This window comes from Lyngbya sp. PCC 8106 (assembly GCF_000169095.1).
In the GTDB taxonomy this organism is placed as follows: domain Bacteria; phylum Cyanobacteriota; class Cyanobacteriia; order Cyanobacteriales; family Microcoleaceae; genus Capilliphycus.
The window spans coordinates 57,672-173,014 of record NZ_AAVU01000004.1; the positions used below are offsets into that span (position 1 = coordinate 57,672).

Below are 115,343 nucleotides of genomic sequence, written 5' to 3' on the forward strand. Positions count from 1 at the left end.
ATATGTCTACTCACGACTTGATGAAAATTCAAGTTGAGCATCAACCGAACTCAGAAGATCGACCGCAGTTAGGAGTCTCTAACTGGCCGATTTGGACAAAAGAAGTTTCTGAGTTTCCTTGGACTTATGATCAGAGTGAAACTTGTTATCTGTTAGCCGGTGATGTAATCGTGACTCCCGACGGGGGTGAACCCATTCCTATTGGCAAAGGGGACTTAGTAACTTTTCCAGAGGGAATGTCTTGTACTTGGAAAATTTTAGCGGATGTCAGAAAACACTATCACTTTGGCCCACTCTAAAGATTAAAAATTTAGGAGTCAGAAAACAGTTACAATTGTAAACTAATGTGCGAGACGTTCCTGCCAAAGTGAAGGGATAAAACCCGAAACGTAAGCAGGGAAGTGGTTTTTGGAAACAAAGCCCACTTTAACTTTGAAAAATGTGACCTTAAAGGAAGGTCAAACTCGGAGTCAATGGTATGAGTTACAGAACCTTAACAGGCAAAAGTAACCCAAATCCAAAGAGTTAAGGCAATTCCCACAGTGTCAGACTGATTATCAAAACACTGAAGCTGGGAATAATGGGAAATCAGGTATAAGTCAAATACCAAAGAAGTTCTCTAGCCAATTGTCCAAGAATAACGAAAGTGAACGTCTGTATTGAACCGTCGTGAACAGTAAGTAGCGAAATGACTTGACTACGCTGCGTTCAAAAGAACAAGGGGAAAAGGTAGAAGTTTCAATACACTTCTTCAAAGAGGTAAGAGGTTTGATTATACTAATTACACAGACTCCCAAAAGTACCCCGGCGGATAGGACGATTCTAAAGGCAATAACCCCGTTTTCAAGGAACGTTAAAACCCCTCATATACCCCTACAGAGGTCGAATACTGTTAGGTAGCCACAAATCTAAGGCGGATGTTATGAGGGCGAAAGATGGAGTCAGAAGCTAAAGCCTAGATGTAATATTTAGGATACGCTGATAGATTCCGGTCAAGTTGTTAGGTAAAGTTTCAATTAGCAGTTAAAACGGTGAAAACGAGTATAACCAAGACTACGACTGCATGGAATAAAATCAATTGGGCGAAAGTTCAACGGATAGTATTTAAGCTGCAAAAGAGAATTTACCAGGCATCATTATCGGGACAAAATGCGAAAGCTCGAAAGCTTCAAAAGCTCCTAGTTAAGTCGTATTACGCCAAACTCTTAGCAATAAGAAGGGTTACTCAAGATAACCAGGGTAAGAAAACAGCCGGGGTAGATGGAATCAAATCTATTACACCCAATCAACGGTTAGAACTTGCCAAAAATCTAAGCAAATACCAAAAGGCAAAACCACTCCGCAGGAAATGGATACCCAAATCCAAGGATGAAAAACGCCCTTTAGGAATCCCGACTATACACGATAGAGTAAGGCAAGCTTTGGTAAAATCTGCATTGGAACCACAATGGGAAGCCAGATTTGAGGGGGAAAGCTACGGGTTTAGACCCGGACGTTCAGCCCATGACGTAATGTCACGAATCTTCCAAAGTATCAACAAAGGTGAATATTACATCTTAGATGCTGACATCTCAAAGTGTTTCGACCAGATTAACCATGAATACCTACTGTCCAAAATCGATTGTCCATCAACAATAAAAGCCCAAATCAGACAATGGTTGAAGGCTGGAGTTATGGATAACTGCATATTTGAGGCAACAGAGGCAGGCACACCACAAGGAGGTGTTATTAGTCCTTTACTTGCTAACATCGCACTGGATGGAATGATTAGGCTTATAGAACAAAACTTCCCAAGAAAGAAAGGCACAGTTCAAGCCAAAGTCATCAGATATGCAGATGATTTTGTGGTAATTAGTCCACAATTAAAAATCATTCAACAGTGCCAAATTGCCATTGAAGAATGGTTAAAACCTATCGGGTTAGAACTGAAACCAGCCAAAACCCGTATATGTCATACACTAAAAGAAATTGAAGTGAAAGGCATAAAGGTTAAACCTGGATTCGACTTTCTAGGCTGGAACTTCAGACAATATCCAGTGGGAAAACACCACTCAGGTAAGACTGGGGGTATGAACTCAAAACTAATAGGGTTCAGAACCATAATAAAACCTAGCAAGAAGGCAATAGAGCTTCACACGGACAAGGTGAAAGAAGTGATTAAAACTCACAAAACCGCACCCCAGTACGCATTAATCAAACACCTAAACCCGGTAATTAGAGGATGGTGTAACTACCATTCCAAAGTTGTCTCCAAAAAGACATTCTCCTCTTTAGACCATATTACATGGCAAAGATTAAGAGCATGGACAGTTAGCAGATGCGGTAAAGCTAGTTACGATCAACTGAAGAAATACTTCAGGAAAAACGGTAATATGGCATGGAGTTTTGAAACCAAAGATGGTCACAAACTACTAAGCCATGCTGAAACAACTATTAAACGTCACGTAACTATAAGACCTAAAGCATCACCCTACGACGGAAACTGGACTTACTGGAGTACAAGAAAAGGTACATCCTACGATGTACCTAAACGAGTAGCAAATTTGCTCAAAAAGCAAAAAGGCAAATGTAAATCATCTGGACAATACTTCACCCCAGATGATATTGTAGAAATCGATCATATCATCCCAACGTCCTCGGGCGGTAAAGATGAATATAAAAATCTACAATTACTACATCGCCACTGTCACGACATTAAAACGGCAACCGATGGGTCTTACAACTCAAAAGAAACCGGATGTTCTGATGATAACAGACAACTAGACTAGGAGCCGTGTGCTGTGAAAGTAGCAAGCACGGTTTTGAATGGGAGTCGGGGGTTGTAAAGCCCTCCTCGACCCCTAATGATTCTTGTAGAATACGCAGCTTGTATGTAAATTTGCAGCCGATGAACACGGAAAAGTGTTCCGATGATCCCGGTTTCGGTGACAAGCGGTAATTCTAGTGTCAAAGATTTGGCGAATTGTACGATTAAGAATTGTATGATTAAATCTTTTATAGAATCTCGAAACGTTAGTAAAGGAGACTGGATCTCTGAGCGACTCTCTAGCGGGTAACTTAACTTCAACTTCTGCGGCTGTATGGCGTCCACATCTATCGATCTGTGTATTGGTCCCCTCAGAACCGATAGCTCATTCTTTGATGTCTAGTTTGCAGAGCGATCGCTATGCTGTCACTCAGGTTCATTCCGTTGAGGAGTTACTGCAATACGTGAGTAAAGAAAGAGAACAACTTGATTGCTTAATCGTACAAGTGGATATGGATCTAACTGTGTTAGTGGACCAATTTCGACAGCAAGGGATCTCTTTACCGATTGTTATTCTTGATTCTCAGATACAGTCTTCTCAACCGACTGCTCAAAGTGAGACTTCTGGCTCGACTCAATCTTTTTCAGACTCGCCCAACTACATCTATCACAGTAGTGAAGTTCATCTGGGAGTCAACCAACTCAATCAGATCAGTGGTTATGTAGACAAAGCCATCAGTCAATTTATTACCCAAGCCGTTACGACTCGTCTGACGGATGACTCCCTCGATGTTGATACACCGACAGAGTTGACGAACTTTATCATGCGTCAACAAAAAAGACTCGCCGATAAGCTGCATGAGCGGTTGGGATACTTAGGAGTCTACTACAAACGCAGTTCTAAAAATTTTCTGCGGAATTTGCCTCCAGCCGAACGCCAAGAATTACTCGAACAACTCAAATTAAAATATCGGCAGATTGTTTTAAGTTATTTTTCCGGAGATAAAGCCCTTAACAATAAAATCGATGAGTATGTTAATATTGCATTCTTTGCCGATGTTCCCGTGACTCGGATTGTGGAAATTCATATGGAGCTGATGGATAACTTTTCAAAACAATTGAAATTAGAAGGACGCAGCGAAGATGTCTTGTTGGATTACCGTCTCACATTAATCGATATGGTTGCTCATTTGTGTGAAATGTATCGACGCTCTATTCCAAGAGAGTCCTAGTTCTTCTGTCGATCTTTAAAAATTGAAACGATACATCCGACTTCTAGAGGAGATCATTCTAGAAGTTAAGAAATCTAACTTTTAGTGAATAACCCATTACCAGTCTGCAATAACCATTAATAAATCGGAGATCAAGGAACAGAAGAAAACAATTCACGATAAAATCTATCTGTCAAGTTATCCTTGAAAATCTATGAGTCCTTTAAAGAAAACCTATGTTCTCAAACTCTACGTTGCAGGAAATACCCCGAACTCTGTACGAGCGCTAAAAACCTTAAAAGAAATCTTAGAACAAGAATTTCAGGGCGTTTATGCACTCAAAGTCATTGACGTTCTGAAAAATCCTCAACTCGCCGAGGAAGACAAGATTCTTGCCACACCGACCCTTTCTAAGATTTTACCTCCACCTGTGCGAAAAATCATTGGTGACCTCTCTGATCGAGAAAAAGTCTTGATCGGACTTGACCTACTCTACGAAGAACTCGGTGATGATGGACTAAACCTCTAAGGTGAATCTTTAGACCCGGCTATATCGTGCCGTATCTTTACCCAAACCCCTGACTTTGGCCTCTGAGTCAACAATCTGCACAGTCTATCCATGTTTTGTGGTAAATGTAGCAATAGGCAAATCGTATTCTAGCACTAGAGGTGGATTTTTAAAACCTAAAGATTATGAGTGAAAGCAGTCAAGACGCGACGAAGAAAAATGGACGTAAACTGATTGGCGTTCAAAAAATCCGAACGATGGTCGAAGGATTTGATGATATTAGTCATGGGGGAATGCCCTTAGGAAGAACAACCTTAGTCAGTGGGACATCTGGCACGGGTAAAACCCTGTTTGCAGTTCAGTTTCTCTATAACGGAATTATCAATTTTGATGAACCTGGTATTTTTGTTACTTTTGAAGAATCTCCTAATGATATTATTAAAAACGCTTCTAGTTTTGGTTGGGATTTACAAGAATTAGTCGAACAAGGAAAACTGTTTATTTTAGATGCTTCTCCTGATCCTGAAGGACAAGATATTGTTGGAAACTTTGATTTGTCGGCTCTGATTGAACGCATTCAATACGCGATTCGCAAATACAAAGCCAGACGAGTTTCGATTGACTCCGTGACTGCGGTTTTCCAACAATACGAAGCCGCAGGCGTGGTTAGACGGGAAATCTTTCGCTTGGTGGCTCGCTTAAAACAAGTGGGAGCCACGACTATAATGACAACAGAACGAGAACAAGAATATGGTCCGGTTGCTCGTTTTGGTGTTGAAGAATTCGTTTCCGATAATGTGATTATTGTCCGTAATGTTTTAGAGGGAGAACGTCGTCGCCGAACGATGGAAATTCTCAAACTTCGAGGGACAACTCACATGAAAGGAGAATTCCCTTTTACCATTACCAATAACGGCATTAGTATCTTCCCCTTGGGCGCAATGCGATTGACTCAACGTTCTTCTAATGTGAGAGTTTCCTCTGGAAATGAAACCCTTGATCAAATGTGTGGGGGTGGATTTTTTAAAGATTCAATTATTTTGGCAACTGGAGCAACAGGGACAGGAAAAACTTTACTGGTGAGTGTTTTTATCAATAATGCTTGCAAAAACGGTGAACGAGCCATTTTATTTGCCTATGAAGAATCTCGCGCTCAATTGCTGAGAAATGCCAACTCCTGGGGGATTGACTTTGAAGACATGGAACAGAAAGGATTACTCAGGATTTTGTGTAGTTATCCCGAATCTGCCGGAGTCGAAGATCATCTGCAAATTATCAAATCAGAAATCACGGAATTTAAGCCTGCTAGAATCGCAATTGATTCTTTATCTGCCCTCGCTCGAGGGGTGAGTAATAATGCGTTTCGACAGTTTGTAATTGGGGTGACAGGATACGCCAAACAAGAGGAAATTACTGGATTTTTTACCAATACAACCGATCAGTTTATGGGGTCTAACTCAATTACTGATTCCCATATTTCTACGATCACTGATACCATTTTGATGCTGCAATATGTGGAAATTCGAGGGGAAATGTCTCGGGCGCTCAACGTGTTTAAAATGAGAGGCTCATGGCACGATAAAGGCATACGAGAATATACAATCACTGATAAAGGCCCTCGGATTACCGATTCTTTCCGGGAGTATGAACGAATTATTAGCGGTTCTCCAACTCGAATTAGTGTCAATGAAAAGAGTGAACTCTCCCGAATTATTGAAGGGGTACAGGGGAAAGGAGGAGAGATTGATGACTAGATTCCACTGAGTTTGTGATGATCGGTTTGGTCTCCCTATAAAAGTTTAATCAATCTGGGTTTAAGGGAGTTTGAAATTTGTTTTTAACACCCATTAGACTTGCCGTTACTAAAGGAGAATGCCAGACTATGACTAGGTGATACACCATAGGGATTGTTCACCACCAATCGTTCACCTTTGTCGTATAAAAGCTCGTGGAACCATCAACTGTAGTTACAACAACAGATATTAATGTATTTCGCGCAATAATTTTAGGGTTGGTACAAGGACTAACCGAGTTTATACCCATCAGTAGTACAGCGCATTTAAAGGTTGTACCTGTGGCATTGGGTTGGGGAGATCCTGGTGTTGCATTCACGGCAGTCATTCAACTGGGAAGTATTGCCGCAGTGCTGTCGTATTTTTGGAATGACTTAACACAAGTTACAGTTGGTGCATTTAAAGCCATTACCCATTCGGATTATCAATCTTCGGAGTTTCGTCTTGCTTTAGGAATTGCTTTAGGAACAATACCGATTGTTTTTTTTGGCTTGCTGATTAAAATTTTCATTCCTGATTTTGATAACTCACCTTTACGCAGTATTCTATCCATTGCAATTGCTTCCATTGTCATGGCATTACTCTTAGGATTAGCGGAAAAAATCGGCACTCGTAAGCGTAATTATGAACAGCTTGATGTGCGAGATGGGATATTAATGGGATTGGCTCAAACTTTAGCCTTAGTTCCGGGGGTTTCCCGCTCCGGTTCTACCATTACTGCTGGACTTTTTATGGGGCTGGAACGGGCGACTGCGGCTCGATTTTCTTTTCTTCTGGGAATTCCGGCGATTACTTTGGCAGGTTTAGTAGAATTAAAAGGGTTATTAGATGAAGGATTAGGGAGTATTGATGGAGTTCCCCTGGTTGCAGGCTTGATTTCATCGGCTTTATTTTCCTACCTAGCGATCGCTTGGTTAATTCGTTATCTACAAACTCAGAATACTTGGATTTTTGTTTGGTATCGATTGGCGTTTGGAGTCGCCATTATTGCGGCGGTTGCTGGAGGCGCTATCGAAAATAGTTAAAACAGTGCATGATTAAGTCGTTGTTAGGTGTTAGTTGTCCGAACTCTCAACTAACTCCTAACATCCCACAGGAAAATATTAAGATGAGTAATCGTTCAATTCGTCCCGCTCAAATTACTAAGGTTCTTCCCGATTCGATAGCAGATGAAATGGGTTTTGAACCCGGAGATGCAATTATTTCTATTAACGGACAGCATCCCCGTGATTTAATCGATTATCAATTTTTTTGTGCGGATGAAATTTTAGAACTCGAAGTTCTCGATACTCGGGGAAAAGTTCATCAGGTGGAAATCGAGAAAGACTATGATCAGGATTTGGGATTAGAGTTTGAAACGGCATTATTTGATGGTTTAATTCAATGTAATAATCGTTGTCCGTTTTGTTTTATCGATCAGCAACCTCCCGGAAAACGAGAAACACTTTATCTCAAAGATGATGATTATCGCCTGAGTTTTCTATACGGTTCTTATTTAACGTTAACCAATTTACCCCCACGAGAATGGGAACGAATCGCGCAAATGCGACTTTCACCGCTTTATGTTTCTGTTCACGCTACAGAAGCGGATGTACGAGTTCGTTTGTTGAAAAATTCTCGGGCGGGTGATATTTTAAAACAACTCCAATGGTTTCAAGAAAATCGTCTCCAAATTCACGCTCAAGTTGTGGTTTGTCCGGGAATTAATGATGGTCAACATCTCGAAACAACTCTGCAAGATTTAGCCGGGTTTCACACTGGAGAAATTCCGGCTGTTGCTTCTGTTGCGGTGGTTCCGGTGGGGTTAACTCGGTTTCGTCCTCCCGAAGATGAATTAATTCCTGTAACCCCAGAAAAAGCCATAGAAGTTATTGCTCAAGTGCAGAGAATCCAAGACAAACTTCAGCAAAAATCTGACCAAAATTGTGTATGGTTAGCTGATGAATGGTTTTTAATTGCTCGTCAACCGTTACCCCCAACTTCCCATTATCAAGATTATCCGCAAATTGGGAATGGAGTCGGTTCAATTCGTAAGTTTCTGCAAGAATTTGAACAGGCGATCGCTAAATTTCCCAATCACAGACAAACTCCTCGAAGATTCACTTGGGTTGTGGGAAATGCAGTAGAAGTTGCGTTTGCACCTGTTGTTGAACGGTTTAACCAAATTTCTGGATTGACAGTTGACATGATCGCCCTATGCAGTCAATACTGGGGACAAACTATCACGGTTACAGGGTTACTAACGGGTCAAGATTTACTTCAGGGTCTTCAAGGAAAAAATTTAGGTGATGGCATACTGCTACCGTCGGTTATGCTCAAACACGAAGATACTCTCTTTCTCGATGATATGAGTGTAGCCGAATTGTCTCAACAGCTCAAAACCCCGATTATGCCTGTAACTGATGTCGAAGCATTAATCTCTAAAGCTTTGAACGTTTAATCGTTGATGCTGAATGGTTGTTGCTGGACGCTTGTAGTAACTCGACTGCAACTTTTCAGTATGTCCCATTGTTTCAACTCAATTCTGTGTAGCAGCATACCCTCATTGCACTAAAATTGTTTCTGGACTTGCAGACGCAGTAAAAAAAACTTATGCCTGTTTTTCAAAATTTATTGGCTGTGGGAGTGAGCGGCGCGATTACATTTATTTATTTAGGACAAGGGATAGCAGTCCCGATGTCGATTGAATCTCAGGGTCAAAACTCGATTTCCCAGACGGGTTTTAAACAAAATTCAACTAAAACTCGATCAGCCCAATCTACCGCAGATGCAACCCCAGCCCCAAATCAACAATCCTTAGAAGCTTCGCCAGAACCCTCATCGCCGGATTCTGTTTCTAATACTGTCGAAGTTTCTATCAAACAAAATTCTGTTAAACCCACTCCCGTTAAACCTACTTCTCCACGGGCGATTATCAATCATTTCAAAAGTTCAACCACGGAGGATAACCTGACACTGAATAAGGCGGAATCTTCTCTAGAAAAGGTGTTGAAGCAAAATCCAACTAAATCCGTTGTTGTCGGTTCAACTCTACCCAGAATTCTCGATAAATTTATTTCTTCAAGTTCCGACAAGCCAATCCCTGAAAATGTTCAGGCTTCAGAAGAAACGGTGTTTAAGGAAAATCCTGTTAAACCAACTGCAACTGACTCGACTGTACAACAATCTATTCTCAATAATTTTACGTCTGCGACTCCAGAGAAACCCAATGTAGACAATTCTCAGGCTTCAGAAGAAACGGTGTTTAAAGAAAATCCGGTTAAACCGACTGCAACTGACTCGACTGTTCAACAATCTATTCTCAATAATTTTACGGCAAATTCACAACAGCCAACTGTAGACTATTCCGAGGCTTCAGAAGAAACGGTATTTAAAGAAAATCCCGTTAAACCAACTGCAACTGACTCGACTGTACAACAATCTATTCTCAATAATTTTACGTCTGCGAGTTCAGATCAGCCAACTGTAGACTACTCTGAATCTTCAGTCGAAACGGTATTTAAAGAAAATCCGGTTAAACCGACTGCAACTGAGACGACTGTACAACCGTCTATTCTCAATAACTTTACCTCTGCTCGTTCACAACAGCCAACTGTAGACTATTCCGAGGCTTCAGAAGAAACGGTGTTTAAGGAAAATCCCGTTAAACCCTCAACTCCGAGTCATCGTAGTATTCCCACCTCATTAAGTCCAAATACCACCTCAGAGAGACTCTCATCACCCCAGCCATCTGTTCGGTTAGACAATCAACGGAGATCTCGCAACTCAACTCCGAACTTATTTGAACTCTCTCAACTCCTTCCTGAAAGTATTTCTGGGAAACCTCCCCAGATTGCTCAAGCAGGCGACACCCCAACCTTAGAGGCTCCTGATCTGAGTCCCCCAAACGAACCCTTTCCCCAGCCGACTCCTAGCGGTATCTTACAAACCAATCCACCCCCGATTACGTTACCGAGTTCTAATCCTTTGTATACTCCAAATCAGCCTCGACAAGTTGAAATTCAAGAAACCGTACCGATTACTTTATCGCAAGCGGTGGATTTGGCTCGACGCAATAACGAAGAAATTCGAGTGTTTGAATTGCAAGTCGAACAAAATTTAGCGGCTTTGAGATCCGCCCAAGCTGAACTTTACCCGACTCTATCGTATATCTCAAACCTAACTCGTTCGTTTAGTGCGGCTAACGATATTGCCAACTCAGCCAGAAATCGTGAACTGAGGGCTAGAGGTTCACAACAAGCCATCAGTCTTTCGCGAACTTATGGGGTGACTACGTTTGAGAATACATTCCAATTCCAGTATGATTTTGACTTGAGTGGAGCCAGGGGAGCGCGAATTCAAGCCTCCGAAGAACAGTTGCGTTTAGCGCGGTTGGAGTTTGAACGCAGTGTGGAACAGTTACGCCTGGATGTGACAGAAGCTTATTACAACTTGCAAGAGGCTGATGCTGAAGTTGAGATTCAACGGGCTGCGGTTCGCAACTCCCAAAAAAGTTTGGAAGATGCGGAAGCCTTAGAACGAGCGGGTGTAGGAACTCGATTTGAAGTGTTGCAGGCGCGAGTCACCTTATCACGAGTTCAGCAAGATCTCACCAATGCGATTAGCAACCAAAGAACCCGACGGCGAGAATTGGCAAATATTTTGAATGTTAGTCAAAATGTTAACTTGATTGCAGCCGATGCGATCGCCTTGGCTGGGGCTTGGGATTTCACCTTAGAGGAAAGTATTGTCCTCGCTTACGACAACCGAGCGGAGCTAGAACAGGAATTGGTGAACCGTAACCTCGCCGAACAAAGACGTATTGCTGCCCGTGCTGCTCAACGACCGAATTTAAGTACCACCATAAACTATAATGTCTTAGGGATATTATCCGATAACAGTGATCCGTTTGCGAACCAAGGTTGGGCGGATGGTTACGATATTCAGTTGCAAATGCGCTGGAATTTCTTTGATGGGGGTTTGGCGAAAGCAAATGCTCGTCAGCAGGAGATTAATATTGCGATCGCTGAGGAACGGTATTCTGAACTGATCAATGATATTCGCTTAGAAGTCGAAAGTGCGTTTTATGACTTGCAGGCGACGTTTGAAAATATTGGTGTGGCAAATTTAGGGGTTGAAGAAGCGACAGAAGCGTTACGTTTGGCTCGGTTACGGTTTCAGGCGGGTGTGGGAACTCAGCTTGATGTGATTAACCAAGAAACGGATTTAACTCGCGCTCAAAACCAGTTGCTACAGGCGGTTATTGGTTATAACCGGGCTTTGTCTCGTTTGCAACGGGCGGTGAGTAATCTTCCGGATAACAACCTGCAAGCCTTCCCCTAAGATCCGCAGTAGAGTCTTATTTCCTATTCGGGTGTGTTTGACTATGTAGATTTACCACATAATCACGAATGCCCTCATTTTGTTAACATTTTTTTATAAGTTTAAAGAAATTGAATTCAGGAATCTCGAATGGCTAACATTAAATTTGTCAACGAAAATCAGGAAATTATTGCCGCCGATGGAGCCAACTTGAGGATTAAAGCCCTAGAAAAGCAAATTGACCTCTACACTTTCATGGGTAAAATGATGAATTGTGGGGGTTATGGTCAATGTGGGACTTGTATTGTTGAAGTTGTTGAAGGAATGGAAAATCTCTCCCCCCGTACTGATACCGAAAAGCGTATTCTCAAGAAAAAACCAGACAGTTATCGACTCGCTTGCCAAACGATGGTTAACGGCCCAGTCACAATTAAAACAAAGCCCTAACGTTAATTTTAATCCCCCCTGGGGGATTGGGGGGATGGGGAGAGGACTTTTTTAAACATGAAAAATAGCTTTTTGTTAATAAAAATCCTCCCTACCTCCCCACCTCCCGTTGTTAGGACTCACCGGGAACAAAGTCAAGGGCGGCGGAGTTCATGCAATACCGTTGACCTGTGGGAGCGGGGCCATCATTAAAGACATGACCCAGATGAGCATCGCAAGCCCCACATAAGACTTCGGTGCGTTTCATAAACAGGCTACTATCTTCTTTGTAGCTAATGTTTTCTTCACTCGCAGGTTTCCAAAAACTCGGCCAACCTGTTCCTGAATCATATTTAGCCTCGGAGGTAAATAACTCAGTCCCACAACAGACACATTTGTAAGTTCCGGATTGTTTATTGTCGTGATATTTGCCTGTAAAAGCTGGTTCTGTTCCGTGTTTACGGGTAACTTTGAACTGTTCGGGAGTGAGTTGTTGTTTCCACTCTTGTTCAGACTTTTGAACTTTCTCAACCATAATTTTAGATGGGGTAATTAATAGGTCTGTTTATTCATAAATTATAATGATTTTGATAAAACTTAACAATTCGCCGCACTCAAAAATAAAGAAGTCAGCATTCTTTGAAAAACTGACTTCCACTCAATCGAATTCAATAGCAATCTAGAAGCGAGGAGAGAATAATTTTATTGCATCTAATTTCGATTTAACCACTTCTGAGCATTCAGGCGCTGAACCACACCAAACACCAGCAAAGACAGGTTGATGCGACGTTCATCTCCCAAAAACGGCTCTATCCCACTGGGCTTAGAACCATTATCCGCCAAAGAGAATACCTTTTGAGCTTTAATATCTTCATTCGGAAAGTAAACATTAAATTGACGTTTGCCCCCTTTCCATTGACCCATCACTTGCCAACAGGGTTCAGAAGTCCCTACACTTGCAGGAAACTTTTCCTTTGCAAATTTCAACTCCAAGTCTTCAAGACCTTGACTGGTCAACGCATCTTGCAAAGCGGGAATATAATCCTGTTCGATAAACTCAGCAAAGGGTTTATCCTCGACAGCAGGCGGCTTTTCTTTTTTCGCTGCTGGCTTTTTAGCTTCAGTTTCTTCTGACATTGATATTTCCTTGCTCAAATCTCAGCAACAACTCACGAGAATTAGTAATCAGCGTATCGGTTTTTTCTCTAGATTCAGAGAAAAGTGAAGTTACAAATCACCCTATCACTGACTGCTACGAACTTCGGAGCAAAATGCCCACCTTATTATACCGTTCTCTGAGCGGAAGTCTAGCCTAATCCCGAAAAAAATAGAACATTGACCGAAAAAATTGGGATACAAGCCCCGTCCTTGAGGACGGCTTGATGCTAAACTTTCTTTTGTGGAAAGGGTAATCAACCACACTAAAAACCCAGTCGCCGAAAAGGCAGCGCACCTTGACGCACTGAAGTTATGGGGTTCCGTACAGGAAAGCTTGTACGCTTATTAGCGCGCAACGCAACAAGTACAGAGAAACCAAGATTTTAGGTTTTGAACTGTAGGGTAGGGCATACCCAAACAGGCTGATGAAATGGAGCAAAACGCTTGAGGAGAGTCCATCTCTGGTATAGATAGGTCGCCCTATCTGTATTAAGTGGACTCGCTGAACCAAGAATCCCCGCCGTTTACGGCGTGGGAGTGTCAATCCATCAATTGGCTAAAGCATCCGCCTCGATAACTTCGACATCCTCAATCGGTTGACCTTGATGGACTAACTGTTTATGATCATTAGAATTCAAATTCACTCGCAGTTGATTTTGTCCAGGTTCGAGAGTATCGAGATAATACCAATTTCCATAAATTCTCGTAATTTTTTCTCCGTTAACGTATAAGTGAGCGTGTCCTTCTCCGGGGCGGGCATCAGTGTTAACTTGTTCGGGTGCAAAGCGGAAATTCGAGACTTTCACCTCCAGATTCCATCCTTTCATCTGATCGGGATGAACCACCAAATCAACTGTTGGAATGGGTTGACCCTGGGGTATTTCCATCGGTTCGTGATTGTGATTCATCCCCTCTCCGTGAGATTCGTGACTTTGTTCAACTGCTGAACTTCTTTGCACTTCACCCCGACTCAGTGAATTTCCAAACAAAATTACAGTAACAACTGTAGCTAATGTGAGAAAAAATCTCATGCTCATTTAAGAATACAACTCCTGACTAGAAAACTTAGATTAAAAATTCAGTAGTTGGATTGTAAGTCAGGGGTTAAAGTGCGTCAAAAGACAAGCTGTCAAACTTGAGTTTCAAGGGTTAAATTTCGGCATTTGCCCGTTCAACTAAACGACGAGCCAGGGTTTGAATTCCCGTATGTTCATAATAATTGGTACTCATATCCAGGAATGCACCCAAATAATCCAATTTGTCATCGCTAAATTCTACAAAACTTTGCAAGCTATTAGCAACATTTGTAGGGGTAATACCGCGATCGCTGACAAAATCTCCCATCCAACCGGAAACCGAAGAAAACGCTTCCCCAATAAAGCCTAATTTACTGTTTTGAGTATCCCCAGGAATTGCGTCTTCCATTTCTTTGAAGCCAGGGTTTTCCTCTAAGTCTGAAGGGGAAAGTCGTTCGATCCATTCTGAAACAGCTTGTATAAAATCAGGCCCCAAAGGAATTAAACCATCAAAACAAACTAAAGCCGCCATCCGCATCAAAGCGTCCCCGCTATAATCCCCCAAAGAACCAACAAAGTCACCAATACTATCTCCCGGAATGCCATTGATCGCGCAGAAACCCAATAATTCCCCAACAACTTTCAGTGAGAGATCTATCGTTTGGGCTTTGGCGGGTTTAGGAGTCAGACTCGTCAACAAACCTCCCACCAGAGGAATTTTGTCTCCCACCATATTGGCAAGGGTAGCCGCACCGATCGCCCGACCCGATCCGCTAATCGTTTGGTAAAGCCACAAAGCCCGTTGATAGCCTTCTGACTTATCATTGAATAGTATTACAGCGCGATCGCCAATTTGCTGAATCAGGTCTTCGTCGTCTTCTCCAGTAACAGTACGGATAGTATTGTCAAACCCGACCCAATTATCCCATTCCCCCGGAATCACAAAATCTAGGGCGTGTAGGGCTTTAGTTGTAATATTGTCTGTGGGAAGCTCATCGACCAACTTAATAATTGATTTGCTCACAACAATTCTCCTTTTTTAAAGTTCAAAAATTAGAGTGTTTAGCGATATAAAAACAAGCAAAGTTGTCTAAGGCTCTCAAGAAAACAGTTTACTTAACTCTGGCTAAACCTGTTAAATTAAACTGAGTTAACCATTTTTCCCGTTCGCTTTCACTCAAAGTCTTAGAGGTCACTTTTACCTGATAGCGATTGGCGACTAAAATCGCAGTTGTATTGCTACCCTGAGTCACAGCCGGATATCCGGCAATACTTTTATTGCTGTTTTGAAATTTAGAAGCTGCCGTGGGATTATTGGCGGTATCATTAATCGAAAGTAAGGCGACTTCTTCACCCCCTTGAGAAACTTTAGCCTGAGCAAATCCTGATTTTTCCTGACGAAAATTAACTTTATAGTCTCCCTGACTTTTTGGGAAAAACTTATTAAACTCACCCCCCGATACAGGTTCCGATGCGACCATTTGGCTGCCTGAATTGGATTGATCTGCCGTTGGAGGAGCAGAGGTCATCGTTGAACTACAACCGGAAACAAACAGCGATAATGCCAATACACAGGCGATGAGAATATTGGGTAAACGTTTCAAGCTCATATAACTCTCTGGGATAGTAAAAGAACGGAAAAATCATCTTTCTATCTTATCAGAATGTGGCACGGGGAAAGTGATCAAATCCCTTTCGTTAGAATCGTTAAATTTTTGTATAATCAGTATCTTCTTTAGGAGGTTGAAAGCAAAGGAATGGGAAGTTCGGACTGTAATCAATAAGATTGGGGACTTGTGAATAAATTTGATTTGTAAATGAGTTGAATTCAACCGCAAGATCAGCAATGAAGGTTGTCTGTCTTGAGACATCACCAACACCTAACGGGAGTCTTGTTGGGGGTCATTCTCACGGGACAGCTTCGGAGTGACCAAAGTTCGCTCAAACTAGACGACCCGAAAAAATTTTCACAAAGGGGGTTGACAAGCTCAGAAAAAGGCTATATATTAGTTGAAGTGTGCAGGAAAAGCAGCAAAACACCTAACCCAACGGAAAGGAAACTGCTTGTTTGCACAAAAGACCTAAAAAAGCATTTTAAAGCTTTTCTGGTGTCTATGGCTCGATGGAACCACACCGATCCATCTCGAACTCGGATGTGAAACGTTGACACGGCGAAGATACTTGGTGGGTAGCTGCCTGGGAAAATAGCTCGATGCCAGGATAATATATAAAAGCCTTCTTCCAGTGATATATCGGAAGGAGGCTTTTAATTGATTTGAAAGTTGCTCAAGTCTAAAAAGTAAGGTAAGCATTGCCTACCCTACTCTCAACTAAATTTATGCTTGATCTAACCAACTCTGAACCATTGCAGTCGGAATGTAAACTTTAGAATGACTAAACATCGTCTTGAAAGTGTCTTGACCGCCCATTTTCAGAGCATTTTGTAAGCGTGATTTGAATTGTGAATCCGTTTTAATCTTCTGCTCAACAGCGCGTTCAGCTTCTATATTCGTTTGTGTTTTTTCAGCAATTTGAGTGAGAAATTGTTGAACTTCTGATTGAACTGACTTCAAAAATTCTTCCTTTGTTCCGGTTGAGTTAGAACCATAAGTCGGTAAAGCTTTTCCCTCCTTTAAGGGGTCTAATTGCTCAACAATATTGACAGGTGAACGAGGTTGACTCACATTGCGAACCGCATCAGCAACATCAATTCCCGTCGTTTGACGCAACTGTTCTAAAAATCCGGCGATTTTTGTAGCATTAGTACCATTTTCACCATTAATAACCGTGAGATTATCCACCTCAACTTCAGGAATTGTAGAAACAAGAGTTTGTAGCAATCCTTCTAATTTTTGATAGAGGAAGATTTCTCGGGCATTTGTACCTGCGGCTTTCCAAGATTCAGCTAACCGTTGAGTCCCTTCGGCTCGGGCTTTTCCGTCTTCAATAATCTGAGCTGCATCTCCTTTTGCACGGGCAATTGCACGTTTACATTCTGCTTCTGCTGGAGCAACAATATCAGCTTGTAGCCGCTGTTCAACTTGAATAATCCGTGCTTTTTGAACCGGAAGTTCTGCCTGAGTTCGGGCAACTTCTGAAGCAATTTCAGACTCAGACTCAGCAATCACCGCATCTCGCTTGGTCATCGCATCCTTGACTCGACGTTCGGCTTCAGCGCGAGCGACTTCTATCTCAGTTTCTAACTGTTTGAGTGAGGTATTTTTCTTGTTTTCTGCATTCCGAATAACCGAAGTGGCTTGGGCTTGGGCTTCTGCCATCCGAGCATCTCGTAACAGTTCGGCTTGTTGTTGACGTCCGATTGAATCAAGATAACCGACTTCATCAGAAATATTTTGAATTTGTAGAGTATCTAAAATCAACCCTAACCGTTCTAAATCATCTTCGGCTTCTTCTAATAAACTTTTAGCAAAAGCCAACTTATCACCGTTCACCTGTTCAGGAGTCAAACTCGCTAATACCCCCCGTAAATTCCCTTCTAAAGTTTCTTTTGCCATTTGTTCGATTTCGTTGCGGCTTTTGCCGAGTAAACGTTCAATGGCATTATGAATCGTCGGTTCTTCCCCAGCAATTTTAATATTCGCTACACTTTCAACTGTTAGTGGAATGCCCCCTTTTGAGTAAGCATTGGCGACTTTCAACTCAATAATCATGTTGGTTAAGTCCATCCGAAAAGCTTGTTCAAGTAGGGGAATGCGAATGCTACTTCCACCTTTAACCAAACGATATCCAACTTCTTCTCTTTCCTCTACCCGCTGATGTCCACCTGCAAAAATTAGCACTTCGCTGGGTTGACAAACATAGTAAAGGTTGCGAATAATAAATGCTCCTGCACCTGTACCTAAACCTAATGTTGCGAGTAATGCAATGATAATTTCCATAGTTCTGAATGAATGGGTTTGTGGGTTGTCAAAATCACTAATTGTTCAGGGTAAATTCTTGAGGTTTTTTGCGTCCATTCGTTTCGGCGCGAGTAGCAGCAACTTTTACCCCTAAGATTTGATCCACACTATCGAGGAACTGACTAAAGATTTCAGGATAAGCTTTCACCAAACTCGCAATTGATTTACCGTCGCCATTATCAATCACATTGACATTGCGAAGTTCTACCCGACTGGGAACTTTTGCGGCTTCTTTGAGGATCATTTCAATTTGCTGCAAGTAGAATAATTCGGAGGCATCTTTTTCCATATCGTGCCAAACTTTGGAGAGCAAATCATTAACGAGGGCCTCAGCCTGAGCATTTTCGATCAACGGTGCGGCTTTTCCTTTGGCTTGCAGTTCCTTGGCTTGACGTTCGGCTTCAGCAGGTAAGACTTCATCTGCTTCTAAGCGTAAACGTTCTAATTCGGCGCGAACCGTTTGTAGGAGTTGTTCGGCACGGGCGCGGGCTTCTTTGGCAGCAGCGATGGTGCGTTCTTCCTCCGAACGGGCTTGCTGTTCGAGTTCGGCTTTGATTTTCCGCAGTTCGTTGTCTTTTTGTTGAACAATAGATAGGGCTTGAGTTTTAGCGACTTCAGCTTGTCGTTTGCAGTCGGCTTCGATTTGTTCGGCTTCAGCGAGGGCGTTGGACTCGGCGATTTCGGCATCTCGCATAATCAGGGCAATTTGCCGCCGTCCAATCGATTTGAGATAATCAACATCATCGGAAACGCTTTGAATTTTGAGGGTATCAAGCTGTAAACCGAGTTTGCTCAGATCACGAGAAACGTCTTCAGCGATGCGTTCAGCGAAGCGTAGGCGGTCTTCGTTGAGTTGTTCGGGGGTGAGGGTACTGACAACACCCCGCAGGTTGCCTTCTAGGGTTTCACGAGCAACTCGGGAGATTTCGGAGCGATCGCGATCGAGAAAACGTTCAATGGCATTCCCCACAATGGCCCGATCACTGGAGATTTTAACATTGGCAATGGCTTGAATATGTAGGGGGGTTCCACCTCGGGAGTAGGCGTTGGTGATTTCGACGGGAACGGGCATGGTTCGCAGATCCATGGTTTTTACCGTTTCCAAAATCGGAATACAAATGGTGCGTCCGCCAAAAATCACTCGATAACCGACTTCGCCTTCTTTACTGCGATTTTTGCGACCGGAGAGGATTAAAATTTCGTTGGGTTTACAAATTTGTAGAAAGGTATTGAGAAACCAAATCAGGATAACAGTACCAAAAATGGTCAGAGCGATGGGTAACGCGGTAGAGATTTGTGCAGGTAATTCACTCCGGTTCGTCGGGATAGAGTCCATCGGTTGAACTTGCGCGACTTCTACTAAAATCGCGTCTTCTTCAGCATAGGCTACAAATTTATTGTTCATTTTTTTAGGTTGAATAGATACAATGTTGAGTTCCGATTTGTTAATTTCTGAGTGTATTTGGGATTAAGTTTAGTTGGTGTTAGCAACGACTACTCAGGGCGTGCGGATCAATTTATGAAATGAAGACTAAGATTTTGTGCATAGATATGATAGGTCTGTGACGACAACGATAGAACCGATCTGTTTTCCTAATTTTTAAGGGATTTAGAGTCAATTGTAATCGGTCAATGTGATTTTTTTTAGATGTTTTGAGTCAAGTTACTCCTCTGAAGATTGTCTGAAGGAAGCTTCTGAGACGACCCAGACTTTGTTTTTTTCGACTCCGACCACAAATGCTTTATCTCCTTGAGAAAATGCTTTTAAGTCTTCTGTCATCGCCATGAGATCGAGGGTTGTTCCTTTAATACTTAATCGCACTTTACCTCTGCTATTTTGATCGAATGGGATTTCTACTATACTCGGTAAACCCAATAAATCATTGGTGCGTACCAAACTATCAGCTTGTTGTCTTTGCAGAAGACGTAACGCCCAAACCATCGCAGTTCCACTCACAACGCCAACTGCAATGGATACCCACAAGATCAACTGAGGGGACATCGCGGGGTTCAGTCGGGAAAGGATGACTCCTGTTAAACCAAAAAAACATCCACCAAATGTCCAAAACCGCAAGCTCAAAAACGGTAATCCTAGTCCTCGGCGACGCCGCCTGTTCTTCCGGGGAATATACTTATCTTCTTCTGTTTTAGCGGATTTATCAACAAGTGTTATGTCTGAATCAAAGTCCTGATCAAAATCAACGCCGTCTAGTCCGGCGAAAGCAGCTAATGTAACAAAAACACCGCCCACAACTAAACAGAATAGGTATAGAGTAAACATAGGCTTCCCTAATAACGGGATACTTCATAATTACTGGAATCTTCGACCATTGGTCTATTTCTATTTTCGCAAATTCGTTTCCGGATTCAGCAAACTTTTGTAACAAAAATGGGTAAATTATTAATAAAGTCTACAATTGATGTTCTCAATCCTTAAAAATTATGCCCTATCCGGCTGCACCCTGGACTCTCAACGGTTATGCCCTTCAGACTCTACAATGGGTTGATGTTAGCACAGTTCGCCCGATGATTCCCTCAGAATTCAAGATTATTTCTCCTTGGCTAAATCAAACCCTGGGTGGAATTTATATCTCGACTTATCAATCTGGTTCTAGTTTACAATACAACGAACTGATTGTTAACACGGCATTGGTGAGTTATTCGGGTCAATGGGGCGGATGGATTTCTCATATTTATGTTGATGATGAAGATTCGGTTGCCGGGGGGCAAATTTGGGGACTTCCGAAACAATTGGCAGAATTTAAGTGGGAAGGACACAACAGGGTGACGGTTTCTCAAGGCAAAAATATTCTCTGTCGGCTGACTTATACTCAACCGAGTTTGAGTTTACCTCTGTCGTTAACAGTTCCAGGTTTCGGCTATCAACAAGGGCGAATTCTACACTTTCAAAATCACTTTAAATGTAACGTGAGTCTGATTAGCGGTCAAGTCAAAATTCCTTCAGAAAGTCCATTTTATCCTCTCAATCTTGATCGTCCTGGGTTCACACTTTATCAAAACGCTCTAAATTTAGTTGTAGATCAACCCCGAAGCTTGGAATAGTTTTTTAAGCGAATTAACCCAATAAATTTTGTTCAAAATCAATCGGGGGACGAGCCAGAGTATAAGTTTGAGTTTCGTTAGCGATCCGGGTGCGAATATGAGCGGGAGTTTGCAGAATTCCGAGGAGTGTTATTCCATCTAACATTTGGAACTCTTGGGTTGTTTTTTCAGCTAACAAGCGGTCAATTTCTTCGGGGTTGGGTTGAGGGTTAATCTCGTTTTCAGAGGCTACAATAAATCCCCAAGCTTCACCAAAACTCGGAACATTACTGCTATAAGAATGAACACTCGAAAAGACTTGACTGAGGGTTTTGGCTAGACGGGTATGAAATTTCATTCTCAGCACAGAAGTCGATCCCGCTTGTACCCCTAAAACACCTCCTGGAGTTAACAAATCCCGCAATTGTTGATAATATTCTTGAGTGAATAACCGAAAAGAAGGCCCCGATTCTACAGGTTCAGAAAGATCAGAAATAATCACATCCCAAGGGTGTTGAATTTTATGCAAATATTCAAACGCATCTCCAATAATAAGTTCAACCCGAGGATCATCAAAAGTATTCGCATTCATTTCGGGTAAATACTGACGACAAGCTTCGACAACTTCCCCATCAATATCAATCATCATTACTTTTTCAACTGTTTTCCAGCGCAAAACTTCCCGCAATGTCGCACCTTCACCTCCTCCCAAAATCAGAACCGTTCGAGGTTCACCCTGATAAATCATAGCAGGATGAACAAGAGGTTCGTGATAGAGAAATTCATCGCCAGTAGTTGACTGTAACTTCCCATCTAAAACTAAGGCTTTACCATAGGTATCCGTTTCGACAACATACATTTGTTGATAGGGAGTCTGTTTGAAGGTGAGAATACGAGTGATCCCATGAGCGTAGAGATCCCAAGGGGTAAGATAATCACTTAACCAAAGATCGGCGTTAATTGGACTACCAGCCATGAAACTCCTTGTTTAAATTGATTGACTTATGATAGATTCACCCCTTATTTTTTATCATACAAACACCAAAAAAGGACAGAAATATTTTCCGTCCCTAATATTATAATTCTAGTCTAAGCAGGATTTCGGAATTCTCTATTCTCCTGACCAGCTTACCCAATCATGGGAAACCCCCACACAACACATTCCTTGGTTCAATTCAGCTTCGTTGATATTGGCGTTGGTTAAATCTGCGCCACTGAGTTCTACATCGGTTAAATTCGCACCAATTAAGTCAGCGTTAGTTAAATTTGCACTGCGAAGATCTGCACGAGTCAGGTTAACTCGTCCCATATTTGCTTCAATTAAACTGGCTCCAATTAAGTTCACTTGACTAAGATTTGCACTGCGTAAATCAGCTTGATTCAAATCAGCATCGGTTAAATTTGCTTGACTTAAATCGGTTCCGCTCAAATTCGCACCGCTGAGATCCGCACCACTAAGATCCGCTCGACTTAAATTAAGTTGACTGAGATCAACTCCACTTAAATTAACACCATGTAAACAAATACCGGGAAAGTTTTTCTCACCAGCATCGATCCAGCTTAAGAATTGGTTCGTATTCATTTGTTAAATCTCCAATTGTGTTGAGATGTTTTCTCTGATTTTTTCTCGAACTTGTAACTCTATCGAGCATTTTTTGAGGTTGAATAAAGAAACTGTTTAAATCTGCTTGAATCATCGGTACACCGCCTTGAAAAGGCGATGCCTGCGATGACTCGATTCCCGAATCAAAACCAGGTCTAAAAGTTCAATCCGTCAAAATGCTCACTAGATTTTGCTGCAATTCTTGATGATGCTATAAAAACAGGCTAAAAGATACCAATCAAGATCACAGAGGTAAATACACACAACAACAGCATTGCTGCCATTAAAAAGCCGATTACAGTATTGTCGTGTTTTGTTGTATGGGTTTGATGAGCCATCGTTAGGATACTCCTAATTTGATAGTAGCTCTATATTCTGTTAGCGTAGAAAATTAATTCGGTTAGGTTCGGTTTTCTTTAGGTTATATTAATATTTATGAGATGAAACTTTATATTATTCGGAAAATTAAGTATAGATACTTAGGATATTTTGAGAAAATACTTCACTAAAATTTACAGAAAAGATAGGATGAGAAAATGGCGATTAAGTCCTCGGGTTGATTGTTCTAAATTTGGAGAAGTTCGTTTGAGAGAATAGTTGAACTCAGCTAAAATGTCTTTGGGTTCGTAGGACATCTCAAAGTAGCTTCTAAAGGTATAAGATTGATTGGGGTTGAGTAAAGGCGTTCTGCTCATTGTAAAAATGATCTGATTCTATTCATTCCTAAAAGTTTAATTAATCAAAATAAAACCCCTATCAAAGATAGAGGTTTAACAAAAATATTAGCACAGAAGAATTAGCAAGAGCAGGTTTCTGGACAAAATTCCACTGTTACATGAAGTTCATAACTGTTACTTGGTTGTTGATTAGCATCAAATGGAATACGAGCGTACTCAGCAGTCACTATAATTCGCCCGGTTTGCTACTGTTCACCCTCTTTTAAGACCTTACATACTTTACCTTGTCCGCTTGGAGAATATTTACTGTCATATTTCCAGGTTGCAGAATTTGAGTCAAGTGTTATTCCAATCTCAGGAATAGAACTAGCAGGAATTTTGATAGCTTGATGGCGTTTTTTTACAGCCTCTTTAAACCGACCTAGTGTTATTGTTCTAGGTGTACCCGCAGGTACGAAAAATTCCAAGACGTCACCGTCATTAGTTAGAAGTATAGATTCAGATTCGTGTGTCATTTTAGCTTCTTAGTTGTTGAATGTATGAGATGAATATATTGAGGTTTTATAAACTAGAAGATAGATATATAAGAACACCCTGATTATTTAACCTTGTTAATCATCTGTCATCAACTACTCTATCGGTTCACTCGATTTCGGAAAGCTTGGTAAAATTTTTTGAGAATCAGGAAATATACTGAATCTTCTTGACTAACCTGTTAGTATTCGAGAGGTTATAAGTACAAGTAAGTAGCTCAAACTTTATACTGTTTGTTTAATTCACTTAAAATTAACCCTTTGGTAATTCGATCACACCCGCAATTAACTTCCAACAGGGTTGCTCATCTTCTTCCCAATCACTAGGTTTCCAAGGCATACTCAAACTCACCGTAACCAAACAGGAATCACCGGGACGATACCCCAATTCTAACTTATGAACTAACACGGGATCGGTAATACTTGCGGTTAACTGGCTGCCGTTTTCCGCGACAATTCTACCTTCCCAAATGGGGCTTTTATCCCGTCTTCGTCGCACACATTCAACGGAAAATTGATCCGTTTTCACCAATTGCAATGTTTGTCGTTCATTAAAGGGAAGATACTGAAGATAACCGACGGTTACATATCGTTTATCGTTATGTAAAATATAAGGTTCATGGCTACAAAACTTGAGGAGATAACCGGGGGGAACTTTTCCTGTCAGTCGCCATTTTCCCGGTAAAATCCCAAGATTTTCACATTCAAACCCAAAATCCGATCCGGTTTTATCCAAGGGAATATCGATGACATCGAGTAAAGCGGGTTCGCGACTATCAATCAGACGCATGGATGCGGGGACACCACCATCGGGTAAATTAGAAATAGCACGAACCCATTTGTGTTTAATGGTATGAATTCCAGCAATGCACCGATTGCCACACTTCCAAGAATTAGCAAGGCAAATAATTCGAGTCATTCTTCGGACTCCAGAATCTTAAAAACTTTCAGAAACTTTGTCTTACATTAAGAATAACTGGAGTCTTATTTCTTGTCTATCAAAGGTGATATACATTAAGATTAATGGTTGTCCATTTTTCTTGTAAATATTCCGCTACCAGGCGACGATGACAGCGTTCCGGCGTTGCTTCGCTGCACAATAAGCATCCTTTATAAAACAGTTCAGGTGAAAACTTTTCTTCGACTTGGCGATCGCGCATTAACTGTAAAAATTGCCGCTCGTAAACTTGCCAATCTTCCCCATTTTTCTTATACTCATCTAAGATTTCTTTCGTCGGTGAAAGGTCGAGCAAATGAATATAGTCAATATTACAAATCACTTTCAAAAAATATTCTAAATCTTTTTTCTTGGCAAATCCTGCCAACTGAGAACTATTATTCAATCGCGCATCAATTAATCGAGTCACTCCGGCTTTTTTTAATATCCCAAAAAATTGTTCTGCACTTTTGCGGGTAAAACCAATGGTAAACAAGCTAACTTCGGCGTTCATTTTTGTTTATCCTTTTTTGTATAGGCGATTTCATAGCCTTGTTTATGATAAGCTTCTTCTAGGTTAATTTCTGTTTTATCCTGTTGTGGGGGATTGGGTTCAAATAATAATAATTGAACCGCCTCTTGAGGAGGATTTATCTTTTGATTAAACTTGGTCAGCAAGCGATTTTCTAACTCCGCTTGAGATTCTAACTGACCATCTGATAAAATATGATTAATCGTTAAACCCGATTGACGAAGATTTCGACAAACTAAGATTGAGCGATGGCAGGTCATTGGGTCTTTTTCGGCGCACATGAGGGCAATTCGATGGGTTTTTACTCCGTTAATAATGCGCTGAATTCCCTCTGTAAAACTTCCGGTTGCGGCAATACGTTCATAAACGGCTTTCCCCATACTATCATAACAGCTTAAATCCTCCGATCTGGCTCCCAATTCTCGACCCAAAAACACGTAGCGAATTTGGGCTTGTTTGAGGGCGGTTTGTAATTCGGATTGATTAAATTGAGGAAAACGGCGACTGTAAGGATGCGATCGCACATCGGCGACGGCGGTAATTTGATGCTGTTGTAACAGTTTGATAAAGGTTTCGATGTTATAATTAGAATGGCCGATTGTCAACAGTTCCATGACCTTAAAATTAAGTCTCAGATGAGGGGTTATCTTGTTTAAAAATACGCTGAATTGAGAGTTGAATGGCGACAAAAATTAATCCGCAGGTGAGAAAGGCAAATACACCCGTTCCCATCATACATAACCCCGTGACTAAAGTTCTAACAGTGACAGACATTTGAACGACTGCCAGATTATCGGAATGAATGGGTTTGGCGGCGTAGGTTTGGGCGACGGAACGGGTTAAAAAATACAGCGCTGTGGCAATACTCCCTAGCACAGCCGCATTACTTAAACACCGAAAAGGCGTCACCCCATCGAGGTTGTTTTTAGAGGATTCAGACTTAGATTGAGAAGGGGATTCACTCATTGATTTTTGATTAACAAATAGGATAAACTAAGCGAGGGTAATTCCAGTTGAACTCAGTTGAGCCGTCCAGAAGTCTAAATCGGGATTTGCTAGTTGATTCCGAACAGTTTTTGCTACTTCTAAAGCCTGTTGTGGAGATTCCGTTAACGCAAACACAGTTGGCCCGGAACCAGACATCATTGTACCTAATACATTTTGAGAGGCAAACGCTTCTCGCAGTTGCAAAACTTCGGGATGTTCAGGTAAGGCAACTTTTTCTAAATCATTGTGTAGAAGTTGACCAATTTTCGCACTATCTCGCTGCATAATAGCCGATACCATTCCCCCTGAGTGTACTCGTTGACGCCGACTTTGTAAATCTTCCGCCTCCCTAACGTAAGTCTCGCTAAACTGAGTCCGGTAGGTTTTGTAAGCCCAAGGGGTAGAAATGCCTAAACTGCGGTATTTGGCTAACACGACAGACAAGTTATCCAAATTAACCAACGGCGAAAGCACTTCACCTCGCCCCGTTGCTAAAGCCGTTCCGCCTTTGATACAAAAGGGAATATCAGAACCAATTTGGGCGGCTAGGTCTTCTAATTCGCCTTGAGTCAGTCCCAATTTCCAGAGTAAATCTAACCCCACCAACACCGCTGCTGCATCAGTTGAACCGCCCGCCAAACCTGCTGCTACAGGGATTTGTTTATCAATTGTAATCTCAACCCCGCCATATTGTGCCATCGCCTCGGGAAATTGTTGCGCCATTAATGCTGCCGCCCGATAAGCAAGGTTCGTTTGATCATTGGGAACTGCGGCGTGATTACATTGAACGAATATGGTGTCAATTTCTATCGGGCGAATGTCAACTTTATCGGCAAGGGAAATACTTTGAAGAACCATCGCCAGTTCGTGATAACCATCAGGGCGATCGCCAATAATTTCTAAGTATAAGTTAATTTTGGCAGGAGCAATCAGGGAGTAAGAACGCATTAGAATAAATTGGGGGTTTTAAGAGGTTAGATGAACCAGTCGGTTACTGAGACTCACCCATTGCTCAACGCTTAAATCTTCTGCACGAGCTTGGGGATTCACTTCTAATTGTTCCAGAATTTGGGTCAATTGATCGCGATCAATCACACTTTGTAAATTATTCCGTAACATTTTACGTTTACTGGCGAATCCCAATTTTACCGCCATTTCGAGATGTTTAGGACTTTCAGCCGGATATTCTATACAACGAGGACGCAACCGTACCACCGCAGAGTCAACTTTGGGAGGTGGATAAAAGGCTTTGGATGGAACATCACAAATAAACTCGCATTTCGCTAAATATTGAACTCGCACTGATAACGCCCCGAAGGTTCTAGAACCTGGCCCTGCACAGAGACGTTGAGCAACCTCTTTCTGCACCAACAAGACCATTAAATCATAGGGTTGAGGATTCGGTTGGGCGATATTTCCTAAGAGTTTTTCCAGAATTGGCCCAGTAATATTGTAGGGAATATTAGCGACTACTTTGTTAGGGTTTTGAAAGTTCGGAAAATCTTGTAGGTAGTCTTCTAGACGGAGTGTCAGGATATCTCCTTGCAGAAGTAAGAAGTTGTCACGTTTGCCAAATTTTGGGACTAATTTTTTGCATAAATCTCGGTCAATTTCGACAGCCAAAACGGTTTGAGCCAGTGTTAACAGACGTTCGGTTAAAACTCCCGTTCCAGGGCCGATTTCTAAAAGATGATCATCGGTTGACAGTTGGGCAGCATTGACAATTTGGTTCAAAGCTGTAGGGCTACGAAGCCAATGTTGAGCGAATTGTTTACGAGGATAAGACATGGTATTTTTTCTCGAATTTTTGTAAAGTCTTGTATTTTCACCGAAACAAGATTTGCTAACTTGTAGTTAGATTAAAATTTTAACAAAAGGAAGTCCCTGTGATGCAATATCAAATTCGTTACAAACCTGCCTTTGCGACCATTTTTATGAGCCTACAACCGGGTGACAGTATTATAGCCGAAGCGGGAGCGATGGTTGGGATGGAGGGTAAAATCTCGATGAAGACCAGTTTCTCGGGGGGATTTTTCTCTGCTTTCATTAAAAATTTATTGGGTGGAGAATCGCTATTTGTCAATACATTTACTAACAAAACCAATCAACCCTTAGAGGTCGTTCTGTCTCAAGCAACTATCGGTGATATTGTAGCAGTAGAATTGCAACGTGGACAAGAACTTTGTTTTCAACCGGGAGCCTATATTGCCAGTAGCAAACCCGTTAAACTGGGTGTGGGATGGGCAGGGTTTGCCAGTTGGTTTGCTGGAGAAGGGTTATTTAAGCTGAAAGTAACAGGCCCAGGTTTAGTCTTTTTTGGGGCTTATGGCGGCATTACTCAAAAACAAATTACCCAAGATTTTATTGTTGATAATGGTCATTTAGTTGCCTACGAACCGGGAATAAAAATGGGCGTGGGGTTAGCGGGAGGTTTGTTAGGTTCTTTGACTTCTGGAGAGGGATTTATTAATAAACTTCGGGGGAATGGGGTGATATATTTACAGTCTCGCAGTATTGATGGGTTAGTGACGTTTCTCAGTCCCAAATGCCGTTAGTTTGAACTACAGGACGCAATTTATGAAAATCAAAATTTTACAACAGCCAGACTGTGCAATTGCTCGGGTGACACTCGATACTCGCGAAGAATTAATTGCCGAAGCGGGTGCTATGGTTGCCATGAGCGAATATATTAATACTAGCACGACATTACGCCAAGGAAAAGGCGGCGGAATTTTAGGCGGACTCAAACGAATGGTTGGGGGAGAATCGCTCTTTTTAAGTGTTTTTCGCTCTCCAATTGCAGGGGGAGAAGTGTTTTTAGCCCCGAAGTTGTTGGGCGATATTCTCCATTATCAAGTGTCAGAAATTGGATTAGTAGTCCAGGCGACTTCTTATTTAGCTAGTCATTCAGATGTTAATATTGACTTAGGATTTCAAGGGTTTAAATCCTTGTTTTCCGGTGAAAATATTTTTTGGTTAGACTTGACGGGTCAGGGAGATGTTTTAATTAACTCTTTCGGCGGAATTTATGAAGTTGATGTTGAGGATGAATATATTGTGGATACGGGTCATATTGTTGCTTTTGAGAAAACCTTGAACTTTGAAATAACAAAGCCGGGTTCGAGTTGGTTGGGTGCATTTTTAGGGGGAGAAGGTTTGGTTTGTCGGTTTCGAGGACAGGGAAAACTCTATTGTCAAACTCATAATTCGACGGCGTTTGGACAGTTAGTTGGGCCGCGTTTACCTGCGAGACAAAGTTAGGTTTTGATGTGATCATTTACAACTCTAAAGTTAATCAGGAGTGAAATTAATGCTAAATCAAATTGCTTATCAAATCGAACATTCTCCCTCTTATGCTTCGTTGAGATTAGACTTACAACCCAATCAAACAGTTATTGTAGAATCTGGGGCGATGGCGGCGATGGATAGTTGTATTCAAATGCAGTCTAAGCTGAAAGGTGGGCTGATGAAAGGAGTGGGAAGAATGTTGAGTGGTGAGTCTCTTTTTCTGAGTGAATTTACCGCCAAAAATAAACCTGGAGAGTTATTTCTTTCTCCGGGTATTCCGGGTGATATTCAGCATTATTATTTGAATGGAAAGGGATTAATGATTCAATCTTCGGGGTTTGTTGCTTCTGGAAATGAAGTTAATCTTGATACCAATTTTCAAGGGTTCAAAGGGTTTTTTAGTGGGGAATCTTTGTTTTTAATTCGGGCGACGGGACAAGGGGATATTTGGTTAAGTTCTTATGGGGGAATTTTAGAGATTCCTGTTGAAGGGGATTATGTTGTTGATACGGGTTATATTGTCGCGTTTGAGGAGACGCTAGATTACAATGTCGAAGTGATTGGGGGTTTATCGTTTAAGAATTTAAAAACCGGAATTTTTGGCGGAGAAGGGTTAGTTTGTCGCTTTCGAGGTCAAGGTAAACTTTGGATTCAATCTCGTCAATTAGTCTCTTTGTTAAACTTTTTAGACCCATTTCGACCTGTTAAAAGTAGTGGAGATAGCAATAGTTTTTATGACTCGGATTCGGATTCATCAGACTCGGATTCGGATTCATCAGACTCGGATTCGGATTCATCAGATGAGTAACGCAGAAATCAGTCAATTTTAAATGATTTAATTTTCATGTCTGAACCAGAATTTAGTTCGAGAAATCCACCTCCAAGCAATCGACAATTATTAATTTTACTAGCAATATTTGGAGGATTTATCATTGCAACTATCGCGGCTTTATGGTTCCTGTTTGAACAGTTGGTTTGGTTGATTCCCCCGCAGTTTGAACAACAACTCGGACGGTTGGTGGTTCCCGCTTTTGAACGTCAGGCTAAACCTTCAGCGACTCAAACTACATTAAACCAACTTTTAGACGGTTTAGAAACCCATTTAGACTCCAAACAGGAAAACCGAGAGTATCAGGTTTTATACATTCCAGATTCTACCATCAACGCATACGCCCTTCCTGGCGATCGCATTATTATCTATCAAGGGTTATTAAGTCAAGTCGAGTCAGAAAATGAGTTAGTGATGATTTTAGGACACGAACTTGGTCATTTCGCCCATCGCGATCATTTACGAGGGATTAGTCGCAGTTTATTTATCCAAACTATTTTATCACTCTTTTTCCCAAATGTTGGCAGTTTAGAGTCTTTTGCGGCTGCCCTTTCTAGCGCCCAATTTTCCCAGTCTCAAGAAAAACAAGCCGATGAATTTGGCTTAACCTTACTCCAAGAAAATTACGGTCATGTCGCCGGGGCAACCGACTTTTTTGAACGAATTAAAGCCGAAGAAAGAGAAGATAAAATCGCCTTTTTGCAAACTCATCCCCCTTCCCAAGACCGAATCAAACGACTCGAAAAACTAATCCAAAAACGGGGCTATGAACTAGACAAACGTTCGCCGTTACCCGCGAGTTTAACAACATTAGATTAACTCACAATCGGGCTACCATGATGATGAATCAGATACCATTGATTTGCCATGCGAGTAAAAATATTAGTCGCCATTGATTCAGCTTTCATCTGTCGCCGATCCAAAACTTGCATGACTTCTTCAACTAAAACCACATAAGCCAAATCCCCATTTACTTCAGTCGAGATCACTTTTGTATTAATCTCTAAATATTGAGTTGATCGAAAAATCTGTTCCCAAGAAGACCTCACCCCATCCCAACCGCGAATCACCTCTCGTCCAGGGTGAATACACAAACTTGCTGTTCCTTTTGACCAGATCCCACTCATCGCTTCTATATCCTTTTTCTCAAAAGCCCGATAAAAGGCAGTATTAGCCGCTAAAACATCTTGTTCGTCACTCATGTTAAACCATCCCAGGGAACACTTTTACAGATTAATCAATCTGCTATATTGACCAACGGTTATAGAATTAATCCGTCGTAGTACGGAAGCCGTTGCTTGAATTCTGAGTCGGGCGATATCAAGCCTAGACTTGAAAACATTACCCCGATTTATTCCCGATCGGCATGAACTGTTTTATCATCAACATCAGTCACAATACCGTGACCGATACCGTTCGCGATGGAAACCGTGCAGGACTCTAGAACCACTCACACTAAACAGGCCGTGTATAAACCTATTCGATTGATTGTCAGTAGTATTTTAGTCGCATTTGTCGCCACTGTAACCCCCCAGATGGCTCATTCCGTTGAAGTTGTTGCTCAAGCCAACACTCAATCTAACACTCAATCCACTGACCAGCTTAACCAATTACTCGAACAAGGGCGTGAATTAGTTGATGCCGGAAAGATTGATGAAGCTGTTCTGGTTTATGTACAAGCAGCAGGACTTGATCCGAGTGATCCCAAGATTTACTCCGGGATTGCTTATTTAGAAGCCTTGCGAGGAAACTATCAAGCAGCAGCTAAATTTTATCGAGATGCACTCGTTCTTGACCCCCAGAATCCTGATTTTCAATATGGTTTAGCTTATAGTTTGGTCAAGTCAGAAGATTATAGAGGCGCTGCTGATGCTTATCGTAAAGCCATCAGTCTTAAACCCGATCTTCTCAATGCCTATTTGGGACTGGCGGTGAGTTTATTCCGTCAAGGCGACTATGGGAGTGCCGTCAAAACCTACGAAATGGTGATTGCATCAGACCCCAATAATTGGCAAGCCTATGCTTCGATGGGGATGGCGTTGTTGCGTCAGGATAATACCCCGAAAGCCGTTGAAACCCTCAGACAAGCAGCGACACTTGCACCGAATGAAGCGAGTATTCAAATTAAGCTTGGCGTGGCGTTACTGCGAAGTGGGGATCAAGCCGGGGCGATCGCAGCCTTTGAACAAGCAGCAGCCTTGAGTCCTCGTGATGGGGAGATTCAGTTTCAAATTGGTGAAGTGCTGAAATCTCAGGATGACTTGGATGCAGCGATGGAAGCTTATCAACGCGCTTTAGCTTTTAATCCGGATTTAGTTGAAGCGGATGTAGCAATTGGAGAAATTCAGTTACAAAAAAAGGAATATATTGGGGCGATTGTTAGTTTTCGGCGAGTGATTAATCGAGTTCCTCAAAATGCTAACGCTCATTATCACTTGGGAATGGCGATCAAAGGTCGAGGAGGTCGAGACTCTCAAGCGATCGCCGCTTTGGAAAAAGCCCTCAAACTCTATGAACAACAGGGTGATACCGAAGGGGTGAAAAAGACACAAGAGGCGTTAAAGGAACTCAAAAAGTAAAAATAATCCGGTTAAAGTGATGAAAGTCTGGAGTAACGGATTACAAGTTTTAAGCAGGAGGTGAAGTAAGTTACATTAATTACAAACCTCAGTGGCGAGGAACCTCAAACTAACGATATTGTCGTTTTTCCATTTTGATTTGGTGAGGAGTTCAATTCTATGATTTTTAAAGTTAATCAAAATCGATTTCAACGTTTGATTCAGGTGGGTGTGAGTGCTTTCATGCTTTCGATCATGGCTTCATCTCAGGTGGGCGCTTCGACTCCAACAAGTTCTGAAGTGGCTCAAGGGGCATCGACCCGAGCGGCGGTAATTCCCTCAAATTTGTTAAATCCAACTTTACCGGGGTTAGATGATCCGTCTCGGTTTCTACCGCTCGGAAAACCCAAAATGCAGTTAGTGTTGCGGTTAGCTCAACGGCGAGTTTTTGTTTATCGCAATGATCAACAGGTGGCGAGTTATCCGGTAGCGGTGGGAAAACCCGGTTGGGAAACTCCAACAGGTCAATTTCAAGTGATTCAAATGGTCGAAAACCCCACTTGGCAAAATCCCTGGACGGGAGAAGTCAGTTCACCGGGTCCCAATAGTGCGTTAGGACTGCGTTGGATTGGCTTTTGGACGGATGGTAAGGATACCATTGGCTTTCATGGAACGCCGACGGTTAATTCCATTGGGAGGGCTGCTTCTCATGGTTGTGTACGGATGCGAAATGAAGATGTTGTTGCCTTATTTACTCAAATTGAAATGGGAACAACTGTGATTGTAGAACCTTAGATTTTTATTATAACACCCATCAAGGGCAAGTTTTTCAAATAAGAATACAAACCCGGTTTCTCAAAAGTTACCGGGTTTTTGACCTGTACTTCCCTGAAAAACTGCTGTAATATTTGGGGATAAATTATTTCTAACTATGCGCGAATAATATCAATATCAAAGCTCAGTTGACTTGCCGCTACACCCTGAACTAACCCAATTAAATCACCATTTTGACTAAATATACCTGCTCCTGACCCCAACTCACCCAGATCAAGATCGCTTAGAGTTACATTATCAGTCGCGCTCACAAAAATAGTGTCTTCTGCTATTTTGAAATCGGTGATTAATGCCAAATCACTATTTCCCGAACCGACGTAGTATGACAGAGACTCAAACCCCAAAGTAAAGAGATCACTTCCTTCACCTCCAACTAAAGTATCAATTTAACCTAAACCGTCTGTTGAAGTTCCGGTGATATCAATAGATTGAGCTTTGATATTGATATTACCTGCGTCTCCGTTTCCAAAAGTTAAAGATTGAATTTGTGATCCCCCAGACACCAACAAATTTTGAGTTTCGATATTTACAGTGTTAGCATTTCCAGTTCCACCTTCCACCACATTACTGATAATACTACTACCTAATAACTCAACCGAATCTGTTGCTAAAATAGAGACTAAACCTGCATTTACCTGTCCAAAGGTACTGCTGGATATTTGCGCTCCATCACTTAATAATAATTGTTCCGTCTCAATTGTAATTGTACCACCATTACCGATACCTGTCTGATTTACGTCGGCAAAAAAACTACTTGAAAACTGCTCGCTATCATTGGCAAAAGTTCCCGTAAGTTCGATAGATTTAGCTTGTACAGTTATATTACCTGCATTTCCTTCTCCTGATATGTCGGTTATCACTTGAGAACCGTTAGACAGCAATAAATTCTCTGTAATAATTTCAACTGTTCCTGCATTACCTACTGCACCTATTTCGGCAGAACTAAAGATATTAGCATTTGAGAATTCAACCGAATTTGTTGCTAAAATAGAGACTGAACCTGCATTTCCGGGGCCGAAAGTGCTAGCAGTGACGGCTGCGCCATTTTCCATGAATAATGAGCTAGTTTCGATGTTAATATCACCGGGTTCACCTAGAGAATCTATATCAATGATATTGGAAATAAAGCTATTATCTGTTAGAAGAACGTTTTCTTGAGCATTAATATTAACATCTCCGCCTTGTGCTTCTGCAAACCCTAATCCTTGATCAAATCCCGCTCTAATAATACTCCGTTCTGACATCTCAAAATTGCGAGCATTAATATTGATATTTCTACCCTCATTTGAACGAACATTAATCTGAGATTCATTTGTTAAGGCTACATTTGCACGTTGAATATTATTAGGAAACTGAAGAACAGACCTATTGCCATTCGCCTCTATATTTGCTAACTCAATAATTCCCGGTTCTGATAATCCCCCCAATTCAATTTGACTACCGGGAGAAATGGCAACACCGTTATTAAATAAAATATCACCCCCAACTAAGGCTAATGTTTGATTTTGAGGAACATTTAACCCTTGAGGAACGAGAAAACCCGCATCATCTCGAATTGTACTCCCATCGTCTAAGGTTGTTAGAGTGGCTTGATTAACAATTCTGCCCGGATTTTCTCGAATATTCAACCCAATGGGAATATTAATGGTTAATAATGGCGGTGCTTCTGGGTTACTAGCCGAAAATTCAAACCCATTTTCAAACAAAATACCATCGGCTGTTGTGGCAAAAAATGAACCCCCTACATCTAAGCTTGCATTCGGTTCAAACACAATCCCCGAAGGATTAATTAGAAATAAATTGGCATTCCCTAACACCCCTAATGTTCCGAGGATTTGTGAAATGTTATCACCCGTAACGCGACTGAGAATATTAATAATATTATCGGGATTAGAAAAATAAGCACCCCGTCCTTCGTCTACGTTGAATTCTTCAAAGCTATGAAATAAATTCCCTCCTCGCACCGCTCCCCCGTCAATGCGATCGCTATTAATTCCCCGAATGTTAACATTAGGAGTAACAACGGAGTTTTCGTTACCCAAGCTATTATCGGGGACAATCTGTGCTAGGGCTGTTAGTTGAGTTGCACAGAAAATAGTTGTTAACGTTGCTAAGATGGGAAAGGCGAGTAAACGGGGATACATTAATTGGATAGATGCTGTGGTTAAACAACTTTGTGACCTATTCTATAGCATTTCCGCTGAAAAAGCTTCACAATATTTTCGGGTTATGGTATTATTTCTACAGAACCTTCTCGCCGATTATCAGCAACAGCTTCTAATTTTCCCTGAGCATTAATTCCGGCTATTTTAATCGCCCCAAAAAACATATCAAGCTGTTCAAAGGGATAAAGTTCTAGATTTTCGCTATCTGTTTCTAACAGCGTTGTATCAATTCCCGGTTCACATAAAACCCGCCATTTGTTCTCTTTGGGTTCAACGTGTAGGCGAGGTGCCCTGACTGCTTCTTCGAGAGAACTTCCTTCTGTGGTGTAGCCAGTCCACATCTGCGCCATGGCGGTGGTTATCCGACTCGCCCCCGGAGTTCCAAACGCCAAACAGCGCCCGTCTGGATGCCATGCTAAAGTCGGTGCCATATTTGATATTATCCGTTCGCCAACCGCAGCACCTAAGAAGCCTTGGGGGTTTAATTCCGGTTCCCCCAAACTGTTATTGCAGCTAATTCCGGTTCCGGGAATTGTAATACCTGAACCATAACCATTACTCATGGTAATAGAAACCATTTCCCCTGAACCTGTGGCGACAGACAAGTGCATCGTGTTGGGAGACTGTATCGCTGGTAAATAGCGGCGTAGGGTTTCTTCGGCGAGGAAGACTTCGGGGTTTTCTTGGGTTCGCAGTTCCCATAACGCAATTATCGCTTTAACTTGTTGTAACGTGCGTTGGGCGGGGGTAAAATTGGGTTGTGTGGTGAGTTCCAATAGTCTGATTAAACTTCCCACCGCAGCGCCTCCAACCGCAGGCGGAGGGTTTAAAGCCAGTTGAAAGCCTCGGTCGGTTAATTGTAGCGGTTGACGAACAATAGCGCGATAATTAGCCAAGTCCGAACGAGTCACAAACCCGCCATTTTCGCTCATTTCTTTAACAAAAGCAGCGGCTATATCCCCTTGATAAAAGGCTTTTGCACCTTCTTGGGCAATTAATTCTAGGGTTTCCGCCATGTCAGGAATATTAAAAGGTTCGTTAGCTATCGCCTGACAACCGTTGGGGAAAAAACAGTCTCGACTGGCTTGTTGGGGATAAAATAACGGTTTCCCGGCTAGAGACAACCAACGCGCCGTAGTTGGACTCAAGGTAAAGCCATTTCGGGCTAATTCTAACGCCGGGGCGACAATTTCTAACCAGGGGAGAGAACCCCCACGTTGCCAAGCGGTTTCTAAGGCGGCCAACATTCCCGGCACCGCGATTGAGGCAACTCCAGCTCTGACTGTGATACCATCGCCATAGGGAAGATCAACTTCTCGCCATCCGGCAGAATTGGGGTCAAGTTTGAGATGACCACTGGGCATGGCATCAGCACCATCAATCAATTCCGGGGGTTGTCCGGGTTGATGAATCATTAAAAATGCTGAACCCCCCAGAGAACACATTAAAATTTCTGATAAGCTGGCAGCGAGTGCAGCCCCAACCGCAATATCAACTGCATTTCCCCCAAGTTCGGCAATTTGAACTCCGGCTTTTGTGGTTAAAGGAGAGTCGGCTGAAATGGCAACAGGGGTAGTTTTTGTCATGTCATGGGTTTGAAAAGCTCGGATAAGTTAATCGCTGGCGGTGACATTTTCATAAACGCCTTGATCTCGTTTCACCAGTTTAGTAAAGCCAGCGTTACGATAATCACTATTGGTCAGCGGAACAGACACCATCGGCGCACTTAAAACCCGACGTACAGGGGCGTCTTCGGGTGTCTCTCCTAACTCGCATTGGGCTAACTGACAGACTTCACCCCAAGTTTTAACGTCTTGGTGAATGCTGTGCATGACTTCGACTTTTCGGTTATTGCTCGGACAGAAATAGTCGTAGATCGGCATGGTAAGGTTTAGGGTAAGACATTGTGTAGGCTCTATATATTGCTAATTTTAGCTTGACTTGGGTAAAACAAACAGTTGCCCCAATTTGATCAACAAGATTTAACGCTCATTTAATCGCAATATCGGGGATAATACGATAGCTGAACCTTTCCTCTCACATGACAGCTTTTTCAGTAACCTGTTCACAAAGCCTTTATTTGCTTGTTGACGAAGCCTTGAACACGAAGTTGTGATGTCTAGAAACAGACAACCCTAAACAAAGAACGGGTCACTGAAAACTGAGAACTGTGTTTGGGAGCAATCTACTACTAAGAGGAGGATGTTCCAATGAGTGATTTTAAACCGACACCTGAAACAAATTTAACAACGACTCAATTGTTAGAACGTTATCGGATTGGTGATGAAGCGACGCTAAGAACATGGGCGCATTTGCATGGGTTGAATGGAAATCACGGGATTTATGCACCCAATGAAGTGGAGTTAATTGATCATGTTCATCATCATTTACAAAATTTGGGAATGAGTATTGATGAGTACAAAAATCTTGTTAGTCGTCGTCTAAATCGTTCTTCTACTGCGCCATCTTCTGGGTTTAATTCTTCAACTCACTCTCAACCGATAGAAAAACCTGTTGTTCCCCCTCAGTCTTCTGTGAATCATTCCTCTGAGAATAATTTATCTGAAAATTCAGAAGAATTGACTCAACAAGCTTCTGGGGCGATTGAGATGCTGATGGAACAATATTCAGAAGCTATTGACTACATGGGAGAACAAATTGCTGACCAATTTATTGAGGAGTTGGATGCTTCTGTGATGCGACATCTCAGTAAAAAGGTGCAACAACGGTTTGCTTTGAATGGTCAAGTTAGGTCAAATCGTCTAATGACAGTTATTCAAGGTGTATTTCAATCTAAAAATAAGAGCTTGTTGATGGGTTCGCCTTCGGAAGATTCGAGTTTACACATGGAAAATACCCATCGCTTGGGTTAGGTAAATCTGTCTCAAGGAAGAACTGGGGAGTCGTCTAAACCGATTAAAATAAGTCAGTCGGATGAGGGGTTTACTTTCAGTAAAGATAACGACTCCCTGGTTGTATTTTCCCAATTCCGGCTTCACTATTCCGCTAGGAGTCAGTATTAATGATTAAGTCTTGGATGGTGATTGGAGGAGTTGCTTTTCTGGTTGCTTTTGGCGGAAATCTCTTTTTTCAATCTGATGATCAACGATGGTTTCGGCGATTACAACGTCCGAGTTGGTTGGTGTTTGAACGGCTTATTCCTCTGATTTGGACGGTTGTTTTTATTGGGTTGGCTTGGTCTGCGGTGATTGTTTGGGAACAAGATCCGGGAACGTTGCGAACTTGGTTATTGATGGGATTGTATTTGTTAGTTGAGGGGGTGACGATTGCTTATACTCCTGTGATGTGTAAAACCAGAAGTCTACAAGTTGGGACGATTATTGGTGGGACTGGGGCGATTTTGTGTGTGATGTTAGCCATTAGTGTTTTACCGATTTCTCAATGGGCGGCTATTCTTTTACTTCCCTATATTCTTTGGAGTCCTATCGGAACTTATGTGACTTGGAAAATGGCTCATCTTAATCCTGCAGATGCGTAAATCCGTTGAAAAGATTCTTTGATTACGGGCTTTTTAGGGGGAATGGGTTGGGGTTCAAAAAAGTTTAGGGGTATGAATTTAGATGTTCCTTGTAATCTCGCTGAACCTGCAACATATTGATGGGTTTCCAACCACTTTTGATCGGCGAAAGATTGTAAGGTAAAGCTTTGATAAATGATTCCCTGACAGAGTGAACCATCGGGGTTGATTTGTCCGTTGGATTGAAAGCTATAAAATCGATAAGCCACAGACTTCTAATTTGGGGTAGAGGTAGACACTCGTTTCACGAAAATTCAAGGCGTTTTGTCTGAGGGAATCTATCTTTCTAGATGTTACAATATTTTTGAGGATTTGTAAATATTAGGGGTTAACTTTGATATTTTTTCTTTGATTTTACCCCAAAACCTAGTAAACCCAGACTCAGTAAACTTCCTGTAGAAATGGGTTCAGGAATATCTGTGGTAACGGTTACAAAACTCAGTTGATTAATCGCAATTGCTCTTTCGGGTTCAGAACTACTCAATACCAGTTTGACAATATTCGCTATCTCACTACTAACGCCTAAGAAAATCGTTGTAGCCAGAGATAAAAAAGAGACATTAATAGTTTTATTCAGGGTTGATGGTTCTTGATATTTAGCTCGTTTTCAAGATTGAGATTTCGACTCTAACTGATGTTTCTTGAGTGAGGTTAGTATTGACTTTGAACGAGGGCTTCTACTTGACTAACTGAGTTTGGTAAAGCAGCCGTTAATACTTCGGTTCCCGTTTCAGTGATTAAAACATCATCTTCAATACGAATTCCCCGGACATCCGCAAATTGTTCTAACTTCTCCCAATTAACAACATCTTGATATTTTTCCCGGTTTTTTATATCTTGCAAAATCGCCGGAACTTGATAAAATCCCGGTTCAATTGTCACTAACATTCCCGCTTTTAACGGACGATTTAATCGCAGATATCCTAACCCAAACCGTTCACTTCGAGTTCTTCCTTGTTCGTATCCGGCTAAATCTCCTAAATCTTCCATATCATGCACATCTAACCCCAACAAATGACCAATTCCATGGGGGAAAAACAAAGCATGAGCATCTTGTTCAACTAAATCACTCGGTTGACCTTTTAATATTCCGATATCAACCAATCCTTCTGCTATCTTTAAAGCCGCTAATAGGTGAATATCCCGATATTCTATTCCGGGTTTCATCTGATCAATACAAGCATCATGGGCGGCTAAAATAATCTCATAAATTTCCCGTTGAGTTGGGGAAAATTGACCCGAAACAGGCCAAGTTCGAGTCACATCTGCTGCCCATCCCATCGTTGTCTCAGCACCCACATCAGCTAATAGTAAATCTCCCGTTTGTAGAGGGTTAAAATACTGTTCGTTGTGTAGGACTTGACCGTGAACCGTGACAATGCTATTGTAAGAACAAGTTGTATTGTGGGAAAGTATGACCTTTTCCATTTCTGCTCTCACTTGCGCTTCGGTTTTTGCCTGTGTTGTGACTGCCATACCTGCTTTGTGAGCTTCTACCGTAATTTGGGCAGCTTGGCGAAGTTCTGTTAAAGCAGCCTGATCGTGACACGAGCGTAACGTAATAATCGCTTGAATGAGTTCTAAATCAATGCCTGTCGCCGCTTTTGGCAGAGGAATCGAACGTTTAAGCAGTTGAAACTGTTGAGTTTGAGTGATGGGGTTTTGTGCGAGTATTGTCGCCGCATTTTCAACCCGAGACTCTAACTCAGCCAGAGGAAACGCTGCGTCTGCGCCAATGGTTTCAGCTATTGTATCACGGTTGGGCATTTCTCCATGCCAGAGAGCGTAACTCGCGGGCGGATCATCCTTAAACAGTTCGAGTTTACCTCCCTCCAGGCGAATCACTGTATTTTTGAGGGCGAGTCCGGCGAAGTAAAGAAAATGACTACTGGCGCGAAAGGGGTAAATATTGGCGGGAAAATTGCGAGAATAATCACTCCCTGACCACAAAATAGCGGGAAAGTCGATTAATTTTGCTAGGTGTTCTCGTCTCGAACGTAAAGCTTGAGCCAAGTGTTGGCAAGAGGTCGGAAGTTGCATCGTTTTCACAGGAGAGTTTTAGTCTTAAATTGAGTCTTAAATTAATGATAATTCTGGGGGCTAAGTTTTGGCAATTCTACTTTGGTGAATCATTATTTCCAGGAACAAATACGATTAAACCATCAGGAATACATTCAATTTCCACAGGAGTTGTACCAATCATTTCTCCGTCAACCACAACTTTTTGGGGAGGGTTTGCAGTTACTTTTATTCGTGGGGTTCTCAAGTGATAAATATTCGGAAGTTCAGGGCTGGTTTTAATCAAAGCTGCACCGAGCATATTAATCATGGTAGTAACAGCTTGTAATTTCGGATTATTAACGAGTTGTTGAGGATTGGTATTGATTGTTCCAATCGTTACATCCAGGAGATGATCATCAAAAATAACCTCTCCTTTTCCTTGGGCTAATATAGACGTTGGAGGGGCTGCGTTAGCAATCGTAATTGCAGCGGAAGTGAGTTGAAAAACTTCATGATCGATTTCAATTTCGGCTTCAAATATTTCTTGTTCATGGAGTTGTTGCCAACCCGCAATTAAATAAGCCAATGCCCCCCATTTTTCTTTCATTTCTCGACTGGCTTTATCAATCGTTTCAGCTTCATAGCCAATGCCGGCGAGTAAAATCATTGGCTTTTGATTACAATAAGCAGCATCAACAACCCGAGTATTACCATTAATAATCACCTGGCACGCACTTCTAATGGGGGTTAAAGCCAGAGGAATTCCTAAAGCTACTGCAAAAGCATTAGCGGTTCCTCTCGGAATAATACCCAGTGGAATTTTAGTTCCAATTAATGTTCCCGCTACCGCAGAAATTGTACCATCTCCTCCACTCGCAATGATCAGATCAGGATGAGTTTCTATGACTTTAATTGTGAGTTCTTCTGCACTTTCATCTGGTGTCGTTTGATAGACTCGCAAGTGCATATGGGGTTTGAGTAACTGACGAATTAAAGATAAGTCTTGATTAGCATTTCCAGAACCTGCAACGGGATTGAAAATCAGATGGGCGACTCGTGAATGACGCAGTTTTTCAAGAATTGCTTCTGCGGTGGCAATATTAATGGCTAAAGGAACATTATGAATTGCACAAATGCGTTGTAAGACTTGAATATCGGGTTCATGGAGTTGGGGAAAAAGCGGATCAATTAAGAAAATAACTGCTAAGATTTTTCCCTCAGCAACTTGGGCGGCAATTTGTATATCTCCCCCTTGTTGCCCTGAAAGCATTTGTTCAATGGGTAGGTTTGTTCCTTGTTGAATATGTTGTCCAGTTGTTTCGGTAGCAATCAAACGATAGCGGGCAAAAATGGCTTGATATTGTAAGATAAAATCAACGAGTTCGTCTTTTTTGCGATCGTGAGCAATTAGGGCAAGGGTAGCAGTCATATAAATGTGTGTTCGTTTAAGATTTAGGGGGTTAAGAGAGTGATAAATTTATGTTATTTTTTTGATTATATTGACTATTATACCATGAGAAAACAGGAAAGATAAATAGGATAAAAGGCAGAATAAAAAAAATGATGATCTAACTTAAGAGTGAGGGTTTGGTTTGAGGGATTGAGTTAATGATTAGATGGTCATGTAATACCCCAGGAGAAGTATTCCTTTGGAAGAACAGAATCTGTAAAGTTTGAGATCGGTTGATGACGACTTTGAGTAACTAAAATACGGGTATAAATCACAGTACCGATAAAAAGTATGATTCCTTTTTTTTAATAATTTTTGTTAAATCTATAGCGATAACTGTTGATTATTTTTTTTGGCTTTCTACCAAAATCAAGAAAACGGTAACAGTTCATTGGAGATTCATTGAGATTGATGTTACCGTTTTTACCATTTATTCATCAATATCTTGACTTAACTTCCTAACGCCGCTTTGAGTTTTTCTTCATCATCAACAGATAAAGAAGTTCGCATAATTTTACCATTAAAAGGCTTCAATTCTTCGATAACTCGATCCGGAGTAGCTTTGCGAACCAAGACAAAAATAGCAGATGTTCCAGGTGTTAAAGTTGCGCCTAATTCTTTCATAAACTCATCGTTAATTCCCAAATCAGTTGCTTTTCCAGATAAGGCACCTGTAGCGGCTCCGACGGCGGCTCCCAGTAAAGGTGAGAGAAATAGTGTTCCGAATAAAAGTCCCCAAAAGCCCCCACTAACGGCTCCAGCAGCAACTAAGTTTTGAGTTTGTTTGAGTTTAACTTTTCCCTCAGAGTTTTTAACTATAACTGCGGCATCTTCAAGATCAATTAGATGTGCTTTTTGCAGTTTTGCGAGAGTATTGACAACTTCCGATGCTTTGAATTCATCGTCAAAGCTCATTGCTACTAAATCACTCATGATTCTACCTCTTTGTTCTAAAAATACAGTTGAATTCACTTCCGGATTTTATCTTAGTTGTTAACGTTTTGTCAAGTTTGTTACAGACTTGGGTATATTGATTAGCCGATGGCTTTATGAATCTGTTTAGATTGTTTAATTTTGGGAACCGCAATAGAAAAATCGGTGGGTGCAATCGGTTGAAGACTTGAATCATTTCCCCCAACTTGGTTAGTCCGAATGAGCCACACTGAAGCGCCTAACTGTAGAAAAATCATCGCCACTTGATCGCAAGTCCAACGGGGAAGTAAAGTTCGCCAACTTGCGATTACTTTTAAGAGAGTTTCTCCAGGAGTTTCTAGAGGAAAACTTCCTAATGTAGACATATTATACCGCCAATCGGGTCGAAGTTTTTTGATCGGTGTGAGATATCGCTGTAAATTTTTAACCAAATCAACTAATAAGATAAACCGTTGAGTTTGTTCATGCTGGGGATGTTCTTTCAACCATTTCATAATCAGGGGATTTAACTCTATCTCCGCCATCATCCGCGATAAAGCAGTATAAAACGCTTGACTTGAATCTTGTACACAAGAGTTGATCGCACTTACAAATGTGGTTCCGGTGCCGTCGCCAATTCGATATCGTGCTGCCATAATTTCAAGTTCATTCATCACATAATTGAGGGGATAAAAGGTTAATCCATCAAAATCATAGTCTTCGGTTAGAGGACTAAATTTAACTAAAATATCGCAAGTCGGACGATATCCTAAACATCCCCACTGACGCGCCCCCATATATCTTGTCCAGTCTAATGTTCCCGAGGTAATTCCACCGCTATTATGGGTATAAATTTGGCGATATTCAATATCAAATCTCAATTCACCACTGAGGGGATCACGAATGACTTTGGCAAATCCAAAAGCAAAATGACCGAAATAAATTCCGAAGGGTGAAAACTCGGGATTTTTGCCCCCTATACCGCCAAAAACGTGCATCAGTAACGCCCGTTCTCCTTCTTGCCAATCTGGTGATTTTTTGTTAATATTATTGTCATTTTCTGGATTAAGAAACGTGGTATAAGCGTGACCTTTATTTTCAACAGTATTATCCCAAGCATGAAAGTTTATAAAGTTGAGTGTTGCTTTTTTCCCTTTGATAACACGATCCGGCTTGAGAGAAAATAGTGAACGGGGTGCAATGGCTTCAACAACAAACATTCCTTGTGAATTTTTTGCTCCATAAATGTACCAACCTGATGAGTTGAGGGGAGATTTTTCAAGTTCGTAATTGCTGGAGGGAAAAACACCATTTCTATTCGCGATCACGGTAGGAATATAAACGATTTCTTCTAAGCTATCAAACTGTTTAGATTGACGGTTGTAATGACGAACTGTAAATAAATCACCCCCTTTAAACTGCACAATTTTAACCAATCCATAAAACCGCCCAATAATTTGAATGGGGTCGCGATTAATATAAACGCTAGGACGTTCCGATCCTTTATCTTCCACCCTCACCGGATCGGGTAATTTCACAATAATATCATCTTGTGGTAAAGCCCCTGCTAAGGACTCTAACGGATCAACTTTTTGCCAACCGTTAATCCGTTCTGGGTGAATATTTCCTTGACGTTGACTGAGATCAGCTTGATCGATAAAATTAACATCTTGAGTGACTAATTTAACGTAAGTTTGTACCCGAGTTTCCTGATTCCAACGTAAATTAACAATCTGACCGATACGATGTTTATTTGCGTGGTCAGCCTGATAAATTTCTAACCAAACCCCTTTTACCTTTTGACGTTCTTCTACAGGCGGTAAAATTAAACGTCCGATCCAAGTGCCAACAGGTTGATAATATTCTGGGTTAATAGATTGGTGGAGAGGATAATAACTGGGTTGATTAAATAGAGCCTTTTTATAGCGTTCATAGTTGCTAATTCTTTTAAGTTTTTCCGGATCTAACCCCGTTTTTTCCCAATCTTTTAGTAAAATTCCGGTAATAATATCGACAGTTTGCTGAAGATGAGTCCGACCATCCGGTAAAAAAGTCTCTGCTGCCATCGGCCCCTGAAAACCGTTATGACCCACAGGGCCGAGAGAAATTAGGGAAATTTTACCTCGACGTTTGGCACAATTCCAATTAGAAAGAAACCATAGCGGCCAACGTCCAGGAAACATAATTGGCCCCAACTGTTCGACGTTATCTTTGTCGCCAACCAGGTGATAAAGTTGTTCAACTTGCATCGCCCCTGTATTTCCACTCATGACTCCTGAGAGGGAAATTACTTCTATTGGTGCATTGAGAGTTTGTTTTAAATATGAAACTGCCCCCATCGACATCTGACCCCCACCACTGTAGCCAATTAACGTCACCGGAGTTTGACTGCCGAGAGGATAACCAAAACTCACCAAACTATTAAATAAAACCTGTGCTAAACCTTGATTTTGAATCGGGCCGTAACGAGGATCTGCGGAAACCGCAACGGCGACAACATTACGAATATTGATAATCAAACCAATAGGATTAGCGGGATTTTTTGAGGATATTGACTCAATAATTCGCCATAAAAAACCCACTTGACGGTCTTCACTGAGGGATCGATTAGTAACAGAATAGGGCATAATTCCCTGAACAATTAAAACATTTTGAGGAAGAACGCTGGCTAATTCATTCAGTAACTGTTGAACGCTCGGAAGATATTCATAGGAACCCTGGTTAATTCCATCTAGATACATAATGTAGCGATCAATTTGAGTCGAGGAGGAAATCGTCTCAACGGGGCTTCCTAAGTATTTTAAAGGTTCTGCTCCATACCATCCTGCCCACCATCCTAATGCTTCTAAAGGGGTTAATAGAATGGAAATCAATAGAGCAACTAAACTAATACCAATCAGGTTGAAAATAAGTTTGACAGTAACACCTAATGTTCGATACCAGGTGAAAATATTAGTTTGAGAGTTTGTTGAGAAAAAGACGACGACTGCAAACGCAACAAATGCAATTAAAATCAGTTGCCATCTCAATAATTTTCGCTGTGAACGTCCACTTTTGACGGTGGTACTCGCTTCGATTAAAACTTCATTACTGACATCTGTGAGCGTTGTTGGGTTTCCGGCTAAAACGATTTTTTCGAGTCCTTGACGATCTGTAACCAGTTGTGTTCCGGCGACTTTATTTTGTATCCATCGTCCTAAAGTAACAATGGGACGACCAACGGTTCGTTGAAGGCTTTGAAACACTACCCAACCTAATCCCGCACAGACAAAAGCTTCCCAGGTTCCTAAGTTAATTAGGGTTTGTAATCCAACAATTTCCGCTAATAAACTCCAGAGTGAAAGTAAAATAAAAATGGGTATACCAAAGTAGGGTAATCCGGTTAAAAAGCTAAATAATAACGGAGCGTAGCTCAGTCCCAAGGTTCGTAAAACAGCAATTAGTTCTAATTCAGTCAGTTGAGTTCCAGATAAAAAGTGACTCCCAAACCATACACTAATCGCCCAAAAAATGTAGGCAAAAACAAATAAGATGGCGGCGATACCCAGACTGAAGAAAAAACGTATCGGTTTGACTCGGTTAATAAACAAAACAACACATTGACCAATCGCTTGGGATAATCCCGCAATAATGACGATCGTGAGTGCGACGGTTTTTCCTCCAGAGATAGTGCTAATTTGGGTGTAGACTTCGGGATTGAGGGTGAGCGCTCCCCAAACTAAAGACCAAAATTGATCAAAGGCTGTTTCCATTGTTGTGAGTCAGTCAGCGATGCGGGCAGTTGAGAATATGAAATTACTCTCGTCAATATTTTAATCGATTCTGAACCTCAAAACGAATAAAATTTTGTGAAGATTAGGCAGTAAATTATTCTTGATAGATTATTTATGAATTGATTTTGGCAAAGTGGCAGTTGTCAGCAATATGATAAATAAGCTAATGTAAGCACAAATTTTCAGAGTGAGGTGTTCCTTGGTTCCTATACATGACGAAAATCCAGTTAGCATTACGCCTTGGATAACGAGGGCGTTAATTTTAGCCAATATTATCTTCTTTATTGTTGAGTTAGGGTTAGATCCAGAACAACTTGAAGATTTTTTCTATACTTGGGCGTTTGTCCCGTGTCAACTCACAAATTCTTGTCCGGTTGCGCTGCCGGCTTCTCCTTTTCCTGAATGGATTACTTTGATTACGTCTCAATTTCTGCACGGGGGTTTTGGACATATTATCGGGAATATGCTCTATCTTGCTATTTTTGGGAACAATGTTGAAGATTGTTTAGGTCATTTTAAGTTTCTGATTTTTTACATTGTTTGTGGGATATTGGCTGCACTAACGCAAGGCTTTTTTGCACCCGCTTCAGCAATACCAACATTGGGAGCAAGTGGGGCAATTGCGGGGGTTTTAGGAGCCTATATTATTCGTTTTCCTCGGGCTAAAATTACGCTTTTGCCCTTTTTATTGATTCCGATTCCCATTCGTTTATCTGCAATTTTCTTTCTCGGATTTTGGTTTGTAACGCAGTTGATGAATGGGGTAGCAAGCCTAAATGTGGATGCCGTGATGGGTTCTGAACCGGGAGGAGTTGCATACTGGGCGCACGCAGGTGGATTTGTGTTTGGAGTAATTTTAGGCCCGATATTGGGGTTATTTTCTGGACCAAAACCACGTTAGATTTGGGGAAACGGTGTTCAGATTAAGGAGAATAGACCCGCTTTTCTGTATCTCTAGCGGGTCAGAAATAATAGACTGAGAACTCCTATTTGACTTAACAATTTTATTGACAACCTTCAACTTGAATTGTATAACTATGTCCAATTGCATTCTTCCCACCAACATTTAAGTTAACTTGAAAGGGAAGATCACCAGGACGAGGGCGACCTGTCATTTGTTGAGATTCATTCGGTTCCAATCTCACCGTTTCATCAAAGACTCTATCGGCTGTTCCATCACTATATTTAAGGAACATTTGAATTTTAAATGGAGCAGGGTCTTCAGAAGCGGATTGAATTGTGCCAATAAAGTATCGATAACTCGCATTACCTGAAATCGCAAAGTCAGTATCCCAATTTCCCCGAAAACCTACAGGAACAAACGGAAGAATACCTGCATTGGGGGGAGAGACTCGTTTTGTAACCGATGTTCCTTCTCCTTTAACAACTGCTAAAGGTGTACAATTTTGAGCGTTAACAGGTAAACTGAAACTGAATATTAAGGCTAAAGTTCCCCAGAGGATACGAGGTTTAATCATAACAGTTCTCCTAAGCGTTGGTCTAGATTGATTATATCATTTGAAATCGGTTGAGTCTCAAATTTTGGTTTATTTTAAGTTTAGTTATACCGAATTTTCAATGTTTTTTAACATAAATATTTTTCTTGAAATGTTGCAATTTTTACCAATATTATTTTTTGAGTGAATCAATATTTTTATTTAAATAATTTTCCCTGGTGCAGAGAATGAATTGAATTGATGTTCCGTGAAAAAATGGATGAGATGCGCTAAACTCTGAACAGTAAAACTCTGACAACAAAAAATTATGCGTCGCTTCTTAGGACTTGCTCTTTTGACTTTATTCGGGATAATTTTATGGGTAAATCAATACTCAGGTAACGCCAGTGAGAATCAAACCCCAGATCCAGTTATCCAGATGTGGAGATCTCATCAGCAAGATCTTCCGATTTCTTCTCCCCTGCTTGCGGTTGAACCGAGTCAACCTGTTGAGGCGAATTCAGTCACCTATGGAAGTTTAAATAATCAAGATTTAGTGGGATATCTTGCTCGTCCAACACAAGCTCAGGAGTCTTTACCGGGTTTAATTGTGATCCATGAATGGTGGGGATTAAATGATAATATTAAAATGATGACTGAACGACTCGCCGGAGAAGGTTATGTAGCTTTAGCAGTTGATTTTTATAAAGGAAAAGTTGGGGATACTCCCGAACAAGCCAGAGAATTAGTGACCGTAGCTAGAAATAATGAACAACAGTTGAAAAATAATATTCGTCAAGCTTATCAATATTTAGAACAGGAACAAAACGTGCCAAAAATTGGGAGTATAGGTTGGTGTTTTGGGGGAAGTTGGTCACTCAATACCGCATTGCTTTTTCCTCAAGAACTAGATGCTACCGTCATTTATTATGGAGGTGGAATTGAAACTAATCCGAATCAACTTAAAGTTTTAGAAATGCCCATTTTAGGAATTTTTGGAGAACTCGATGATAATCCTTCTGTAGAAACAGTTCGTCAGTTTGAAACCGCGTTAAAAAATTTAGGAAAGTCACCCGAAATCTACATCTATGAAAATGCAGATCATGCTTTTGCAAATCCTTCGGGTACTCGTTACAATGCCCAAGCGGCTGAAGATGCTTGGAAAAAGACAATTACCTTTCTAAATCAACATTTAAAATCGGTTGCAAATTGATCACTCAAAAGACTAAAACTATCTAGATAATGTCATTATGAGTGAGTGTGAAGAACTAAAAAACTGATATTTTGAACCCATCTCGGGAAAGCAAGTCAATAGTTATAGAAGACAACATCTACTCCTAGTGAAACCATGAAATTTAACGATACTCCGATCTTACTTCGTCGTCAGGATATCATCTTAGCTTACACCCTGTTACGTCTGGTATTTGGGATTAACTTTATGGTACATGGGTTAGTCAGAATTGGTAATATTCCCGGCTTTGTCGCCTCCCAAGTGGCTTTGTATGAAGGATTACCTGTCCCTGATTTGATGATTTCAATTCCTGCTTTTTTTATTCCCATCGTTGAATTAATTGCGGGTGTTTTAATGATTATTGGCTTTCAGACTCGTAATGCAATTATTGCCAGTTTTGTGTTGATGCTTCCTTTGATGTTTGGAGTTTGCTTGCTTCAGAAATGGGATACAGCCTCCTCACAATTAATTTATTGTGTTGTGTTGTTTATCTTGTTAGCAGGTAATACTTTTAACCCTATTTCTGTTGATACTTGGCTCAGAAATCGTAAGAATTAAAAATCCAAAATACAGAAAAATTATTAAGGGAGAAGCCGAGCCAAATCTCCCTTTTTTCTGCCGGATAAAACTCCAATTGCTTGCGGAATAGTTCGAGGTGTGGCATCACTGGAAGAAACCAACTCTCTTCCGCTGACAATTAATTGAGTTGAACCGCCCCCATCAAGCATCATCACTTTTTTTGCTCCAAAATCTTTTAATAATTGTGCAGCATCACCTTGAGTTTTTCCCGGAGAAGTCAAAATAAAAATCAGATGAAAGTCTGCAACTCCCATAAAAGTTATCGGTCTTTCTTGAAACGGATCTTTAGAATACCATTCTCGGGATATTGTTCCCCCAGATTCCTGAATTCCAACAATAGTATTTGCAAATGGAAATAAATCTTTTTTAAAGTTACTATCTTCTGAAAAAGGAAGAATATAAGTCTTATTTTTTGATATTCCTAAAACGACTTTTTATTCTGGAAACTCACTTTTTCCGGCATAACCTGTCGTGATTAATTTTCCATTGACTTGAACGGGAAAAGCTAGCTGACCAACGGTCACAGCAGCGGACAGACCCCGCTCCGTCTCACGGAGCCAGGGAATGCTGTCCAAGACAGGCTCCGTCGTTGTACGGTGAACCAGTGCGGTCTTGCGGTCAGACCCCGGCGAGGTTTCCTCGCTTAGGGAACGCTGACCAAGAGAGGCGGTTTCCCCAAGTGGAGCAACTGGTGAACCCGAAGGGCGGAGTAATCTGTGACTTGGATTTTTTAGGTTAAAAAATTGACCATTACAAACCGAAAATGCTCTTTCATGGTAAGTTTGAGAGAGTTCTAACCAAAATTGTTGGAGTGTTTGAAGTTTAAATAGAGGACTTTGACCCCCGTAAGCCGCAGATTCCCCTTCACCAACCTGTTCACCTAAATGGAATTCAACAGATGCACCTTGATTCAAATCAATCACTTGCACAACATCACCTCTAGGATTACGATAAAGCTGAATTCCAGTTCTCATTTGAATTAAACTAAACTCAACCGGAATGTTAATTCTAACTTGGGGGTGAGACGGTTCTAGCAGCAAGATGGATAATAACAATGCAAAACACAGACCCCAAAAACTTCGCATAATCATCTGAAATTCTTCTGAGAAGACTTTTAATTAGTTTAGAATTTATCTCAATGAAAAGTTTTTAAAATTCATTGATTGTGTTGATAAAACAGATTACTCAAAATAAAATGCAATTCTTTTTTAGAGTTCGGTTAGGAATCTTGAGCCTTCTAACCCTAATCTTTTGTGTCAGTTTAACTTCAGTTGCTCAAGGACAGATACCCTTTTTATTTGATCTCCATCAAATTCCAGGTGCTAATCGAATTGATCACTCTCCTCAAAAGTTAGGTAATTTAGCTGTTGCACCTGTACACATGGATGGATATGTGCTATTTAATTTAGCTTCACCCATTCGCTATAGCGAAGATTTAGACCCAACTCAAAGCATTCCTCCGGCTCAAATTCGAGCGAGACAAGTAGAGCGCATCTTGCAAAGAGTGATTAAAGTTGCAGATCCTGAGACTGTTGAGATGAAAGTTGGTACACTCAATAATCAAAATGTCATTTTTCTTTCTGATAAAAATTATCCGAATTTTCAGCAACCGATTGTGACGGTTACAGCTTATGAAACTCAACTTTATGGTAGTCCTGCTGAAAGGTTAGCAGAACAAGGATCACAAAGAATTTATTCTGGTCTCAGACAAGCGTGGCAAGAGCGAAAACCCGAATATTTATGGCAACAAGCGATAAAAGCTGTTACCATTTTTTTAGGGATAATAGTAGCAAGTGCCGTTTTAGTCGCCATTCAAATTAGCTTTAATATCCGCTGGCGATCGCTCAAGAAACAACAAGCAGAGAGCCAAGAATTAAGTAAACTTGAAGGAACTATAACCAGTGAAGATGTTTATAATGAAGAATATCAACAGCAAATTTTAGAAAGACAACAGAAAACGATTCAATTTCGACGACGGCGAGATTGGATTTTTCTCTGGCGACGTTTAGTAATAATTGGGCTTTTTATCGTTTGGTTTTGGGGTTCAATGAGTATTTTAAAACTGTTTCCCCACTCCAGAGCATTAGGGATTTGGCTAGAGGGTAAACCGACTGTTTTGATAGGAGTTTGGCTATTCACAGCCGTGCTGAAAAAAATCAGTGATATTGTCATTAATCGCAGCTTAAAAGCCTGGGCTGAGGATCGCACTTTTCAAGGAAAAACAACTCCTAGATTGCAGCTAAGAGTAGCAACCTATACTACTGCTTTACAAGGAGTTACAACAATTATTTCAATAGTTTTGGGCTTATGGTTAACGCTTTTGGTGTTAGAAATTCCTGAATCAACAGTATTGGCTGGAGCCGGAATTGTCGGACTTGCTTTATCTTTTGGCTCTCAAGAGTTGATTAAGAATGCGTTGTCAGGCTTTTTTATTTTATCTATTGATCCTTATGCGGTTGGAGATGTCATTAATATCGGAAATGTCGGTGGATTTGTAGAAAAGGTAAATCTCTTTTATACACAAGTTCGGAGTGCAGATGGAGAATTAATTACAATTCCTCATAGTACAATTCAAACGATTCGTAATTCAACCAAAGAATGGTCGCGTTTGAATTTAAAAGTTAAAGTGAACTATGCTACTGATGTTGATCAGGCGATGGAGATTATTAAAGAAGTTGCATTGGACTTGTACTTTGATTCTGAATGGAGTGATAGAATTATTGAACAACCTCCCGAGTTAATTGGGGTTGAAGATTTGAGTCACGATGGAATTTTAATTCAGACTTGGATTAAAACGAAACCGATAGAACAGTGGAATGTTGGCCGAGAATTTCGTCGTCGTTTGAAGCGAAGATTTGATCAAGTCGGAATTTTAATTGGTGTTCCTCGCTTGGAACTACAACCTAACTCTAATGGGAAAGAAATTAGCCCTAAAGCATAATTTAAGGTTTATTTATGATCATTTGGATACATTTTATTTGACTTAAAAAATCAACAATTTAAAGAGTGAGTCTATGGTGTTCAAGTGAGTTAAAATCTAAAAAATCTAAAAAATTTACCTCTCTCAAAAATATCAAAGATTCAAATGTTATGATTGAGTTTAAATAAAAATCTAGAGTCAGTAAACCTGTTATAATAGCGCATCTCATCCTTTAAGTTAACTCATGGTAGATATCAGGAATTTATACCTATGACTTTAGAAGAAAAAAGTTCACTTTGTTACAATTTTTCGGCAATTCTGCTAGGCTGAAGAAATATGCTCGTATACCGCGCTTGACTTCCTGACAACGAACTGAGCCTTCAGCTTGTGTATCAAAAAACTCCCCCCATCTGAGTTTAGTCGTTTTGTTGGTAGAGAACCAAAAGTATATTCTCTATTTTCCGAAGCGGTATTCAGCTTGTTTCACACGCACAGACACCGACCTACTCATACAGCACCTGACATGAACCACCTCAAAGGACTAACATCCGTAGAAGTTGAGGCGAGTCGCCAAGCTCACGGCTCCAATATTCTCACACCGCCTGAACGTGATCCGATTTGGAAACAGTTTTTAGAAAAATTTGATGATCCGATCATTAGAATTTTAATTACTGCTGCAATGATCGCCATTGTAGTCGGTATTTTTGAAGGGAATGCTCTAGAAGGATTCGGTATTATTGTCGCCATTTTACTGGCAACAACCGTTGCTTTTCTCAACGAATATAAAGCCAATCAAGAATTTAATATCCTCAATCAAATGAATGACGAAGTTCCGATTAAAGTCATTCGAGATGATAGCTTTACAACCGTCCCCAAAAAAGATATTGTGATCGGAGATATTGTTTTAGTTGAATTAGGTGAAGAAATTCCTGCTGACGCTCGAATTTTAGATGCTGTTTCTCTGAAGGTTAATGAAGCGAACTTAACGGGAGAATCGGCTTCTGTCAATAAAGTAACCGTGGCAACCTTCGATGATTGGCATGAAGATTTAGCTTATCCTCCTGATCAAGTTTTTCGAGGAACCTATGTCACCGATGGACATGGAGTTCTTGAAGTTATTGCAGTTGGAGATCACACCGAAATTGGTAAAACAGCACGTTCTGTAGCGACACAAAATGAGGTAGAAACGCCGTTAAATTTACAACTAGATCGTCTCAGCCGCTTAATTGGTGTCTTAGGATTAGCGATCGCCATTTTAATTGATATTGCTCTGATTGTACGGGGAATAATCACAAATGAACTCAATCTCACATTCTCCCAATGGTATATCATTACTTCTTTGTTTGTGAGTCTAACGATTGTTCTTGTTCCCGTTTGGATGCCAATCGTTTCTGATGGTTTAGAACTGGCAGGAATTGGTCAAAAATCTTCCGAAGACTCTGAAGAAAACAACTGGATCGAGAACTTAAAAACCTTGGGTTTAGGATGTCTTCTGTTCGCCACAACAACCGGAATTGGCTATGGATTAAACTGGATTTCAGGTTCTCCTACACAATGGATACCCACTTCAGTCGCGGCTGAATTTATCACCTATTTTATGATCGCTGTTGCCGTAATTGTGGTTGCAGTTCCAGAAGGATTAGCTCTTAGCGTTACCCTAAGTTTGGGTTATAGCATGGAAAAAATGGCGAAACAAAATAATCTTGTTCGTCGAATGCACGCCTGTGAAACCATTGGAGCAACAACCGTTATTTGCTCAGATAAAACAGGAACATTAACACTCAATCAAATGCGAGTGAGTGATTATGATTTTCCTTGTTTATGGAATAGTTCAGCCAAAGAAAATCCTCTCCTCGTTGAAGCCATTACAGCCAATAGTACCGCTAACCTCGAACGTCATCCCGGAGAAACTTCTCACCCTTTAGGAAACCCAACTGAAGGCGCTTTATTGATGTGGTTAGCAGATTTTTCTGTTGATTATGTCACCTCTCGTGAACAATTTGTTGTCACCCATCAACTTGCATTTACCTCCGAACGCAAGTACATGACAACTTTAGGAATTTCTCCCTCGACAGGTCGTTCGGTTCTTCATATTAAAGGCGCACCGGATATTTTACTCTCCCATTGCAACCAAATTCTAACCCCCGAAGGTGTAATTTCTATTCAACTCCAAGAAAGAAATGAACTCTTAGAGGAATTAAGACTTTATGAGTCGATGGGAAAAAGAACCTTAGCATTTGCCTATATTCCTGAACCCACAATCCAACAACAAGATGTCAAATTAGAAGAACATGAAGACATGATTTGGTTGGGGTTTGTTGCCATTGCTGACCCCGTTAGGCCAGAAGTTCCAGAAGCAGTGCGAGAATGTTTAAAAGCGGGCATTAATGTTAAAATGATCACAGGGGATAGCTTATTAACTGCTCAACAAATTGCCCAACAAATTGGAATTGCCACTCAAAATGATAGTCCTGATGTTTATATTACGGGTTCACAATTGCGTTTGATGGATGATGAAACCGCTCAATCTGTCTTAAAATATGCCAAAGTGATTGCTCGGGTTCGTCCTCAAGATAAACAACGGATTGTACAACTTTTACAAGCAGCAGGAGAAGTAGTTGCCGTCACTGGAGATGGAACGAATGATGCGTCGGCGTTATCACAAGCTCAAGTGGGTTTAGCGATGGGAAGTGGTACGTTTGTCTGTAAAGAAGCAAGTGATATTATTTTACTTGATAATTCTTTTGCTAGTGTCGAACGAGCCGTATTATGGGGGCGTTCACTTTATCAAAATATTCAGAAATTTATTCTGTTTCAACTCACCATTAATGTCGCCGCTTGTGGGATTGCATTGTTAGGGCCGTTTATTGGAATTGATTTACCCCTAACTGTCACTCAATTGCTCTGGGTTAACTTAATTATGGATACTTTTGCAGCCTTAGCATTAGCCACAGAACCCCCGAGTCTAAAGGTGATGGAAATGCCCCCTCGGGATTCACAAGCGTTTATTATTTCTAAACCGATGGCAACCAGTATCTTTAGTGTTGGGCTAATTTTTCTGGTGTTTCTGATTGGATTTTTAGTTTACATTCAGCGAGATCAAATTATTACTCCCTATGAATTGTCACTATTTTTTACAACCTTTGTAATGTTGCAATTCTGGAATTTATTTAATGCGAGATGTTTTGGTTTGAAGCAGTCAGCTTTTAGCAATCTCTTTTCAAATTGGAGTTTTGTCGGCATTGCAGTTGTGATTTTAATCGGTCAAATTTTGATGGTTCAGTTTGGCGGACAAGTCTTTAGAACCGTTCCACTCTGTTTAACCGACTGGCTCATCATTATTGGCGGCACTTCAATTGTTCTCTGGATAGGTGAGATTCGTCGATTTTTTGCTCGTCGATTAACAGTAAGTCAAAGTGAATTTATTGGAGGAATGAATCTTAACCATGATTGATTTAACCGGAAAAGTTATTTTGGTAACAGGAGGAAGTCAGGGCATTGGGGCAGCAACAGTAAAAATCTTAAACCAAGCCGGAGCAAATGTCATTCTCCACTACGGAAATAGTCAAGAAAAAGCTGAAGAAATTTTACAAGATTTAGGAAAGGAATCTTGTTATTTAGTGCAAGCAAATTTAGTAGAAACAAATGCAGCAATTGACTTATGGAAACAGGCGATTTCATGGAAAGGAAAAATAGATGTCGTTGTTAATAATGCCGGAGTAATTGTTCCCGCTAGTATTAATGATGAATTAGAAACTTGGAACCAAACTTGGCAACAAACACTGCAAGTCAATGTCATTGCGGTGGCTGATTTGTGTCGAGAAGCCATTCCTCATTTTCAGCAACAAAATGGTGGAATCATCATTAATATTGCTAGTCGTGCAGCCTTTCGGGGCGATACACCCGACTATATTCATTATGCTGCTTCTAAAGGAGGAGTTATTTCTCTCACCCGAAGTATAGCTAGAGGATTCGCTCAAGATAATATTTTAGCCTATGCAATCGCTCCTGGTTTTGTTCGCACTGAACGAATTATTGACACTGCAATTCAAGCCTACGGAGAAGCAAACCTCACCCAAGATATTCCAATGGGTGAAATGGCATCACCCGAAGATGTTGGCTATGTTGTGGCGTTTTTGGCGTCAGGTTTATCTCCCCATACGACTGGAACTACAATTGATATTAACGGCGCTTCCTACGTTCGTTAATTTGTCTTAAAAGCTTGTCATTTAGAGCTAATCATTTATAATGTTGGCTTGATTAATCTTTATGGGGAGTCACATCCACTCAAAATGTCTAATCTCAGCAAAATTTACTGTTTTCGGGCAAGTTACGAAGCCTCAATTGACTTAGATATTAATAACTTACCCGATTGGTTATCTGTCGCAATTAATTGGCAAGGATATCGGATTTCAACCCTCCCTTGGATTGCTAATGTTGCCCGTTTGCTTGGAAATCTCAATATTGAAGATCATCCCACCAGTTGGAAATTCTATCTGGAAAGTTTAGGGTTTAGAAATGTGACTCCTATTTCCTGTGAAGATTTATATGAGGATACGTTGTACTGTTAATGGGTTTAAATTCAGTTAAAATTAAGGACTCACACGCTGCCATAATCGTTGAATTTCTCGCAGTTCATTCGGCTGAGGAGCATCTAAAACAGAGATTTGAGGATTGACTTGAGCGCCAGGAATATGTTGATTCCAGGGACTGTTAGCAACCGATTCTAGATTAACATTAGAATTAACAGGTCGAAAACCATACTGAACAAATACCTTTTGTTGCTCAGGTTCACTCAGAAAATCCACAAATTTACTGGCAGCATGAGCAGTCCTTAAATTAACATGATGACGCAAAATTGCAGCCGTTGCAACGCTTTCGATAGTGGGATTGAGATAATAGATTTGATAAGGTCTGCTTTGATTGATTCCCGCCTGTTGCCAACGAGATAAAGCAATACTTTCGTAAACAGTCGTCACATCAGCATCGTTGGGGCCGCGTGTGATAAATTCTTGCAATAAAATATCAGTTGAACGGGGCGGTTGATAAACAGATTGTTCGATCATTTTAAACAAAGATTCGGCGCTGGAAGTATTCAAGTTTAGCGAATTTCCCTGCTTGGAATTCAGCCACAAACTCAGCGTCACTTGACCGCTATTAGAGCGAGTCGGATCGGTCATTACAAAATCAAAACTTCCCCAATTCTCTTGTCCGCCCATTTTATCCCAGGTTTTAGCTTGCATTGCTTGTTCAATTCGTTGCCAAGAAAATTGATTATTGGGAAACAATATTTTACCTCTTTCCAGCCAAGCAATTCCAACTAAAAAGGTTTTGGCGATCGCTTGGGGAGGTTTGTAAAAGAGTTCACCATCATTTGAGGCTTGCCAACGCTGACTTAATTCCTCTAAAAATTCTTGACTGGCTGGAATTAAAACTGTAGGCTGAAAATCATTATTTTGATGAATGTAATTATTCACCATATCCTGTGAACCTTGAAACTTAAGTTCGAGGTTAATATTAGGATATTGTTGTTCAAATTTCGTTTCTAATTGTTGTAAAGGTTCGGCGAGTTCGCTACCACTCACGACCATGATTTTCTGTTCAAGTCCGGGAATGGGTGCATAAGCTAAACCCACAACAAGACTCGCCAAAATCGTAGAAGTTATCAGTCGTTTATGTCGTTTAAGGGGATAATTATTGTTCATTTTTGAAACCGTTTTTTGTCTCGTTTGCATTCCGAGTAACTGTTGAATTCGCGACTCCGTAGAAGGATGAGTTGAGAATAACTGATTAAACATTTTCCCCTGAAAGGGATTAATAATCAAAAGAGAAGCATAGGTCGCTTGGCTGGAAAAAGGGACTTTTTGACTCTTTTCGATTCGTTCCAATGCTTTAGCTAAAGCCCGAGGATTTCCGGTTAATGAAGCGGCACCCGCATCGGCTGCATATTCGCGAGTTCGAGAAATCGATAATCGGATTAATGTTGCAGTAATGGGTGCTAAAAGAACCGTGATCAGCAAGGAAAATTGACGCAAAGGATTTGCACTTCTTAAATTAAAAATACTGCCTAAAAAGACCGTAGTTCCCAACTGTGTTAACAGCGAAATGGCTCCCGCTAATGTGGCAGCAATCGTGACAATTAACGGATCTCTGTGTTTAATATGGCTGATTTCATGGGCGATAACTGCTTCTAATTCATCTTCGGGAAGCATTCTTAATAATCCCTCCGTTATCCCGATAACAGAGTTTTCTGGATTGCGTCCAGAAGCAAAAGCATTCGCCATAGATGACGGAATAATATAGACTTTGGGAACGGGTAAATCAGCACGATAACAGAGTAATTTAACAATCGGATCGAGTAATTTTTTTTCTGGGGAATTGGGAGAACGAGCCTGATAAACCGACAAGACAATTTTATCGGAATGAAACCAGAGATAAAAGTTGATTCCGATAGCTATAACTAAACCAATCCCCGCACCCATTACACCTCCAATGAGTAAATAACCCATGAGAATAATTAATCCAGTCAAGAAACCCAGTAATGCTGTTGTTTTAATGAAGTTCATTAGTTTTTTACTCCTTGGAATAAACGATAAAATAGAGTTAATACTCCCGGAACAAACCAAATAAAAACATAAATAATCCTTCCTAAATATTGTATTTTTATCCAGAAAGAAGAACCATGTAAAGTGACTACCGATGCTCCTGTATTGATACCCAATTCAATAATTTTTCCCTCATCTTCACGCGCTTTATAATCATTGGAGCCATAATTATTAAAGAAAATCTCCTCGCCCTCTTTAGGGGTAATGTAGGCTTCATAGTTGATTTCTTTATAAGATCCACCTTCGGAATCTCTACGAATTGTCTCCTTTATTTTTACTTGAAAAGTTGACAGCCGAAAAGGAGGCGATGAATCTGATAAGAAACCAAATAGATATTGATTATCAAATTGACAAGTGACATAATTTCGTTCTAATCGTTCACAAGTTAACTGAGTTGAACTACCGAAGAACAGTATTAATATTGGCAAACCAATAACTGTTATCAATAGAGTATTTTTGTCGGTTGGTTTTGTCCTGGTTCTAGTCATACTCAAAGATTGCTAAACTTCTAACCTAATCTCTTGTAAAATTGCCGATCATTCCTCAATTAATCAAAATATCCAGATTGGCTTGATAATCATTCAGTTCATTACTCAAACTTCTCAATTCTTGCAGATCTTTTGAATTACTCAAGTCAGCCGTTCTCAACTTATTCTGAAGCTTTTGTAACACACCTGCCGAGTTTTGAATGCTCGTAGAAAGGCTAATAATTTTAGCTTCGCGAGTATCTTGACCCGCTTGAGCTAACGCCATATTCTGTTCTAAACTTGCTGCTAATTTGAATCGTTCCAAATTTTGCCGGGTCATACCCGGACTCGAACGAATTTTACTTTTCACTTCTAAAAGCTGTTTTTCCAGTTCATTAACCGAGAGTAAAGACTCCTGTTCCGGTAAACGTTCGGCAATTTTATCAATTTTTTGGGGTAATTCAATAGTGCGATCGCAAATGTCCTGAACCGCCACCAAAACATCGATATTAAAAGAGGTTTTATTCATTAACTTATTGGCTTCTTGACGCAATTATTCCGCTTTTATAGCTAGGTTTTGACTGGAGACTTTCAACAGTTCTACTTCCTGTGGTAATTGCTGTTGAGCAATTTTTTTCGCCTCCGGTTCTCGGGATTTTAACACCGATGCAGTCACCACCGTAACTACTGCAACTGTAGGAAGGATAATCTTATTAGATAACCCCACCAAACGAACACCTGCAATCAGAGTAATTCCTCCCATCAAAACAGCAATAGGATAATAGATTGGATTCGCTAATTTAATCATGTTCCCCTCCTTTATATATTTTCAATCCTTTAAAACTCAACTTGTAAATCCGCCATCAAAGTAGAAATAGTTTCCGGATCTCCCTGGCGATAATAACCGCTATTCAAGTCGGCAATTTTCTTTAAAACTGTTGAATTAAACTCGCCTTCTTTTCCATAGCCAATCGTAAAAAAGGCAATTCGTTTATCCGTATTAAAGCCCGTTTTTTGAAGTTCTTGTTGCAATTTATCTAAAGAAATTTGAGATGCAGAATCTTCTCCATCCGTCAAAATAATCACCGCATTAATCGCATCCGGTTGTTGGTTTTGTTGCAGCCAAGTTTGAGCAGATAAAGTTGCATCATACAATTTTGTACCGCCTTCCGCTTTCAAATTATTAATAAATAGCATTCCTTGATTGCGTCCTTCTGACGTTCCATCTACCACAACAGGCGGGCGAATTTCCGAGTCAAAATCAATCAGCGCAATTCTTTCTTTCACCCCCAAACTTTCGATATAATATCGCAAAGTATTCTGAACTCCCGATAACTTTCTCCCCACCATTGAACCCGAAGAATCGACAACAATCACAACTTTTGAAGGTTTTTTTGCAAATTCTTGCCAAGACTTTAACATCGCCTCTACCACCTCCGGTTTAGGCGATCGCAAAGAATCATATCGAGCATTGGGATCAACTCCAAATTGAGGCGAAAATTTAGCCCCCAAAGCCACTCCCGGCATACCAGGCCTCAACCCGAATTCAGTTGCTATTTTTTGAGCTTCAGGCGATCGCAAATACTCAATAATTTGTTCTGCTGCGGCTTGTTCATCCGCACTCACCCAAGGCGCATTCGGCAAAACTGCTCGCATATTGGAAGTAAAAGTAGACCGGGGATAAATGGCTTCATACTGAACTAAATTACTTTGTTTATTTGTATTAGCCGCAATCACAGAAGACTCATAAACCGATGCAATTGACGCCCAAAATGAACCATTTTTAACCATATCGGAAGCCAAAGAATTCGTTGAAATTCCGTAGCGAGTTACTTTACTTTGAATTTGTTGAACTTGGGATTGATACTGGTTGATATTTTGTACAGTTAATTGTTCGGGGGGTTTGTTCGCAACCGAAGCAAATTGAGTCACTAAAGTTTGTAAACCGGAATTAGAACGAGTCGGCGCCGTTTGTACAAAATGAATGGGCAATAAAGGACTATTGGGATCGAGATCTTGATGAGTTTTTGCATTCAGTAATGCTTGGTATAAATTCTCTTGTTTGCGTAATCCGACCGCGACTTCTGAAGGCACCATAAACACCATTGGACTATTTGCTAAAAGCGGCGCATCGGTGACTTGGGGAATGTAATTTTGTCCGGGGAAAATCTGATTAATTTTATAGCGGAGTTGAGTCAGATAAATGTCTCCATCTACAGAAATTAATGTGGGAAATTCAGGGGCTTCTGGGGGTAAAGTTCCGGCTTTCAATTGTTCCGCGAGAGAGACAACCTCACTCACAACATCTCCGCTCCCTTTGGCTTCACAAGTTAGATAAAAGACTTGACCATTTTCTAGCTTGGGTTTCTGTTGGTTAAATTGAGTAGCCGCTTGGTTACAGAACTCTTTTAAAGCACTTCCAACTAAAAATTTAACCTCTATTTCCTTTCCACTAGAAGCAGAATTACAAGCATTAAGCAACAGCAGTCCTGATGCGATCATCAGACCTGTAATTGAGTGATGAGTTTTCATCGTTTAGTGTAGAATTCGATCTTCTACTACACTCTCAGCCCCTCTCAGAGAATTTATGCAAAAATCCAAAATCCTTGAGTTTTGCCTCAGTTATAAACCAATAACCCGAGTTTAAAAACCGTTTTATTCAATAATTTTAAATAGATTATATTCTCCACTCTCTTGAACTCCTACTAACACACTTTTAGTTGATTGAACATCACCAGAAGGATCGAAAGAAATTACTTCTTCTGCTCCTTGGACAACAAAACTTGAACTTGAAAGTATTTGATGGAGCTGACGAGAGCTTAAATTTCCACTGCTTTCAACTAAGGCTTGAATGATCGCTTGAGTCGCATCATATGAAGTTGCAGTTCGCCAGTTTACAGAGCCTTTCCAAAAGTCTTCAGATTGTTGGCTAAATTCAGAATTAGGGCTACGATGCCAGGGAATGGCAATCACAAGATTTCCCTTTAAAGCCTGTTCACCTGCATCTTTTAAAGTTCTGGGGTTATAGACAGAATCTCCTGCTAAAAGTTGTAAATTTCCATTCGTATTGTTAATAATTCCAATAACTTTCATGAGGGTTTCATCAGTCGCTGGAACTAATAGTAATACTTCAGCACCCTGATCTTTTCCATTTTTTACGCAGTCTCCTGCACTAAAAAAGCTACTTGATAAATCACATCTATATACAAAAGAACGAGGAGAAAGTAACTTCTCAAATTCATCGCTTAGAGATTCACTGTAGACATTTCCCGGAACATACGCAACTGCTACTTTTGTATCTTCTCCAAGTTTCTGACGCATATATTCAAATAACTTTTGAGCCGCTACTCTATCATTAGGAACCGTCCGAAAAATATAAGGACTAAAGTTAGATAAATTCACCGAAGTGCTGGTGGGAGAAATAGCAACCAATCGATGTTTATCATAAACCTGTCCAGCTCGAAGTGTCATATCACTAGAATAGTGACCAATCACCCCTAATATATTTTGATTGTTTACAAACGCTTCAGCGACTTTTTCTGCAACTTTCGGGTCATATTCATCATCAGCAATTATTACCTTCAAAAAGGTTTCATTAATTCCTTTGGTACAGTTTAATTGAGCTTGAAGTTGTAAAATTGCTTCAGAGAACTCGATCAATCCACAGTTAATTTGAGTTTGAGCTTGAGCAACACCCCGTAAGATTTCTTGGGAAACATTTGGTTCATTGCTAATCGGTACACTCACAGCAATTTCCACTTTTTTACCCGTATTGGTTTCGACTTTTTCTTGAGCAATTGCATTATTCAAATAAATAACTGTTTCTGGATCATTAGGATTTTGATTGAGGGCTTTCATAAAATTTTCTATTGCTCCTCTAAAATCTTGATTGTTATAGTCAATAATTCCTGCTTTTTTCTCTGAGTTGACATTAGATGAAATTAGAAGTTTTTCACCTTGACTGATTTTATTTTCTATCGAAGGGGATAAAGGAATCAGATCGGGTTGACGTATTATTTTGTATAAAGTATGAGCAACAACTGTAATAATTGCCAAACTTGCAATTATCCCCAATGGTTTTATCCAGGTTTCATGGAGTGCTTTAGGCTTAATAAAATCTTGCCAAGTCAGTGAGTTGGAAAGCGTTACTTCCTGTACACAAAGAGTCGGAAGCCAAGAAACACCCGGATAATCGTTTTCAAAACCATACTCAATTAGTCGTTCTCTTGAAAGATGAATCGAATGAAAAAGAGATTTATTAGAAGTAAAGTCTTCAAAGAAATACTCCAAAAATTTCACTGCTACTTTATCAGGAATCGGTTCTCGCATGACAATACTTCGAGGTAAACCTAACTCAGCCAGTTGGTGAGCAAGTCCTAAACCATCACAAGAATTGAAAATAGCCAGTTGTAACCCCTGTTTAATTGCTGTTCTAAACGAACTTTTAAAATCCTCAATTGAAATAGAACCCTGTTTACTATCATTTAATTCAATCGTGCCAATTGTTCCATCCTCACGGGAAGAACTATGACCCGCAAAAATAAATAAGTGATAACCTTTTTCTTCTCGCAATGCTTGTGAAAGTTCTTCGCGAGTCGGTTGTTTCAGAAAAGTTACTTGTGCATTTTTTTGTTCTAAAGCTTTAATTACTTCTTCATCAAACTGTGTATTAATATCATCACTTTTACCAATGATCGCTAATACTTTAACTTTATTTTGTTGACGAATAGGCTGAATTTTTGTTCGGCTTGTTTGTAAACGAATCGAAACTTCAGCTTGAGGAAAACGACGTTTAAATAAGTCCCATTCTTGCCAAGGAAGACGACGCAGTTGAGAACTGTCTGTATCGATAAAAATACGCACTTCTTGTCCCGATTTTTGTAAGTAACTGAGAACTGCAATCAATTCATCTCGAATGGGTTGCCAACCTGAATCCTGACCGTTTAGCCATTCATTTAAACTTTCAACAACTGATTTTTTTTGCAGAGAACTCATTTCTCTGGCATCCGAATCCTTGAGAATTTTTTTCGGATTAATCCGGTTTGAAACTTGACGAACGGCTTCAAACTGACTGTAGGAATATTGCCATTGACTATAGGCAGATTGACGATAATCTGAAAATTCAAGTTGGGGCTGTGAAGCTTCTAATTGAGCAGGAAAAGCAGGTAAATAACCATCTAGAGAATTAATCTGACCGTCACTCATCGCCAGCCGAACTCGAAACTTCTTAACTCCCTGATCCCAAAAGAAAAGAACTTTTATGACTGTCATTCTTCTAACCTTAATTAACTTAAATCTTAAAATTTTCAATAATCTTATCTTGATTTAAAGTGATTTGTAAACTAAATTTTTCTTGCGGTTTACAACCGACTTCCAACTCAATCCACTGATCTTCTTCTCTGGCTTGAGTCTTCATACAAGCGACTCCAGATTCATCGAGTACACTCACCTCCAAACCCGCAGGTAAATAAATGTTGTCTTCAAAGGAATAAAGTCTCATTTTAACATCAACTTCTTCTGTAGAATTTTCGCTGACTCTGACCGTTAATACAATGGCTGGCTTGGTGGGATCATTTTCCCATTGAATCACTTTACCTCGAATAAAGCTTTGTTCTAAAGACTTTACAGTGCGGAAATTAGTCCCTCTTGTTGGTAGTGAATTAAAACTTATATCTCCATTGGGAATAGGTAACAATTGTATCGGTTGCCATTCAGATTGAGTTAGGTTTTTCCATAAATTTTTCCATTTGCGATGCCAGTCTATTGTATCAATTAAATGATCAAGGGGATGAAGCTCATCGAGAGGGATAGATTCAGGAGGACAAGCAATTTCTTGAGCGGAAACAAACCCTAATAACTTGACTTGTTGGAGGTCTTCACTCAACTGAACCGTAACATAACCTAAACGGTTATCAGCAACTTCTGGAGAAATTTCTAAATGATCTTGATTGGGTAAAATCGGAATACATTCTAGTTTACCTAAATGGGGTAAAACTAAGTCAGCTACATTAAACATCGCTCTTTTAGTTGGATGCCAACAATCTCCTTGATCAATTGCAGTAGAAATAGACAGCCATCCCAGATAATCTCGCACCGCAACAACTGCTAATGTATTGAGATAAACCTGTTTTCCTTTCTGTGGAGTGGCTTGTTCTCTAGCAAATTGTTCGGCAAAACGGTGAGCATCTTGGCTGATCGGAACGGGTAAAGTTAAAGAGAAAGTTTGGTTCATTTTTCTAGTCCAAAGCGTTTGCTAATTTGATTACCAATTGTTTGTAATAAAGGCAGACATTTTCGCTTCCAGTGAGAGTAAAGCGTTTGGTTGCTGATATTATATTCTCGGGCGATCTCAGAAATTTTATGAGGAGGTTGTTGTAAAAGTAGGCGTATTGCTAAAATTTGGCAGTGACATTCGGGTTGTTTTTTGGGATAACAATTTTTGAGCAGATTTTCGGGATCTTGTTCAATATACTCCCACACTGTATCCCCAATACTTAAACGTCTTTCCTTTTGAGTTTGTTCGATCCATCCCTCAAGATTGGTGATAGCATTTGGATCTTCTAAGCGATCCATTAAAGTCGTTGATTCTCCCTGTTTGTTGCTGATTGGACGATCTAAACTTGGAGTATGATTAGTCGTAAACAAATCTCTAACCCTCCATTTTAAATAACCATTAATCCAACGAATAAGGCTCTGTTCAATAGAAGGAGGACGGGGTTCAAAAGATTGAATGTTTTTACACACCCATTCTAGAGTACGATTGAGCGCCTCAGAATAGTCTGAATGGGTGGAACGGTATAAATCAGGATGTCCTTGGATGATAATCAGGAGTCGAGTTAGGGCTTTACGTCCTTTGGAACTGGTGTGTTCAAATTGCTGGAGTTGCTCGATTAAGTCTTGAATTTGTTGATCCACAGCGCGCGCTCTCCTCTGTAGCTGCATCTCTATATGGTTTTGTTGCGGGTAAGAAACCCGAAGATGCTTTGAGTGTAACGGACAAGGAGGAGATAAAGAGTAGTATGGCTCTCTCAGTCGGGTTTGTGTCATAAAATTGATGGACTGATCAGGATATACTGCCATATCAGCGAGGTCAGTCAAATTTATGAAAAGTTTGCCAGATGTGATTCTCGGCTACATCTGAGAACTTAGAAAGCCCAGCTCTCAAGCCTTCTGTGAGCTTGATCTGCTTCCACCTCAACTTCCGGATTTTAGTTGATTTAAACGAATATACGGATGTTAGAATAAACTCGAAGTCTCATCATTTCCCCAGATTCACTGATTTTCACTTCTCAGTCATGTCCAACTCATATCCCAATCTTTACTGAAGCTTTACAGAGAAAGCCTTTAAACTTTACAAAAACACCTAGTATCTTTACAAGAAATGCTCCTATAATCCAATTAAGAGAAGCGAAGCATTAATTGAACTTTAAAAAAGATTTTATCCCTAAAATCTTAGTTAAAGAGCGATTAGTGAATAGAGTTCAGGAACCCATTCAGACCGAAGTTGAAGCTGTTGGTGTCTCGATGTCAGCGACTAAACTTCAAGTGAAACTTCCCATACAAAAGTTCACTCCCTGCCCTAGTGCAAAATCCTACACTTACGACAGAGAGTTTATCAGGGGATCTAATCAATCTAGCCATTTAATCAGAACTTTTACCTATGAATACCGTTAAAATTCTTAATGTAAATATTGATAACCTGTCTACTGAGGAGCTACTTCAGAAGTTAGGTCAACAGGGTGGTGTTGTTTTTACACCGAATGTAGATCACTTGATTAATCTTCAACGGGATGAAGAGTTCTACAAAATCTATCAAAACTCAGATTACAAAGTTTGTGATAGTCAAGTCTTATATTATGCCTCCCGCCTTCTCGGTCAACCTATACGTGAGAAGATATCCGGCTCTGATTTATTCCCCGCTTTTTACAGATATTATAAAAATTGCGAAAATACGACTATCTTTTTACTCGGTGCAGGTGAAGGGGTAGGTGTTCGCGCTCAAGAAAAAATTAATAGCATGGTCGGGCGAGAAATGGTAATCGATACTTATTCTCCGCCCTATGGTTTTGAGAAAGATGAAGTCGAATGCCAAAGAATCGTTGAGCGAATCAACCAGTCAGGAGCCACTGTATTAGCGGTTGGTTTAGGGGCGCCCAAGCAGGAAAAATGGATCGTTAAGCACAAACACAAGCTTAAAACTATTCGCATCTTCCTAGCAATTGGAGCTTCCATTGACTTTGAGGCGGGTGAAAAACCTCGTTCTCCGCAATGGATGAGCGAACTGGGAATTGAATGGCTCTATCGACTCTCCTGCGAACCCAAGCGACTCTGGAAACGCTATCTAGTTGATGATCTTCCCTTCGTGTGGTTAGTGATGAAGCAATGGCTTAACCTGTATAGTTCACCTCAGTTTTCCCTTTTCTCGTCTGTAACCCCCGGTTTGCAGATGCCGTTATTAGGTCAAGTCTTGCAAGAAGCAGGTTTGCTCACTCCCGCTCAGGTGAATCGGGTTTTAGATACTCAGGCCAGACAACGTAATCTTCGATTTGGAGAGATTGTCGCCAATCAGGGATGGGTTCATCAAGAAACCATCAACTTCTTCGCCGAACAATTACCGCAAATGGCGATGGAATCTCGAAAGCAGCCGATTGGTCACTACTTGAAAGCGGCTAAGTTGCTCAACGATGAACAAATTGAAGCTATCTTAATCGAACAAAGCCGAACCCAGATGCGTTTTGGAGAAATCGCGGTTGATCAGGGATTGCTGAAAAATGAAACCGTTGACTCCATCTTACGTTATCTTCAAGGTGACTTAAGCAATGTGATCGCGGCTTAATCACCCCTAACTAGAACAAATCCCCATTTCTCGCACTCAAAAGCCAGAGCCTTGCTCTCGGCTTTTTTATGACTTCTAGGCAATTTTAGGATAGGATTGTTTATTGAAAATCTAAAATTAGAGTTGGCGATCAACTTGTCGATCTGCAAAAAATCCCAAGCAAATCCGCCCGAAACTGAACTCCAATTTTTCCAATAGGAGGTATATTGTAGTCTTGTTGTGCTTTTTGCATCGAGTCCATTTCCCTATTCCTGTTTCGGTGTGACAACATCACTTTATGATTCACCCCAAACGCCGTACTTCTCAATCTCGAATTCACCGATCTCGAATTCACTATGTTCGTATTTTCTTACTAACGATCGCAATCACATTTATCGGTTCAACGGCGATCATGCTTGCAAAAATAGTGCTGTCATCGTCTCCAACAAAATCAATTCGTTCAACTCCAACTGTATTATCTAATGCTGATGGTAGTCTGATCTATAATATTCAACAACCTCCTCAACTGCTTGAGAGCGAAACCCTTCAGAATATTGTCGATGAAACCGTTAAACTCGCAGCAGACAAACAACTCCCCACTGATTCTTTATCCATTACTTTAATCGACGTTAGCGGTTCAAAAATCCATACCCATGCAGGTTACAACAATACGATTCTGAGATTTCCAGCGAGTGTCGCTAAGTTATTCTGGTTGGTTGGTTTCTTGGGGTATTCCGAAGCAGGTCTCATTCAAGACGAATCTGCCTATTATGTCGATTTATCAAATATGATGCGGATTTCAGATAATGATTCAGCCAGTCGAATTTTAGATAGTATTACCCGAACGAAATCAGGAAAAGATTTAGAAGGAAAAGCCTTAGAAACTTGGATTAATAAACGTCATCAAGTTAATATTTTTTTCAGAGAAGCTGGTTATACTGGGATCAAACTTTCGGTCAAAAATTATCCCCTTGCTAACGGAGAAGAAAAACCCATCGGACGAGATTTTCAACTTTGGAAAAATTCTTTTTTGGCAGGCGGAAATCGCATGACGACCGATCAAGTGGCTCGGCTTTTGTATGAAATCTACACCAAACAAGCTATCTCAGAAACCGCTTCGACAAAAATTGCTTATCTGTTAACTAGAGACTTGAACCCCGAAGCTTGGCAAGATGAACAACTAAACTCTATCGAAGGATTTTTAGGGGAATCTTTACCCACTAATATTTATTTTGGCTCTAAAATCGGTTATACCAGTCATTCCCGTCAGGAAGTCGCATTTATCAGAACGATAGATGACAAAGCGATTTATATCCTGGCAATTTTTGCCAATAATTCTGCTTACGCCGAAGATGAAGAAATTTTCCCGCAAATGTCGCGTTATATTTTTGATCAGCTTAACGGTTCAGCTACTCCGTTAACTTCTAATAACAATTAGATTTTTATTAAAGCTTAGGGTAGGCATTGCCTACCCCAGAGTGATTTGAGGATCTGAGAATTCTCTTAATTGATCCTATTTAACCGTTACTTTAGCACCGGCTTCTTCAAGCTGTTTCTTGACGCTCTCTGCATCTTCTTTGCTAGTCGCTTCTTTGATCGGCTTGGGTGCGCTTTCAACGAGGTCTTTTGCTTCTTTCAAACCTAAGCCTGTAATGGTACGAACCACTTTAAGAATTGCAATCTTCTTATCTGAGGGAAACTCATCGAGGATGACATCGAATTCTGTTTTTTCCTCGACTTCTTCTGTGGCAGGGCTGGGAACATTCACGCCCGGAGCCATCATCATTCCACCGCCACCTACAGCCGAAGCATCGACTCCAAAGGCGTCTTCAATTTGCTTGACTAACTCAGAAGCTTCAAGCAGAGACAAGGATTTTAACTGTTCTAAAATTTCGTCGGTTTTAGCAGACATGGATTAACTCCTGAGAAACAATTGACAAACAATAAATCATTAACACCTACTTAACCTCGCACGGGTTAAGCTGCATCGGCAGAATCTTCCTTCTCGGAAACCGCTTTGACAACACGAACCAAGGAGGCAGGTACTTCTTTGATACCAACCGCCAGTTTTGTGGGGACTGCTTTTGTTCCCACTGCCAGTTTTGTGGGGATGGAATTGATGACTCCGGCAATTTTGGCCATCAGTTCTTCCTTCGTCGGCAGTTCAGTGATCGCCTTGACATCATCAACGCTCAAGGCTCGGCCTTCCATAACTCCACCGCGCAGTTCGGTTTTTTTGGAGTCTTTTTGGAAAGCTTGGTAAGCTTTAATCGCGGCGCCGAAATCGTCTTGAGCAAAGATAAATGCAGAGCTTCCACTCAGAAACTCTTGCATCACTTCCCAAGTCTCGTTACCCTCAACTGCTTTACGCATGAAGGTGTTTTTGGTGACTTTGCAGGTACTCCCTGTTTCCCGCAGACGATTTCGCAAATCGGTGATTTGAGCAACAGATAGGCCTTTGTAGTCAATGATTAAGGCTAGTTGAGCTTCGCTCAATATCTGTTTGAGATCCGCGACAATCTCTTGTTTTTCGGTTACGGTTCTCCCCATTGGTCTTTGATCTCCATTGTGGATGACAATCCACTTACATCGGGTCGAATCAATGACAGCTTTTGATGTCGATCTCTAGCCAGAAATCTTGATTCGCCATAAAAAATCCCCGGCTCGATTGGCCGAGGTTGAAGACTGAAAATCTAATCGATCAAAATGTAAGCAGTGTTCTGCTTGATCTTTAATCTTAAATTTTATATCTTCTAACCTCGGCAGGATATTAAGCGACTTGCACCTGCTGTCTTTGGTTAATCCAGATTTTTAGTTTATGGATTTCGCTTAAACTTTTGACAATAGACCATTATCTGATCATTGCCTACTTTTTTGACACTCCCACGCCGTAAACGGCGGGGATTCTTGGTTCAGCGAGTCCATTTAATACAGATAGGTTGCCCTATCTATACCAGAGATGAATTCTCCCCAAGCGTTTTGCTCCATTTCAGAAACCTGTTTGGGTATGCCCTACCCTACAGTTCAAAACCTAAAATCTTGGTTTCTCTGTACTTGTTGCTTGAAGCTTTTACCCGCACAAGCTTTCCCGTGCGGAACCCCATAACTTCAGTGCGTCAAGGTGCGTTGCCTTTCGGTGACTGGGTTTTTAATGTGGTTGATTACCCTTTCCACAAAAGAAAGTTTAACATAAAGCCGTCCTAAAGGACGAGGCTTGTATCCCAATTTTTTCGGTCAACCTCAACGGGCAGTTTGGGGTCGAAGTTGACGCCGCTAGAATTAGGCAACTTCAGTGATTTTGGTTTCCCGTAGGGTATAAATATCTACTGGAATAGATGGCCCCATCGTTGCTGAAACGTACACACTCCGCCAGTAACGACCTTTTGCGCCGGAAGGACGGTTGCGATCAATACATTCTTGCAACGCACACAAATTCACCAGCAAGTCTTCGGCAGAGAAGGCGGTTTTCCCAAACATGACATGAACGATTCCAGTCCGATCTGCCCGAAATTCTAGTTTTCCAGCTTTGAATTCCTGAATCGCCTGAGCGACATCTGTTGTGACTGTTCCTCCCTTGGGAGAAGGCATCAATCCTTTTGGCCCTAATAAACGACCCAGTTTGGCAACTTGGGGCATCATATCTGGTGTCGCAATCAAGCAATCAAAATCCAGCATTCCTTTCTGGATGTCGTTGATCAGATCTTCAGAACCCGCAATATCGGCACCTGAAGTTAGGGCTTCATTCACCTTTTCACCCTTAGCTAAAACGGCGACCCGAATGGTTTGACCTGTTCCTTTCGGTAAGGTGACAGTGGTTCGCAGTTGTTGGTCGGTGTATTTCGGATCAATTCCTAAACGTATATGCGCTTCTGCCGATTCTGGGAATTTGGCTGTGGCTGTTTCCTTTAGGAGTTGAATCGCTTCTAAAGGTTCATAGGCCCGGTCTTCGACCTTTTTCAGCACTTCCTGTAATCGACGCGAGATTTTTTTTGCCATTATTTTCTCCTTGGGGTCATAAGCGAAGTTGGACTTCTCCCCCGATAGTTTGCACTGACAGTTCGTTATTAATCTCGTGACTAACGAGTTGTAGAATCTGCTTAAGCCATAGGGCTGTTAATCAGCACTCACTTCGACACCCATATTGCGAGCGGTTCCTGCTACGATTTTCATCGCTGCTTCGATATCGTTCGCATTCAGGTCAGGCATTTTGGTTTCTGCAATTTCTCGTAGTTGGGCTTGGGAAAGCTTACCCACTTTGCGAGTATGAGGTTCGCCTGAACCTTTTTCAATGCCGAGTGCTTTTTTGATCAGTACGGAAGCGGGTGGGGTTTTGAGAATAAAGGTGAAACTGCGGTCTTCATAAACCGAAATTTCTACCGGAATCACTAGGCCCGCTTTATCGGCTGTTTTGGCGTTGTATTCTTTGCAAAACGCCATGATGTTGACCCCATGTTGACCCAAAGCTGGGCCAATCGGTGGGGCTGGGTTGGCTTTCCCCGCAGTGATTGCCAACTTAATGACTGCTACTATCTTCTTTGCCATTCCTTAGCCTTGTTTTTCAACCTGATTAAACTCAAGTTCGACGGGGGTATCCCGTCCGAAAATCGAGAGTAATGCTTTGAGTTTATTACGCTCTGGACTCACTTCAATCACATCTCCTTCAAAGTCTTTGAAGGGACCAGAGAGAACGACAATGTGATCTCCTGCTACCATTGCCACTTGCACAACAGGTTCAGCTTGCTGAGTCTGTCTGAATATACGTTCTACCTCTGCCGAACTTAAGGGCAAAGGCTTAACGTGGCCGCGTCCTCGGCTGCTACTGCGTTTCTGTTCTGCTCCGACAAAGTTGATCACATGAGGGGTGTTTTTGACGACCTGCCAGGCTTCGTCGTCGATATCCCAGTGGCTGAAATCACCGTTCCACTTCAACTTCATTTGCACCAATACATAGCCCGGAAAGACTTTTTCCTCACTCTGTTGGCGAGATCCATCTTTACGGAGCTTAATGGTTGGAGTCTGGGGAATCTGAACTTTTAGAATGCGATCGCCAACATCCAACGTTTTGATTCGCTGTTCTAAGTTGACTTTAACTCGTTTTTCACAGCCAGACGCCACCTGAACAGCATACCAGCGCAGTTCGCCTGCTGCATATTCTTGTGTGTCTTCTAGATCTGTCATGGGTCTCGACTACTCTGATTGGAAGGAATGCAAACGTCATCCAAACACTTGCCCCGATGCCCAACGAAAGATGTTATCCACCAGGTATATTAGGGTTGCTGATAGCATGATCATCAGCAATACGCCCGCTGATTCACTAAAAAGCTGCTGACGGCTAGGCCAGACGACTTTATCGAGTTCCTCTTTTGTTTCTTTGAAAAAGTCAACGACGTTAAACCCTGCTGGGGATTGATTAGTCCCTGCTTCATCTTTTTTTGCCACGGTAACTTCCCCTTGCAATACTCGACTGTGACCGCTTCTCGGTTTGGCTGAACAAACTCAAATAGTTTATGATAGCACTTCAAAATTGCTACAGCAAACTATCAATCTCCAACGAATCTCAAGTCTTTCAGGGGAGTGGATTTCACCGACCGGATTGAGTCTCGCCGGATGGGGCTGCGGCTTCTTCTTTGCTCTATGCGATTTCCGAACAAGTTACCCAGACGAACTTTACTCCGCCTGGGTATCAAGATTGTTCAGCGCGCCCTGAAGGACTCGAACCCTCGACATCAGGTTTTGGAGACCTGCGTTCTACCAACTGAACTAAGGACGCATCGCTGCCGCTAATTTACTGACGCTTTTGTGAGTATAACATATTCTGCTGGCTGAACTGCAAAAAATTGCGAAAAAATTTGGAGACAGTCAGCAGCTACAGTATTAAACTGGACGGTCAAAACGTTGCTTAACTCGGGTTGCCTTACCAATGCGATCGCGCAGATAATAAAGCTTCGCCCGCCGGACTCGACCTCGACGGATAACGGTGATACTCGCAATTCGAGGAGAATGTAACAGGAAAACCCGTTCTACTCCTACCCCTTGGAAAATCTTGCGTACCGTAATCGTTTCATTAATTCCACCATTTCGCATGGCGATCACAGTCCCTTCATAGGGCTGAATCCGCTCTTTTCCCCCTTCTCTAATTCGGACTCCGACTTTGACGGTATCGCCGACATAAATCAGAGGAAGTTCCTGTTTCTTCTGACTTTTGAGATTTTCGATCTCTTCGGCTTCTATCGAACGGATAATCTCTTTCGTGTGCATGATCACTACAAAACTCACGATCCATTATTATACTCATGGGTCAGATTATTGGTCAATCCTATACTCAGGAGAGGGGGAGAGGCAGGGCTGTTTCATTCTCAGTTAAAAATTGCCGAGGGTGATGGGGTGACGGGGGTGACGGGGGTGGTGGGGAGAAGATTTTTTTCCGATGAAAAATAGCTTTTTGTTAATAAAAATCCTCCCGACTTCCCGACCTCCCGACTTCCCGACCTCCCAACAAATCAAGTTTTAGGGCTAGAACGCGCACGGCCCTGAGGGGGAGATGGGAAAATAGTTATCACGGGAAATAGTCCGGTAGAGTGGAAGCCCCGTTCTTTAGACCGGGGAGGAAACTCGACACGGGCAACTTTAGTTGCCTGTAAAAAAATTAATGGGGGTATGGTTGCCCCCAACACCCATTTCTAGGGTAATGTTTGCCTCGCCAATGTTATCGGTCGGTACTTTCCACAACACACTGTCTTACCCCTCGTAAAACTGTTTAATGCTGTGATTCTAGAGCCGGAGACTGGCCACGCATCTCAGGGTAGGAACTTTAACTCTTGCCGATAACGTAGCCCTCAAGGGACTTAGGCTGGTCAGCTACCTAAAAAGAGAGGCATGATGCCCCGTCTCTTTAGAGCGGGGTGCTGACTTGTGCCTTTTACCTGTAAAGACTGTTCAATGATAACTGTACCTGAAAGGTTATTATAGGTTGCAAGTCCGCCCTCGAACGCCTCAATCTCCCACCGGAGATCAATCAAGCAGGCATCAGACACTCCAAAGTACAACACTTTGCTCTGCAACTCTGCGGCTTGATTCAAAAATCCTGGGGGAAGTTGGGACAGTATAGAAAGATCACAGCCTCCATCTGTAAGGGTATCCTAATGATTAGAGGGTGACAACTTCACCCCTAGTTTGAAGTGAGAAGCAGGAAATACCAATCCCGCCCCGCCATTGTTACCCGTTGTGCCTTTCTTGCATCCCTTTGTGGGAAAACAGTCGCACTCCAAGGCGTAGAGCTGCTGGCGGCGGATTAGCTCCAACTCGCAAATCAATTGAGAGGTTAATCGCTAATGGGCATACAAGATAATCAACCGCCACCTTCTAGATCTGGGGAAACTCGATCATCGGAAGCCATATTGAGTTCTTTAATTGAGCAACTCGAAACTGTCCATCAACAGGTTAAACATGAATTATCTGCTGATATTGAACGGCTTCAGAAAGATAAAAACCGCCTAATTGAAAATATTGAACAACTCCATAACCAGCACGACAAGTTACAAAATCAACACCAACAAGCTCTTTCTGAGCGGCAATTTGCCCAACAACAAGTCTGGCTGAAACAGCTTGCTCAGGTGTTGGCTAGTAACCTACAACGGGAGTTAGTTGCACGAATTAATCGGCTGAGAACTTCTTCTGACCAACCCCTTCTGACAACCGATCCCTCGGGGTTGCAGCTTCCGTCTTCTTTACAGTCTGATTTAAGTGCGACTGAGTTGGAAGCGGTTTTAGATACGAGTCTCAATGATACATTTCGTGAATTGCAGCAGGAGTTGAGCAGTTACCAAAGCGACTTATCGCAACGGTTATCTCATATGCAAAGTCTCGAACAGCAAGTTGAGATGTTGCTAGAAACAGTCGTTAGCCGCCTAAAAGATCAAATTGATCGTTCTCCGATCACCAAGGGGGAAAATCAACCCGAAACCTCAACAAAACCGTCCGTTGGGCCTGTGCGTCCTCAACCGACGGTTATAGAAGGCTCAAAACCGGCACCTCAAGCCACTCAATCTAGTTCCTCAGTACAGTTGGGTTTATTCTTGGCGTTAATGTCCGCTGTCGCGCTGTCGTTGTTTAACGTTTGTCTCAAAATTATTCTCCAAGGCCCTGAACCTCGTCAGATTTTTGGTTTATTTGAAATTGAGGGAATTATCTCACCGGGACTCGGGAATTCGCTGTTGATTCTGTTACTCCGAATGATTGTGGTTATGGCTTTAATGCCTATTGTTGCCACTTTTTTGTATCCGGCAGTTTGGAGCGATATGAAACGCTTTATTCAGTCCCGTGATACTTCTTTGATGTTAATCGTGATTGGTAGCGGGTTCTTTTTGTTTTTGTCTCAAGTGTGCATCTATATTGCCATTGGAGAGATTCCAACTGGCATTGCGATTACAATTTTCTTTATCTATCCTATTGTCACGGTTTTGGCTTCTTGGGGGCTGTTTGGCGATCGCCCGACGTTAATTCGTGTGATTGCTATGGTGATCATTTTAGGCGGAGGTGTTCTCTGTCTTCCGAGTTTCTTTGGGGGAGCAGCCGGAAATACTCAAGTTGGGATTATTGCAGCGATGAGTGCTGGGGTTGCTTTTGCTGGATATGTATTACTAACACAAATGGCAGCCGGAAAGTTGCATCCCATTCCGTTTAGTTTGGTGAATTTTGCTTCGATTTTTGTCTTCTGTTGTGTGAGTTTAATCTTCTTGCCTGACAACTTGAGTATGGATGTTGATGTCAATGTTTGGCAAGGTTTAATGTTTGGTGGAGTTGTTCTCGGTGTTCTCACCCTTTGTAGCTATCTGTTGAATAACTTTGCCATTCGTTCTGCGGGTGCTGCATTGGCTTCAATTATTGGTACATCAGGCCCTGCTTTAACCGCTTTATTTGCCTTTTTTATCATTGGTGAAGCTTTAACTCCTAAGCAAATTCTGGGTATGGCTTTGGTGATTTTAGGGGTGGGTGCTATGAGTTTTGAACGTTTAGTTAAGGCCAAGAAAAAAGCTGCTTAAAACTTAATAGATAACAGCTTTAAAACTCTATTTTTTAAAAACTACTGCGTCTATTTTATCCTGTAGGCGTATTTTTTTGTATTTAAACGCAAACGAAAAATTACTTCAAATTAGAGGAGTAAACGAAGATTTGCTTTTGTTCATAAATCTACTCATTAATCTATCCGTTCTCTTAAAATATACTTTCCAACTTAACTGATTAATCTACCCGTTGCTATCTATACTTTTGTACTTTCAGTATCCTAGAGGATACTAACCCACTTCAAAGTATCTACTTTTCACGTCAAAAAGATTACCCTAAACTAAAAATAGAGATAAAACCTTCAAAATAGGAGAACACAAATACGATGAGTGAACCCAAAATTTTTGATAAAAAACCAACCGTAATGGAACTTGAACCCGGCACTTACTATTGGTGTAGTTGTGGTCATTCAGCTAAACAACCCTTCTGTGATGGTTCTCATCAAGGAACAGAATTTACCCCAGTTGCATTTGAACTCACTGAAAAAAAATCTGTCGCCCTCTGTCTCTGTAAATATACAAAGAATACACCCTATTGTGATGGTTCCCATACTCGCCTGTAGACTCAAGCATTAAACGCTTGCAAAACTGAGTCTCTATTCTCAAATCCGAGGATAGAGATTTTATTGATTAACCTGGTAAAATGAGGTGTTATATTAATATTCTGTGCATCCGCAAACTTCTGTTTTAAATCGTGAGTCGAGATCTATTCGCCCGTGAAGCCCTAGCGCAAATTCCTAAAATTCTAACTCTGTTAGACCGCAATCCCCACAGCCCAACCTATGGCTGTTTTGACCGCAATTTTTGGCATTATAAAATTATTGATTTTCCCAGTGGAATGGCGCAGGAGTTTGTCTGGCCGTTAGCTCTGGCCTATGAGGTAAATCTTCCAGATAACCCTTATTATCAACAACCCATGTTGCGAGAATGGGTAGAAGCAGGTATTCTTTACGCAGCACATACTGCTCATCCAGATGGTTCCTGTGATGATTATTTTCCGTTTGAACGAGCAGCAGGAGCAGCGGCTTTTTCTTTACTTGCAGGTATAGAAAGTTATATATTACTCGGATTGATGGATTATGAGGCGTTAAAATTTTTTGAACGACGGGCGAATTGGCTGGCAAATCACTACGAAAGCGGTCAATTATCGAACCATGAAGCGTTAATTATTTTGTGTTTAGAGCGCTTAGGACAACTGTTACAAACCTCTAAATGGCGACGAACAATAGCGACCCGTTTAGAACGGTTATTATCTTGGCAAAGTTCTGAAGGATGGTTTAAAGAATACGAAGGTTGTGACCCAGGTTATCATACTCTAACGATTTCTATTTTAGCACAACTTGATCATCTAAAACCTGATAATCGCTTAAAAGATGTGCTTTCCAAAGCAGTTGAATTAGCCGCTAATTTTATTCATCCAGATGGCAGCTATGGGGGCGAATATGCTAGTCGTAATACTTATAATTTCTTTCCTCATGGCTTTGAGTTGGTGGGGCTTTGGCTTCCAGATGCACTGCGAATTAATGATCAATTTTTGCAAGGCTTGAAAAAGGGTTTAGCCCCCTGTTATGGTGATGATCATATTATTGGTCATCATACTTGGAATTATCTCTTAGCATGGCAAGATTTTATTCCTGAACGTCCTCAACCCATGCCGCGTGATGTGGGCAGTATTTGGTTGCAAGAAGCGCATATTTTGATTAAACGCCGACCGGGATTTGAGTTATATATTGCACTGAATAAAGGGGGAGTTTTTAAGTTATTTGATCAGGAGAATTTATTGGGTTCTGATACTCATTTATCTTTACAAGTTCGACAAGGAAGAAAGTTAAAAAATGCAGTCAGTCATTTGATGGATTCTTATCAAGTTAAAGTCGAACAAGATGAGATCACAATAGAAGGACAACTCGGTTGGGCAAAACAAACCCAAATGTCTCCAATTAAGTTAATCCTATTACGAGTCGTGATGCTAACGTTTGGTCGTTTTTTCCCGAACTTAATTCGGAAACTTTTACAAAAAATGTTAATCACAGGAAAGCAACCTGCTCCTTTTCGGTTCAAACGAAATTTTAAGTGGGAAAATAATCAATGGAAAATCAAAGACGAATTATATTCTGCTTCTTGGAAAGGAGTAACTTCTGCCGGAATTGGTAGTGATCAAACGTCTATTTATGTAGTCATGAGTCGAACGTTTCAATCGGGTCAATTACAACCCTGGTTAGATTTAACACCGGAGATCAAAAAGCTATCGATGGGTCAATGTTTGAAAATTGAACGCAGTTTTAACAAGTCAAACTAAAACGATTTAAACTTTGAAAATAAAAAGAAAAATCAGATTTTTGTAAATACTATTAGTGGGATGAATCTATTGGCTTTGCGGTTTAGCAAAGATAAAACTTCTCCGGCTGAACATTTTGTTCGTTTGCGTTGGGAGTTTGGTGATAAGGTAGAAACGATAGAAAGAGATTCGTCTTCCGGAAATCCTCACCGAATTTTACCTATGGCTGATGCTGTGTTGACGGTTCATTTTGTCGATAGTCCTGAACATCCCACCTCTCAAGATGACGCAAATTTTGACATTTATTTTTCAATAAAAAGCTGACGTGAAGTTTATGAAGTCCATATCCACAGACGCCGTTAAGAAGTTAAACGAAAGCTTCAGAAGTCATCGTATTCATTTGGTTGGATTGGGGATTTGGTTTATACTAGCCTTAGTCTTACGGATGATACTGCTGGCTTCTAAACCGATCTGGAGTGATGAATTTGCGACGTTAGTTTTTAGTTTAGGGCAGAGTTTCCGCAGTTTACCGTTTGATGTGCCGATTTCCCTAGAGACTTTGCTTTCTCCATTACGACTAGACGCAAGTTTATCGATTGGGTCTGTTCCTGAAAATTTACTGCGGGAGAGCAATCATCCGCCTGTGTATTTCATGCTGACTCATGTTTGGGTGTGGCTGTTTGGTCAGGATGGCGATTTGGTGTCAATTTGGGGAGCGCGATCGCTGAGTGCTATACTGGGAGCAGCTACAATTCCAGCTATGTTTGGATTGGGTTGGGTCGCATTTCGTTCCCGTGTCGTGGGACAAATGGCAGGTGCTTTGATGGCTATTTCTCCCTATGGGGTGTATTTGGCACAGGAAGCCCGACATTACACCTTAGCGGTAATTTTGATTATAGCATCCCTCGGTTGCTTAATTACAACAATTGATAAAATCCAACAAAAAAATTCTTTACCTGTTTGGGTAGCATTACTGTGGGTTCTCATCAATACTCTGGGAATTGCTGTTCATTTCTTTTTTATTTTTACTCTGGGTGCTGAAGGTCTAGTGGTGTCGGGATTTTGGTTGAAAAATTGTCAATTGAAACCGTTTAAAGTTCCGTCTTGGAAAGTCTGGAAAAATATTTATATCGCCATGATCGGGAGTACAATTGGGGGTTTAGTTTGGTTGCCGATTTTTCTCGATATTTCTAACCCAGAAAGTGAGTTGATTCGCTGGACATTTCATGGTGATCCGGTGGGTAATTTTCTTGAACCGATTGTTCGATTAATAGCTTGGATTGCAACCATGATTGTGATGTTGCCTGTCGAGAATCAGCCGTTATGGGTTGCGGTTATTTCAGGCGGTATCATGTTGAGTGCGATCACATTAACCGGGAAGCTGATCAACGATAGCTGGAAACTACAATCTCCAAGCTGGCGATTTTCTCAAAATATTTTAACGGGATTAATTGCAAGTGCTATTTTGATTATTCTGACAATCACCTATGTTTTTAGCATTGATTTAACACTGGTTGCTCGTTATCATTTTACCTATTTTCCAGCAATTATTTTGTTTATTGCAGCGAGCTTTGCGGTCAGTTGGAAAAATCCTGGACAACAGAATTGGCGACGGAAAGTTATTGTATTGATCGGATGTGTGAGTTTGATTGGATCATTGAGTGTTGCGACTCATTTAGCTTATCAAAAACCAGATCGTTCTGATTTAGCCGCTCAGTATATTGCTGAACGGTTAACACCGAATATTCCGACATTAATTGCTACAGTTCATAAAAGCCATGAACAAACTGGAGAAATGATGAGTATTGCTTGGCAGTTAAAGCGGTTAGGAATCACAACAAATTCTCCCCAATTTCTACTTGCTCAAAAACTCGGTCATCCAGAGATTCCTATGAATACGCTGAGTCAAACTGTAGACCGTTCCAGCAGACCTTTAAATTTATGGTTGATCAATTTTTCAGCCCCTTTTGAACCCGAAATGCACAACTGTAGCGATGATCCGGATTTTAAATCTGAAGTTCCGGGCTATCATTTGCGGATGTATAACTGTCGTTTATAAAGTTAATATGAAGTTAACATCAAGAAACTTGTGAAATGAGTGTCAAATTTACAAAATTTAGTAAACTATAGATTCTTTATGCATCAAGATGGACAATACTCTATACAAAAATTTAGAATGTAGATGAAAAAACGCATTGATTTTTAAGCTGTACTGTTATAATTATAATATCTATAGCAGTAGGTTGACCTTAGGTGCATTAGAGTTTAATTTCAACGGATCGGGGTAGACCATTGCTTCTTTTTTGCAAATGAGAGATTCTTCTCACTCCCATTCTTAGCAACATTAGAAAAAATATCAATAAGAATTCGACCTATTTTTTAGGTGATTTCAGAAAAAATATTGGGGGTTCTACCAGTCACCACTTATCTCTGAGTTAAAAGAATGCAAAAATCAAACAATCGAAAATTAAAGATTTTACTCATCGCAGAGCAATGTAATCCTGATTGGTCATCGGTTCCTTTTGTCGGGTATAACTTTTTCAAAGAAATTAATCAAATCGCAGATGTCACTCTAGTAACCCATGCGAGAAATCAACCTGATTTTGAAAATAAAGGGTATGACAATATTGTTTACATATCCGAAAGTAACGCGATCAAACAGTATTATCAATCCGTTGCGAGTTTAGCCATGAAAGGTCAGGTAAACTGGCCTTTATATCATTTACTCAGCTATCCGATTTATGCGGAATTTGATCATCAAGTTTATCAAGCTTTTAAGCAGCAAGTTCTCCAAGGACAATATGATATCGTTCATGCGATCACTCCGATGATGCCACGATATCCTTATAAGATTATCAAAGCCTGTCAAAAGAAAAATATTCCCTTTTTATTAGGGCCGATTAACGGCGGAATTCCCTTTCCAGCAGGCTTTGAAGAAACGGCTAAAAAGGAAAATGCAAGTCTTAATTTCTTAAGAGCATTAGGGCGATATCTAATTCCGGGTTATGTCGAAACCTATAAAAAAGCCACTCACATTTTCTCCGGTTCAACCTACACTTTAAACCTGGTACAAAAACTCTTTGCTATTCCTGATGAGCGCATTTCTCTGTTACATGAAAATGGAATTGAGAATGACTTTCTAATGGAAGTGGAAAGATCTCAAACTTCAGATCGTCCAATTAACCTCTTATTTGTCGGGCGATTGGTTCCTTATAAATGTGCAGATGTTGTCATTGAAGCTATCGGTAAATTAGAATCTTCTCTGCAAAATCGAGTTAAACTTTCAATTGTAGGGGATGGTTATGAAAAAGGAAATCTAGAGAAAATGGTGCAGGATTTGCACTTAGAGAGTCAGGTGAACTTTGCAGGTTGGATTCCCCAACAAGAAACCTTTAATTACTATCGACAAGCCGATGTGTTTTGTTTTCCCTCAATTCGAGAATTTGGAGGGGCAGTTGTGATTGAAGCAATGGCTTGTGGGCTTCCCTGTATTGTTGTTGATTACGGTGGAATTGGTGAATATGTCACAGAAGAAGCAGGATTTAAAATAGAACCTCGTTCTCGTGAATATCTTGTGGAACAGATGAAAGAAAAGATCAAAATATTGGTTGAAGATCAAAAATTGCGAACTCAAATGTCTGCTAATTCTTTTGAAAGAGCCAAAGAATTTATCTGGAGTAACAAGGCGATAAAAATGCACGAAGTTTATGAGTCTGCATTAGCGAGTTCCAATACAGTTTCTGATTCCTCTAATGAGTCTAACCAATTAACATCTAAAGAGTTTCATACGGCTTAAGAAACTTATTGAGTTTCAGGGAGTTCGAGAATACAATTGGCATCTACAACAATAAAAAGCTCTGTTCGGTATACTGCACAGAGATCAACTAACATCGTAATTACTGCGGGGGGAGTATCCGGTTTAAGCGTCGGTTTAATTTCCTCTGCTTTGAATTTCCACTGTCTAAACCAATTATTCTCGGTCAAATAGTACGGAATAAAAGCATTACCATCCAACAAAATTAAATCTACATTATAAGTTTGAATAAAATTCCGTAAAACTTGTAAATCTTGACTGTATTGAGCCTCAATTAAATCCATTGCTCTTTGACGAATTTGACGATGATAACCGACTTGATAAGGAATTGAATATTCCCAAGCAATTAACACAGAACGTTGAGCAAAAGAGGGAATATTATCAGCTTCTTGCGAAAGAGAAGCAATCAAGGTATCTTTAGGTTGTTGAGAGAGAAAGTCATGGAGACTGGCTTCCCGAGGTTCTTTATAGTTGGGAGAAGTGAATTTATCAAGAAAACTTGGATAGAAAATCACCGCAATTGCAATTATAGTAGTGACTCCTAAAGCCAGTAATTTCTGAAATATCTTACTATTTTTAGGTTGAGAAATTGAAAGTTGTTCTACCCATCTCAGTAAAGCATCTATAATTACAGTTAAAGTAATTCCAGTAGACACTGCAATCAGAAGATAAAAACTATGGCTAGTATATCGATTGGGTAAAAATAGATAAAATAATAAAAGATGAGCGAGAAAAAATAAACTTAAAGAAACGAACAAAAGTTGCAGAAAAAAAGCTGAGTTTTTAATCTGCTTAACAAGAGTAAATTGACGTGGAAATTTTGCTAATATCGGTAAAAACAAGCCAAAACATAGTGTCACAGGTGTAAATAAACCTCGGGGAATCATACCGCTACGAATTCCTAAGAACCAATATTCAATTCCGTTATTTGTAAAAAATTTTCCTCGTCCGTTTTCTTGAAATTCAGGTAAAGTTTTGGCTTCTGCAACGTTAATAATTGGCCCATATTCAGAGGAACTAATTAAATAAGAAACAAGCATTAAACTGGCGATAATCAATCCAGCGACATAGAATTTTAGCTGTTTTTGATCAGAAATAAAATGGATTTTTTTGTTATTGATTTGAAATAAATTAATAAATAAAACTCCCCCCGAAACCAGTACAGTAGGCGGATAAAATAATCCTTCTAAAACTAAAACAATTAAACAGGGAATAACTGATTTTTTTAGAAAATAGTAGAGAAACGCAAAAAATAGTGGATAAGAAAAGGATGAAGCAGTTGCCTCGACAAAAATATCTTTCATCCAGATACTTTGATTAAATAAAAGTGAGGCGATAAATGCAGCCATCGGAATTGGAAAAAGCTGTAAACAAATTCCAAAACAATAGCCTGTCATAATCACCCCTAAAACCAATGGCAAACATTTATTAATTACCATTGGATCAATGTTAAAATTAATCAAGAAACGATAAATCGTAGTGAGTCCAAAGGGTTCAACCGATGCAAAAAAATTAGCAATTAAATCATTGGGAAATAGTTCTGGATCTAAAAAACGACGCATCCAAAAAATGTGCTTACGAGCATCATCCTGAACAACATATTCTCCATCAAAAGCTTGCTGTAAAACCAAAATACTATAAATAATACTAAACGTGAGACTCAGAAACAACCAAAATAGGGTTCGCCAATGGGATAAACTTTGTTGTGGAGTTGTTACAAATTGACGTAAATATTGAACAAACATAGCACCTCAATTTAAAGTAATTCTATCTGGGAAATTATAATAATCTTTTTCGCCTCGTTTATCTAAACAATTAGCACAATAGACGCTATTATTAGGATAAAATATCTTAATCTCAACCAAAATTATGACTGAAATAAAGTCAGATCATTTACCCCTCTACGCAAAGAACCCGGTGACTCGGTTTTCCCCCAGAGCCAAAGAATATGCTCAGTATAGACCCAGTTACCCTCCAAAAGCGATTGAAAATATTATAGAGGGATTGGGTCATAATAGCGCTATTATTGGGGCAGATATTGGCGCCGGGACAGGAATTTCTGCACGTTTGTTAGCCGATAGAGGTGTTCACGTTTTAGCGATTGAACCCAATCAGGCGATGAGACAAATGGCGACTCCTCATCCCCGAATTGAGTGGCGAGAAGGGACAGCAGAAGCAACTCATTTAGCGACTCAATCTGTTGATTTAGTAACAGCTTTTCAAGCGTTTCATTGGTTTAATCCTGAATTCACTCTCCGAGAATTTTGTCGGATTTTAAAACCCGGTGGACGAGTGGCAATTGTCTGGAATCATCGCTATCGACAAGATCAATTTACCCAAGAATATAGCCTGATTTTCAAACAAGCTTCTCAATACAATTCAGTCATTCACAAAAAACATCGCCGACCCATTACTTCACTGTTAGAAAGTTTAGACTTTCAAAATCAGCGCCATCAGATGTTTACTCATCGTCAGGCTTTAGATTTAACAGGATTAATTGGTCGAACTCACAGTGCATCTTATATTCCGACTCAAGGTGCAGAAGCGGATGCGATTTTAACGAATGTGCAAGAATTATATCACAAATGGAAAGATGAGCAAGAATTGGTTTATATTGAATATCGCACTGATGTTTATCTCGCTGAAATCAAACCGGGATGATTTTAACGACCTTGAAAAGACCCATTTTGCATCTACACAGTTTATTAATTCGTTGTTCTGCAAATAGCAGGAGTTCATCGACAAAATTTTGGTTGAGTTTAAGCTTGACTTTTGCCACGATTTATAGTTTATTAGCAGTCCAAGAAGCCTTTAGTGGTGAATATGTGATTCAAGATGATGCAAGACAACATATTTTTTGGATGCAGAGATTTCTAGATGCTGAGTTATTTCCAAATGATTTAATTGCTGATTATTTTCAATCGGTTGCACCCGGCGGTTATCAAAGTCTATATTGGATATTAACTCGTTTTGGAATAAATCCTATTTTTTGGAGTAAAATTCTTCCTTGGGGATTAGATATAGTCACAACATTCTATTGTTTTAGAATCACTTTAGAACTTTTACCAATTCCTCTGGCTGGGTTTATATCATCAACTTTACTCAATCAACAACTCTGGTTGAATGATGGTTTGGTTTCTGCGACACCGAGAGCGTTTGTTTATCCTTTGTTTCTCGGATTTATCTATTTTTTACTGCGAAAATCAATTCTAAAAAGCGCTATTTTTATTGCATTGATAGGATTGTTTTATCCGCAAGCAGTATTAATCAGTGTCGGGGTGTTAATCTTACAACTATTTAACCGGAATAAACATTCAGTGTGTTTAACTTCGGATCTAAAAAATCGTTGGGTAAGTATGATTGGACTCGGAGTTGCTTCTATTGTTATTTTATATTATGCCATGAGTTCCAGTGAATTTTCACCTGTAATTACAGTTGCTGAAGCTAAAGCAATGTCTGAGTTTGGAGGTGCAGGAAATAGTGCATTTTTTCAAGATAATCTCTGGGATTTTTGGGTCACGGGTCAACGGAGTGGTTTACTTCCCAAATATTTATTTAGACCCACTTTGATTATAACAGGTTTAGGGCTACCGTTACTGTTTTTTTATAAAAATCAATTTCCTCTCGTTTCAAAAATAACACCGAATATCAAGATTTTTTCTCTAGTTTTAATCTCCTCAATGAGTTGGTTTATTGCCGCTCATTTAATGTTATTTAAACTTCATCTTCCCAGTCGTTATACCAGTTATACTTTTCGCGTCTGTTTAGCGTTATCTGCTGGAATAACCTTATGTATTTTATTAGATAAAGTCTTGATTTTTGCGAGTCTATCTCGCCGTCAAAACTGGAAACAAATAATGGCTTTAAGTTTAACCCTATTTTTAGGACTAGGAGTTATTTTAGGATCTTGTTTCTGGGGAAAGTTTCCAAAAACGAGTTATGTTATGGGGAAAGAACCCGAAATTTATCACTTTTTTTCCCAACAGCCTAAAGACACTCTCATTGCTTCTATTTCTGAGGTTGCGAATAATATTCCTAGCTTTTCCCAACGTTCTGTTTGGATAGCCTGGGAATACGCAGTTCCCTATCATTTAGGATATTATGATCAAATCCAACAACGAGCGACTGAACTGATTAAAGCTCAATATAGTTCTAATCTGACTGTATTGCAAACTTTAATTCAAACTCATGGATTTGATTTTATAATTTTAGATCAAACCGCTTTTACTCCTGAATATATGCTCGAAAATCGTTGGCTAAGACAATGGTATCATTCTTTAAGTAAAGATATTTTTGCAGATATCAACACTGGCAAAAATCCCGCAATTTTACAAACAGTTTCCCAATGTTCGCGTTTACAAACTCAAAAGATAATCATTTTAGAAGCAGAGTGTTTAGTTAAATTTTAGAAGGAAAAGTTCAAAAGTGATTCAATTGAAATCTTTAAAATCCGGTTTGTCTGTCAGCTTAGAAATATTAATTTTGGGCATTGTTCTCGGTGTTTCCTATGTTCAAGAACCCCTTTATACTTCTAATCAAAATACCAAGTTTTTACAAGGAATGGCGCAAGCCGGGCTAGGATATCTCGATCAAGATTGGTTAGCCAATACCTTAGATCCTTTACCTGTCTTTACAGCTTTAGTGTGGTTTACCTCGGCTTTTTTACATCCTTACTTTTTTTATCTATATTATATCATTTTATTTGGAGTTTATGTTTATAGTTTAATTGGAATTGCTGAAATTATTTTTCAGTTTGATCGTCAAGTCAAAAAGATCATTTATTTGGTTTTTATTGTGACATTACATTGTCTAAAAATCAGAATATTTGACTTTAAAACTCACGTTCATCTTCATTATGGTGTTGCGGAACAATACCTATTAGGAGATTACTTTCAAACCAGTAATTTTGGTGTTCTGATTATTTTATCGATCTATTTATTTTTACGACAAAAAAGATTTTTATCATTATTAGCTTTAGCGGGAGCGGCAACTGTTCATCCGGCTTATCTTCCCAGTGCAGCTTTAATAACGTTATCCTATCTCATTATTTTGTACAAAAAAGGAGAAAGCTTTAAACAGATATTCTTCTGGGGTTGGTTATCATTTCTCTTGGTTTTACCTGTGACTCTCTATATGTTTTTTGTCTTTCAACCCACAACTCCAGAAATTGCCGAACTTGCTAAAACTTTAATTGTTAATCGTATTCCCCATCATTCCTTTCCTACCGCTTGGTTTGATCAGATTGCATTTGTACAAATTTTAGTGATTGTTGTCGCCATTTATCTTGTCCGTAAAACCGACATCTTTTTGATTTTAGGATTGCCGTTTATTGTTGCTAGTTTTGCCACCTACTTACAAATTTTTATCAAAAATAATAGTTTAGGATTTATTACCCCGTGGCGAGTTTCTGCCTTTTTAGTGCCGTTATCAAGTTGTCTAATTATAGCCGTATTTCTTCGCTATATTTTCAATCAATTCCCCCAGATTTTACAAAAACGCGAGCAATCCATTATTTTTATCAGCTTAATCATTCTCTCAATTTATGCTTTTGTCGGAGCAGAAGAACAAGTCCGAGAGTTACAAAAACGTCCAGATTATGCGAATGTGATGGATTTTGTTCAGTCAAATCGACAACCTGAAGATTTATATTTAGTTCCTCATACTTCCGGAAACTTTATCGAATTTAGACTATATACAGGGGTGCCAATTTTAGCAAATTATAAATCTCATCCTTATAAAGATAGTGAGGTGATCGAATGGCATAATCGACTAATGATGGCACAAAGATTTTATTCTCCTGATTTTCGCGAAACCCGATGTCAAGCCTTAGAAGAAGCAGTCATTGCCTATCCGATCAATCATGTGATTACCGAACTCGGTGACATCAATCCTTGTGCGGGTTGGACTCTGATTTACGATAGCGAGCGGTACAAAGTATATAAACCCTTACCCGCCAGGCAATAAAATTAAATAAATTGTGCATGAAGAAATGAATCAAAATTATCAACTGAATCAAGACACACTCTTTTTGACAAGCAATCATAAAAACCCGGAATTCCATCCTAAATAGATTTGATACAATTCTAAACAATACGGAGGAAAAGGCTACAACTTAATTCGTTAATCGAACAATAGAGCGAGAACAATAGTTATAATCAATTAGAATAAATAATCTGGGAGGTCTGTTGGAGTCTGTTCGTATAACTCCAGAAGTTGCCAACAATCACGTATAACTCAAGGGTGCAAAGCGTCAGCACCCCGCTCTAAAGAGCAGGGGCCGAAGCGCCTCTCTCTTAGATAGCTGACCAGCCTAAGTCTTGTTGGACTACGTTTTTAGAGTTATGACACCTACAAATGCTTTCCAGTTTGTAGCCCTGTCGTTAGTTGTTAAACATTCCTACGAGGGGTAAGAAAGTGCAACTAGCCGAACAAGCTTTAAAAACATTGGCGAGGAAAAAATTACCCCAGAAATGGGTGTTGGGGGCAACCATACCCCCATTAATTTTTTTATACAGGCGGTTAAAACCGCTCGTGTCAAGTTTCCTCCCCGGTCTAAAGACACGGGGCTTCCAAACTCCCGGAGGTTTCTCGTGAGAGTTCCATAACTGACGATCAATTCACTAGCCGCGCTAGGAATTCATTTTAATCACTCGGACAGAACTCCAGCCCCAAGTCAATTGATCCATCCCTTATCTATTACCTGAAGGTAGCTGATCCCTGTGAATTTAATCACTCCATTAAGCTCATCGGTGGAGACTCCTGCATAGCCTGGGTAACTTCACTGATTTCTTAAAATCCTGAACACCTAAGACTTCAGCAGATTAACCTAGAAACTGGGGAAAATAAAACCCCGAACACTAAACCATTCAAATGCAGACTCAGTTCTATAACATTGTGAAGGGTAAAGCCGGAAAGTACCTGATGACAATCTGGCTTATTGCTGCTGTTTATTTCGCAACAGCAAAGCTGACGATTGAAACCCTGATCCTCAGTCCAACCGATGTCATCTTTTTGCCGACTGCCGGAATTGCTCAGGCTGCACTGTTGCTATTTGGAGGTCAATACTGGCCAGGAATTGCTTTAGGGGCAGTATTCGCGAACCTATTGTCGCCAACGGGATCAATGGCAACAGGCATCCTGTATAGTCTCAGTGTGACCCTACAAGTGTGTTTAGGGACGTGGCTGCTGAAGCAAATTAACTTTTCAGACCGACTCCAACGCCTCAAAGACGTTTTAGGATTAATTATTTTAGCAGCCGGAATTTCTACCCTCATCGGTTCCGGCTTCTCTACCGTCCATGTGTCGATGGTTCTGTCAGACTGGACAAAATTTGATGAAATTTGGACTCGCTATTGGTTAGCCAACGCCATCGGTATTTTAGTCGTGACTCCCTTACTTCTGACTTGGGGAATGAGGCTTCAAGATCGATACAAACGACAAGACACTACAGAACATTCCATTCTCGCTACAATCGGTCAGCTTTGGCAAAATTATCGGCAAACTTCCACCCCGGAACACTCAGAACATACCCTAACCGAACAGGCGACACAACTCCTCTATTCCCTAGAAGCCCTGGCCTGGCTACTCCTGAGTCTGGCGTTGAACTGGTTTGTCTTCTGTTCGCGTACTCGTACCGCTTCAATTCGTTATCCCCTAGAATATTTGCCCTATCCCCTGATTGTTTGGGCTTCTCTGCGGTTTGGTCAACGGGGTGCTGCTATAGCTCACTTTTTAACCGCTATGTTTGCCGTTTGGGGGTTAATGCGCGACAGTGGCCCCTTTATTGACCGCAGCACCGATATTCCCCAAATCTTTTCCCTACAAGCCTTTATCGGGGTGATGATTATTACCGGTTTGGTTCTCGCCTCTACCGTCGCCGAACGTCAACAAGCCGAAGCCGCTCTGCGAGACAGCGAAGCCAGTTTAGCTCACGCTCAGGGCATTGCTCAAGTGGGTCATTGGGATCTTGTGATTCGGGGTTCCCATCTGTACTGGTCGGATCAACTGTATCGCATCTTAAACCTAGAACCTCAGTCTGTTCCGGCGACCTTAGAACTCTTTTTGCAGTCCGTTCATCCTGAAGATCAAAATTTAGTTCGTCAGTCTGTCGAGCAAGTTCTTTACCACCAACATCCCTACACTATTGATTATCGTCTGGTTTTGTCCGATGGTCGTCAACGTTTTGTCTGCGAACAAACGGTCATTTCACCCACTCGCATTAGCGGAACGGTACAGGATATTACCGAACGAAAACGCTCAGAAATAGCATTACGAGCCAGTGAAGAACGGTTTTCTAAAACCTTCGCCGCCAGCCCGATTGGGATTGGAATTTGTACATTTTCCGATGAATGTTTTCTCGATGTTAACGAGAGTTTTCTGCGTCAACTCGGTTGGAAACAAAATCAGGTGATTAACGCCACAACTCAACAACTCAAACTCTGGGTGAACCCCGAAGAACACCTACAATTGCGAGAGGTTCTCCAACAGCATTGTCAAGTGAGTAATCTCGAAATTCAAGTTTACAATCAGGCGAGTGAAATTCGCAATTGGTTGATTTCCATTGAATTAATTGACTTAGGGGGAACCGAATGTCTATTGATGATGGGGAACGATATTACCGAACGCAAGCAAGCCTCTTTACTTCGCAACGCCAAAGAAGCCGCAGAAGCCGCCAACCGTGCCAAAAGTTTATTTTTAGCGAATATGAGCCACGAACTGCGAACGCCGCTCAATGCGATTCTCGGCTATAGTGAACTCCTCCGAGAAGATGCTCAAGATATGGGGTTAGAAGAATTTGTGGGAGACTTGAAAAATATTCATGTTGCGGGTCATCATTTGTTAGACCTGATTAACGATATTCTCGACTTCTCAAAAATCGAAGCCGGTCGGATGAATTTTCATCTAGAAACTTATACCGTCGCCACTTTACTTTGGGAAGTTGAAACCACAATTGCCCCCCTCGCTGAGAAAAATACTAACACTTTTAAAATAGAAGTGGCTGATAACATCGATATCATTCATACTGATATTACCAAGGTGCGACAGTCGTTATTGAATTTGTTGAGTAATGCTTGCAAATTTACCGAACAAGGTCTAGTCACCTTAAAAGTTTCGACAGAAACCAGCCCTGATCCAACGACTGAACTCCCGACTGTACCGCCGCCTGACTTACCCCACTCGACTCACCAAAGAGATTCACAGATTACTGATTTCCCGTACGCCCCTGAAGCGAATACCAAACCGATCACTTATGTGATTTTTCAAGTCATTGATACCGGTATTGGCATGAGTCCCCGACAAATTACCACTGTATTTAACCCCTTTACCCAAGCCGATGAAAGCACCACTCGTAAGTATGGAGGGACAGGTCTGGGTTTAACTATTACTCGCAAACTCTGCGAACTGATGGGCGGAGAACTCAGTGTCACCAGCAAGTTAGGTCAGGGTTCAACCTTTATCATGCGACTTCCCCAATTCCTATACTATGCACAGGAAGAATAAACTGTGAACAGAGATATAGCGTTTACAGTTTTGCTTGCAGACTATGAGTTTTGATCCTCACTTCAGGCTACCACTGTTCTCGCCGTCGAATCTGTAGCAGGATTTGGGAAATCAAAACCATGATTGGTAGTTCAATCAACGGACCGATAACTAATGTCACAGCAATTAAAGGTCGATGGGGAAATGCAGCAGCAGCAATAGCGAGAGATAATGGAGAGTTACGCGCTAAAGTGGTGCAGATCAAACAGGCAAATTCTTCATAGGAAAACTTGAAGTAGCGTCCAATCCGATGAGCCAAGATGAAATTAGTTGCAAAAAAGAGAACTACAGGGATCAGAAGTTTTAAGACTAGCTCTGGACGTTGGATGAGCGTATGTCCTTTTGATACAAAGATAGCAACAATGGCAAGATTAAGGCTTAGGATTTGAAATACAGTAAGGTTTGATAATCTTTGTTCAAACCAAATCTCGCCTTTCCAGCCTCGAATTAATCTTCGAGAAACAGTAGCAAACAATAACGGAATCAGGAGTACCCAAAGCACACTTTCAAAAAGCTTGACAGGGTTTAACTCAACCAACGTTCCTGCAAAAAATAGCAGATAAACAGGCAGTAAAAGAACTTGTAATATTAGGTTTAAAGGCAGTAAAGCCGTTGCTAAAGCCACATCTCCCCCCGCAATCCCAGTAAACACTAAATACCAGTCTGTACAGGGAGTTACCATCAGCATAATCAACCCCACCCAAAGATCAGGGCTATCTTGTAAAAAGATCGCACCCAAACCCCAAGCAAAAACAGGAGTCCATAAAAAGTTAGTCGCTACACTGGCTAAAGCAACTTTAGAATTTCTGAACGCTTCCCCAAAATGATTTAGAGACAGCGGTAGAAACGTTGCATACAGCATCAAAGCTAACAGAGGAACAATCAAATTTGGAGCCAATTCACTCAGCCCTGGAACTTGCGCTAACATTAAACCAACAACAACCGAAAATAGAACTAAAAACGGTTGCGTTCGATCAAACCAGGTCACGTTTCAGGATAAGCATTGTTTCACGAGGGAATTGGGAAGGGTTGAGCGTTGATTACTGATCACTCACTGTTAAGCCGGAATTTCCTTAAGTGTCCGCAGGGCTTCATCAACATGGGCTTTAAAATCTAGCATCGAATCAAAAATATGCCGCACAACGCCTTCTTTATCGATCACATAAGTCACGCGCCCGGGAAGTATCCACAATGTCGCTGGAACACCATACAGTTTGCGAACCTGACTACCCGAATCACTTAACAGGATAAACGGTAAATTATGCTTTTTAGCAAATTGTTCGTGATCATAGGCCGAGTCTGAACTCACCCCAATCACTTCCGCCCCCGCATCTTTAAAGACTTGATAGCTATCACGAAAAGCACAGGCTTCAGAGGTACATCCCGGCGTATCATCTTTGGGGTAGAAATACAGAACAACGGCTGTGTTTCCCCGAAAATCTCCTAAACTCACCGATTCTCCCGTTTGAGAAGTTAAAGTAAAATCGGGTGCAGTGTCTCCTACTTTAATCGCCATATTTGTTTGACCCAGTAACTTTTATCTGAAAAAATATTAACTTTTGTTATGATAGCGCGAACCGTCAACAGTAATCAGTTAGCTATAAAAAGGAGTTGAATTATGGGAACTCAATCCCATTTTGATATTGATATTGCGACCTTCATCGACCACACCCTACTCAACCCCATGGCCACTCCTGAACAAATCGAACAATGCTGTGAAGAAGCTTTACAATACAAATTTGCCAGCGTTTGTGTCTACCCGAGTTATGTGCGTCGAGTCGCCGATAGACTGCATGGAAAGCCCCCAAAAGTCTGCACGGTGATTGGGTTTCCCAGTGGGGCTAGCACATCGGGCGTCAAACTACATGAAAGCCTAGAAGCAGTTGAAAATGGGGCGCAGGAGTTAGATGTTGTGATTAACTTAAGTTGGGTCAAAGCCGGAAAAACCGAGGAATTGTATCGAGAAATTGCTGAAATTTGTGAACAAACCGATCAAACGGTAAAAGCGATTATTGAAACAACAGTTCTCAATCACTCCGAAAAACAAATCGTCGCTGAAGTTTTAATGGATGCAGGCGTTGATTTTATTCAAACCAATACAGGCTTGTATGGGGGCGCAACAGTTACCGATACCCAACTCCTCAAAGAAATCATCAAAGGACGCATTGGACTTAAAGCTTCTGGCGGAATTACAACCAGCCAACAAGCAGTAGACTTAATCATTGCGGGTGCGACTCGCTTAGGAACCTCTCGTGGTGTTTACTTAATTCGTCAGCGAGATGACGACAACGATCACAATTAATCTATAAGCTGACTATGAGTCGAACCTACACCGCAACAGGAATTAATTTAAAAGCGATCCCTTTAGGAGAGTCTGATCGTCTCCTGACGATTTTAACACCCGAACACGGTTTAATCCGTGCTGTTGCTCCTTCGGCCCGAAAACCCCGATCAAAGCTGGGAGGGCGCAGCGAGTTATTTATTGTCAATCAACTCCTGCTGTACAAAGGGCGATCGCTTGATAGAATTACCCAAGCCGATCTGATCAAATCCTATGGCGGTTTAAGTCAAAATCTCGGAAAACTCTCAGCCAGTCAGTATTTAGCAGAAGTCGTGTTATCTGTCGCCTTGAGTGAACATCCTCAAGAAGAACTATTTCTGTTGTTGAATGAACATTTAGATCGCTTAGAACATTTACCCAATACTCCACAAATTGAAACCATCACCGCAACAATTGCTTATCTGACGCACGGGATGTTTCACCTCTTGGCTTGGAGTGGGATTTCGCCCCAAGTTCAGCACTGCTGTCTCACCCAACGTCCCCTGGTTGCTAATTTTACCAATCCCCGTTGGCGCGTGGGGTTTAGTCTAGAGGCGGGTGGAGTCATCAGTTTAGAAGCCAGAGAAAAACAAACTCCCGACAACAAAACCGATCGCCAATCTACAAACCCTTCTCAACCTTTTGGGGGGATAACCCATGTTAAACTAAGTGCAGCTCAGTTAGCGATTTTGCAAAGATTAGCTCATCCTCGTTTGAGTGATGAGTTTGAGTCTGGGCTGATGTCTCAACAAACCGCGACGACAACTCCTCGTTCTATTTCTCTGTCTGATTGGGTAGCGGTTGAACGTCTTCTCCGGCGATATGCTGAGTATCATTTAGGGCGTGCTATTCGCTCGGCTACGTTGATTGACACGTATGTTGAGCAGTTTCAACTGAGCTATTTCTGATCGCAGTCTTGGCTCAACCTTAGATTTTCAAAGGAACACTCAGCAAGACAAGAGTTGGCCAGAGGAATTATTGAGTTGATGAACAAGGGTTGAGTAAAGTGATTACTGAGTCTTCAGTCTGCACAAACGCTTTCTGAAATGAATCGATTTGGGTATCGGATGAGTTTGCTTGAAACTTTAGAAAAGATTTCTCACTCTAAAATTGAGAGAAAATCTGTTTCGGGAACAGGTGAACTGGACAGGGGTTAAATAAAGCATCAGATCAACGGCAATGATTGCTATTTGCCAGATCAAAAGAAGCAAAAATTTCTCATCCCTAAATTCAATCAAAATAATAAGTTAATCATTGTGATTCCCTGTCCTCATCTCAACTGAACCCAATCTGCTGAGTCCGCTAAATCTAAAAAATATAATGCAATCGTTAAATCCAGAAAAAAAATCGTCAGTAAAAAAAGAAGCAAAAAGTGGATATTTAGAACGGGATTCAACTCCAGAAAATCCATTGAATCCACAGCATAAGGACAAGGTCAATCATCCTCAAACATCAACTCAAAAAACATTAACTCAAAATTCCCTTAAAACCCAGCCATCAGCACCCTCAAATATGCTCAGAGAAGACGAGGAAGAACGAGGCTTTTTACCTGTACTCAGAAATGGCAACTTCTTAGTTCTTTGGAGTGGTCAAGTTTTTTCCCAACTTGCGGATAAAGTCTATCTGGTTTTAATGATTGCTTTGATTTCTACCCGCTTTCAGCAAGCCGATCAAACCATTAGCGGTTGGGTTTCAGCCGTGATGATTGCCTTTACTATTCCCGCCGTATTGTTCGGTGCGGGAGCCGGAGTTTATGTGGATCGATGGCCGAAAAAAATCGTTTTAGTCCTCACCAATCTCCTGCGAGGAGGGTTTGTTTTAGTCCTTCCCTTACTTTTATGGTTTTCGGAGGGGATGAGCTTAGGCTCTCTACCATTGGGTTTTTGCCTATTGTTAACAATGACCTTTTTAGTCTCAACTTTAACCCAATTTTTTGCTCCCGCCGAACAAACTGTCATTCCTTTAATTGTTGAACGCAAGCACTTATTATCAGCCAATTCCCTTTACACAACCACAATGATGGCCTCGGTGATTATTGGGTTTGCCGTCGGAGAACCGATTTTAGCCATTGCCGATCAATTTTTTGAAACGATGGGTTGGGGTCTAAATATTGGCAAAGAATTAATTGTTGGGGGAAGTTATGCGATCGCTGGCTTGCTATTAATGGGACTGAAAGTTCGGGAAAAAAGAAATTTCCAAGCCGAAACTCCCCACGTCTTAGACGACTTGCGCGATGGCGTGAAATATCTCAACGAACATCACAAAGTTCGCAACGCCCTCATCCAACTGATTATTTTATTTAGCATCTTTGCCGCTCTTGCCGTTCTTGCCGTTCGTTTAGCGGAGATCATCCCCTCCCTCAAATCTTCCCAATTTGGCTTTCTGCTGGCCGCCGCAGGGGTCGGTATGGCGATTGGTGCAGGGTTGCTCGGTCAGCTCGGACATCGGTTATCTCATATTCAGCTTGCTTTAGTTGGTTCCATTGGGCTAGCGACTTGTTTAATGGGTTTAGCCCTGTTTGGTCAGCAGTTAGCTTCAGCTTTCATCTTTATTGTCCTTCTGGGCTTGTGTGCTGCGGTGGTGGGTATTCCCATGCAAACCACCATCCAAGCCGAAACTCCCGAACAAATGCGAGGAAAAGTCTTTGGTTTACAAAATAACGCTGTGAATATTGCCTTGAGTTTACCTCTAGCATTAGCGGGAGTTGCAGAAACTTATCTGGGTTTGTCTGTCGTTTTTATCGGTTTAGCGGCGATGGCAAGTCTAGGCGGGGTTTTAACTTGGTATATCAACAGACGCGAATTCAAACAGTCATAAGTCACGGTTGAGGGTTTTATAGCAGTTCGCGCTGGTATGTTAATAAATCTTCGAGAACCCAGAAACCTAAAACCTTGATTTAAAGGGTTTTTCAATCTCCTGTTCCCTCTCCTGTTCCCTGTTCCCTGTTCCCTGTTCCCTGCGCGAAGCGCCATAGCTTGTCCTAAAGACATAGAATCAGTAAATTTAGATGCGTAACAGCTTATTCGTGGTAAATTCATCCAAAACCAACGAATGACACTCTTATTCACCTGAATGCATATTGCTTGGCTTGGAAAAAAATCACCGTTTTGTGGGAATGTCACCTATTCGAGAGAAGTCACCAACACCCTATTAGACCGAGGATATCAGGTTAGCTTCCTCCATTTTGCCGCTGAAAACTCTCCTCCTGAACAAGGTCACAAAGGAACTCGGGATTGGTCGTTAAGTTGTCAGACTCAGGAAGTTTCTCTCCCTTGTTTGTACAAATCTCAAATTTATACCATTCCCACCTTCAAATCGAGTAAAGTTTTGATGCAGTCGTTACGACAATTACAACCCGATGTCGTTCATGCGTCGTTAACCCTCTCTCCCCTGGATTTTGTTCTTCCTGAAATTTGTGAGGAACTGAATCTGCCTTTAGTGGCAACCTTTCATCCACCCTTTGATCGCAAATTGCGTAATCTGACATCCGGTACTCAACATCTGATGTACCAGATTTATGCTCCTTTTTTGGCTCATTACGATTGCGTGATTGTATTTTCCCAAATTCAACGGGATTTATTAGTGCGGTTGGGGGTACCAGAAGCCAAAGTCGCCGTGATTCCCAATGGAGTCGATGAACTCAAGTATTCACCAGGGCCATCCCGACTGAAGGCTGAGTTACAAGCGGATCGGGTCTTTGTCTATCAAGGTCGTCTTGCTCCTGAAAAAAACGTTGAGTCTCTGCTGAAAGCTTGGAAAAAGTCAGAAATGGGTCACGATTGCCATTTAGTCATTGTTGGAGATGGGCCGTTAGCGACTTCGTTACAGATGTATTATGGGTCTGGAGATGGAGTCGTCTGGCTCGGTTTTGTTCGGGATGAAGATCAACGCATTGAAATTTTGCGGGGGGCGGATGTGTTTATTTTGCCTTCTCTGGTTGAGGGATTATCGCTGTCATTACTTGAAGCTATGGCTTGTGGGGTTGCTTGTATTGCCACAGATGCCGGGGCTGATGGAGAAGTTCTAGAAGGAGGTGCTGGCATTGTCTTGGAAACCCAAGGGGTAGCGACTCAACTGCGAACTCTACTTCCCCTCTTTCGCGATCATCGAGAGTTCAGTACACTTTTGGGATATAAAGCTCGTCAACGGGTATTAGATCGATATACACTAAGTCGGAATATTACTCAAATGGAACAGTTGTATGCGGAGATTGTTCAACAAAGGCGTGTACCTTGCCCTCGTCGCTAAAGGGTCGGGGGATATGGCTAAGTGAACTCACAACCAAGCAGATCTAGTCTCGATCAGACAGATGGTGAACCGAGAACGAACGATTGTTGTCTTAGGGGTTGTCAGTGCAATCGCCTCTCTCGTCATTGGAATGGCGAGAACAGCAACGGTGTCTGAACTCCCTCACAAGCAACCTGACTATGAACGACTCTCGAAAATGTTAGCGGCCGGAGCGTTTCAAAAAGCAGACCGACAAACCTATCGGATCATGTTGATTGTATTACAAAAGTACCCCGATCAACTTTCAAAATCAGTTTATTTGACCGAAGATGATATTGCAAATTTTCCCTGTAAAGATTTACTCAAGCTTGATCAACTTTGGTATCAGTATAGTCGCGGAAAGTTTGGTTTTAGAACTCAGCAGCAAATTTGGATGAATCTTCAGCAGAGTCAGGATTCTCAATTCTGGAATCTCTCCCAATTATTTGATGATTTTGCCCAACAAGTGAACTGGAAAGTGTCTCAAGGTTGGAAATCCTACGAGGAATTAACGTTTGATTTAACGGCAAATCCTGGTCATTTACCTGCACTGGCTACCGGGGGTTCGGTGACAACAACAATTCCAGTCAAGGATAACCAAAAATTAAAATCTAAAACAGATATGCCGCTCTGGGAATTTAATGTTAACTGTGTTCGAGTCAATCAAAAGGATCAGTTGATTAAATGTACACCTAATCTCAGTCCAGCTATTTTTTCTCGTTTAGCCAGTTGTCAAATATAGATTGATTATCTTAATTGTTATACTCTTTTAACTTCAAGACTTTTCTACCCCTCTTGGATAACAGTTGGATTCAAAAAATAATCTATTCACGATTTATAATTCATAATTCTGTTGATCAACGGGGTGAGCAAATTTTCTCCCCGTGCAACCGACTTCCCTCCTCAAAGCTTACCAGTCTCTAGAAAAAAGATTGCCAACCTTAACCCACAGAGGCATGAGTACAGTTGCATCATGTATCAGGTTGGGATTGAAATAAAATGTTACTTTCAGAGTTCTAGGGGAGAAATACCGTTGCTGGCTGCAATTGATCTGTCTACACCCGATCTTTACCCCTGGTGACTTGCTCAAATCTGATGAGATGCGATCGCGAGAGTGATACTCTAGATAGAAGAATTCAGATCATTAATATAAAGTAAAGTGAAGTTGAAATGAGTGAATCGACCCAAATTCCCTATCTGTTGCGGGCGGCGCGTGGAGAACAGTTAGACCGCCCTCCCGTGTGGATGATGCGACAGGCGGGTCGCTATATGAAAGCCTATCGAGACTTGCGCGACCAATACCCCTCTTTTCGCGATCGCTCTGAGAAAACTGACATCGCAGTTGAAATTTCTCTGCAACCTTATCGCGCTTTTGCACCCGATGGCGTGATTTTGTTCTCTGATATTCTCACTCCTTTACCGGGAATGGGGATTAATTTCGATATTGTTGAAAGCAAAGGGCCGATTATCGATCCGCCGATTCGGAGTCTGTCTCAAATTGAACAAGTTTATCCTCTCGAACCTGAAGAATCTCTCCCGTTTATTCGCGAGATTTTACAAACTTTGCGTCAAGAAGTGGGTAATAAAGCCGCTGTTTTGGGGTTTGTTGGCGCTCCCTGGACGTTAGCTGCTTATGCGATTGAAGGAAAAAGTTCTAAGGATTATACTGTCATTAAAAGTATGGCATTTTCTGAACCGGAAATGCTGCATCAATTCCTCGGAAAACTAGCCGATTCAATTGCAACTTATGTTCGCTATCAAATTGATTGTGGCGCTCAAATTGTTCAGATGTTTGACTCTTGGGCGGGTCAATTAGCACCCCAAGATTACGAAACGTTTGCATTACCTTATCAAAAACGAGTGGTTGATTTGGTCAAACAAACGCATCCAGATACGCCGATGATTCTTTATATTAACGGTAGTTCTGGAATATTAGAACGGATGTCAAAAACTGGCGTTGATATGATTAGTGTAGACTGGACTGTAGATATGGCGGAGGCGAGAAGTCGCATTGGTCATCATCTCGGAGTTCAAGGAAATATTGATCCTTGTGTTTTATTTGGGTCAAAACAATTGATTCGCGATCGCATTTTGGAAACGATTCGCAAAGCAGGAAATCGAGGTCATATTCTCAATCTCGGACATGGAGTTCTCCAAAAAACACCGGAAGAAAATGTGGCTTATTTCTTTGAAACTGCAAAACAAGCTGATCAATTGTTAGCGGTTTCTGTCTGATTTTGAATCTAATCTTGAAAGATTCTAGATGAAGAATGACGGATAGCTTTTTCAGATTCTATATAAAATCTATCCGTTGTTTCTCTCCGCTATGCTTATGACCAAACGAATTTTAATCACGGGGGCTAGTGGCTGTATTGGTCACTATATTGCTGAAATTCTGATTCAACAAACGGATTATGAACTGTATTTTCTAGTTCGTAACCCGGATAAGTTGGGGTTTGATTATCAAGCCCGTTCAGGTATTTTTATCATCAAAGCCGATCTACGAGATATTGAACAATTTAGCGAACTTTTACCCACGATTAATATTGCGATTTTAGCGGCGACTTCTTGGGGCGGAATTGAAGAAGTTTTTACAGTTAATGTTAAGAGTACCCTAAACTTAATTAAACATCTCAACCCTCAAGTTTGTGAACAAATTCTCTACTTTTCAACCGCGAGTGTTTTAGGTCGAGATAATCAACCTCTCAAACAAGCAGGTGAAATTGGAACTGATTATATTCGCTCAAAATATGAATGTTTGCATCAACTTCTAGACCTTGAACAAACCTTACCCCCTTTGAAAATTTTATTCCCAACTTTGGTATTTGGCGGAGATACGAATAAACCCTATTCTCATCTATCTTCGGGTTTACCGGATGTCGTCAAACAGCTTAATTTCATTCGCTGGTTAAAAGCCGATGCAAGTTTTCATTTTATTCACGCCGAAGATATCGCCAAAGTTGTTTTTTATCTGGTTAATCACCCACCTAACTCATTACAAACGGAACAATTTGTTCTGGGAAATCCAGCAATTACCGTGAATCAAGCGATTGAAGAAATTTGTCATTTTTACCATAAAAAAATCTATTTTCGCTTCAATTTATCTTCAGCACTCACCAATATTATCATTAAAGTCTTTAAGATTCAGATCGCAGATTGGGATAGATTCTGTATCAGCTATCGTCATTTTACCTATCAAAACCCCATTAATCCCTCTGTTTTTAACGTTCAACCCTCTTATCCGACTCTTACAGATATTTTAAAAGCGAGTTCAAAGAAATAAATTAAAAATACTTGAATTTAGATTGATTAGTCATCATAAGCTCTCGAATTCATATAATGTCCCATTTGCCCTTCACACATTAAGCAACCTGACATATAACTATCTTCTATATCCCCTGCAACAAATGTACCACAGTAGCCGCAATCGTCCACCTGATCGTGAGTAGTTAAGCAAGATAAACAGAGCCATCCATTACTTGTAAAAATTACTGATGGTTCCTCGATATATTCGCAATCATTGCAGTATGCAAAACTATCTTCATAATCGGACAAGCATTCGCTCATTACATCTCTAAACTCAAAAGTTTTGCCACAAGATGCACAACTTAATGAAGTAAAAAGGCTAAATTCACTTGTATATCTAGTATATCTAGCTTTTATTAGACTGGAATGACAAGATGGACATCTGATGTTTTCAGTTGCCTCTTCCAGAATTTTATGTTTAAACTTGATACCTTCAAATGACTGCTTACAGGCTACCTCTTCAGCTTTATACACGTCGGCTGTATTTAAAAAAGCTTGCCAACATATTTCCCCAAGAAGTTTATGCGGTTCTTCATTTAAAACATCATTTATGAAGTCTCGAATTAGAATAAAAGATTTAGCAATAACCTCACGAACTGCATCAGGAGATTTATCTGTATAGTAATGTTCTATATTGTTACGAAGTTTATTTAGCTCGTCAAACTTTTTCCAGTCTACTATAATTTTAAGGCTGCTAAATCTTTCCTTAATATCTTGAACGTCTACTGTTTTTTTGCCAACACCTAGAAAATTTATATTTCCTGCACCATCATCAACTGGCCTTATATCTTTTTTAATTAAAACTTCCCTATCATATGAAGGAGATAAACGGCAAAGTTTCTCCTTGTACAGCAGAAGTATTCCAGCACAAATATTTCTGACGGCAGACAGATACCTTCTACTGTCACCTAGCAGGTAGTCTTCTACACCCACCTGTATTGATTCAATCGCATTATTTAGAAGAGACATAGCCTCCGCCTTTCTATTAAAAATATTTTCATTAAAATCTTAAAAATTTAGGTTGCTAATCAGTTTTAGAGTTCATCTTTATCGGAAGCTGTCTTCGGAAATCCCAGCCACAACAACAAAGTCTCTTCAATTTTTCCTAACTGTTCCGAGTTTAATTCACCCAGTTTTCTGAGGAGTTTTGCGTGAGGAATGGTAATAATATTCTGCACATCGAAGACACCAGACTTCAAGAATTTAGCTTTAACATCTACCTCAAAACGTGAACCTCTCGGACTCGTTGTATGAGGAACTAGAGTTGCTAACGCTCGATCTTGCTCGAAAGCAGGAATACTGACCACCAAACAGGGTCTAACTTTGGCAACATAACCCAGATCAACAAGCCAAACTTCGCCACGTTCAGGACTACTCATAATCTGCTTCTTGCTGATCGAGTGTTAAGAATAACTCCTCAGCATTTAAAACCAAGTCTTCATCTGTCAACGGTGGAAAATCCAAATGGACAAGCCGCCTCAAAATTTCTACCGCAACCTCAAGTTGCTCTGCATCAGGTAAGCGATCAAAAGTATTAAGAATCTCTTGTGCTAAAACAGTCATAAATTTAAAAGCTGGATCTATTTAGACATTAGCACAGGTCTTAGAAACCTAGCAGGGTGTTCAGTTTAATCAAATTATACCTTAGATTCGCGCTGGGTTTTTACTGCCCGCAGTTTTTCCCAAGCAGCTTAAGTTACAGGTTTGAGGGGTTGTGCTGTTATGATAATCAAGCAGAGTTTTCATAGGTACACGAGTTCCAACAAAAACAGGGGTTCCACCTAAGATGTCAGGATCACTATGAATAACACGCGCTGCGGTTGCCATGTCAGTTATCCATTCGTAGGAATTACTCTTATTTTAGCTAATCTTCAAACACAGCCTAACTCAGCTTATTGTTATTGATGTGCTTCTATTCTGCTTTAGACAGTATTCTGCACGAGCCATTCTATGACTTCTTGTGCATTTTTGTCGGGTGGGAAAACGGGATAAAAGACTTTAACAATTTTTCCATTATCTGCAATTAGGGTGAGTCGCTTAATTAATCGTTTTCCCTCTACTTCAAAGGTAGGTAATTTTAATGAGGTTGTCAGTAAAAAATCTGCATCGCTGAGAAGTTCAAAAGGCAAGTGCAGTCGTTCAACTGCTTCTTGTTGGGATGATGAGTCTTGTGTACTAAGTCCGTATACCTGCACTCCCAGAGTTTGTAATTCAGCATGATAATCCCGAAAAGCACAAGATTGCCAAGTACAACCCGCAGCGCCCGGTATCTGTTCCCATCCATCGGGTATGGGTACATTAGGTTGCTTCGTCATGGGATAACAGTAAAGAACAACCTTTCCCAAAAGAGTTGATAAGTCTAATTGATTACCGCCAGTAGAAGTGAGTGTTAATTGAGGTAATCTTTCACCCAACAGGTGATTACACGCCCTGTCATCCTGGGGAATTGGTAATTTTGATAAATCAGGTAAATATTCCATCTACAACTCCCTAATCTAACCAGTAACTTAAGAAGAATCAACCCAGAAAACTAACAATCAACCCATCAGTTACCAGATACACTCTTAACTTAACCCAATTTTAACAGAAATTTAATTTGAAGTTGTTATACTCCTCCTGTGTTGCTTTGTAAAATTTTAGTGCTTCCATGTGGGTTTTCAATCGCCTGTTAAAGATTACTTTTCTAACTCTGATTAACTGTTACTTCTTGAGTTCTATTGCTGTTGCTCAAGCTGATGAACGTCATCTCACGATTGATGCTAACACTCCTTCCTACAACGTGTTAGTTCAAAAAGCAGAAACTCTAGCCAAACAATCTATCGAACAAGCATTTCAAGAAAACTCAACCCTCGAATCTATGACAATTATGATTCTCGGTGAACGAGGAGGTCAAACTGTACCGATTTTAAGGGCTAGAGTAACTCGTAGTCAATGGCAAGCCAACAGCGATGTTTCCGAGTTGACAAGATATTTCATCCGTTCAGAGTCTCTACTCGGTTACAACCAAGCCACTCCCAATGAGTCAGCGACACGTTCTGCTTCTAGTCCGAGAACCCGTCCTCAACCCAACACTCAACAAACCCGTTCTCAACCGTCAACTTCCCCGGTGTCTCCTTCTCGACCGACTCAGACAACATCTCCCCAACCTTTTCCCAATATAAACGAATCCCCCAATATTATTCGCCTTGAACCCCGTTCCACTCCTCGTCGTAGCCCGCAAGAAAATGATCCCGGCTTTCGAGATGATTAGAGCATCAGTAGAAATATTTTGCTCAAAATACTACTGAAAACTCCCTCAATTCTGGGGCAATAAATTCAATTTTTTTGATATGACTTAACCTTTTATTTACCAGAATTTAATTACTTTTTAGTTAATGTTTTTTTTAACAAATCTTAAATATCTAGCAATAAGATGTTAGAGGTTTACGTGCGAGTTGAATGAATCAATCAAACTGAGTAACGGGTGTAATTTAGGATTCTCAACCTAGCAATCAATAGGGCAACCTCTATATATCCTTCATAACCTGGGGAATCCATTCCGGAAAGTGCAAGTTTTTTTGACTCACTTCAACTCGCCATGAGAGTAGAAATCAGTCATCTACCCTCTCTACAGCAACAGAGAGAAAAGAGAGTTAAATTTCAATGTCTAAATTCACTCGTCGGCAATTCCTAATTTTCTTTGGCAGCAGTGCTGCGGCCACAACACTAACTCCTAAAATCGAATCCAGCTTGTTCGGCACAAACGGTAGTATTGCTCAAGCTCAAGCCTCCTCCTCCTTTACACCAGTCAAGCTACCGCATCCCCTGACGGCATACACTCAAATGGCGAGTGCCGTTCCCACTGGGGGAAATGGGAGTACCACTCCGACTGGTATGGGAATGCTTTCTGCCGGACAAGATCTCAACTTGTCATCCTACGAAGTCTTTGATGATGTCGTCGTTCCGCCAGAGTTTGAACGCTATGTAATCATCAGTTGGGGCGATCGCGTATTCCCAGATTCCAACGATTACTTCGGTTACAACAACGACTACACCAGCTTTATCCCCACCAGTTCAGACTTCTCTGAAGGTTTCCTGTGGGTTAACCACGAATATGTTTCCTACCCCATCTCACCTGTTGCACCGGGTGCAGACGAAGATTTAGCACCATTTGGTTCAACGGCTCCGGCTGTACTCGGTATAGATTTATCCACTCGGAACCGAGATACTTTGGGTGAATTCTTCTACAACTTGGGTGGATCGATCATCTTTATGAGAAAAGGGGCGGATGGTCGTTTTGCAGTAGAGTCTGGAAATCCTTTCAACCGACGCATTCACGGACTTTCTGGTTTAGGAATTAACGCTGAACGCAGCGACGGCTATCAAAATGTCACCTCCTGGGGAAGTCGCCAAGGAGACGCTAACTTCTTAGTCGGAACTGGGCCTGCGGCGGCAGAAGTCTTCCCTTTAAGTTCCGACGGGTTAGGAAACCGGGTTATCGGTACTTTTGCTAACTGTTCAGGCGGCACGACCCCTTGGGGAACGATTCTCACCGCAGAAGAAAACTTCCAGGGTTCAGAAAACTTCTTCATGGGTGTTCAAGAAGGGGTTCTCCCCAACGGTACCCAAACTGGATACGTCGAAGGTACTGCCGGGGCCGAATTTGGTATGGTGGGCGAAAAGTACGGCTGGATGGTGGAAGTCGCCCCGAGCGATCCGAACTTCCGTCCCCGCAAACATACCTATTTAGGTCGTTTCCGTCACGAAAATATTGCTTTTCGCGTTGAACCGGGTCGTCCGCTTGTGGGATATATGGGAGATGACCGTCGAGGTGGACATACTTGGAAATTTGTCAGTTCTGGTGTGGTTGAGTCTCCGACTGCGGCTGTCAACAGTTCTTTATTTGAACTCGGAACGCTCTATGTTGCCAAGCTGAATGCTGATGGTACGGGAGAATGGATTCCAGTCAATTTACAAACTCCAACTAATCCTAATGTTCCCAGTGAAATTGCCTCCGTTGAGTTGCAGTTCCGTGGAGAAGCTCAACGAGATGGTCGAGTTCGTTTACCTAAACGGGCGGGAATTGCTGGAGAAACTGAAGATGGCGGTTCTTTAATTGTTGACCTCACCAACGAAGCCACGGCATTACCCGACTATCAAGGGAAAACTTTAGCCGATTTCTACACTTCTCAAGGGGCTGTTTTAGTTGATGCTTTCTTGGCTGCTAATTTAGTCGGAGGAACTCCCACCGCTCGCCCAGAGGATGTGGATATCAATCCGATGACTGGGGAAATCTTCGTGGCTTACACCGATGGAGAACCGGGTGGTGATGGTTATCCAGACTCTCGTATTTTTATTGTCAGTAAGTACACGCCCGATATCACAGCTCCTCAAACCTCCGGGGGTTTGTACAAAATCGTTGAAGATGGCAACGATCCTGCATCTCTGACGTTTACCTGGCAAAACATTGCCAAAGGGGGCGAAGGCGGAGCATTAAGTGGTGCAGGTTATGCCAATGTGGATAACCTGGAGTTTGACAGCCAGGGTAACGTTTGGGGCGTAACGGATATGTCTACCAGTAACCACAATGGGTTTACAACGGGGGCTAATCCGGAAGCGCGAGAGATTGACCATACGACAACCGGATCTGCGGGGAATTTATCGGGGGTATTTGGCAATAACTGGCTGTTTGTCATTCCGATGAGTGGTGCAATGGCAGGTGAAGTGATTCCTTTTGCCTACGGCCCAGTCCGGTGCGAAATGACAGGGCCATACTTTATCCGTAATGCAGCAGGACAGAGTGAAACCTTACTTCTGGCGGTTCAGCATCCGGGTGAAGATGTTCCCCTCGGTGATGGTGTGAAACTGAGTCGTTCTATTCCCATGTTGAGTTTAGACGGTAATTTGTTTAACCAAGAGCGGTTAGTTCCTCGGGGTAGTAACTGGCCGAGTAATATTCAAGGAGATCCAAATGGCCCACCCAAGCCGGCTGTGATTGGTGTTCGTCGGGTTAATGGCGGCGCATTTGTTTAATTAACTTCTGTTTTCTTTCAAACAATATAGGGGTACTGTATTTGTACCCCTAATTGAGCATTGAGAATTGAGTTTTAGAATGAGAAATCCCTCTCTCTTACTAATAGATTTGAGAGAGGTTAACTGTTCTGTAACTATAACTTTAATAATCGTTTTCCATGAACGATGGCAGCCACCGTCACAGTCTCATCCTTAACTTGATATAAAATTCGATAGCTATAAGCAGGTTGCTCTCGAATAGTTTCATCACCAAACTCTTGAATGATATTGCCCGATAGTGGACAATCACTCAACTCACGAGTTGCCTCAATGATGCGTTGCACAACTGCCGCTGCGTAAGAGACAGAATCTCTGGCAATATAGGCAGCAATAGCATCAATATCATCTAAGGCTTTTGGCGACCAAACTACTTGATAATCCATTTACTCAGTAAACCTTCTGCTTCATCTTGTGTCATTTTTCGCGCTGTATCCAAAACAGCAATTCCATGCCGAAATTTTTCAATTACATAGAGGTGATATTGGACATCTTCAAGGGAACAGTCATCGGGTAAATGCTTCAACAAAGACTCTATTTCTTTCTTGGTTGCACTCATATTAGTTTGTTTTAATTAAATTTGTCTAAGTCTATTATACCCGATCCCCTTAACTTCACGATGCACAATACAGTCCTTCAAATACAATGTTCCAGCGATTTTTATCCCCAAAAGTCGTAATATTACCTTACAAATTTATACTCATGGGAAACATAATATTCCTCAAATGATATTGCACCCCTAATGAACGAGAGAGTTCAGCTTCCATTCCCATTTAGAAGGTAGTCCATGCAGGAGGTCGTTGACTGAGTAGTTTTCCCCAGAGGGAGATCCTAGCATCAGCAACTTCCATCACTTGCAAATCGATGATATCAAATTTATCCCCATTGGTCAGCATTTATTAGGGTCTTTTTTTCCCAGTTTAGAAGTCTTCAAAATTGGCGATCGCATTTTGTATCCGTTGACAAACCTCATCGACTGGGAGCGTCCCCAATTCACCCGAGGCGCGGGTTCTAATACTCAGACTATTAGCCTCAACCTCTTTTGCTCCGATAATTGCCATGACTGGGATTTTTTCCTTTTCGGCGTTGCGAATTTGTTTTCCTAACCGTTCCCGGCTCCTATCAACCTCAGCGCGAATGTCCAGCGATCGCATTTTCTCTACAACCTCTTGGGTATAAGTTAAAAACTCATCACTGACTGCTAATAACCGCACTTGTATCGGAGCCAACCACAGGGGAAAATCTCCCGCGTATTGTTCGATCAAAATCCCGATTAAGCGTTCGAGAGAACCAAAGGGCGCTCGGTGGATCATCACAGGACGTTGACGAGTTCCATCTTCGGCTACATATTCTAAATCAAACCGTTCCGGCAAATTATAATCAACCTGTACCGTTCCCAGTTGCCACTCTCGATCAAGGACATCCTGAAAGATAAAGTCGAGTTTCGGGCCATAAAATGCCGCTTCTCCTATGCCGAGAAAATGATCCATCTCCAGGGTTTCTACCGCTTTTGTGATGGCTGATTCAGCTTTGTTCCAAACCTGATCAGAACCGATATATTTGTCTGACTCGGGATCACGGAAACTCAGTCGCGCCTTAAAGTTACTCAGTTTTAATTTGCCAAAAACAGACAAGATCAGATCGACAACATTTAAGAATTCACTTTCTAGCTGTTCGGGAGTCACAAATAAATGAGAATCATCGACGGTAAACCCACGAACCCGAGTTAATCCTCCGAGTTCTCCTGACTGTTCATAACGGTAGACTGTCCCAAATTCAGCGAGTCGGATCGGAAGTTCTCGGTAAGAGCGTAATTCACTCTTGTAGATTTGGATATGAAACGGACAGTTCATCGGTTTGAGAACAAACCCCTGTTCTAACTTGGCAGCTTCCTCATCTTCTGCCATCATCGGAAACATATCTTCACGATATTGCTGCCAATGTCCCGATGCTTTAAACAAATCAATTCGGCCAATATGGGGCGTAACAACAGGTAAATAGCCCCGTTTGAGTTGTTCTTTTTTCAGGAAATCTTCTAAAGTGCTTCGCAGGACAGTTCCCTTGGGAGTCCACAACGGCAAACCTGGCCCGACGACATCAGCAAAAATAAATAGTCCTAATTCTTTACCGAGTTTCCGGTGATCCCGTTTTAAAGCTTCTTCCTTGCGGCGTTTGTATTCAGCCAGTTGTTCGGGAGTTTCCCAAGCCGTCCCGTAAATCCGTTGAAGTTGGGCTTTGGTTTCATCCCCTCGCCAATAAGCTCCGGCTAAACTTTCCAGTTCAATGGCTTTAGGATGAATATCAGCGGTATTTTCCACATGAGGGCCTGCACACAAGTCCCACCACCCGTCGCCGAGGTAATAAATGGTAATCGGATCTTCTAAACCCTCTAAAATCTCTAGTTTGTAGGGTTCTCCGAGTTCTTCTATGCGACGTTTGGCTTCCTCACGGGAGAGTTCTTCGCGCACCACAGGTAATTTGCGCTTGATAATCTTTGCCATTTCTTTTTGAATGGCTTTGAGATCTTTTTCGGTAAATGGCTCTGGACTGTCAAAATCATAATAGAAGCCGTTTTCTATCCAAGGGCCGATCGTTACCTGAGCCTTGGGAAAGAGCTTCTGAACTGCCATCGCCATGATATGAGACGCGGTATGGCGAATCTTTTTTAGGGTTTCCGATTCGCTCGTTTTCGGTAAATGGATTTTTTCGGGCTGTTCGGGAGAAGCGTTTGACTCTGCGGTAGCCATCGATCACTGGAGTATATTGTTGACAAATTGTAGCTTGGGTGGATCTAGGTTTGGGTTTTCCAGAAAGCCATCCAACTCTACCGATTTACTTGTTTTTGACAGGTACAATTTTCTCTTATCCTATCATTCTTGCTCACAATCGACAGATCTCAGCTTGCACTCAACCCCAGACGGACACCAGACTCCTGACCAGACTTCTGGAAAACAGTCTGTATTCTGAAAGATTTCTTAAAAAAAATGTTACAAAACTTAAAGAGTGTTAAGATTAGATGTTAGTAAGTCGCAGAACAACGATTCATGCTCAGTCCCAACCTACCTGAACCCGAACTCCTCAAAACAATACTGCAACCTCTGTTAGAAGATTTTCAATACTGGTTTGAGCGTTCACGAAATCTGCTGGAAACAGAAGAGATTTCATTTTTGAGTGAAAAACAGCAAATCGATTTGCTAGACCGGGTGAAGCACGCTCAACAAGAAGTAACGACGGCTAAAGTCTTGTTTCAGGCTACCGATGGTCAAGTCGGCGTGGAAATGACCGTATTAATGCCTTGGCATAAACTTCTGACAGAATGCTGGCAGATTTCTACTCGTTTTCGCTTAGAACAGTCTAAAGGTGTAGAAAGCTAGGACTTGAGAGGGAGAAAATTGTCGAATTAGCAATTTTGGAGACATTAACTCAATATCATTGAAGTGAGCAGTAGGCTGTTTGACCAGGTTCGGGGTTGTACGTGATCTAAATAGTCTTCTGGCTGGATCTGTAGAGATAGATATCATTACTCAGTCCCGGTATGTAAGGGTAAGAGTATGTCAAAATCTATATAGTGCCGATTTAAGTTGACGACCGTTAAGCTGATTGTGATTTACTGATTATTCATTTTTAAAAATCTTTGTTACTTCCACTAGCAGACTCATAAATTCAAAGGAGAATACGATGTTACATTTGATTTACATCCTGGCTTTTACAATTCTTGCATTTCTGGCTGTGCGTAATTTGATTCACAGTTTGATTGTTGTAGGTATGGAATCTCAGCGACCTCCAATGCCTCGAAATACCTATCGCGACTCATCGGGTATATTGAGAAATGCTGACCATCCTGAACTCCTCGATGATTCTGGTAATATGGTTAGAGAGCCGTTACTGGTGATGCGTTCTTTCTCCATGCAAGATGCTCGTACTCAGCTCGATAGTTTGTATCAATCTTCCCCGAATGCAAGCGAAGAAGCACCAGAGGAAAAGTCTTAGAAATCAATACTTGATCAAGTTGAGGTCTTTACTAAGTTGTTTTTGGCATCGCTTACATTAAATCGAGTTAGCGTTCTCAACTTGTTAAAAAGATATCAAAACAAATTTCCACACCGCAACAACGAACAAGAGACGCACCAAGAACAATCTATATCCGGCTAATCCACAAAAAAATGATCAAGCAAGCACCCCAGATCAACAGATCGGGGTGTATAATTGTTGGGTATTTTCGTTAAGTTCTAGACCAATATTTCTAAATCATCGCGAAAAGACAAGACTTTATAGCTTTTAGATGGTAAGATTAGCAATGCGATCGCTTCGGAAGTGCTAAACCCCGATCACCTTAATCTTCCCGTGATGCCCCAAACGCAACTCTACTTTTTAGCAGACTCTTTTCCGCTTTCTCAATACAGTGACTTGGCGGATCAATATCTAGTTTTTAGACCTCAAGCTTTTTTAGGGTTGACTCACATAACCCCTGTGTCAGCAGTCGAGACAAAACTGACTTTTTCAAATTGGGCAATCTCAACACATCTAACGGATACAATCGCAATGAGTCCGACTGTTTCCCCCGTTATGAATCGCCCGATCAACATCTCCTCGACAATTATTTCTCAACAGTCTAATAGCCCAATTGAAGAATATCCACAAACTCAACAACCTGCTAACTCCGAAGTTCCACAAATACCGATTGGGTTATGGGGATTAATACCGATCTTAATTATATTCGGTTTGGTTTCAGTTTGGATGCTGAGAAATCGTTCTTCACAGTCTGAACCGATTACAAAAAATCATCAACCTTTATCCACAACTCCTCAATCGGAAAATCAAGCGTTAGAAACAACTCATTCAGCAACAAAAACGATTTCTGAGACTGATTCTGTTTCAGAAAGTTATCAATTTAATCACTCAAAATCAGGGAATATTA

Annotated in this window: 107 protein-coding genes, 1 tRNA gene, 1 rRNA gene and 1 other annotated feature (1 of these 110 only partly in view); of the genes, 50 read left to right on the forward strand and 59 right to left on the reverse strand. The window is 41.0% G+C overall.

The window, feature by feature from the left end; translation table 11 throughout:
• Positions 1 to 2 precede the first annotated feature (2 nt).
• From L8106_RS03890 to L8106_RS03930, 9 genes are all read left to right on the forward strand, one after another.
• Positions 3 to 299, forward strand: a complete 297-nt coding sequence (locus L8106_RS03890) for a cupin domain-containing protein (protein WP_039895473.1) — start codon at positions 3 to 5, stop codon at positions 297 to 299.
• A 732-nt stretch (positions 300 to 1,031) separates the two neighbouring features.
• Positions 1,032 to 2,768, forward strand: coding sequence for a group II intron reverse transcriptase/maturase (ltrA, locus tag L8106_RS03895; RefSeq protein ID WP_009782895.1), 1,737 nt, complete (start codon positions 1,032 to 1,034; stop codon positions 2,766 to 2,768).
• A 331-nt stretch (positions 2,769 to 3,099) separates the two neighbouring features.
• Positions 3,100 to 3,978 (forward strand): circadian clock protein KaiA, encoded by an 879-nt coding sequence (locus L8106_RS03900; RefSeq protein ID WP_039895474.1) that lies wholly within the window; start codon positions 3,100 to 3,102, stop codon positions 3,976 to 3,978.
• A 193-nt stretch (positions 3,979 to 4,171) separates the two neighbouring features.
• Positions 4,172 to 4,486 (forward strand): circadian clock protein KaiB, encoded by a 315-nt coding sequence (gene kaiB, locus L8106_RS03905; protein ID WP_009782897.1) that lies wholly within the window; start codon positions 4,172 to 4,174, stop codon positions 4,484 to 4,486.
• Positions 4,487 to 4,650: 164 nt separating this feature from the next.
• Positions 4,651 to 6,219: a circadian clock protein KaiC gene (kaiC, locus tag L8106_RS03910; protein ID WP_009782898.1), complete on the forward strand. Its 1,569-nt coding sequence runs from the start codon at positions 4,651 to 4,653 to the stop codon at positions 6,217 to 6,219.
• A 194-nt stretch (positions 6,220 to 6,413) separates the two neighbouring features.
• Positions 6,414 to 7,283, forward strand: a complete 870-nt coding sequence (locus L8106_RS03915) for an undecaprenyl-diphosphate phosphatase (RefSeq protein WP_009782899.1) — start codon at positions 6,414 to 6,416, stop codon at positions 7,281 to 7,283.
• Between the two features lie 83 nt (positions 7,284 to 7,366).
• Positions 7,367 to 8,698 (forward strand): TIGR03279 family radical SAM protein, encoded by a 1,332-nt coding sequence (locus tag L8106_RS03920; protein WP_009782900.1) that lies wholly within the window; start codon positions 7,367 to 7,369, stop codon positions 8,696 to 8,698.
• Positions 8,699 to 8,850: 152 nt separating this feature from the next.
• On the forward strand, positions 8,851 to 11,580 hold the full coding sequence (locus tag L8106_RS03925; protein ID WP_009782901.1) for a TolC family protein: 2,730 nt from the start codon (positions 8,851 to 8,853) through the stop codon (positions 11,578 to 11,580).
• Between the two features lie 129 nt (positions 11,581 to 11,709).
• Positions 11,710 to 12,006 carry a 2Fe-2S iron-sulfur cluster-binding protein gene (locus L8106_RS03930; RefSeq protein WP_009782902.1) on the forward strand — a complete coding sequence of 99 codons (297 nt, stop codon included), beginning with the start codon at positions 11,710 to 11,712 and terminating at the stop codon, positions 12,004 to 12,006.
• A gap of 112 nt (positions 12,007 to 12,118) precedes the next feature.
• Here L8106_RS03930 and msrB read toward each other — a convergent pair whose 3' ends face one another.
• From msrB to L8106_RS03955, 5 genes are all read right to left on the reverse strand, one after another.
• The gene (gene msrB / locus L8106_RS03935; protein WP_009782903.1) at positions 12,119 to 12,520 is read right to left on the reverse strand and encodes a peptide-methionine (R)-S-oxide reductase MsrB; all 402 of its coding nucleotides are present in this window, start codon (positions 12,518 to 12,520) and stop codon (positions 12,119 to 12,121) included.
• Between the two features lie 176 nt (positions 12,521 to 12,696).
• Complete coding sequence (locus tag L8106_RS03940; RefSeq protein ID WP_009782904.1) at positions 12,697 to 13,122, reverse strand: DUF2996 domain-containing protein; 426 nt, start codon at positions 13,120 to 13,122, stop codon at positions 12,697 to 12,699.
• 569 nt (positions 13,123 to 13,691) lie between these two features.
• A complete protein-coding gene (locus L8106_RS03945; RefSeq protein ID WP_009782905.1) occupies positions 13,692 to 14,174 on the reverse strand; it encodes a hypothetical protein in 483 nt (160 codons plus the stop codon).
• Between the two features lie 118 nt (positions 14,175 to 14,292).
• Entirely contained in the window at positions 14,293 to 15,183 is an 891-nt protein-coding gene (locus tag L8106_RS03950; protein WP_009782906.1) for a hypothetical protein, read from the reverse strand.
• An 88-nt stretch (positions 15,184 to 15,271) separates the two neighbouring features.
• Positions 15,272 to 15,769, reverse strand: coding sequence for a hypothetical protein (locus L8106_RS03955; protein WP_009782907.1), 498 nt, complete (start codon positions 15,767 to 15,769; stop codon positions 15,272 to 15,274).
• 494 nt (positions 15,770 to 16,263) lie between these two features.
• On the opposite strand from L8106_RS03955, the gene rrf reads away from it, so the two are divergent.
• Positions 16,264 to 16,380, forward strand: a 5S ribosomal RNA gene (rrf, locus tag L8106_RS03960).
• Between the two features lie 115 nt (positions 16,381 to 16,495).
• Here rrf and L8106_RS03965 read toward each other — a convergent pair.
• The 3 genes from L8106_RS03965 to L8106_RS03975 all read right to left on the reverse strand — a co-directional run bounded on the left by L8106_RS03965 (position 16,496) and on the right by L8106_RS03975 (position 20,360).
• Positions 16,496 to 18,058, reverse strand: a complete 1,563-nt coding sequence (locus L8106_RS03965; RefSeq protein ID WP_009782908.1) for a flotillin family protein — start codon at positions 18,056 to 18,058, stop codon at positions 16,496 to 16,498.
• A gap of 37 nt (positions 18,059 to 18,095) precedes the next feature.
• Positions 18,096 to 19,484: a flotillin family protein gene (locus L8106_RS03970; protein WP_009782909.1), complete on the reverse strand. Its 1,389-nt coding sequence runs from the start codon at positions 19,482 to 19,484 to the stop codon at positions 18,096 to 18,098.
• Between the two features lie 258 nt (positions 19,485 to 19,742).
• A complete protein-coding gene (locus L8106_RS03975) occupies positions 19,743 to 20,360 on the reverse strand; it encodes a hypothetical protein (protein ID WP_009782910.1) in 618 nt (205 codons plus the stop codon).
• A gap of 161 nt (positions 20,361 to 20,521) precedes the next feature.
• On the opposite strand from L8106_RS03975, the gene L8106_RS03980 reads away from it, so the two are divergent.
• Positions 20,522 to 21,142 carry an acetoacetate decarboxylase family protein gene (locus L8106_RS03980; RefSeq protein WP_009782911.1) on the forward strand — a complete coding sequence of 207 codons (621 nt, stop codon included), beginning with the start codon at positions 20,522 to 20,524 and terminating at the stop codon, positions 21,140 to 21,142.
• Between the two features lie 13 nt (positions 21,143 to 21,155).
• On the opposite strand, the gene L8106_RS03985 is transcribed toward L8106_RS03980, so the two are convergent.
• The 10 genes from L8106_RS03985 to rsmA form a co-directional block, all read right to left on the reverse strand.
• Entirely contained in the window at positions 21,156 to 22,097 is a 942-nt protein-coding gene (locus L8106_RS03985) for a methyltransferase domain-containing protein (protein WP_009782912.1), read from the reverse strand.
• Positions 22,098 to 22,232: 135 nt separating this feature from the next.
• Entirely contained in the window at positions 22,233 to 22,703 is a 471-nt protein-coding gene (locus L8106_RS03990) for a pentapeptide repeat-containing protein (protein WP_009782913.1), read from the reverse strand.
• A 533-nt stretch (positions 22,704 to 23,236) separates the two neighbouring features.
• Positions 23,237 to 23,419: a hypothetical protein gene (locus L8106_RS03995; RefSeq protein WP_009782914.1), complete on the reverse strand. Its 183-nt coding sequence runs from the start codon at positions 23,417 to 23,419 to the stop codon at positions 23,237 to 23,239.
• A 227-nt stretch (positions 23,420 to 23,646) separates the two neighbouring features.
• Positions 23,647 to 23,916, reverse strand: a complete 270-nt coding sequence (locus L8106_RS04000; RefSeq protein ID WP_009782915.1) for a hypothetical protein — start codon at positions 23,914 to 23,916, stop codon at positions 23,647 to 23,649.
• 271 nt (positions 23,917 to 24,187) lie between these two features.
• Entirely contained in the window at positions 24,188 to 24,853 is a 666-nt protein-coding gene (locus L8106_RS04005) for a hypothetical protein (RefSeq protein WP_009782916.1), read from the reverse strand.
• Positions 24,854 to 24,932: 79 nt separating this feature from the next.
• A complete protein-coding gene (locus tag L8106_RS04010; RefSeq protein ID WP_009782917.1) occupies positions 24,933 to 25,385 on the reverse strand; it encodes a DUF488 family protein in 453 nt (150 codons plus the stop codon).
• Positions 25,382 to 26,017 (reverse strand): DUF488 family protein, encoded by a 636-nt coding sequence (locus L8106_RS04015; RefSeq protein ID WP_009782918.1) that lies wholly within the window; start codon positions 26,015 to 26,017, stop codon positions 25,382 to 25,384. Before L8106_RS04015 ends, L8106_RS04010 begins: the two co-directional genes overlap by 4 nt.
• A 10-nt stretch (positions 26,018 to 26,027) precedes the next feature.
• Positions 26,028 to 26,369 carry a DUF3082 domain-containing protein gene (locus L8106_RS04020; protein WP_009782919.1) on the reverse strand — a complete coding sequence of 114 codons (342 nt, stop codon included), beginning with the start codon at positions 26,367 to 26,369 and terminating at the stop codon, positions 26,028 to 26,030.
• Positions 26,370 to 26,396: 27 nt separating this feature from the next.
• The gene (gene ispE, locus L8106_RS04025) at positions 26,397 to 27,338 is read right to left on the reverse strand and encodes a 4-(cytidine 5'-diphospho)-2-C-methyl-D-erythritol kinase (RefSeq protein WP_009782920.1); all 942 of its coding nucleotides are present in this window, start codon (positions 27,336 to 27,338) and stop codon (positions 26,397 to 26,399) included.
• 18 nt (positions 27,339 to 27,356) lie between these two features.
• Positions 27,357 to 28,178, reverse strand: a complete 822-nt coding sequence (gene rsmA, locus L8106_RS04030) for a 16S rRNA (adenine(1518)-N(6)/adenine(1519)-N(6))-dimethyltransferase RsmA (RefSeq protein ID WP_009782921.1) — start codon at positions 28,176 to 28,178, stop codon at positions 27,357 to 27,359.
• A 101-nt stretch (positions 28,179 to 28,279) separates the two neighbouring features.
• Between rsmA and L8106_RS04035 the strand changes: the two genes are divergently transcribed.
• The 4 genes from L8106_RS04035 to L8106_RS04050 are packed head-to-tail and all read left to right on the forward strand — an operon-like array spanning position 28,280 to position 31,326.
• A complete protein-coding gene (locus L8106_RS04035) occupies positions 28,280 to 28,945 on the forward strand; it encodes a TIGR00266 family protein (RefSeq protein ID WP_009782922.1) in 666 nt (221 codons plus the stop codon).
• A 22-nt stretch (positions 28,946 to 28,967) separates the two neighbouring features.
• Positions 28,968 to 29,651, forward strand: coding sequence for a TIGR00266 family protein (locus L8106_RS04040; RefSeq protein ID WP_009782923.1), 684 nt, complete (start codon positions 28,968 to 28,970; stop codon positions 29,649 to 29,651).
• Positions 29,652 to 29,700: 49 nt separating this feature from the next.
• Complete coding sequence (locus tag L8106_RS04045) at positions 29,701 to 30,486, forward strand: TIGR00266 family protein (RefSeq protein WP_009782924.1); 786 nt, start codon at positions 29,701 to 29,703, stop codon at positions 30,484 to 30,486.
• A 36-nt stretch (positions 30,487 to 30,522) separates the two neighbouring features.
• Positions 30,523 to 31,326 carry a M48 family metallopeptidase gene (locus L8106_RS04050; RefSeq protein WP_009782925.1) on the forward strand — a complete coding sequence of 268 codons (804 nt, stop codon included), beginning with the start codon at positions 30,523 to 30,525 and terminating at the stop codon, positions 31,324 to 31,326.
• Here L8106_RS04050 and L8106_RS04055 read toward each other — a convergent pair.
• The gene (locus L8106_RS04055; RefSeq protein ID WP_009782926.1) at positions 31,323 to 31,709 is read right to left on the reverse strand and encodes a nuclear transport factor 2 family protein; all 387 of its coding nucleotides are present in this window, start codon (positions 31,707 to 31,709) and stop codon (positions 31,323 to 31,325) included. The two genes, L8106_RS04050 and L8106_RS04055, sit on opposite strands and share 4 nt — an antisense overlap.
• Positions 31,710 to 31,973: 264 nt before the next feature.
• Here L8106_RS04055 and L8106_RS04060 point away from each other — a divergent pair, with 264 nt between their 5' ends.
• Positions 31,974 to 33,086, forward strand: coding sequence for a tetratricopeptide repeat protein (locus L8106_RS04060; protein WP_039895515.1), 1,113 nt, complete (start codon positions 31,974 to 31,976; stop codon positions 33,084 to 33,086).
• Between the two features lie 159 nt (positions 33,087 to 33,245).
• Complete coding sequence (locus L8106_RS04065) at positions 33,246 to 33,860, forward strand: L,D-transpeptidase (RefSeq protein WP_009782928.1); 615 nt, start codon at positions 33,246 to 33,248, stop codon at positions 33,858 to 33,860.
• Between the two features lie 134 nt (positions 33,861 to 33,994).
• Here the strand turns inward: L8106_RS04065 and L8106_RS29330 are convergent, their stop codons facing one another.
• From L8106_RS29330 to L8106_RS04080, 4 genes are all read right to left on the reverse strand, one after another.
• Positions 33,995 to 34,195 carry a hypothetical protein gene (locus L8106_RS29330; protein WP_156803580.1) on the reverse strand — a complete coding sequence of 67 codons (201 nt, stop codon included), beginning with the start codon at positions 34,193 to 34,195 and terminating at the stop codon, positions 33,995 to 33,997.
• Positions 34,196 to 34,285: 90 nt separating this feature from the next.
• Entirely contained in the window at positions 34,286 to 36,043 is a 1,758-nt protein-coding gene (locus L8106_RS04070; protein WP_009782930.1) for a filamentous hemagglutinin N-terminal domain-containing protein, read from the reverse strand.
• 83 nt (positions 36,044 to 36,126) lie between these two features.
• Positions 36,127 to 37,650: a gamma-glutamyltransferase gene (locus tag L8106_RS04075; protein ID WP_009782931.1), complete on the reverse strand. Its 1,524-nt coding sequence runs from the start codon at positions 37,648 to 37,650 to the stop codon at positions 36,127 to 36,129.
• A 27-nt stretch (positions 37,651 to 37,677) separates the two neighbouring features.
• Positions 37,678 to 37,947 carry a hypothetical protein gene (locus L8106_RS04080; protein WP_039895477.1) on the reverse strand — a complete coding sequence of 90 codons (270 nt, stop codon included), beginning with the start codon at positions 37,945 to 37,947 and terminating at the stop codon, positions 37,678 to 37,680.
• 327 nt (positions 37,948 to 38,274) lie between these two features.
• Here L8106_RS04080 and L8106_RS04085 point away from each other — a divergent pair, with 327 nt between their 5' ends.
• Together L8106_RS04085 and L8106_RS04090 are read left to right on the forward strand one after the other, a co-directional pair.
• A complete protein-coding gene (locus L8106_RS04085; protein ID WP_009782933.1) occupies positions 38,275 to 38,937 on the forward strand; it encodes a hypothetical protein in 663 nt (220 codons plus the stop codon).
• 149 nt (positions 38,938 to 39,086) lie between these two features.
• Complete coding sequence (locus tag L8106_RS04090; protein WP_009782934.1) at positions 39,087 to 39,563, forward strand: TspO/MBR family protein; 477 nt, start codon at positions 39,087 to 39,089, stop codon at positions 39,561 to 39,563.
• On the opposite strand, the gene L8106_RS04095 is transcribed toward L8106_RS04090, so the two are convergent.
• The 6 genes from L8106_RS04095 to L8106_RS04115 form a co-directional block, all read right to left on the reverse strand.
• A complete protein-coding gene (locus tag L8106_RS04095) occupies positions 39,539 to 39,811 on the reverse strand; it encodes a hypothetical protein (RefSeq protein WP_009782935.1) in 273 nt (90 codons plus the stop codon). The two genes, L8106_RS04090 and L8106_RS04095, sit on opposite strands and share 25 nt — an antisense overlap.
• A 119-nt stretch (positions 39,812 to 39,930) precedes the next feature.
• Positions 39,931 to 40,086 carry a PEP-CTERM sorting domain-containing protein gene (locus L8106_RS31255; protein WP_009782936.1) on the reverse strand — a complete coding sequence of 52 codons (156 nt, stop codon included), beginning with the start codon at positions 40,084 to 40,086 and terminating at the stop codon, positions 39,931 to 39,933.
• 167 nt (positions 40,087 to 40,253) lie between these two features.
• The gene (locus L8106_RS04100; RefSeq protein WP_009782937.1) at positions 40,254 to 41,642 is read right to left on the reverse strand and encodes an aminopeptidase P family protein; all 1,389 of its coding nucleotides are present in this window, start codon (positions 41,640 to 41,642) and stop codon (positions 40,254 to 40,256) included.
• Positions 41,643 to 41,718: 76 nt separating this feature from the next.
• Positions 41,719 to 43,032 carry a methylglyoxal synthase gene (gene mgsA, locus L8106_RS04105; protein ID WP_009782938.1) on the reverse strand — a complete coding sequence of 438 codons (1,314 nt, stop codon included), beginning with the start codon at positions 43,030 to 43,032 and terminating at the stop codon, positions 41,719 to 41,721.
• A 471-nt stretch (positions 43,033 to 43,503) separates the two neighbouring features.
• On the reverse strand, positions 43,504 to 43,986 hold the full coding sequence (locus tag L8106_RS04110) for a DUF1269 domain-containing protein (RefSeq protein WP_009782939.1): 483 nt from the start codon (positions 43,984 to 43,986) through the stop codon (positions 43,504 to 43,506).
• A 101-nt stretch (positions 43,987 to 44,087) separates the two neighbouring features.
• A complete protein-coding gene (locus L8106_RS04115; RefSeq protein ID WP_009782940.1) occupies positions 44,088 to 47,717 on the reverse strand; it encodes a peptidase in 3,630 nt (1,209 codons plus the stop codon).
• Between the two features lie 220 nt (positions 47,718 to 47,937).
• Between L8106_RS04115 and L8106_RS04120 the strand changes: the two genes are divergently transcribed.
• Complete coding sequence (locus L8106_RS04120; protein ID WP_009782941.1) at positions 47,938 to 48,639, forward strand: rhomboid family intramembrane serine protease; 702 nt, start codon at positions 47,938 to 47,940, stop codon at positions 48,637 to 48,639.
• Between the two features lie 103 nt (positions 48,640 to 48,742).
• Here L8106_RS04120 and L8106_RS04125 read toward each other — a convergent pair whose 3' ends face one another.
• Positions 48,743 to 49,216: a hypothetical protein gene (locus L8106_RS04125; protein ID WP_009782942.1), complete on the reverse strand. Its 474-nt coding sequence runs from the start codon at positions 49,214 to 49,216 to the stop codon at positions 48,743 to 48,745.
• A 286-nt stretch (positions 49,217 to 49,502) separates the two neighbouring features.
• Between L8106_RS04125 and L8106_RS04130 the strand changes: the two genes are divergently transcribed.
• A complete protein-coding gene (locus L8106_RS04130; RefSeq protein WP_009782943.1) occupies positions 49,503 to 50,387 on the forward strand; it encodes a dienelactone hydrolase family protein in 885 nt (294 codons plus the stop codon).
• A gap of 135 nt (positions 50,388 to 50,522) precedes the next feature.
• Positions 50,523 to 50,963, forward strand: coding sequence for a DoxX family protein (locus L8106_RS04135; protein WP_009782944.1), 441 nt, complete (start codon positions 50,523 to 50,525; stop codon positions 50,961 to 50,963).
• A 23-nt stretch (positions 50,964 to 50,986) separates the two neighbouring features.
• On the opposite strand, the gene L8106_RS33455 is transcribed toward L8106_RS04135, so the two are convergent.
• Both L8106_RS33455 and L8106_RS04145 read right to left on the reverse strand, forming a co-directional pair.
• On the reverse strand, positions 50,987 to 51,403 hold the full coding sequence (locus tag L8106_RS33455) for a phosphodiester glycosidase family protein (protein WP_083798367.1): 417 nt from the start codon (positions 51,401 to 51,403) through the stop codon (positions 50,987 to 50,989).
• A 15-nt stretch (positions 51,404 to 51,418) separates the two neighbouring features.
• Complete coding sequence (locus tag L8106_RS04145; protein WP_009782946.1) at positions 51,419 to 52,075, reverse strand: hypothetical protein; 657 nt, start codon at positions 52,073 to 52,075, stop codon at positions 51,419 to 51,421.
• A gap of 104 nt (positions 52,076 to 52,179) precedes the next feature.
• Here L8106_RS04145 and L8106_RS04150 point away from each other — a divergent pair, with 104 nt between their 5' ends.
• From L8106_RS04150 to L8106_RS04165, 4 genes are all read left to right on the forward strand, one after another.
• The gene (locus L8106_RS04150) at positions 52,180 to 53,925 is read left to right on the forward strand and encodes a mechanosensitive ion channel family protein (RefSeq protein WP_039895484.1); all 1,746 of its coding nucleotides are present in this window, start codon (positions 52,180 to 52,182) and stop codon (positions 53,923 to 53,925) included.
• A gap of 502 nt (positions 53,926 to 54,427) precedes the next feature.
• A complete protein-coding gene (locus tag L8106_RS04155; protein ID WP_009782948.1) occupies positions 54,428 to 57,358 on the forward strand; it encodes a calcium-translocating P-type ATPase, PMCA-type in 2,931 nt (976 codons plus the stop codon).
• Positions 57,351 to 58,112: an SDR family NAD(P)-dependent oxidoreductase gene (locus L8106_RS04160; RefSeq protein ID WP_009782949.1), complete on the forward strand. Its 762-nt coding sequence runs from the start codon at positions 57,351 to 57,353 to the stop codon at positions 58,110 to 58,112. Before L8106_RS04155 ends, L8106_RS04160 begins: the two co-directional genes overlap by 8 nt.
• Before the next feature lie 84 nt (positions 58,113 to 58,196).
• Positions 58,197 to 58,475, forward strand: coding sequence for a hypothetical protein (locus L8106_RS04165; protein ID WP_009782950.1), 279 nt, complete (start codon positions 58,197 to 58,199; stop codon positions 58,473 to 58,475).
• Positions 58,476 to 58,496: 21 nt separating this feature from the next.
• Here L8106_RS04165 and L8106_RS33460 read toward each other — a convergent pair whose 3' ends face one another.
• From L8106_RS33460 to L8106_RS04205, 8 genes are all read right to left on the reverse strand, one after another.
• Positions 58,497 to 60,470, reverse strand: a complete 1,974-nt coding sequence (locus L8106_RS33460) for a M48 family metalloprotease (RefSeq protein WP_009782951.1) — start codon at positions 60,468 to 60,470, stop codon at positions 58,497 to 58,499.
• Positions 60,470 to 60,997: a hypothetical protein gene (locus tag L8106_RS04175; protein ID WP_009782952.1), complete on the reverse strand. Its 528-nt coding sequence runs from the start codon at positions 60,995 to 60,997 to the stop codon at positions 60,470 to 60,472. Before L8106_RS04175 ends, L8106_RS33460 begins: the two co-directional genes overlap by 1 nt.
• 55 nt (positions 60,998 to 61,052) lie before the next feature.
• Positions 61,053 to 61,505: a hypothetical protein gene (locus L8106_RS32775; protein ID WP_198012893.1), complete on the reverse strand. Its 453-nt coding sequence runs from the start codon at positions 61,503 to 61,505 to the stop codon at positions 61,053 to 61,055.
• A gap of 24 nt (positions 61,506 to 61,529) precedes the next feature.
• On the reverse strand, positions 61,530 to 61,784 hold the full coding sequence (locus L8106_RS32780) for a hypothetical protein (protein WP_009782954.1): 255 nt from the start codon (positions 61,782 to 61,784) through the stop codon (positions 61,530 to 61,532).
• Positions 61,785 to 61,813: 29 nt separating this feature from the next.
• Entirely contained in the window at positions 61,814 to 63,508 is a 1,695-nt protein-coding gene (locus L8106_RS04185) for an extracellular solute-binding protein (RefSeq protein ID WP_009782955.1), read from the reverse strand.
• 123 nt (positions 63,509 to 63,631) lie between these two features.
• The gene (locus tag L8106_RS29335; RefSeq protein ID WP_009782956.1) at positions 63,632 to 66,247 is read right to left on the reverse strand and encodes an ABC transporter substrate-binding protein; all 2,616 of its coding nucleotides are present in this window, start codon (positions 66,245 to 66,247) and stop codon (positions 63,632 to 63,634) included.
• 19 nt (positions 66,248 to 66,266) lie between these two features.
• On the reverse strand, positions 66,267 to 67,208 hold the full coding sequence (locus L8106_RS04200; RefSeq protein ID WP_009782957.1) for a DUF1822 family protein: 942 nt from the start codon (positions 67,206 to 67,208) through the stop codon (positions 66,267 to 66,269).
• Entirely contained in the window at positions 67,205 to 67,891 is a 687-nt protein-coding gene (locus tag L8106_RS04205) for a helix-turn-helix domain-containing protein (protein WP_009782958.1), read from the reverse strand. Before L8106_RS04205 ends, L8106_RS04200 begins: the two co-directional genes overlap by 4 nt.
• Before the next feature lie 745 nt (positions 67,892 to 68,636).
• Here L8106_RS04205 and L8106_RS04210 point away from each other — a divergent pair.
• Together L8106_RS04210 and L8106_RS04215 are read left to right on the forward strand one after the other, a co-directional pair.
• On the forward strand, positions 68,637 to 69,812 hold the full coding sequence (locus L8106_RS04210; RefSeq protein ID WP_009782960.1) for a WecB/TagA/CpsF family glycosyltransferase: 1,176 nt from the start codon (positions 68,637 to 68,639) through the stop codon (positions 69,810 to 69,812).
• A gap of 277 nt (positions 69,813 to 70,089) precedes the next feature.
• Entirely contained in the window at positions 70,090 to 71,229 is a 1,140-nt protein-coding gene (locus L8106_RS04215) for a serine hydrolase (RefSeq protein ID WP_009782963.1), read from the forward strand.
• A 75-nt stretch (positions 71,230 to 71,304) separates the two neighbouring features.
• On the opposite strand, the gene rplL is transcribed toward L8106_RS04215, so the two are convergent.
• From rplL to rplS, 8 genes are all read right to left on the reverse strand, one after another.
• Positions 71,305 to 71,703, reverse strand: a complete 399-nt coding sequence (gene rplL, locus L8106_RS04220; RefSeq protein WP_009782964.1) for a 50S ribosomal protein L7/L12 — start codon at positions 71,701 to 71,703, stop codon at positions 71,305 to 71,307.
• 65 nt (positions 71,704 to 71,768) lie between these two features.
• Complete coding sequence (rplJ, locus tag L8106_RS04225) at positions 71,769 to 72,341, reverse strand: 50S ribosomal protein L10 (protein ID WP_009782965.1); 573 nt, start codon at positions 72,339 to 72,341, stop codon at positions 71,769 to 71,771.
• 92 nt (positions 72,342 to 72,433) lie between these two features.
• Positions 72,434 to 72,607: a sequence feature (ribosomal protein L10 leader region), on the reverse strand.
• A 463-nt stretch (positions 72,608 to 73,070) separates the two neighbouring features.
• Positions 73,071 to 73,787, reverse strand: coding sequence for a 50S ribosomal protein L1 (rplA, locus tag L8106_RS04230; RefSeq protein WP_009782966.1), 717 nt, complete (start codon positions 73,785 to 73,787; stop codon positions 73,071 to 73,073).
• A 117-nt stretch (positions 73,788 to 73,904) separates the two neighbouring features.
• Complete coding sequence (rplK, locus tag L8106_RS04235) at positions 73,905 to 74,333, reverse strand: 50S ribosomal protein L11 (protein WP_009782967.1); 429 nt, start codon at positions 74,331 to 74,333, stop codon at positions 73,905 to 73,907.
• 3 nt (positions 74,334 to 74,336) lie between these two features.
• On the reverse strand, positions 74,337 to 74,969 hold the full coding sequence (nusG, locus tag L8106_RS04240) for a transcription termination/antitermination protein NusG (protein WP_009782968.1): 633 nt from the start codon (positions 74,967 to 74,969) through the stop codon (positions 74,337 to 74,339).
• Positions 74,970 to 75,005: 36 nt separating this feature from the next.
• Positions 75,006 to 75,230, reverse strand: coding sequence for a preprotein translocase subunit SecE (gene secE, locus L8106_RS04245; RefSeq protein WP_009782969.1), 225 nt, complete (start codon positions 75,228 to 75,230; stop codon positions 75,006 to 75,008).
• 258 nt (positions 75,231 to 75,488) lie between these two features.
• A tRNA-Trp gene (locus L8106_RS04250) sits at positions 75,489 to 75,561 on the reverse strand.
• 104 nt (positions 75,562 to 75,665) lie between these two features.
• Positions 75,666 to 76,049: a 50S ribosomal protein L19 gene (rplS, locus tag L8106_RS04255; protein WP_009782971.1), complete on the reverse strand. Its 384-nt coding sequence runs from the start codon at positions 76,047 to 76,049 to the stop codon at positions 75,666 to 75,668.
• Between the two features lie 1,073 nt (positions 76,050 to 77,122).
• Between rplS and L8106_RS04265 the strand changes: the two genes are divergently transcribed.
• The 6 genes from L8106_RS04265 to L8106_RS04290 all read left to right on the forward strand — a co-directional run bounded on the left by L8106_RS04265 (position 77,123) and on the right by L8106_RS04290 (position 84,927).
• On the forward strand, positions 77,123 to 78,832 hold the full coding sequence (locus L8106_RS04265; protein ID WP_009782973.1) for an EamA family transporter: 1,710 nt from the start codon (positions 77,123 to 77,125) through the stop codon (positions 78,830 to 78,832).
• Positions 78,833 to 79,179: 347 nt separating this feature from the next.
• Positions 79,180 to 79,416 (forward strand): CDGSH iron-sulfur domain-containing protein, encoded by a 237-nt coding sequence (locus L8106_RS04270; protein WP_009782974.1) that lies wholly within the window; start codon positions 79,180 to 79,182, stop codon positions 79,414 to 79,416.
• A gap of 131 nt (positions 79,417 to 79,547) precedes the next feature.
• Positions 79,548 to 81,152, forward strand: a complete 1,605-nt coding sequence (locus L8106_RS04275) for a hypothetical protein (RefSeq protein WP_009782975.1) — start codon at positions 79,548 to 79,550, stop codon at positions 81,150 to 81,152.
• Between the two features lie 60 nt (positions 81,153 to 81,212).
• Positions 81,213 to 81,455 carry a hypothetical protein gene (locus L8106_RS04280; protein ID WP_009782976.1) on the forward strand — a complete coding sequence of 81 codons (243 nt, stop codon included), beginning with the start codon at positions 81,213 to 81,215 and terminating at the stop codon, positions 81,453 to 81,455.
• A 10-nt stretch (positions 81,456 to 81,465) separates the two neighbouring features.
• Positions 81,466 to 83,190 carry a hypothetical protein gene (locus L8106_RS04285; protein ID WP_039895490.1) on the forward strand — a complete coding sequence of 575 codons (1,725 nt, stop codon included), beginning with the start codon at positions 81,466 to 81,468 and terminating at the stop codon, positions 83,188 to 83,190.
• A 384-nt stretch (positions 83,191 to 83,574) separates the two neighbouring features.
• Positions 83,575 to 84,927, forward strand: a complete 1,353-nt coding sequence (locus L8106_RS04290; RefSeq protein WP_009782978.1) for a glycosyltransferase family 4 protein — start codon at positions 83,575 to 83,577, stop codon at positions 84,925 to 84,927.
• 5 nt (positions 84,928 to 84,932) lie between these two features.
• Here L8106_RS04290 and L8106_RS04295 read toward each other — a convergent pair whose 3' ends face one another.
• Entirely contained in the window at positions 84,933 to 86,690 is a 1,758-nt protein-coding gene (locus L8106_RS04295; RefSeq protein WP_009782979.1) for a hypothetical protein, read from the reverse strand.
• A 124-nt stretch (positions 86,691 to 86,814) separates the two neighbouring features.
• On the opposite strand from L8106_RS04295, the gene L8106_RS04300 reads away from it, so the two are divergent.
• From L8106_RS04300 to L8106_RS04315, 4 genes are all read left to right on the forward strand, one after another.
• Positions 86,815 to 87,606, forward strand: coding sequence for a class I SAM-dependent methyltransferase (locus L8106_RS04300; protein ID WP_009782980.1), 792 nt, complete (start codon positions 86,815 to 86,817; stop codon positions 87,604 to 87,606).
• Complete coding sequence (locus tag L8106_RS04305) at positions 87,603 to 89,354, forward strand: hypothetical protein (RefSeq protein ID WP_009782981.1); 1,752 nt, start codon at positions 87,603 to 87,605, stop codon at positions 89,352 to 89,354. Before L8106_RS04300 ends, L8106_RS04305 begins: the two co-directional genes overlap by 4 nt.
• A gap of 16 nt (positions 89,355 to 89,370) precedes the next feature.
• A complete protein-coding gene (locus L8106_RS04310; RefSeq protein ID WP_009782982.1) occupies positions 89,371 to 90,909 on the forward strand; it encodes a DUF6798 domain-containing protein in 1,539 nt (512 codons plus the stop codon).
• 957 nt (positions 90,910 to 91,866) lie between these two features.
• Positions 91,867 to 94,446, forward strand: coding sequence for an MASE1 domain-containing protein (locus L8106_RS04315; RefSeq protein WP_232228428.1), 2,580 nt, complete (start codon positions 91,867 to 91,869; stop codon positions 94,444 to 94,446).
• Between the two features lie 67 nt (positions 94,447 to 94,513).
• Here L8106_RS04315 and L8106_RS04320 read toward each other — a convergent pair whose 3' ends face one another.
• Entirely contained in the window at positions 94,514 to 95,473 is a 960-nt protein-coding gene (locus L8106_RS04320) for an arsenic resistance protein (RefSeq protein WP_009782984.1), read from the reverse strand.
• A gap of 69 nt (positions 95,474 to 95,542) precedes the next feature.
• Positions 95,543 to 96,001, reverse strand: coding sequence for a peroxiredoxin (locus L8106_RS04325; RefSeq protein WP_009782985.1), 459 nt, complete (start codon positions 95,999 to 96,001; stop codon positions 95,543 to 95,545).
• A gap of 102 nt (positions 96,002 to 96,103) precedes the next feature.
• Here L8106_RS04325 and deoC point away from each other — a divergent pair, with 102 nt between their 5' ends.
• From deoC to L8106_RS04360, 7 genes are all read left to right on the forward strand, one after another.
• Positions 96,104 to 96,787, forward strand: coding sequence for a deoxyribose-phosphate aldolase (gene deoC, locus L8106_RS04330; protein ID WP_009782986.1), 684 nt, complete (start codon positions 96,104 to 96,106; stop codon positions 96,785 to 96,787).
• Between the two features lie 14 nt (positions 96,788 to 96,801).
• Complete coding sequence (gene recO, locus L8106_RS04335) at positions 96,802 to 97,713, forward strand: DNA repair protein RecO (protein ID WP_009782987.1); 912 nt, start codon at positions 96,802 to 96,804, stop codon at positions 97,711 to 97,713.
• A 412-nt stretch (positions 97,714 to 98,125) separates the two neighbouring features.
• Positions 98,126 to 99,622: an MFS transporter gene (locus L8106_RS04340; protein WP_009782988.1), complete on the forward strand. Its 1,497-nt coding sequence runs from the start codon at positions 98,126 to 98,128 to the stop codon at positions 99,620 to 99,622.
• Positions 99,623 to 99,877: 255 nt separating this feature from the next.
• On the forward strand, positions 99,878 to 101,053 hold the full coding sequence (locus tag L8106_RS04345; RefSeq protein WP_009782989.1) for a glycosyltransferase family 4 protein: 1,176 nt from the start codon (positions 99,878 to 99,880) through the stop codon (positions 101,051 to 101,053).
• Positions 101,054 to 101,114: 61 nt separating this feature from the next.
• Positions 101,115 to 101,813, forward strand: coding sequence for a GUN4 domain-containing protein (locus L8106_RS29340; protein ID WP_009782990.1), 699 nt, complete (start codon positions 101,115 to 101,117; stop codon positions 101,811 to 101,813).
• A 428-nt stretch (positions 101,814 to 102,241) separates the two neighbouring features.
• Positions 102,242 to 103,306: a uroporphyrinogen decarboxylase gene (gene hemE, locus L8106_RS04355; protein ID WP_009782991.1), complete on the forward strand. Its 1,065-nt coding sequence runs from the start codon at positions 102,242 to 102,244 to the stop codon at positions 103,304 to 103,306.
• Between the two features lie 97 nt (positions 103,307 to 103,403).
• Positions 103,404 to 104,354, forward strand: coding sequence for an NAD(P)-dependent oxidoreductase (locus tag L8106_RS04360; RefSeq protein ID WP_039895527.1), 951 nt, complete (start codon positions 103,404 to 103,406; stop codon positions 104,352 to 104,354).
• Positions 104,355 to 104,380: 26 nt separating this feature from the next.
• On the opposite strand, the gene L8106_RS29345 is transcribed toward L8106_RS04360, so the two are convergent.
• The 5 genes from L8106_RS29345 to L8106_RS04385 all read right to left on the reverse strand — a co-directional run bounded on the left by L8106_RS29345 (position 104,381) and on the right by L8106_RS04385 (position 106,857).
• Positions 104,381 to 105,346: a hypothetical protein gene (locus L8106_RS29345; RefSeq protein WP_009782993.1), complete on the reverse strand. Its 966-nt coding sequence runs from the start codon at positions 105,344 to 105,346 to the stop codon at positions 104,381 to 104,383.
• 65 nt (positions 105,347 to 105,411) lie between these two features.
• Positions 105,412 to 105,756: a type II toxin-antitoxin system PemK/MazF family toxin gene (locus L8106_RS04370; RefSeq protein WP_009782994.1), complete on the reverse strand. Its 345-nt coding sequence runs from the start codon at positions 105,754 to 105,756 to the stop codon at positions 105,412 to 105,414.
• Positions 105,749 to 105,940 (reverse strand): hypothetical protein, encoded by a 192-nt coding sequence (locus L8106_RS04375; RefSeq protein ID WP_009782995.1) that lies wholly within the window; start codon positions 105,938 to 105,940, stop codon positions 105,749 to 105,751. The genes L8106_RS04370 and L8106_RS04375 overlap by 8 nt, the downstream gene beginning before the upstream one ends.
• Positions 105,941 to 106,021: 81 nt before the next feature.
• Complete coding sequence (locus L8106_RS34165; protein ID WP_009782996.1) at positions 106,022 to 106,204, reverse strand: DUF433 domain-containing protein; 183 nt, start codon at positions 106,202 to 106,204, stop codon at positions 106,022 to 106,024.
• 95 nt (positions 106,205 to 106,299) lie between these two features.
• Positions 106,300 to 106,857, reverse strand: coding sequence for a peroxiredoxin (locus L8106_RS04385; RefSeq protein WP_009782997.1), 558 nt, complete (start codon positions 106,855 to 106,857; stop codon positions 106,300 to 106,302).
• A 167-nt stretch (positions 106,858 to 107,024) separates the two neighbouring features.
• On the opposite strand from L8106_RS04385, the gene L8106_RS29350 reads away from it, so the two are divergent.
• The gene (locus L8106_RS29350; protein ID WP_009782998.1) at positions 107,025 to 107,627 is read left to right on the forward strand and encodes a hypothetical protein; all 603 of its coding nucleotides are present in this window, start codon (positions 107,025 to 107,027) and stop codon (positions 107,625 to 107,627) included.
• Between the two features lie 392 nt (positions 107,628 to 108,019).
• On the forward strand, positions 108,020 to 110,389 hold the full coding sequence (locus L8106_RS04395) for a PhoX family phosphatase (RefSeq protein ID WP_009782999.1): 2,370 nt from the start codon (positions 108,020 to 108,022) through the stop codon (positions 110,387 to 110,389).
• A gap of 134 nt (positions 110,390 to 110,523) precedes the next feature.
• Here the strand turns inward: L8106_RS04395 and L8106_RS04400 are convergent, their stop codons facing one another.
• The 3 genes from L8106_RS04400 to thrS all read right to left on the reverse strand — a co-directional run bounded on the left by L8106_RS04400 (position 110,524) and on the right by thrS (position 113,172).
• A complete protein-coding gene (locus L8106_RS04400) occupies positions 110,524 to 110,811 on the reverse strand; it encodes a type II toxin-antitoxin system RelE/ParE family toxin (protein ID WP_009783000.1) in 288 nt (95 codons plus the stop codon).
• Positions 110,796 to 110,984, reverse strand: coding sequence for a hypothetical protein (locus L8106_RS04405; RefSeq protein WP_009783001.1), 189 nt, complete (start codon positions 110,982 to 110,984; stop codon positions 110,796 to 110,798). Before L8106_RS04405 ends, L8106_RS04400 begins: the two co-directional genes overlap by 16 nt.
• A gap of 361 nt (positions 110,985 to 111,345) precedes the next feature.
• Positions 111,346 to 113,172: a threonine--tRNA ligase gene (thrS, locus tag L8106_RS04410; RefSeq protein WP_009783002.1), complete on the reverse strand. Its 1,827-nt coding sequence runs from the start codon at positions 113,170 to 113,172 to the stop codon at positions 111,346 to 111,348.
• Between the two features lie 297 nt (positions 113,173 to 113,469).
• On the opposite strand from thrS, the gene L8106_RS04415 reads away from it, so the two are divergent.
• The 3 genes from L8106_RS04415 to L8106_RS33465 all read left to right on the forward strand — a co-directional run.
• Positions 113,470 to 113,799 (forward strand): DUF2605 domain-containing protein, encoded by a 330-nt coding sequence (locus L8106_RS04415; protein WP_009783003.1) that lies wholly within the window; start codon positions 113,470 to 113,472, stop codon positions 113,797 to 113,799.
• A gap of 304 nt (positions 113,800 to 114,103) precedes the next feature.
• A complete protein-coding gene (locus L8106_RS04420) occupies positions 114,104 to 114,415 on the forward strand; it encodes a DUF2973 domain-containing protein (protein WP_009783004.1) in 312 nt (103 codons plus the stop codon).
• Between the two features lie 357 nt (positions 114,416 to 114,772).
• A protein-coding gene (locus tag L8106_RS33465; RefSeq protein WP_009783005.1) for a DUF4912 domain-containing protein crosses the window boundary here: on the forward strand, positions 114,773 to 115,343 show its 5' portion. It continues 2,477 nt past the right edge of the window; only the first 571 of its 3,048 coding nucleotides appear in the window; it begins with the start codon at positions 114,773 to 114,775; the stop codon falls past the right edge of the window.

What these genes read in the sequence shown, in the direction of transcription:
- L8106_RS32775 (WP_198012893.1), bottom strand. Translation starts at nt 61,505, where the DNA reads ATGAATAAAACCTCTTTTAATATCGATGTTTTGGTGGCGGTTCAGGAC.
- hemE (WP_009782991.1), top strand. Translation starts at nt 102,242, where the DNA reads ATGAGTGAATCGACCCAAATTCCCTATCTGTTGCGGGCGGCGCGTGGA.
- L8106_RS04325 (WP_009782985.1), bottom strand. Translation starts at nt 96,001, where the DNA reads ATGGCGATTAAAGTAGGAGACACTGCACCCGATTTTACTTTAACTTCT.
- mgsA (WP_009782938.1), bottom strand. Translation starts at nt 43,032, where the DNA reads ATGACTGCTACCCTTGCCCTAATTGCTCACGATCGCAAAAAAGACGAA.
- L8106_RS04385 (WP_009782997.1), bottom strand. Translation starts at nt 106,857, where the DNA reads ATGGAATATTTACCTGATTTATCAAAATTACCAATTCCCCAGGATGAC.
- L8106_RS03925 (WP_009782901.1), top strand. Translation starts at nt 8,851, where the DNA reads ATGCCTGTTTTTCAAAATTTATTGGCTGTGGGAGTGAGCGGCGCGATT.
- L8106_RS03945 (WP_009782905.1), bottom strand. Translation starts at nt 14,174, where the DNA reads ATGAGATTTTTTCTCACATTAGCTACAGTTGTTACTGTAATTTTGTTT.
- L8106_RS04065 (WP_009782928.1), top strand. Translation starts at nt 33,246, where the DNA reads ATGATTTTTAAAGTTAATCAAAATCGATTTCAACGTTTGATTCAGGTG.
- L8106_RS04185 (WP_009782955.1), bottom strand. Translation starts at nt 63,508, where the DNA reads ATGAAAACTCATCACTCAATTACAGGTCTGATGATCGCATCAGGACTG.
- L8106_RS03890 (WP_039895473.1), top strand. Translation starts at nt 3, where the DNA reads ATGTCTACTCACGACTTGATGAAAATTCAAGTTGAGCATCAACCGAAC.
- L8106_RS04345 (WP_009782989.1), top strand. Translation starts at nt 99,878, where the DNA reads ATGCATATTGCTTGGCTTGGAAAAAAATCACCGTTTTGTGGGAATGTC.
- L8106_RS04150 (WP_039895484.1), top strand. Translation starts at nt 52,180, where the DNA reads ATGCAATTCTTTTTTAGAGTTCGGTTAGGAATCTTGAGCCTTCTAACC.
- L8106_RS04145 (WP_009782946.1), bottom strand. Translation starts at nt 52,075, where the DNA reads ATGATTATGCGAAGTTTTTGGGGTCTGTGTTTTGCATTGTTATTATCC.
- deoC (WP_009782986.1), top strand. Translation starts at nt 96,104, where the DNA reads ATGGGAACTCAATCCCATTTTGATATTGATATTGCGACCTTCATCGAC.
- L8106_RS04175 (WP_009782952.1), bottom strand. Translation starts at nt 60,997, where the DNA reads ATGACTAGAACCAGGACAAAACCAACCGACAAAAATACTCTATTGATA.
- recO (WP_009782987.1), top strand. Translation starts at nt 96,802, where the DNA reads ATGAGTCGAACCTACACCGCAACAGGAATTAATTTAAAAGCGATCCCT.
- L8106_RS04395 (WP_009782999.1), top strand. Translation starts at nt 108,020, where the DNA reads ATGTCTAAATTCACTCGTCGGCAATTCCTAATTTTCTTTGGCAGCAGT.
- msrB (WP_009782903.1), bottom strand. Translation starts at nt 12,520, where the DNA reads ATGGTTGAGAAAGTTCAAAAGTCTGAACAAGAGTGGAAACAACAACTC.
- L8106_RS04125 (WP_009782942.1), bottom strand. Translation starts at nt 49,216, where the DNA reads ATGATTAAACCTCGTATCCTCTGGGGAACTTTAGCCTTAATATTCAGT.
- L8106_RS04075 (WP_009782931.1), bottom strand. Translation starts at nt 37,650, where the DNA reads ATGACAAAAACTACCCCTGTTGCCATTTCAGCCGACTCTCCTTTAACC.
- L8106_RS34165 (WP_009782996.1), bottom strand. Translation starts at nt 106,204, where the DNA reads ATGGCAACCGCAGCGCGTGTTATTCATAGTGATCCTGACATCTTAGGT.
- L8106_RS04300 (WP_009782980.1), top strand. Translation starts at nt 86,815, where the DNA reads ATGACTGAAATAAAGTCAGATCATTTACCCCTCTACGCAAAGAACCCG.
- L8106_RS04035 (WP_009782922.1), top strand. Translation starts at nt 28,280, where the DNA reads ATGCAATATCAAATTCGTTACAAACCTGCCTTTGCGACCATTTTTATG.
- L8106_RS04165 (WP_009782950.1), top strand. Translation starts at nt 58,197, where the DNA reads ATGTCTAATCTCAGCAAAATTTACTGTTTTCGGGCAAGTTACGAAGCC.
- L8106_RS03940 (WP_009782904.1), bottom strand. Translation starts at nt 13,122, where the DNA reads ATGTCAGAAGAAACTGAAGCTAAAAAGCCAGCAGCGAAAAAAGAAAAG.
- L8106_RS04405 (WP_009783001.1), bottom strand. Translation starts at nt 110,984, where the DNA reads ATGAGTGCAACCAAGAAAGAAATAGAGTCTTTGTTGAAGCATTTACCC.
- L8106_RS03970 (WP_009782909.1), bottom strand. Translation starts at nt 19,484, where the DNA reads ATGAACAATAAATTTGTAGCCTATGCTGAAGAAGACGCGATTTTAGTA.
- L8106_RS04050 (WP_009782925.1), top strand. Translation starts at nt 30,523, where the DNA reads ATGTCTGAACCAGAATTTAGTTCGAGAAATCCACCTCCAAGCAATCGA.
- L8106_RS03975 (WP_009782910.1), bottom strand. Translation starts at nt 20,360, where the DNA reads ATGTTTACTCTATACCTATTCTGTTTAGTTGTGGGCGGTGTTTTTGTT.
- L8106_RS04070 (WP_009782930.1), bottom strand. Translation starts at nt 36,043, where the DNA reads ATGTATCCCCGTTTACTCGCCTTTCCCATCTTAGCAACGTTAACAACT.
- L8106_RS04280 (WP_009782976.1), top strand. Translation starts at nt 81,213, where the DNA reads ATGAATCTATTGGCTTTGCGGTTTAGCAAAGATAAAACTTCTCCGGCT.
- L8106_RS04130 (WP_009782943.1), top strand. Translation starts at nt 49,503, where the DNA reads ATGCGTCGCTTCTTAGGACTTGCTCTTTTGACTTTATTCGGGATAATT.
- L8106_RS04340 (WP_009782988.1), top strand. Translation starts at nt 98,126, where the DNA reads ATGCAATCGTTAAATCCAGAAAAAAAATCGTCAGTAAAAAAAGAAGCA.
- rplS (WP_009782971.1), bottom strand. Translation starts at nt 76,049, where the DNA reads ATGCACACGAAAGAGATTATCCGTTCGATAGAAGCCGAAGAGATCGAA.
- kaiB (WP_009782897.1), top strand. Translation starts at nt 4,172, where the DNA reads ATGAGTCCTTTAAAGAAAACCTATGTTCTCAAACTCTACGTTGCAGGA.
- L8106_RS04135 (WP_009782944.1), top strand. Translation starts at nt 50,523, where the DNA reads ATGAAATTTAACGATACTCCGATCTTACTTCGTCGTCAGGATATCATC.
- L8106_RS32780 (WP_009782954.1), bottom strand. Translation starts at nt 61,784, where the DNA reads ATGATTAAATTAGCGAATCCAATCTATTATCCTATTGCTGTTTTGATG.
- kaiC (WP_009782898.1), top strand. Translation starts at nt 4,651, where the DNA reads ATGAGTGAAAGCAGTCAAGACGCGACGAAGAAAAATGGACGTAAACTG.
- L8106_RS04420 (WP_009783004.1), top strand. Translation starts at nt 114,104, where the DNA reads ATGTTACATTTGATTTACATCCTGGCTTTTACAATTCTTGCATTTCTG.
- L8106_RS03965 (WP_009782908.1), bottom strand. Translation starts at nt 18,058, where the DNA reads ATGGAAATTATCATTGCATTACTCGCAACATTAGGTTTAGGTACAGGT.
- L8106_RS33460 (WP_009782951.1), bottom strand. Translation starts at nt 60,470, where the DNA reads ATGAACTTCATTAAAACAACAGCATTACTGGGTTTCTTGACTGGATTA.
- L8106_RS04160 (WP_009782949.1), top strand. Translation starts at nt 57,351, where the DNA reads ATGATTGATTTAACCGGAAAAGTTATTTTGGTAACAGGAGGAAGTCAG.
- L8106_RS04210 (WP_009782960.1), top strand. Translation starts at nt 68,637, where the DNA reads ATGAATACCGTTAAAATTCTTAATGTAAATATTGATAACCTGTCTACT.
- L8106_RS04375 (WP_009782995.1), bottom strand. Translation starts at nt 105,940, where the DNA reads ATGACTGTTTTAGCACAAGAGATTCTTAATACTTTTGATCGCTTACCT.
- L8106_RS03985 (WP_009782912.1), bottom strand. Translation starts at nt 22,097, where the DNA reads ATGGCTGGTAGTCCAATTAACGCCGATCTTTGGTTAAGTGATTATCTT.
- L8106_RS04200 (WP_009782957.1), bottom strand. Translation starts at nt 67,208, where the DNA reads ATGAACCAAACTTTCTCTTTAACTTTACCCGTTCCGATCAGCCAAGAT.
- L8106_RS04000 (WP_009782915.1), bottom strand. Translation starts at nt 23,916, where the DNA reads ATGACACACGAATCTGAATCTATACTTCTAACTAATGACGGTGACGTC.
- rplJ (WP_009782965.1), bottom strand. Translation starts at nt 72,341, where the DNA reads ATGGGGAGAACCGTAACCGAAAAACAAGAGATTGTCGCGGATCTCAAA.
- rplA (WP_009782966.1), bottom strand. Translation starts at nt 73,787, where the DNA reads ATGGCAAAAAAAATCTCGCGTCGATTACAGGAAGTGCTGAAAAAGGTC.
- rsmA (WP_009782921.1), bottom strand. Translation starts at nt 28,178, where the DNA reads ATGTCTTATCCTCGTAAACAATTCGCTCAACATTGGCTTCGTAGCCCT.
- L8106_RS04360 (WP_039895527.1), top strand. Translation starts at nt 103,404, where the DNA reads ATGACCAAACGAATTTTAATCACGGGGGCTAGTGGCTGTATTGGTCAC.
- L8106_RS04155 (WP_009782948.1), top strand. Translation starts at nt 54,428, where the DNA reads ATGAACCACCTCAAAGGACTAACATCCGTAGAAGTTGAGGCGAGTCGC.
- L8106_RS04020 (WP_009782919.1), bottom strand. Translation starts at nt 26,369, where the DNA reads ATGAGTGAATCCCCTTCTCAATCTAAGTCTGAATCCTCTAAAAACAAC.
- L8106_RS04415 (WP_009783003.1), top strand. Translation starts at nt 113,470, where the DNA reads ATGCTCAGTCCCAACCTACCTGAACCCGAACTCCTCAAAACAATACTG.
- L8106_RS04285 (WP_039895490.1), top strand. Translation starts at nt 81,466, where the DNA reads ATGAAGTCCATATCCACAGACGCCGTTAAGAAGTTAAACGAAAGCTTC.
- L8106_RS04265 (WP_009782973.1), top strand. Translation starts at nt 77,123, where the DNA reads ATGGGCATACAAGATAATCAACCGCCACCTTCTAGATCTGGGGAAACT.
- L8106_RS04315 (WP_232228428.1), top strand. Translation starts at nt 91,867, where the DNA reads ATGACAATCTGGCTTATTGCTGCTGTTTATTTCGCAACAGCAAAGCTG.
- L8106_RS04400 (WP_009783000.1), bottom strand. Translation starts at nt 110,811, where the DNA reads ATGGATTATCAAGTAGTTTGGTCGCCAAAAGCCTTAGATGATATTGAT.
- L8106_RS04005 (WP_009782916.1), bottom strand. Translation starts at nt 24,853, where the DNA reads ATGACTCGAATTATTTGCCTTGCTAATTCTTGGAAGTGTGGCAATCGG.
- L8106_RS04045 (WP_009782924.1), top strand. Translation starts at nt 29,701, where the DNA reads ATGCTAAATCAAATTGCTTATCAAATCGAACATTCTCCCTCTTATGCT.
- L8106_RS03990 (WP_009782913.1), bottom strand. Translation starts at nt 22,703, where the DNA reads ATGAATACGAACCAATTCTTAAGCTGGATCGATGCTGGTGAGAAAAAC.
- L8106_RS03995 (WP_009782914.1), bottom strand. Translation starts at nt 23,419, where the DNA reads ATGAGCAGAACGCCTTTACTCAACCCCAATCAATCTTATACCTTTAGA.
- L8106_RS03930 (WP_009782902.1), top strand. Translation starts at nt 11,710, where the DNA reads ATGGCTAACATTAAATTTGTCAACGAAAATCAGGAAATTATTGCCGCC.
- L8106_RS04040 (WP_009782923.1), top strand. Translation starts at nt 28,968, where the DNA reads ATGAAAATCAAAATTTTACAACAGCCAGACTGTGCAATTGCTCGGGTG.
- L8106_RS04055 (WP_009782926.1), bottom strand. Translation starts at nt 31,709, where the DNA reads ATGAGTGACGAACAAGATGTTTTAGCGGCTAATACTGCCTTTTATCGG.
- L8106_RS04015 (WP_009782918.1), bottom strand. Translation starts at nt 26,017, where the DNA reads ATGGAACTGTTGACAATCGGCCATTCTAATTATAACATCGAAACCTTT.
- ispE (WP_009782920.1), bottom strand. Translation starts at nt 27,338, where the DNA reads ATGCGTTCTTACTCCCTGATTGCTCCTGCCAAAATTAACTTATACTTA.
- L8106_RS29340 (WP_009782990.1), top strand. Translation starts at nt 101,115, where the DNA reads ATGGTGAACCGAGAACGAACGATTGTTGTCTTAGGGGTTGTCAGTGCA.
- L8106_RS04085 (WP_009782933.1), top strand. Translation starts at nt 38,275, where the DNA reads ATGAGTGATTTTAAACCGACACCTGAAACAAATTTAACAACGACTCAA.
- nusG (WP_009782968.1), bottom strand. Translation starts at nt 74,969, where the DNA reads ATGACAGATCTAGAAGACACACAAGAATATGCAGCAGGCGAACTGCGC.
- L8106_RS03980 (WP_009782911.1), top strand. Translation starts at nt 20,522, where the DNA reads ATGCCCTATCCGGCTGCACCCTGGACTCTCAACGGTTATGCCCTTCAG.
- L8106_RS29345 (WP_009782993.1), bottom strand. Translation starts at nt 105,346, where the DNA reads ATGTCTCTTCTAAATAATGCGATTGAATCAATACAGGTGGGTGTAGAA.
- L8106_RS29350 (WP_009782998.1), top strand. Translation starts at nt 107,025, where the DNA reads ATGTGGGTTTTCAATCGCCTGTTAAAGATTACTTTTCTAACTCTGATT.
- L8106_RS03920 (WP_009782900.1), top strand. Translation starts at nt 7,367, where the DNA reads ATGAGTAATCGTTCAATTCGTCCCGCTCAAATTACTAAGGTTCTTCCC.
- L8106_RS04110 (WP_009782939.1), bottom strand. Translation starts at nt 43,986, where the DNA reads ATGAGTGATTTAGTAGCAATGAGCTTTGACGATGAATTCAAAGCATCG.
- L8106_RS04115 (WP_009782940.1), bottom strand. Translation starts at nt 47,717, where the DNA reads ATGGAAACAGCCTTTGATCAATTTTGGTCTTTAGTTTGGGGAGCGCTC.
- rplK (WP_009782967.1), bottom strand. Translation starts at nt 74,333, where the DNA reads ATGGCAAAGAAGATAGTAGCAGTCATTAAGTTGGCAATCACTGCGGGG.
- thrS (WP_009783002.1), bottom strand. Translation starts at nt 113,172, where the DNA reads ATGGCTACCGCAGAGTCAAACGCTTCTCCCGAACAGCCCGAAAAAATC.
- L8106_RS04270 (WP_009782974.1), top strand. Translation starts at nt 79,180, where the DNA reads ATGAGTGAACCCAAAATTTTTGATAAAAAACCAACCGTAATGGAACTT.
- L8106_RS04305 (WP_009782981.1), top strand. Translation starts at nt 87,603, where the DNA reads ATGATTTTAACGACCTTGAAAAGACCCATTTTGCATCTACACAGTTTA.
- L8106_RS03955 (WP_009782907.1), bottom strand. Translation starts at nt 15,769, where the DNA reads ATGAGCTTGAAACGTTTACCCAATATTCTCATCGCCTGTGTATTGGCA.
- L8106_RS04290 (WP_009782978.1), top strand. Translation starts at nt 83,575, where the DNA reads ATGCAAAAATCAAACAATCGAAAATTAAAGATTTTACTCATCGCAGAG.
- L8106_RS04215 (WP_009782963.1), top strand. Translation starts at nt 70,090, where the DNA reads ATGATTCACCCCAAACGCCGTACTTCTCAATCTCGAATTCACCGATCT.
- L8106_RS04080 (WP_039895477.1), bottom strand. Translation starts at nt 37,947, where the DNA reads ATGCCGATCTACGACTATTTCTGTCCGAGCAATAACCGAAAAGTCGAA.
- L8106_RS04370 (WP_009782994.1), bottom strand. Translation starts at nt 105,756, where the DNA reads ATGAGTAGTCCTGAACGTGGCGAAGTTTGGCTTGTTGATCTGGGTTAT.
- L8106_RS04010 (WP_009782917.1), bottom strand. Translation starts at nt 25,385, where the DNA reads ATGAACGCCGAAGTTAGCTTGTTTACCATTGGTTTTACCCGCAAAAGT.
- rplL (WP_009782964.1), bottom strand. Translation starts at nt 71,703, where the DNA reads ATGTCTGCTAAAACCGACGAAATTTTAGAACAGTTAAAATCCTTGTCT.
- L8106_RS04295 (WP_009782979.1), bottom strand. Translation starts at nt 86,690, where the DNA reads ATGTTTGTTCAATATTTACGTCAATTTGTAACAACTCCACAACAAAGT.
- L8106_RS29335 (WP_009782956.1), bottom strand. Translation starts at nt 66,247, where the DNA reads ATGACAGTCATAAAAGTTCTTTTCTTTTGGGATCAGGGAGTTAAGAAG.
- L8106_RS04090 (WP_009782934.1), top strand. Translation starts at nt 39,087, where the DNA reads ATGATTAAGTCTTGGATGGTGATTGGAGGAGTTGCTTTTCTGGTTGCT.
- L8106_RS04100 (WP_009782937.1), bottom strand. Translation starts at nt 41,642, where the DNA reads ATGCAACTTCCGACCTCTTGCCAACACTTGGCTCAAGCTTTACGTTCG.